Raw genomic sequence first — 90,966 nt, 5'->3', positions numbered from 1 at the left:
CACCACGAAAAGGCGATATCCTGACAAACGCGCCTGTTCTGGTGATTGTTCCAGCATTCTGCCGCCAAAACAGGCGAGACCGTCTCTCCGAGGGGATCCCGACCGTGCCGATCACGCGCCGCAGCCGTGCCGCCCTCCCCGCCACCGCCGGCACCGCCGCCAGCCGCGGCATCGGTGCCGGCGCGGCCGGCGCCAGGAATTCGCCCGGCAGCGGCGCCGCCCCAGCCGGCGCCGCCGCGGCGAATTCCTCCACCGCCAGCAGCACCCCGCCGAGCGCCACCCAGCACCCCGCGTCTTCCAACCCGGCCCCAACAAGTCCAGCTGGGTCCAGCGCCGGCACCAGCCGACCCTCGGTCAGCCCCAGCGCCCCGCCGCCCGGCAGCGGCCGGCGCAGCGGCGGCGTGGCCAGCACCCGGCTCTCTGCCGGCACCCGCCACCACGCGCCGCCCAGCCGCACCGCCGCGTCCTCAGCCATGCCGGTAGCTGCCGATGATGCCATCCGCCCAGGGTATCATCCCCGGCCCCGGCTGGTCCGTCGGGCCGAGCAGCAGCGCCCCGCCCGGCCGCAGTGCCGCGACCAGCGCCGCCAGGGTCGCCGCCCGCGCTGCCGGGGTCAGGTAGATCAGCACGTTGCGGCAGCAGACCACGTCGTAGTGCCCGGCCGGTTCGTCCAGCCGCAGCAGGTTGGCGCGGCGGAAGCGCACCGCCCGGCGCAGCGCCGGCCCCGGCTCGGCGGGGTCCTCCCGCGCCAGCCAGCAGCGGTAGCGCGCCGGCAGGTCGCGCAGCGGATCTGGCGGTCCGTGGTAGAGCCCTGCCTCGGCCACCGCCAGCGCCGGCCGGCAGAGGTCGAGCCCCAGGACCTCCGCCGCCACGCCCCCCGCTTCCGCACCAAGATCCAGCGCCAGCATCGCCAGGGTCCAGGCCTCCTCCCCGGTGGCGCAGCCGGCCGAGAGCAGCCGCAGCGGATGGCCCTCCCGCACCAGCGCCGGCAGGATCACCGCCCGCAGCGTGTCGAGCTGCGGCGCGTTCCGGTAGAAGCGCGTCTCCTGCACGGTGATGGCATCCAGCAGCGCCGCCCAGGCCGGGTCCCCGGCATCCGGCCGGTCCAGCCGCACCCGCGCCGCCAGCGCCGCCGCCCGCGCCAGCCGCCGGCGCAGCACCTCGGAATCCGCGAAGCCGGCGAGCCCTTCCAGCGCCGCCAGCAGCGCCGCCCCCTCGTCCTCCCGGTGGCGCGCCTGCGGCATGGGCGGCGCGGTCAGCCGATCGCGGCCAGGGCTTCGGCCCGCCCCGGATGCACCGAGAGCACCCGGTCGAAGCCGCTGATCTCGAAGACCTCCTGCACCGCCGGCTGCAGCCCGCAGAGGGCGAAGGGCGCACCGGCGGCCTTGGCCTGCTTGGCCAGCTTCAGCAGCACGCGCAGCCCGGCGCTGCTGACGTAGCGCGTCGCCGCCAAGTCGGCGACCACGCCGCCCTTGCCGAGCAGCGCCAGCAGCTTCGCCTCGGCCGCCGCCGCTGTTCCGGTATCCAGCCGGCCGTCCAGCGCGGCGACGGTCACCTGGCCCGCCGTGGTCTCGGTGATGTTCATGCGCGTGTCCTCATTCCTGAACTGGGTCGGGGGCATCCAGGACCACCGACAATCGGTTCACCGCGCCATCCCTGGCGTAATCCACCTGGCGGGACAGCCTGCGGACCAGCAGCACGCCCAGGCCCCCCGGGTCGCGGTCCTCGATCGGGGCAGCGGTATCGGGCGCCGCCAGGGCCAGCGGGTCGAAGGCCGGGCCGTCATCCTCGACCACCAGCAGCAGGGTTCCCGGCGACCGGCGCAGCCGCAGCCCGACGAAGCTGGCGCCGGCGGCATGCATGACGACATTCGCCGCCACCTCCTCGGCCAGCAGCATCAGGTGATGGGACAGCCGCGGGCCGAGCGCCTGCGCCTCGGCATAGGCTTCCAGCGCCTCGAGCAGCGGGCCCAGCGCCTCGGCCTCGGCCGGCACCCGCCGGTCGTAGTCCCCCCCTGGAAACTCCCCCGCTGTCACCGGCCGTCCATCCCTTCGGTGTCATTCCGAACCGAAGCCTAGACCAGGATCGGCGCCACGGGAAACGCGCAGCGGCCCCGCAACGATGATTCTCGGGGACGATGGCGGCCCGGGGACGCTTCTGCTAGCCGGAAGGCATGGCCGCATCCGCATCGCACCCGGCCGAGCCTGCCCGCTGGTGGCAGGATCGGCGCCAGCTCCTGCTGCTCGCCCTCGGCTTCTCCGCCGGGGTGCCGCTGCCCCTCGTCGCCGGCCAGGTGCTGCGCCAGTGGTTCACCGAATCCGGCCTTTCGCTCGGTGCCATAGGCCTCACCGCGCTGATCGGCCTGGCCTATGCCAACAAGTTCCTCTGGTCGCCGGCGCTGGATGCTGTCCGCCCGCCCTTCCTCGGCCAGCGCCGCGGCTGGCTGGCCTGCATCCAGGCGGCGCTGATCCTCGCTATCCTTGGCATCGGCCTGACCGACCCGGCGACCGGGGCCGGCGCCACCGTGGCGCTGGCGGTGCTGGTCGCCTTTCTCTCGGCCAGCCAGGACATCGTCATCGATGCCTACCGCATCGAGATCCTGCCGGAGGACCCGGCCCGGCAATCCCTCGGCCTCGCCGCCTATGTCTGGGGCTACCGGCTGGCGCTGCTGGCCAGCGGTGCCGGCACCCTGCTGCTGGTGCAATCCATCGGCTGGGGCGGCGCCTATGCGGCCGCGGCCTGCCTGCTGCTGGTCGGCCTGGCCGCCACGCTGCTGGGGCCGGAGCCCGGGCGCGGGGCGCCCGTCGCCCTCGGCTGGCGCGCCCGGCTGCACGCCTCCGTCGTCGCCCCCTTCGCCGATTTCACCCGGCGCCCCGGTTGGCTCGCCATCCTCGCCTTCATCGCCCTCTTCAAGCTGGGCGAGGCGCTGGCCGGCATCATGACCACGCCCTTCTACCGTGAGCTCGGCTTCACGCGGGAGGATGTGGCGACCGTCGCCACCGTCTTCGGCATGGTGGCGACGCTCGCCGGGGCGCTGGCCGGCAGCGCGCTGATCGCCCGCATCGGCATCGGCCGGGCGCTGGTGCTGACCGGCCTCGGCCAGATGCTCTCGAACCTCATGTACCTGGCGCTGACGGGCGGCGGGCGGGACATGCCGATGCTGTTCGCCCAGGTGGGGGTGGAGGCCTTCACCGACGGCCTCGCCGATGCCGCCTTCCTCACCTACCTCTCCGGCCTGACCAACCGGGCCTTCACCGCGACGCAATACGCGCTGCTGTCCTCGCTGGCGGCGGTGCCGCTGCGGACCTTGGGCGCCGGCTCCGGCTGGCTCGCCCAGGCGCTGGGCTGGCCGGCCTTCTTCCTGCTGACCACCGCGGCGGCGCTGCCGGCCATGGGCATCATGCTCTGGCTGCTGCGCCGGCATCCGCCGCGGGAGGTTTCGGGCTGAGCAAACCCGGCGCCGCCTCCCCATGTTCCTCTCCGAACCGCTGGAGGAACCGCGATGCAGATCGGCGTCCCGAAGGAAGTGAAGATCCACGAATACCGGGTCGGGCTGGTCCCCGCCTCGGTCCGCGAGCTGGTCCAGCGCGGCCATCGCGTGCTGGTCGAGACCGGCGCCGGCCTCGGCATCGGCTTCCCGGACGAGGCCTATGCCGCCGCCGGCGCCAGCATCGCCCCCGATGCCGCCACCGTCTTCGCCACGGCGGAGCTGGTGGTGAAGGTGAAGGAGCCGCAGCCGGGGGAATGGCGCCACCTGCGCCGCGGCCAGATCCTCTTCACCTACCTTCACCTGGCGCCCGACCCGGAGCAGACCCGGGGCCTGCTCGCCTCCGGCTGCACCGCCATCGCCTATGAGACGGTGACCGACCCGCAGGGCGGCCTGCCGCTGCTGGCGCCGATGAGCGAGGTCGCCGGCCGCATGGCCGTGCAGGTCGGCGCCCGCTGCCTGGAGAAGGAGGCCGGCGGCGCCGGCATCCTGCTGTCGGGCGTCCCCGGCGTGCCGGCGGCCCGGGTGACGGTGCTCGGCGGCGGCGTCGTCGGCTCCAACGCCGCCCGCATCGCCGCCGGGATGCGCGCCAGGGTCACGGTGCTGGACCGCAACCCGCGGGTGCTGGATGCGCTGGACCGCGAATTCGGCGGCCGCGTCGCCACCGTATTCGCCACCGCCGAGGCGGTGGAGCAGGCGGTGGTCGAGGCCGACCTCGTCATCGGCGCGGTGCTGATCCCCGGCGGCGCCGCGCCCCGGCTGGTGACCCGCGCCATGGTCGCCGCCATGCGGCCCGGCAGCGTGCTGGTGGATGTCGCCATCGACCAGGGCGGCTGCTTCGAGACCTCCCGCCCCACCACCCATGCCGAGCCGACCTATCTGGTGGATGGCGTGGTGCATTACTGCGTCACCAACATGCCCGGTGCCGTCGCCCGCACCAGTGCGGTCGCACTGAACAACGCGACCCTGCCCTTCACCCTGCAGCTTGCGGACAAGGGCTTCCCCCGCGCCCTGGCGGAGAATGCGCATCTGGCGCAGGGGCTGAACCTGCATGCCGGGCGGGTGGTGCATCCGGCGGTGGGCCAGGCGCTGGGCCAAACGCTGGGGCTGGAGGTTGCGCCCCTGGCGGCGGTCCTGGCGGGCTGAGGGCGCGGCGCCTTCAGTCCAGCAGCCAGCGCAGGGAATGCCGCAGCGCCGCGGTGCCGTCCCGCTCGAACCAGCGGCCATGCGCGAAGACCACGCGCTCCGGCCGCAGCGCCAGCAGGCGCTCGGCGGCCTCCATCGCCGGCCGCCGGCGCAGTTTGATGATGGCCCGCAGATAGGGCGGCGGCATCCCGTCCGGCGCCACCACCCCGAACAGCAGCGCCAGCGGCCGCAGCAATGCCGGCAGCCGCGGTGCCTCCAGGTTCAGCACCAAGTCGGTCAGCAGCAGCGTCCGCGTCGGCCGGTGGAACAGCGTCGTCTCGCAGAAGCCCAAGGCCCCCGGCACGCGGTCCAGCGCGATCGCGCCGCCCCAGGCTTCCGGCGTCCGCAGCAGGTCGTGGTCCAGCCGCACCCCGCTGCGCCGCACCTGCGACCGCTCCCGCAGGCCCGGCGCGGCCCAGGTCACCGCCTCGGGACAGGCCCGCTGCCAATCCTCGAGGAAGGTCCAATGCGCGACATTCGGCGCCACCAGATGCCGGATCGGCCCGATCACCTCCAACTCCCGCTGCAGCCGGGGCCCGAAGCGGGTCGGCGAATGCAGCAGCAGCCCGCCATCGGGCAGCCGGATCACCGTCATCCGCACCGGCAGGACCTTGCCCATCGCACCCGACAGCAGGCTGTCGACGACGAAGACATCCTCCGCGACCGGCTTCGGCGTATCGAGCGGTGGATAGCCGGGCCCATCCGGCTCGGCCGGTGCCTCGATGGCCTTGGCACCCGGTGCCGGCCGGTCAGCGGGCTCCGCCCGGCTCAACGCCACCACCCCGAGTTCCAGCAACCCGATGCCGACCAGCAGCGCCCGCGCCTCGCCGGGCTGCCGGCGCATCGCCAGCCCGGCGCCGCAGAGCGCCAGCCCGCCCAGCGCATCCAGCGCCAGGTGCTGGCGCATGGTCAGCCGCGGCAGCAGCCCGGCCTCGTAATCGGTCAGCGCGGCATAGCCGGTATGATAGGCGCCGGCCGCCCGCAGCACCCCCCGCACCGGCAGCGGCAGGCGCCGGCTGGTGGAAATCCCGCCGAGGGCGGCGGCAACGCCATAGTCGATCGCGCCATGCAGGCGGGTGGAGATCATCGGGGCGGCTCCTGTCGGCTGAATCGGTCGAGGGCTTCGCCGCATGCAACGCGGCGCCGGACGCCCCGGGTGCGCCTCGGTCCGCCCGCCCAACGGCCGGCCCGAGGCCGCGCCATTCGCGCCGCCGATCCGCCCGATCCACCGCATCGATTGGAACCCCGGGCCCCGCCGACCACTTCATGCTGCAACGCAGCAACCGGAGTCCCCCGATGGCCGACCTCTTCACCCCCGCCAGGCTTGGCGCGATCACCCTGCCCAACCGCATCCTGATGGCGCCGCTGACCCGCAGCCGCACCGGCCATGCCGGCGTCCCCGGCCCGATGAATGCGACCTACTACGCCCAGCGCGCCACCGCCGGCGCCATCATCGCCGAGGCGACCCAGATCTCCCCCCAGGGCCAGGGCTATGCCTTCACCCCCGGCATCTACAACGAGGCCCAGGTCGCCGGCTGGAAGCTGGTGACCGAGGCCGTGCATCGCGCCGGCGGCCGCATCTTCCTCCAGCTCTGGCACGTCGGCCGCATCTCCCACCCCAGCCTGCAGCCTGACGGCGGCCTGCCGGTGGCGCCTTCCGCCATCCGGCCCGAGGGCAAGGCCTTCACCGAGACCGGCTTCCAGCCCTTCGTCACCCCCCGGGCGCTGGAGACCGCCGAGATCGCCCGCATCGTCGAGGATTATCGCCAGGCCGCGGTCAATGCGGACAAGGCCGGCTTCGACGGGGTCGAGATCCATGGCGCCAATGGCTACCTGATCGACCAGTTCCTGAAGGACGGCACCAACCAGCGCACCGACCAGTACGGTGGCAGCATCGAGAACCGCACCCGCTTCCTGCTGGAAGTGACCGAGGCGGTGGTCGGCGTGCTCGGCGGCGATCGGGTCGGCCTGCGGATCTCCCCGGCGTCGCCGGCGAACGACATCGCGGACAGCGACCCGCAGCCGCTGTTCGACCATGCCGTCGCCGCGCTGGCCCGCTTCGACCTGGCCTTCCTGCATGTGGTGGAGGGGGCGACCGGCGGCTCACGCGAGACCGACTTCGACTTCCAGGCGCTGCGCCGGGCCTTCAAGGGCGCCTATGTCGCCAACAACGGCTACGACGGCCCGCTGGCCGAGGCGGCGATCGCCGAGGGCCGGGCCGATTTCGTCGCCTTCGGCCGTCCCTTCATCGCCAACCCGGACTTGGTCGAGCGGCTCCGCACCAAGGCGCCGCTGGCCGAGCTGGACCGCGACACGCTCTATGGCGGCGATGCCAAGGGCTATACCGACTACCCGGCGCTGACCCGCGCCGCGGCCTGACTCTTGCCTTCCGGGGCCGGCGGGCGTATAGGATAATTGTCCTTGCGCTTGCCGACCCCGACATTCGGCCAATCGCACTTAAATTCTAAAATTTCCGCCTTTGAATCGTTCCGAATCAAAGTTTTAAGCCAAAATAATTGTTGAGAATTGAGGCTAATTTTACGGAATTGAGAAGACTTTAGCGGAATTGAGCTGAATTGTGCGGTTTTGAACGTGCCTCATCGGGCCGGGTGCCGTGGTCATTGCCGCGAGCAGAGCGGGCCGCTTCCCGTCGATGGGCCAGTATCGAACGCCGCTACCGGCCACAGTAACAAACTATTGCCAGTAATACAGGAACCAGCGATCCGCGCCGCAACAACAATGCGGGTTCCGCCGCACAACCGGACGGCCCCGCCTTCAGGCGGCGGCCACCGATCCTGCGGGACAGCCTGGGCCGCGCAGCGCATCCCGCCCGAACTCGGCGCATCCTTCGGTGCCGGATGGACTACCCCTGGTTGTCGTTGCCATGATCTATGCCAAGGCAAGGGTCTCGTCGAGGTAGTGGAGTCTCAACCCGTGAAATCGGCGACTTCAACAGTCTTTCACTTGGACAATGCTATAATCCGGGAGACATTGCCGTTCATACGCTGGCGGGACCCCCATTGGGACCGCGGCATGGGCCAAGTTTTCTGGAATATTGTGAATTGAACCTCTCGCCCGAACAGGTTGCCGCCGCTCGATCGGTCGGCTGTGCATTCTTCCCGGCCAGCGAATTGCAGGTCCAACGGCTGACCATGCAGCAACGAATTTTCCGGGTCGAGGGCAAGCCTTTCTTGCTGAGCCGCGATGGCTCCTATTACGAAACGGCCGGAACCCTGCGCGTCCTCATCGCCGATGTGGTGATGCCCGAGCCTGAGCCGGCGCCCGAGCCGGCGGCCGAGGCTGAACCACCCGCGCCTGAAGCAATCAGACCTGAAGCACCCGAGCCCGAGGCCATCGATGCGCCCGAGCCGGAGGCGACGGTCGCCCCCACTCCCGAGCCGGCGCCCATCGCCGCCGAGGCGCCACCCGCCCCGCGCAAGCGCGGCCGTCCCCGCACGCTCCCCCTGGCCGCCCCGCTGCCCATCGAGCCGGAGCCCGAGGACCCCGGCGTCGCGGTCGAAGCCCCCCCTGCCAAGGCTGCGGCCGCCGCAACGCCCGCCGCCGGCGACACCGCCCGCAGCGAACGCCGCGCCCGTCTCGCCCGCCGCCGCGCCGGTGGGCCCGTGCCGAATTGGCAGACCGCTGGCCCCGCCCGCCGCGGTCGGCTACGTCGCTTCTGACCGCGCCCGAAGCGACAGACACGAGGCCCTCATGCTGATCCGACGTACCGCCCTCGCCAGCTTCGGCGCGCTGCTCGCCGCGCCCGCCCTCAGGGCCCAGCCCGCCGCCTGGGCGCCCAACCGCCCGGTCCGCCTCATCGTCACCTATCCGCCGGGCGGGGTGAACGACATCGTCGGCCGCATCGTGTCGGAACCGCTCGGCCGCGCCCTCGGCCAGCCCGTCATCGTCGAGAACCGGGCCGGCGCCGGCGGCAACATCGGCACCCAGGCCGCGGCGCAGTCGGATGCGGATGGCCAGACCATCCTGTTCGGCACCACCGCGATGTTCGGGGTGAACCCGATCCTCTATGCCAATACCGGCGTCGATGCGGTGCGGGACTTTACCGGACTCGGCACCATCGGCGAGGTGGCCAACGTGCTCTCCGTCGTGCCCACGCGGGTGAAGGCAAGCTCGGTCGCCGAATTCATCGCCGAGGCCAAGTCCCGGCCGCTGATCTACGGCTCGGTCGGCAACGGCAGCTCCTCGCATCTCTCGGCCGTGGTCTTCCTGAAGACCGCCGGGATCGATGCGACCCATGTGCCCTATCGCGGGTCCTCGCCGCTGGTCGCGGCGATGCTGGCGCAGGAGGTGGACTTCGGCTTCGACACCACCGCGACCTCCACCGCGCATGCCAAGTCGGGCGCGATCAAGGCCCTGGCCGTCACCACCGGCCGCCGCGCCTCCGCCCTGCCCGCGGTGCCGACGCTGAAGGAAAGCGGGATGCCGGACTACGACCTCGGCATCTGGTTCGGGCTGTTCGTCCCGACCAAGACCCCGCCCGAGATCACCCTGCGGCTGACCGAGGCGCTGGAGCAGACCCGCACGCCGCAGACCGAGGAGCGGCTGAAGACCGCCTTCGTCGAGAGCCTGCATATCCCCCGCGCCGAGGTCGGTGCCTGGGTGAAATCCAGCGCCGCGCGTTGGCAGGCCATCGCCCGCGACGCCCGCATCGCCATCGACTGAGCCGGCTCAGCGCCGCCACAACCCGAAGCGGCGGCACTGCTTCAGCCACCAGCCCATGTACCGCCAGCCCAGCACCGCCGCCTGCCGTCCCAGCGGCGGTCGCGGCCAGGCGGCGCGGTCGGCCAGGCGTTCCAGCAGCAGCTCCGGCCCGCAGGGCAGCAGGCTCACCGGGTCCAGAGTGCGGGGGTAGAGGATCAGCGCCCCGGCGACCAGCGCATCGAGGCTGAGCGCCCGGCCGCGCCGGGGGGGCGGCTCCATGTCGGTCGTCAGGCCCCAGCCGGCATAGAAGGGCATGCCCCAGGTGGTCACCGGCAGGCCGCGCAGCAGCGCCTCGAACCCCGCCAGGCTGGTGATGCCATGCACCGCATCGACCTGGGCAAACAGCCCGCCGATGTCGCCGCCCGCCGCCACCGCATCGGCGAAGCGCCGCGCGGCGCGGCGGGGGACATAGCCGCGGCGATAGCCGGTCTCCACATCCGGGTGCGGGCGGAAGACGAGGAAGGCCTCCGGCTCGGCCCGGCGCACCGCCTCCAGCAGCGCCAGGTTGGTCCGCACCCGCTCGGCGCCGAGGGCGATGGAGGCATCATCCTCGACCTGCCCCACCACCAGGATGCGCCGCCGCCCGGGGCTGGCCGGCAGCGGCCGCGCCCGGCGGCGGAGGTTGTACTTGGTGAGCCCCGCCGCGACGATCGCCTGCCGCAGCCGCGCGGCGCGGGCCAGCAGCGCTGGGGAGAATTCGGTCTCCGCCAGGATCGTCTCCAGCGCCGAGGCCTGGCGGGGATCGTAATGCGGCCCCCGCCCATCCACCGCGAGGGAGGCCGAGGGGATGAAATTCACCCCCAGCCCGACCGAGCGCAGGAAGCCATCCTCCACCCACAGCACGGGGATGCCGGCCTCGGCGCAACGCCCGGCCAGGCCCGGCGGGGCGCGGGTGGCCCAAACGGCGATGGCGCCCGTCGGGTTGCGCGCCCGGGCCAGGGCGATGGCCTCGGCCTCCGTCTCCGCGAAGGGGATCGGCGGGCCGGGACGGGCGAAGGCGGCAGAGATGGCGGCGCGCTTCCAGCCGGCCATGCCGAGGAGGGCGGCGATCCCGGCATGCTCGGCCGCCTGGCGGCGCCATTCGGCCAGCAGGGCTTCCCCTGCCTCGGCCGCCATCGGCCGGTGGTGCCAGGGGTCCGCCCAGCGCGGGCCATCCGGCAGCAGCAGGGCGATGGGGCAACGCCTGCCGCCGAAATCCGGGGCGCGCCAGGGGCCTTCGTCCGGCTGGAACTCCACCGCGCCGGCCGGGCGGGGGCCACGCAGCGGCGGGTCCTCGCCGGGGAAGAAGGCGGCGAGATGCGGGATTTCCTGCCAGACCGCCTCGGATGCCCAGAGCCGGGGGGTCACCCCTCGGGGCGCCATTCGTGCAGCATCAGCCATTGCGGCAGGTTGGCCAGGATGATCGGCTCGATCGCCGCATCCAGCAGGGCAGTGCCGGCGCGCACATCCGCTTCCCGGTCGCGGCTGCGGGGCAGCTGCAGCGGCGGCTCGAAGGTCACCCGGAAGCGCTGGCCCGGCAGGCGCCGGCAATGGCCGATGACCACCGCCGCCCCCGAAAGCCGCGCCAGCCGGGCGGTGTACTCGATGTTGCCGCCCCGGCGCGGGCCGCGGCCAAGGCTCGGGGCGGCGACGCGGCCATGCTGGTTCTCGTCCGGGAAGACCAGCAGCACGTCGCGGTCCCGCACCAGGGCGCTCATGGCCGGCCGGGCGGCATCCCGCCCCAGCGGCAGCAGCCGGCCGCCGCCCTTGATGCGCTCGGCGACCACGGTATCGGTGCGGAAGCTGCTGGCCGGCGGCTGGTAGAAGGCGACCGGCGGGGCGCCGTGGCGAACCATGGACAACCCGACCATCTCCCAATTCCCCAGGTGCAGCGCGGCGACGATCAGCGGCCGGCCGGCCAGGTGCGCGGCGCCCTGGGTCTCGACCCGGCCCTCGTCGTACATCCGCCGGGCGCGGGGGACTTCCATGAAGCTGCGGGTCAGGTTGTCCCACATCTCGGCCAGGGCCGGCTCCAGCGGCAGGTCCGGGCGGAGGCGGGGCAGGTTCTCCCGCGCATAGCGCGCGCCGCGGGGATAGAGCCTCGGCGCGACATGGCGGGCCATGAAGCCGGCATAGCCATGCGCCAGCGGCCCCGGCGCATGCCGCATCCAGCCGACCGAGATCCGGTCCACCGCATCCAGCAGCAGCCGGCGCATCCTTAGGGCAAACCCCGGCGGGGGCTATTTGCCCGCTGACACACTACGGCAGGTCCGCCATCCGACGCTCGACCATGGCGCGCCAGGGCGCCTCGGCCGGGGCATCGGCGATCAGCGCCTGCCAGAGGCGGCGGGCATTCTCCGGCCGTCCGGCGCGGGCCTCCGCCTGGCCCGAGAGGAAGCGCAGCCCGACGCTCTGCGGCGCCCGGGGCAGGGCCTCGGCCAGCAGGCGGCTGGCCTCCTCGACCTTGCCGTCCTCGAGCAGCACCTGGGCGAGCTGCCCGGCCAGTTCGGCATCGAAGCGCCCGGCGAGCGCCCGGCGATAGGCCTCCGCCGCCGGGCCCAGGGCACCGCGGCTGCGCTCGGCATTGGCCAGCAGCACATAGCCCTCCCGCGCCTGGTCGCTCGCCGGGTCCAGGGTGGCGAGGCGGCTGCGCAGCAGCGCCAGCATGTCCTGGTCGCGGGAGGCGATCTGCTGGCGCAGCGCAAAGGGGACCGAGGGCATGTCCGGCTTGCCGCTGAGCAGGTAGACGCCGAGCGCCAGGGCCGGGAGAACCGGCACCAGGATGCCAAGCGTCCAGCGGGTGCCCTGGCTGCTGCGGGTGCCGGTATCCTCGGGCGCCAGGACCAGGCGGCGCTGCACCTCCAGCGTGGCGGCGCGATGCGCGGCCTCCTCCAGCCGGCCGGCCTCGCGTTCCCGGTCCAGCTCCGCCATCTGGGAACGGTACAACGCGAGGTCGGCCTCGCGCCGGCCGCGGGCGGCGGCGGGGCGGAGCAGCACGGCGGCGAGCGGCAGCAGCGCCGCCACGGCCACGAGGCCGAGCAGCGGCCAGAACAGGTACCAGTTCACTCGGGCGTCCCGCCTGCCAGTTTCGCCAATCGGGCGCGTTCGCTCGGGGAGAGGTCCGGCACCGCATCCGGCAGGCGGCGCCGGCGCATGCCACGGATCAGCAGCAGCCCGCCGAGCAGCGCGACCGCCGGGGTCGCCCAGAGCAGCGCGGTCGAGAGCTTGATCGGCGGCCGCAGCAGGACGAAGTCGCCGTAGCGCTGGTGGACGAATTCGGTGACGGCGGCATCGGATTTCCCGGCCACCACCTGTTCGCGGACGATGCGGCGCAGGTCGCGGGCGAGGTCGGCATCGCTGTCCTCGATCGACTGGTTCTGGCAGACCATGCAGCGCAGCTCGCGGCCGATCACGCGGGCGCGTTCCTCCAGCCGGGCATCCGGGAGCTGGTCGGCGGGATCGTTGACGGCCCATGCGGGCCCGCAGGCCAGCAACAGCAGGAACAGCCAGCGGATCATGCGAAGCGCTTCAGCAGGGGGGCGATCTGCTGCGCCAGGATCTCCTCGGTGATCGGCCCGGCCCAGCGCCAGCGGATGATGCCGCCCTTGTCGATCAGGTAGGTCTCCGGCACGCCATAGAGGCCGTAGTCGATGGCGACGCGGCCGGGCTGGTCGACGCCGAGCTTCGCAAACGGGTTGCCGTGGCGGCGGAGGAAACCGAGGCTGTCCTCCGGCTTGTCCTTGTAGGCGACGCCGAGCACGGCGACGCCGTCGCGCATCATCTTCATGAGCTGCGGATGCTCGATGACGCAGGGCACGCACCAGGAGGCGAAGAAGTTCAGCAGCACCGGCCGGTCACCGCGCAGGTCGGCGCTGGTGACGGCGGGGCGTTCGGCGCCCTCCAGCGGCGGCAGGTCGAAGCCGGGCGCAGGCTTGCCGAGCAGGGCGGAGGGCACGCCGCGCGGGTCGTAGCTGCCGGTGCCCATGCCGCGCAGCATGGCATAGAAGCCGAGGCCGGCGACGGAGGCCACGGCGACCGGGGCGAGCAGCAGGCTGCGCCGGCGCCACGGGTTTGACACGGTCTCGCTCATGCCCGCGCGCCGCCCTTGGCCAGTTTCGCGGCCGGTGCCGAGACGCGCATCCGCCGGTCGCTGAGCGAGATGCCGCCGCCGAGCGCCATGATCCCGGCACCGAGCCAGATCCAGGGTGCCAGCGGATTGTTGTGGATGCGCAGCACCGCGCCGCCCTCCCGCTCGTCGCCGAGCACGAGGTAGAGGTCTTTCAGCCAAGTGGTGTGGATGGCGGCCTCGGTGGTGGTCATGCGGGCGACGGGGAAGCTGCGGCGCTCGGGCTCGAGCACCGTGACCAGTCGGTCGCCGTCGCGGACCTCGACCGTGGCGCGGCGGGAGGTGAAGTTGGGGCCCGTCGCGTCCACCACACGAATCAGCTTGTAGTCGAGGCCGGCGAGGCGGGTGCTCTCACCCGGCTTGACCAGCTGCAGCTTGTCCACCGCCAGCCCCATGCCGGCGAGGCCGAGGATCATCACGCCCATGCCCGCATGGGCGGTGGCGCTGCCCCAGGCGGCGCGGGGCAGGCCGCGGGCGCGGGACCAGGCGGCGCGCGGGCGGCTGAACAGCGCGATGCGGTCGGCGATATCGGCGACGGAGGCGGCGATGATCCAGGCGGCGGCGGCGAAGCCCAGCGCTGGGCCGATCCGCTGACCCTCCAGCATCAGGCAGAGCGCGAAGGCGCCGAGGCCGGCGAGCGCCGCCCACCACAGCCGCTGCATGGCGGGGAAGAGCTTCGCCCGCTTCCAGGCCAGCATCGGGCCGAAGCCCATGGCGCCGATCAAGGGTGCTGCCAGCGGCAGGATGGCGGTATTGAAGAAGGGCGGGCCGACCGAGAATTTCTCGCCCAGCACGAGGTCGGCGAACATCGGGTAGAGCGTGCCGACCAGCACCACGGCGGCGATGGAGCAGAGCAGCAGGTTGTTCAGCACCAGCGCGCCCTCGCGCGACATCGGCGCGAAGATGCCGGTCGGCAGCATGGCCTGCGCCCGCCAGGCGAAGAGCAGGAAGCCGCCGCCGATATAGAGCGCGAGCAGGATCAGGATGACGGTGCCGCGCTCCGGGTCGTTGGCGAAGGCATGCACGCTGTTGAGCACGCCCGAGCGCACCAGGAAGGTGCCGAGGAGGGACATGCCAAAGGCGAGCAGCGAGAGGAAGACGGTCCAGGTCTTCAGCGCCTCCCGCTTCTCCACCACGATGGCGGAATGCAGCAGGGCGCAGCCGGCCAGCCAGGGCATGAGCGAGGCATTCTCGACCGGGTCCCAGAACCAGTAGCCGCCCCAGCCGAGCTCGTAATAGGCCCACCACGAACCCAGGGCGATACCGAGCGTCAGGAAGGACCAGGCGGCCAGCGCCCAGGGGCGGACCCAGCGGCCCCAGGCGGCATCGACCCGGCCCTCGATGAGGGCGGCCACCGCAAAGGCATAGGTCACCGCGAAGCCGACATAGCCGAGGTAGAGCAGCGGCGGATGGAAGGCGAGGCCGGGGTCCTGCAGGATCGGGTTCAGCCCCTGGCCTTCCAGCGGCGGCGGCCAGACCCGGTCGAAGGGGTTGGAGGTGCCGAGGATGAAGCCGAGGAAGCCGACCGCGACCAGCGCCAGGATGGCCAGCACCCGGGCCTGGAGCGCCGAGGGCAGGTTGCCGCCGAAGCCGGCGACCGCGCCGCCGCACAACGCCAGGATGAGCACCCAGAGGACCATCGAGCCCTCATGGTTCCCCCAGCTGCCGGAGATCTTGTAGAGCAGCGGCTTCGCCGAATGGCTGTTCTGCACCACGTTCAGCACGGTGTTGTCGTTCACCGCATAGGCCCAGACCAGGCAGCCGAAGGCGGTGGCGACGGCGACCAGCACGCCGGCGGCGAGCGGGCCGGTCGCGCCCATCAGCCGGGCATCGGCGCGCTGGGCGCCGACCAGGCCGGTGACGACCTGGGCCAGGGCGAGTGCCAGGGCGAGGGCGAGGGCGAAATGGCCGAGTTCGGGGATCATGAACCGCTCCGGCGCGGGGTGGCCGCGGGTTCCAGGGTGTTCCAGGTGGCAGCCGGCGGGGCGGCGCCCTGGTTCGGGTTCCAGTGGCCGCTGCGCTTCAGGGCATCGGCGACCTCGGGCGGCATATAGGTCTCGTCGTGCCGGGCCAGCACCTCCGACGCGCGGAAGATGCCGTCGGGGCCGAGCTTGCCCAGGGTGACGACGCCCTGGCCTTCCCGGAACAGGTCCGGCAGCACGCCGCCATAGGTGACGGGGATGGTGCTGGCGCCATCGGTGACGCGGAAGCGGGCCTCCGGCTTACCCTCGGGCGAGCTTTCCCGGGTGACGCTGCCGCCCTCGACCAGCCCGCCGAGGCGGAAGGCGCGGTCCGGCTTCGGCGCATCGCGGGCGATGTCGCTCGGCGAGCGGAAGAATACCAGGTTGTCCTGGAAGGCAGTGAGGGTGAGCGCGGTGGCGCTGCCGAGGCCGATGGCGCAGAGCAGCAGGACCCAGAGGCGGCGCTTCTTGCGGTTCATGCGATATCCTGGGCGCGCCGCAGGGCGCGGGGATCGAGTTGGGCCAAACGGCGCTTCGCCGCGGCATGGCGGGCCATCGTGGCGAGGGCCATCGCCAGGAAGCCGCCGACCACCAGCGCGTAGCTGATGGTGATATGGAGCCAATGCGTCGTCATGCCACCTCCGCCCGGCGCGCCGCCGCCATCTGCAGGGCGCGGATGCGTCGTTCCATCACCGCCGCCCGCGTCCGGGCCAGCACCAGGGCCATGAAGGCCAGGGTGAAGCCGAGGGCGCAGACCAGCAGCGGGTAGAGGATATCGACATGCAGCCCCGGCGCATTGAGCCGGGTCACACTCGCGGGCTGGTGCAGCGTGTTCCACCAGTCGACCGAGAATTTCACGATCGGCACGTTCACCGCCCCGACCAGGGCCAGGATGGCCCCCATCCGGGCGCCGCGTTCCGCGTCGTCGAAGGCCCGGACCAGGGCGGCATGGCCGAGCCAGAGGAAGAACAGCACCAGCACGCTGGTCAGCCGCGCGTCCCAGACCCACCAGGTCCCCCACATCGGCTTGCCCCAGAGGCTGCCGGTGGCGAGGCACATCGCGGTGGCGGCAGCGCCGATCGGCGAGAGCTCCCGCGCCGCCAGGTCCGCCAGCGGGTGGCGCCAGATGAGTGAGAGGATGGCGGTGACGGCGAGGCCGGTATAGCCGCCCATGGCCAGCCAGGCCATCGGCACGTGGACATACATGATCCGCACCGTCTCGCCCTGCTGGTAGTCCGGCGGGGAGAAGAAGAGGCCCCAGGGCAGGCCGATGCCGAGGGTGAGGATCGCGGCGCCGATCAGCCAGGGCTGCACCCGGCCCGAGAGCCGCAGGAAGCGGCCGGGATTGGCGAAGCGGTGCAGCGCACCGCCGCGCGGCGCGGCGGCGGGGGGGCGGGGCATTAGGCCCTGGTGCGTTTCAGCGTTTTCCACGGAGCTACACTAGGGCCTCGGCGCCCCGAGTTGAAGCATCCGCGGCGGCGGTAACCGGCCGATATCGATAGGATATGGAAACGACCCGGCGGGCGGGTCCCCGGCCATCAGGTGTCACGCAAGTGACGCCGAACCACCACATCACTGTCCCGGCCCGCGCGGTATCGCCCCGCCCCATTGCAGGGGCTTGGGGCCGATGGCCGGACCGCGGAACGTATTGCTCATCGTCGTGGACCAGTGGCGGGCGGATTTCGTGCCCTGGCTGGGGGCGCATTTCCTGCGGACGCCGAACCTCGACCGGCTCTGCCGCCAGGGGGTGACCTTCCGCAACCATGTGACGACGACGGTGCCCTGCGGCCCGGCGCGGGCCAGCCTGCTGACCGGCCAGTACCTGATGAACCACCGGGCGGTGCAGAATACCGTGCCGCTGGATGCCCGGCACATGAACCTGGGCAAGGCGCTCCGGCGGATCGGCTATGACCCGGCGCTGATTGGCTATACCACCACCACGCCTGACCCCCGCGGCACCGGCCCGCGCGACCCCCGCTTCACCTACCTCGGCGACCTGATGGAGGGCTTCCGCAGCGTCGGCGCCTTCGAGCCGACGATGGACGGCTATTTCGGCTGGCTGGCGCACAAGGGCTACCGGCTGCCGGAGCGGCGGGAGGATATCTGGCTGCCGGAAGGCGAGGATGCCGTCCCCGGCGCCACCGACCGGCCCTGCCGCATCCCGGCCGAGCTCTCGGACACTGCCTATTTCACCGACCGGGCGCTGACCTACCTCAAGGGCGTCGGCCGCAAGCCCTGGTTCCTCCACCTCGGCTACTACCGGCCGCATCCGCCCTTCATCGCGCCGAGCCCCTACAACCGCATGTACCACCCGGCGGAGATGCCGGGGCCGGTCCGGGCGGGCGATTGGCGGCAGGAGGCACGGCAGCATCCGCTGCTGGACTTCTACCTGCGCGGCATCGGCCAGGGCAGCTTCTTCCATGGCGCCGGCGGTGCGGTGACCGGGCTGGATGCCGCCGCGGTGCGGCTGATGCGCGCCACCTATGCCGGGCTGATCAGCGAGATCGACGACAACCTCGGCCGGGTCTTCGACTACCTGGAGCAGACCGGGCAATGGGAGGAGACCATGGTGGTCTTCACCTCGGACCATGGCGAGCAGCTCGGCGACCACTGGCTGCTCGGCAAGATCGGCTACTTCGACGAGAGCTTCCGCATCCCGCTGGTGGTGAAGCCGGCCAAGGGGGCGGCGGCGCGGGCGGGCGCGATCGAGAGCGCCTTCACCGAGAGCATCGACGTGATGCCGACCATCCTGGAAGCGCTCGGCGGGGAGATCCCGCGCAGCTGCGACGGGGCCTCGCTGCTGCCGCTGGTCGCGGCCGGGCCGCCGGCCGGGTGGCGCGATGCGCTGCACTACGAATACGACTTCCGCGACGTCTTCTATTCCAGGCCGGAGGGCGACCTCGGCCTGGGGATGGATGAGAGCAGCCTCTGCGTCATCCAGGATGCGCGGTTCAAATACGTCCATTTCGCCGCGCTGCCGCCGCTGTTCTTCGACCTGGAACGCGACCCGCACCAGTTCAGCAACCTGGCGGAAAGCCCGGACCATGCCGGGCTGGTGAAGGATTATGCGCAGCGCGCCCTGTCCTGGCGGCTGCGCCATGCCGAACGCACGCTGACCGCCTTCCGCGCCACGCCCGATGGTCTCGAGGACCGAGGAGCACAGTCATGATCCGTCGCCGTAGCCTGCTGGCCGCCCCCGTGGCGGCGGCCGCCCTGCCGCGCTTCGCCATCGGCCAGTCCGACCAGCGCCCGTCCATCACCGTCGCGGTGCAGAAGATCAGCAACACCAATACGCTGGAGCCGCTGCGCGAGCAGTCCAACGTGGGCGAGCGGGTGCTGGTCACCTCGCTCTGGGAAGGGCTGCTCGGCCGCGACTATGCCGGCAAGCTGGAGACCATCCCGGTGCTGGCGACCGAGGTCCGGCGCATCAGCGACAGCGTGGTCGAGCTGAAGCTCCGCCAGGGGGTGAAATTCCACAACGGCGACGAGCTGACCGCCGAGGACGTCGCCTTCTCCTTCGGCAACGACCGCATGTTCGGGCCGGGCGGGCCGAACAGCGGCGCCACCATCCGCGTCGGCGAGGTGAACCCCGGCCGGTCCGGCAAGGAATTGCCGATCGAGGTGCCGGCCGTCGCCAACCGCTCCTTCCCCGGGATCGAGCGTATCGAGGTGGTGGACAGGTACACGGTGCGCTGGGTCAACCGCACGCCGGACGTGACGCTGGAGGGCCGCATGGCCCGCTATGGCGCCGAGATCGGCAGCCGGCGCGGCTATGCCGAGGCCGCCACCTGGCTCGACTGGTCGCGCAAGCCCGTCACCACCGGGCCCTACAAGGTCGCCGAATTCCGCGCCGACCATTCGCTGACCCTGGTGGCGCATGACGACTACTGGGGCGGCCGGCCGCCGCTGAAGCAGCTCCGCTTCGTCGAGGTCCCCGAGGTGTCCTCCCGCGTCAACGGGCTGCTCTCGGGCGAGTACCACTTCGCCTGCGACATCCCGCCCGACCAGATCAGCGGCATCGAGCGCAACCGCGGCTTCGAGGTGCAGGGCGGCACCATCCCGAACCACCGGCTGACGGTCTTCGACAAGAACCATGCGCTGCTGCGGGATGCGCGGGTCAGGCGCGCCTTCACCCATGCGATCGACCGGCAGGCGATCGTCGACAGCCTCTGGGCGGGGCGCACCGGCATCCCGCGCGGGCTGCAGTGGGAATTCTACGGCGACATGTTCGTCGGCGACTGGACCGTGCCGAAGTACGACCTGGCGGAGGCGCGGCGGCTGCTGCGCGAGGCCGGCTACAAGGGCGACCCGATCCCCTATCGCCTGCTGAACAACTACTACACCAACCAGACGGCGACGGCGCAGGTGCTGGTCGAGATGTGGCGCGCGGCCGGGCTGAACGTGCAGATCGAGATGAAGGAGAATTGGTCGCAGGTCCTGGAGCCGGGCGCTGGCCGCGCGGTGCGCGACTGGTCGAACAGCGGGTTGTTCAGCGACCCGGTCTCCTCGCTGGTGAACCAGCACGGCCCGAACGGCCAGCAGCAGCAGGTCGGCGAATACGCCAACGAGGAGTTCAACACGCTCTGCCGCGCGCTGGAGACCGGGACCGACCGGGCGCAGCGCAACCTGGCCTTTCGCCGCATGCTGGAGATCGCCGAGCGGGAGGACCCCGCCTATACGGTGCTGCACCAGAACGCGACCTTCACGGCGAAGCGCCGCGATATCCGCTGGAAGGCGGCCCCGGCCTTCGCCATGGACTTCCGCGCCACCAACTGGGGGGCCTGAGGCGTGCTCCCGCGTCGCTCGGCGCTGGCCCTGCTGGCCGCGCCGGCCCTGCCGCGCCTGGCGATGGCCCAGGATGCGCGGCCCTCCATCACCGTCGCGGTGCAGAAGATCGCCAATTCCAATACGCTGGACGTGGCGCGGGAGAATTCCAACGTCGGGACGCGGCATTTCGCCTGCTACACCGAGCCGTTGGTCGATACCGACTGGATCACCACCCTGCAGCCGCGGCCGGGCCTGGCGTTGCGCTGGACCCGGCTGGATGCGCGGCGTGTGGAGGTCGAGCTGCGCCCCGGCGTGCGCTTCCACAACGGCGACGAGATGGTGGCCGAGGATGTCGCGGCCTCCTTCGGGCCGGAGCGGCTGATGGGCGGCGCCGCCGGCATCGCCGCCCGGGTGCCGCAGGAAGTGCGGGCGCAGGGGCGGGCGGTCTTCCCCGGCCTGACGGTGGAGGTCCTGGGGCGGCACCGGCTGCGCTTCGTGACGGAGAAGCCGGACCCGGCGCTGGACAAGCGGCTGGGCCACCGGATCGGCATCGTGGTCAATCGCCGGGCGCTGGAGGAGGCGGGAAGCTGGCTGGAATGGGCGCGCAAGCCGATCGGCACCGGGCCCTATCGCGTCGCCGAATTCCGGCCCGATACCTCGCTGCTGCTGGAAGCCTTCGACGGGTACTGGGGCGGGCGGCCGCCGCTGCGGCGCATCCGCTTCCTCGAGGTGCCGGAGGTTTCGGCGCGGATCGCCGGGCTGCTTTCGGGCGAATACGACTTCGCCTGCGACATCCCGCCCGACCAGATCGGCGAGATCGAGCGCAACCGCGCCTTCGAGGTGCAGGGCGGGCTGATCGCCAACCACCGCTTCATCGCCTTCGACAAGACCCATCCGCAGCTGGTGGACCCGCGGGTGCGGCGGGCGCTGTCGCTCTCGATCGACCGGGCTTCGATCATCGAGGGACTCTGGGCCGGGCGGACCGAGGTGCCGCGGGGGATGCAATTCCCCTTCTACGGCGGGATGTACCTGGAGGATTGGCCGCAGCCGCGCTTCGACCTGACCGAGGCCCGCGCCCTGGTGAAGGCCAGCGGCTACCGGGGCGATGCCATCCCCTACCGGCTGCTGAACAACTACTACACCGCGCAGACGCCGACCGCGCAGGTGCTGGTGGAGAACTGGCGGGCGGCCGGGCTGAACGTGAAGATCGAGATGCGGGAGAACTGGAACCAGGTGCTGGCGGCCGGGCCGGACCGGGCGCTGCGCGACTGGTCCTCCACCGTCTTCATCGCCGATCCCGTCTCCAACATGCCCGGCGTCTGGGGCCGGCATGGCGCGCATCCGGCCGGCGGCGAATGGGCGAACGAGGACGCCTTCGCTGCGGTCGAGGCGCTGGAGTCCGAGATGGACACGGCGACGCGCCGGGCGGCGATGCGGCGGCTGCTGGGCATCCTCGAGAACGAGGACCCGGCCTATGCCATGCTGCACCAGGCGGCGAATTTCACCGGCAAGCGCCGGGCCATCCGCTGGCGCGCGGCGCAATCCTTCCTGATGGATTTCCGCGCGGGGAATTGGGATGTCTGAGCTGGTCTCGATCCGCGGGCTGAGCGTGTCCTTCGGCGGCGCCCGGGCGCTGCGCGGCGTCGATCTCGGCATCGCGCCGGGGGAGGCGGTGGGGCTGGTCGGGGAGAGCGGCTGCGGCAAGTCCGTCACCTGGCTGGCGGCGCTGGGACTGCTGCCGGGGCGGGCGCAGGTTTCCGGCAGCGTGCGGCTGGGCGGGGAGGAGATCCTCGGCGCCGCGCCGGCGGTGCTGGACCGGGTGCGCGGCGGCCGCATCGCCATGATCTTCCAGGACCCGGCGAGCAGCCTGAACCCGGTGCACCGCATCGGCCGCCAGGTGGCGGAGGCGCTCGGCCTGCACCAGGGGCTGCGCGGCGCGGCGGCGCGGGCGGAGGCGCGGCGGCTGCTGGACCAGGTCGGCATCCCGGATGCCGGGCGGCGGTTGGACGCCTATCCGCACGAGCTCTCGGGCGGGCAGAACCAGCGGGTGATGATCGCCATGGCGCTGGCCGGGCGGCCGGAGCTGCTGGTGGCGGATGAGCCGACGACCGCGCTGGACGTGACCATCCAGGCGCAGATCCTCGATCTGCTGGGCGCGCTGCGGCGGGAGACGGGGATGGCGCTGGTGCTGATCAGCCACGACCTCGGCGTGGTGGCCGACACCTGCGAGCGGGTCTGCGTCATGTATGCCGGGCGGATCGTCGAGGCGGCGGCGACCGCGCGGCTGTTCGCGGCGCCGACCCATCCCTATACCCGCGGGTTGCTCGGCGCGCTGCCGCCGGTCGATGGGCCGCGCCGGCCGCTGGCGGCGATCCCGGGCGGGGTGCCGGAGCCCTGGGCCATGCCGCCCGGCTGCGCCTTCGCGCCGCGCTGCCCGCAACGCCTGCCGGCCTGTACCGAGGGGCTGCCGGCCAGCTTCGACGTGGGTGGCGGCCATGCCGTCGCCTGCCTGCGCGCGGTGCCGGAGCTGGTTCCGGCATGAGGGACCTTCCCCTGCTGGCGGCCGAGGGGCTGGTTCGGCGCTACGGGATGCGGCGCGGCGTCTTCGGCCGGCCGGTCGAGGTGCGGGCGGTGGACGGCGTCTCGCTGAGCCTGGAGCGGGGGCGGACCCTGGGGCTGGTGGGCGAGAGCGGCTGCGGCAAGTCCACCACCGGGCGGCTGGTGCTGGGGCTGGAGGCGCCGGATGCCGGCAGCGTCAGCTTCCAGGGCCAGGCCATGCCGGCGCCGGGCACGCCGGCCTGGCGGGCGCTGCGGGCGCGGATGCAGATGGTTTTCCAGGACCCGCTGGGCGCGCTCGACCGCCGCATGACGATCGGCGCCCAGGTGGCGGAGCCGCTGGTGATCCACGGCTGGCCGGACGGGGGGGGCGACCGGGCGGAACGGGTGGCGGCGCTGCTGCGGGAGGTCGGGCTGCGGCCGGACCAGGGGCGGCAATATCCGCATGAGCTGTCCGGCGGGCAGCGGCAGCGGGCGGTGCTGGCGCGGGCGCTGGCGACCGAGCCGGCGCTGCTGGTCTGCGACGAGCCGATCAGCGCGCTCGATGTCTCGATCCAGGCGCAGGTGATGAACCTGCTGGTGGAGCTGCAGGCGCGGCTCGGCACCGCCATCCTCTTCGTCAGCCACGATCTGCGGGCGGTGCGGCAGGTGAGCCACCGGGTGGCGGTGATGTACCTCGGCCGCATCGTCGAGGAGGGGGAGCCGGATGCGGTGCTGCACGACCCGGCGCATCCCTATGCCCAGGCGCTGGTCTCGGCCATCCCGCATCCCGGGCGGCGGCAGCGGCGCATCCTGCTGCAGGGCGACCCGCCCAATCCGGCGGACCGGCCGGGCGGCTGCGCCTTCCACCCCCGCTGCGCCGCGGCGGTGCCGATGTGTGCGCAGGTGGACCCGGTGCTGAAGCCGCGCGCCGGGGATGGGCGCAAGGTCGCCTGCCATGTGGCGCAGGGCGATGTCCCCGCCCGGAGGGCTGCCTGATGCTGCGCTTCCTCGGCTTCCGGCTGCTGCGCGCGGCGGTCACCATCATCCTGGTCGTCAGCTTCGCCTTCATCGTGCTGCGGCTCTCGGGCGACCCGGCGCAGATCATCATGGGGGCCGATGCGCCGCCCGAGGCGGTGGCCGCCTTCCGCCGCGCCTGGGGGTTGGAGGAGCCGCTGTATGTGCAATACCTCCGCTACTTCGGGGCGATCTTCAGCGGCGACCTCGGGCGGTCCATGCGGGATGGGCGGGAGGCGATCGTGCTGGTCGCCGAGCGCATCCCGGCGACCCTGGCGCTGACCATCCCGGCGCTGCTGATCAAGCTGTTCATCGGCATCCCGGCCGGGATCACTGCGGCGCTGCACCGGAATTCGCTGATCGACCGGGCGGTGATGGTGCTGGCGGTGGCCGGCTTCACCGTGCCCTCCTTCGTGCTCGGCCTGCTGCTGGTGCTGGTCTTCGCGGTGCAGCTGGGCTGGCTGCCCTCCGGCGGGCAGGATAGCTGGCGGCATGCGATATTGCCGATCGTCACCATGGGCGTCGGCGGTGCGGCGGTGCTGGCGCGCTTCACCCGGAGTGCGATGCTGGAGGTGCTGGGCCAGCCCTATATCCGCACCGCCTCGGCCAAGGGCGTGCCCTGGCGGGCGGTGGTCTGGGGCCATGCGCTGCCGAATGCGGCGATCCCGACGGTGACGATCATCGGCTTCATGGTCGGCAGCCTGATCGCCGGCGCGGTGGTGGTCGAGAGCGTCTTCTCCTGGCCGGGGGTCGGGCGGCTGCTGGTGGTGGCGGTCGCCAACCGCGACCTGGCGGTCGTGCAATGCATCCTGCTGCTGGTGGCGGCGACGATGGTGACGGCCAACCTGGTGGTGGACCTGCTCTATGGCGCGCTCGATCCGCGTCTGCGCAACGTCGTGCGGGGGGCCTGAGATGTCGGACGTTTCCCTGCCGATCACCCTCGCGCCGCCGGCGGCGCGGCGGCGGCTGCCGGCGCTGGTGGCCTTCGCCGGGGCCTGGCTGCTGCTGATGCTCGGCATCGCGCTGCTGGCCGATGTGGTCAGCCCCTATGCCTATACCGCGCTCGACCTGCGGAACCGGCTGTCGCCGCCGATCGGCTTCGGCGGGGTGGCGCTGCATCCGCTGGGGACGGATGAGCTGGGGCGGGACGTGCTTTCCCGGCTGGTCTACTCGATCCGCATGAGCCTGCTGATCGCCTTCGGGGCGACCATCATCGGGGCGGTCGTCGGGACGACGCTCGGCTTCCTCGCGGCGCATTTCCGCGGCTTCGTCGAGCAGGTGGTGCTGGCGCTGGTGGATTTCTCGGCCAGCCTGCCCTTCCTGATCCTGGCGCTCTCGGTGCTGGCCTTCTTCGGCAATTCGCTGACGCTGTTCGTATGTCTGCTGGGGCTGCATGCTTGGGAGCGCTATGCGCGGATCGCCCGCGGGCTGGCGATCTCGGCCGGCGCGCAGGGCTATGCGGCGGCGGTGCGGCAGCTCGGCGCCTCGCCCTGGCGGATCTATGGGCGGCATGTGCTGCCGAACATCGCCTCGACCCTGATCGTCTCGATGACCCTGGCCTTCCCGGAGATCATCCTGCTGGAAAGCGGGCTGTCCTTCCTCGGGCTCGGGGTGCAGCCGCCGGAGACCTCGCTGGGCTCCATGGTGGGCTATGGGCGGGAATACCTGACGCGGGCGCCGTGGATCCTGCTGTCGCCGGCCGGGGTGATCGTGCTGACGACCTTCTCGGTCTCGGTGCTGGGCGACTGGCTGCGGGACCGGCTGGACCCGACGCTACACTGAGCCGAGCCGGTCGAGCAGCCGGTCCACCTCCTCGGCGGTGTGGTAGAGGCCGAAGCCGATGCGGAGGCGGCGGCCGCGGCGGTCGGTGACGATACCGGCGGCGGCGAGGCGGGCCTGGAGGGCCTCGGCGTCGTCGAGATCGAAGGCGAGGAAATTGCCGCGGGCCGGGTCGCTGACCGGCACCACGAGGCGCGTGGGGTCGAGGCCACCCGCGGGCAACCCGGCGACGAAGCGGGCCTGCAGCGCCAGGGCATGGGCATGGATGGCCGCGGCATCCACCCCGAGCCCGGCCAGCCAGCCCATGACCGCATTCAGCCGGTAGAGGCCGGAGGGGTCGAAGGTGGAGCCCATGAAGCGGTAGGCATCCTCGGCATAGGCGATGGGGGTCTCGGCGCCGCCGGCATACCAGCCGGTGGACCGCGGCCGCGGCAGCCAGCCCGGCGGGCAATGCAGGAAGCAGGCGCCTTCCCCGGCCATGGCGTATTTGTAGCCGCCGGCCAGGTAGAAGGCGCGGCCGGCGATGGCCGAGAGATCCACCGGCCGGGCCATGAAGGCGTGGTAGCCATCCACCACCAGGATGGCCTCGCCGGCGGCCTCGGCCAGGGCGTCGAGGCCCGTCAGGGCCGCGCCCGAGGTGAAGAAGACCTCGCTGACCCAGATCATGTCGAAGCCCTGGCGGGCGGCCTCGATCAGGCGCGGCAGGCAGTCGCGGCCGGGCTCGGCCGGGATGCGGGTGACGGCGAGCAGGCCGTCCTCCTCCAGCCGGGCGACTTGGCGGGCGAAGCTGTGGAATTCGCCGTCGGTGGTGAGGATGCGCGGCCGCCGGTGGGCCGGCAGGCAGGACAGCAGGCGGACCACGAATTCCTGGGTATTGGGGGCGAAGACCAGGGTCGCGGGGTCCGGCAGGCGCAGGTGGCCGGCGACATGGCGCTGGGCTGCCTGCCAGTGCGGGCCGAGCACCCCCTGCCACTTGCCGCTGAGCAGGCTGGCCGCATCCTCCCAGGCCGCCAGATGCGCGGCGCGGCTGACCTCCGGCCAGGGGTGGTGGCTATGGGCGGTGAAGTGCAGCCGGGCCGGGTCGGCGCCGAGGCTGGTCGAGAAATGCGCGCGCAGGTCCAGCATGGGCCGGCTGATCCTCGTCCGGGGTGGATGGTATGGGATGCTAGGGCAAAGGCCGGGGCGGCGGAACCGGCCGCGCGGGCCCGGGACATGTCCCGTGCGGCGTGACACATGCGGACAATGATCACCCCATGGGTCGTCGTCTCATTTATTGTTGCGTAATCCCGGTTTTCTAAAACGGTCCTGTCAGTTGTGACAGGACCCGAAATCATGCCCAGCGTCCAGGTTTCCGGCGTCATTCCCAATACGATCCGGGAGGGGACCGGGCTGGGCGCCTGGGTCGCCGGCCTGACCCTGACCGGCGATACCGCCCGCCTGACCGCGATCGAGCTGACCGGTGCCGCGGCGCTGAATTTCTCGGCGCATTGGGATGCGGTGCTGCAACTGGCGACCCTGGATGTCGCGGCGCCGATCGACTTCGAATCCTTCGCCGCCGGCCACACCCAGCCGCAGCTCGTCTTCGGGATGCGCTTCGTCTTCGACGACGGCAGCCGGCAGACCCCGACCACCACCTACCGCGTCGCCGTCATCGACCAGGACGACACGCCGCCGGACAGCCTGCGCTTCGCCACCGGCGGGACGGTGGTGGCGGGGGCGATCGGCAGCACCATCGGCACCCTGGCGGTCACCGACCCGGATTCCGCCGGGCCCTTCTCCTTCAGCTTCTCGGCCGAGGACGACTGGCGCTTCGAGGTGGTGGGCAGCACGCTGAAGCTGCGGGACGGGATCAGCCTCGGGCTGGACGAGATGCCGAGCCATCCGCTCTTCATCAATGTCTCGGATGGCCGGCAGAGCGCCGCCTTCACCCTCAACCTGACGGTGACCGATCCGGGCGCGCAGGAGAGCGCAGTGGCGGTGGTGGCGGCGGAGACGCCGCAGCACGGCTTCAGCCTGACCGAGCCGCAGCGGGTGGTGGCCCTGCATGAGGCGCGGGATGTGACCGCGGCCAATACCTATGGGGAGGACATCCGCCAGCTCATGCTCGCCCAGGGCGGCGAGGTCTGGCTGCCCTCCGTGCAGAAGCTGCAGCTGGCGGATGGCTGGGTGGACTTCGACCCGAGCGGGGCGACGGTGCGGGCGGCGGCGCTGCAGGCTTCGGTGGCGGGCGTCGGGACCGGGGCCGGGGCGGAGCAGGGTGCGGCGCAGGGTGCGGCGCTTGGGGCGATCCTCGACCAGCTGCAGGCGGGGCAAGGCTGGGTGGAGCTGGCGGCGGCGATGCTGCCCACGGCCCTGGCGGGGCTGGATGACGCGGGGCTGGTGACCGGGCTGTATCAGGCGGCGCTGGACCGGGCGCCGGATGCGGCGGAACTGGCCTTGCAAGTGGGGCGCCTGGCCTCCGGCGTGTCGCGGGCGCAGCTGGTCGCGGATGTCGCGGGCTCGGCCGAGGCACTGGCGGCCCATGCGGCGGTGGATGGGCATTGGGTGGCGCAGGCGCTGGGCGGCAGCGCGGCCTGGCACATGGGGACGGGCGGGCTGACCGGCGGGCCGGTGGCGGCGGCGAGCCACCCGGCGGGGGAGGCCTGGCTGTTCTAGGGTGCGGGCGTCCAGGCCTGCTTCAGGTTGCGCAGCGTGAAGCTGCTGCGGGTGTGGCGGACGCCGGGAAGGCGGTAGAGCTTCTCCCGCAGCAGGCGCTCGTACCCCGCGGTGCCGCCGACCGCGGCCTTGATGACGTAGTCGTATTCGCCGGTGACCAGCCAGGCCTCCACCACCTCCGGCATCTCGGTCACCGCCTGCTCGAAGCGGCGGAGGCTCTCCTCGTCGTGGCGCTCCATCATCACCTCGATGATGACGGTGTCCGGCAGGCCGAGCGCCGCCTGGTCGAGGATGGCGACATAGCCCTTGATGACCCCGGCCGCCTCCAGCCGCTTCACCCGGGTCCAGCAGGGGGAGGGGGAGAGGCCGACCTCCTCCGCCAGCTCGGCATTGGTCAGCCGGGCGTTGCGGTGGAGGGCGCGGAGAATCCGCCGGTCGATTGCGTCCATGCGCCATGCTACGCCTGGCGGCATGACCCGCGAAATCCGCCTGAACGCCTTCGACATGGCCTGCGTCGGCCATATCCAGCACGGGATGTGGACGCATCCGCGCGACCGCTCCATCGCGTACACCTCCATCGACTACTGGATGGACATGGCCCGGACCCTGGAGCGGGGTCTGTTCGACGGGCTGTTCCTGGCCGATGTGGTGGGCGTCTACGATGTGCTGGGCGGCAGTCCGGATGCGGCGATCCGCAACGCGGTGCAGATCCCGCTGCTGGACCCGCTGCTGCTGGTGCCGGCCATGGCGGCGGTGACGCGGCACCTGGGCTTCGGCGTCACTTGCAACCTGACCTACGAGGCGCCGTACCTGTTTGCCCGGCGGATGGGCACGTTGGACCACCTGACGCGCGGGCGGATCGGCTGGAACATCGTCACCGGCTACCTCGACAGCGCGGCGCGGGCGATGGGGCTGGACCGCCAGCTGAAGCACGACGACCGCTACGACGCGGCCGAGGCCTTCATGCGGACGGTCTACGGCCTGTGGGAGGGAAGCTGGGCGGATGATGCGGTGGTGCGGGACCGCGCCGCCGGGGTCTATGCCGACCCCGCCCGGGTGCGGGGGATCGAGGGCAGGGGGCCGAGCCTGGTCGAGCCATCGCCGCAGCGGACGCCGGTGCTGTACCAGGCCGGGGCCTCGGACCGCGGGCGGGAATTCGCCGCGCGCCATGCCGAATGCGTCTTCGTCAATGCCGGCCGGCCGGCCGACGTGGCGCGGCTGGTGGCCGACCTCCGGGCACGGGCGGCGCCACGGCCGATCCGGGTCTTTGCCGGGGCGACCCTGGTGGTGGGGCGGACCGAGGCGGAGGCGCAGGAGCTGCTGGCCGAATACCGGAGCCATGCCAGCGTCGAGGGGGCGCTGGCCCATGCCGCAGCCTCGCTGGGGATCGACTTCGACCGCTTCGCCATGGATGAGCCGATCGCGGTGGCGGCGACGGATGCCATCAGCTCCAACGTGGAGGCGATGCGGCGGGTCTTCGGCCCCTGCTGGACCAAGCGGCAGATGATCGACCAGTTCATCCTCGGCAGCCGGCAGCGGCCGATCACCGGCAGCGCGGAGCAGGTGGCCCAGGCGCTGATCGATTTCGCCGAGGCGGCCGACGTCGATGGCTTCAACCTGTCCCGCACGGTGATGCCGGAGGGGCTGGAGAGCGTGGTCGACCTGGTGGTGCCGATCCTGCAGGAGCGGGGGGCCTATAAGCGCGACTACGCGAGCGGCACCTACCGGGAGAAGCTCTTCGGGGCCGGGCCGCGCCTGGCCGCGCCGCATCCGGCTGCTGCCGCCAGGGCATAACGCAGAAGGATCTGCTGTCCCTTCGGCACTGCACAATGAACTACGGCAGGAAACCCTGCCGATCCCAGCGCATCCTTTCCCCTGACAGGGGGGATTGCCGCCGCGCCCGCGCGGCCCGACATTCCCTCAAAAGGTGCAGGAGACGGACCCATGGGCTCTATTCAACGCCCCGAAGCGACGCTCGAAGACCGCTGGGACAAATCCGGCGAGACCTTGCTGCTCACTGGCGTGCAGGCCCTGGTCCGGCTGCCGCTGCTGCGCCATCAGCTCGACAAGCAGCTCGGCTGGAATACCGGGGGCTATATCAGCGGCTACCGCGGCTCGCCGCTCGGCACCTACGACCAGCAATTGCAGAAGCAGGCCAAGCGGCTGGCCGAGGCCAATATCATCGTCCGCCCGGCGCTGAACGAGGACCTGGCGGCGACCGCGGTCTGGGGCAGCCAGCAGGTGGCGCTGTATGGCAACCAGACGGTCGATGGGGTCTTCGGCATCTGGTACGGCAAGGGGCCGGGCGTCGATCGCAGCGGCGATGCGCTGCGGCATGCCAATAGCGCCGGGACCGCGCCGCGCGGCGGCGTGCTGGCGCTGGCCGGCGACGATCCCTCCTGCAAGTCGTCGACCATCACCTCGGGCTGCGAATACAGCTTCATGGATGTGGAGATGCCGGTGCTGGACCCGGCCGGCGTCCAGGAGATCATGGAGTTCGGCCTGAAGGCGATCGACATGTCGCGCTTCGCCGGGCTCTGGGTCGGGATGAAATGCGTCGCCGAGACGATGGACGGCTCGGCCTCGGTGCTCGTCGATCCGGCGGCCTACTCGGCGGTGATCCCCGAGTTCGCCTTTCCATCCGATGGCGTGCACATCCGGCTGCGGGACCATGCCATCCCGCAGGAGCAGCGGCTGCGGCAGGTGAAGCTGCCGGCGGCGCTGGCCTTCGCCCGGCTGAACGGGCTGAACCCGATCGTGCTGGACAGCCCGAAGGCCCGCTTCGGCATCGCCGCGCGGGGCCGGGGCTATGCGACCCTGCGGCAGGCGCTGCACGACGCCGGCATCACCGACGAGGTCGCCCGGATGGGCGGCTTGCGGATCTGGAAGGTCGGGCTGGCCTGGCCGCTGGACCAGATCGCGGCGCGGGAATTCGCGCAGGGGCTCGAGGAAATCATGGTGGTCGAGGACCGCCGCCCGGTGATCGAGCCGCAGCTGCGCGACGCGCTCTACCATGGCACCGACCGGCCGCGGATCACCGGCAAGACCGACGAGCAGGGCCGCCGCCTGCTCTCCGACCTGACCGAGCTGGATACCGGCGCGGTGCTGCGGGCGCTGGCCGCGCGCCTGCCGGAGGCGTTGCGGACGGATCAGCTGAAGGCGCGCATCGCCGAGCTGGATGCGCTGGCCGGCCTGCAGCCGGCGCCGGTGCATGACCGCACCCCGCATTTCTGCCCAGGGTGTCCGCACAACACCTCCACGCGGGTGCCCGAGGGCAGCCATGCCATGGCCGGCATCGGCTGCCATACGCTGGCGATCTACATGGATCGCAGCACCGACCTGTTCACCCACATGGGGGCCGAGGGGATGCTGTGGCTCGGCCAGGCGCCCTTCGTCTCCGAGAAGCATATGTTCGCCAATCTCGGCGACGGCACCTATGCCCATTCGGGCAGCCTCGCCATCCGCCAGGCGATCGCGGCCAATGCCAACATCACCTACAAGATCCTGGTCAACAGCGCCGTCGCCATGACCGGCGGCCAGACGCCCGAGGGCGAGCTGGGCGTGCCGGAGATCGCGGCGCAGATGGGCGCGGAGGGCGCGGCGAAGATCGTCGTCGTCTCCGACGATCCGGAGCGGCACCAGTCCGATGCGCGGATGCCGAAGGGCACGGAGTACCGCGACCGGCGCGACCTCGATACGGTGCAGCGGGAGCTGCGCGATATTCCCGGCGTGACGGTGCTGATCTACGACCAGCAATGCGCGACGGAGCGGCGCCGCAAGCGCAAGCGTGGCACGCAGGCGGTGGCGACCAGGCGCGTGGCGATCAATCCGCGCGTCTGTGAGGATTGCGGCGATTGCTCCCGCACCTCCAACTGCCTGGCGGTGGAGCCGATCGAGACCGAGTTCGGCCGCAAGCGCGCCATCGACCAGAGCGCCTGCAACCAGGATTTGAGCTGCGTGGAGGGCTTCTGCCCCTCCTTCGTGACCCTGCTCGGCGCCGAGCCGGTGAAGAAGCCGGTGCCGCAGACGGTGACGGACCTGCCGGAGCCGGTGCGGGCCGAGCCGCGCGAGGGCGAGCCGGCCTGGAACATCCTGCTCGCCGGCGTCGGCGGGCAGGGGGTGACGGCGCTGTCCGCCATCCTCGGCATGGCCGGGCATCTGGAAGGCCGGCCGGTGCGGTCGGTCGAGATGCTGGGGCTGGCGCAGAAGGGCGGCGGCGTCTTCGGCCAGCTGCGCATCGGCCGCGTGGGGGCGGCGCCGGAGACGATCGAGGCGCCGCGCATCGGCATGGGCCAGGCCGACCTGTTGCTCTCGGCCGACATGGTGGTGGCGCAGGGGCGGACGGCGCGGCCGCTGCTCGGCGCCGACCGGACCGTCGCGGTGCTGAACGCCGATCTGCAGCCGACGGCGCAATTCGTGCTCGATACCAGCACGCGCTACGACCGGCCGGGCATGCTGGCCAGCGTGCGCAAGGCCTGCCGGGAGGTGCTGATGGTCCCCGGCGTGCAGGTGATCGAGGAAGCCTTCGGCGACCTGATCTACCTGAACGTCTGGCTGCTCGGCATCGCCTTCCAGAACGGGCTGGTGCCGCTGAGCAGCGAGGCGATCAACCGGGCGCTGGAGCTGAACGGGGCGCAGATCGAGCGCAACAAGGCGGCCTTCGCCCTGGGCCGGGCCGCGGCGCTGGCGCCGCCGCTGCCGATCTCGCCCGAGGCGGAGACGGTCGAGGCGCTGGTCGCCCGGCGCGTGGCCGACCTGACGGACTACCAGAATGCCGGCTATGCCCGCGGCTATGCCGACTTCGTCGCCAAGGTCCGCGCGACCGAGGCGCGCATCGTCCCGGGCGAGGAGCGGCTGACGCGGGCGGTGGCCAGCCAGCTCTACCGGCTCATGGCCTACAAGGACGAGTACGAGGTGGCGCGGCTGCACAACCTGCCGGAGTGGCAGGCACACCTGGCCAGCCACTTCACCGGCACCCAGCGCGTCGAGCTGAACCTGGCGCCGCCGCTGCTGGCCAAGCTGGACCCGGTGACCGGGCAGCCCCGCAAGATGGTCTTCGGCCCCTGGATGCTGAAGGCGATGGGGATGCTGCGCCATGGCAAGGCGCTGCGCGGCACCGCGCTCGACCCCTTCGGCCGCACCGAGGAGCGGCGGATGGAGCGGGCGCTGCCGGGCGAGTACCGCGCCGGCGTCGAGCGGCTGCTGGCGCTGCTGTCGACCGACAGCCATGCGGCGATCTGCACCTGGGCCGAGGCGGCGGCGGGGATCAAGGGCTATGGCCCGATCAAGGCCCGCAATGCCGCGGCGACCCGGGCCAGGATGGCGGAGCTGGAGGCGGCGGTGACGCAGCCGGTGCTGGCGATGGCGGCGGAATAGGCCGTCAGCGCCGGAACCACCACCGGCCGAGGCCCGCCAGGAGGCGGTGCCGGAGGCCGGGCGGCGGTGGCGGCGGGGCATCGTCGGAGTCGCAGCGCAGCCGGTCGGGCAGGCTGGCGATGACCGCCTCCGGCCCCGCCACGGTCCAGAGCAGGATGCAGCAGCCGCAGCCCTCCTGCTCCGAGACATAGGTGAGGCGGCTGGCCGAGTGCTCCAACCACGCCTCGGCCGCCGCGCAATCCTCGGGGATATCGACCTGGGCGATGATGCCGATCCGGCGTATCCCCGGCGATGGGGCGCCGGGCGGCTCGGCGGGTGCCATGGTGCGGTCCTCGGGGATCGGGTGGCGATACTCCCGGCCGTGCCCCATCGACGTCAAGGCTGACCCTCGTGGCGCTGGACGGCGCCGCCCCGAGGGGAGGATACCGCTACGAGGAGGAACGACATGCCGCTGGAACAGGCCTTCGAACTGCCGGAAGCGACGCGGGAGCTGCGCGAGACGGCGCTGGGCTTCGCCATGGACACCCTGGCGCCGCATGCCCTGGACTGGGACCAGGCGCGGCATTTCCCGGTCGAGGAGATGCGGGCCGCCGCCGCCCTGGGCATGGCAGCGCTGTACGTGCGGGAGGAATCGGGCGGCGCGGGCCTGAGCCGGCTGGATGCGGCGGTGGTGTTCGAGGCGCTGGCGATGGGCTGCCCCACCGTGTCGGCCTATCTGTCGATCCACAACATGGTCGCCTGGATGATCGACCGCTTCGGCAACGATGCGCAGCGGGCGCGGTACCTTCCCGAACTGATCCCGATGCGGATGGTCGCCAGCTATGCGCTCACCGAGCCGGGCTCGGGCTCCGATGCCGCGGCGCTGCGGACCCGGGCGGTGCGGGACGGCGACCACTACGTGCTGGACGGGACCAAGCAATTCATCTCGGGCGCCGGGGTCTCCGACCTGTACCTGACCATGGTGCGGACCGGCGGCGAGGGGCCGGGCGGCGTCTCCGCGCTGCTGATCCCGAAGGAGACGCCGGGGCTGAGCTTCGGGGCGAATGAGAAGAAGATGGGTTGGAATGCCCAGCCGACCCGTTCCGTGATCTTCGACGGCGCCCGGGTGCCGGCGGAGGCGCTTCTCGGCGAGGAAGGGCAGGGCTTCCGCTTCGCCATGGCCGGGCTGGATGGCGGGCGGCTGAACATCGCGGCCTGCTCGCTCGGCGGGGCACAGGCGGCGGTGGACAAGGCGCTGGCCTATGTCCAGGAACGCCGGGCCTTCGGCAAGGCGGTGGCGGATTTCCAGAATACCCAGTTCCGCTTGGCCGACATGCGGACCGAGCTGGAGGCCTGCCGCACCCTGCTGTGGCGGGCCTGCGCCAAGCTGGACGCCAGGGCACCGGATGCCACCGCCTTCTGCGCCATGGCCAAGCGTTTCGTGACGGATACCTGCCACAAGGTGGCCGACGACGCGCTGCAGCTGCTCGGCGGCTATGGCTACCTGGCGGAATACGGGATCGAGAAGATCGTCCGCGACCTGCGGGTGCATCGCATCCTGGAGGGGACGAACGAGGTGATGCGGCTGATCATCGCGCGGTCGATGCTCGGGCGGCGCTGAAAAAGGCTTGCGCGAGGGGCGCCGGGACGCGCAGATAATCGGTATGATCCGTTATCGATCGATCGCCGTCCTGATGGTTGCCCTGGCCTTGCCGGAGGCGGCGCTGGCGCAGCACCAGCCCGTGGTGGTGCCGGCGGAGGCGAGCGTGGTCATTCCCGCCCGGGGCGCGGCGCCGCTGGGGCAGCCGCCGGCGGTGCGGCGGGTCCGGCGCAGCTACGGCCTGCCGATGGCGCCGCCGCAGCCGGATGTCTCGCCCTTGCTGGTGGCCCTGCCGCTGGGGGCCGCCGCGGCGCTGCTGGCGGCGACGCTTTCCAGCGGCAACGGCGGTGGGGGTGGCGTCTCGGCGCCGTCCCGGACGCGCTGAGGGCGTCAGTCCCGCTCGGCCAGGGCGAAGACGCGGAGGGCGCTGGCGAGCGGCTGGTCCGTCGGCATCCGGGCGGTATCGATCGCCGTCACCAGCCCGGCCAGGCTATGGCCGCGCCGGGCGGCGACGGCTTCCAGCACCGCCCAGAATTCCGGCTCCAGCGCCACCGAGGTGCGGTGGCCGGCAAGCTGGAAGCTGCGTTTCCGCAGGTGGCCGGCTTCAGCCATCCAGCGTCGCGCCGGGGGCGACCATGTCCTCCGGCCGGACCCAGCGGTCGAAATCCTCCGGCGTGACGAAGCCGAGCTTGTCGGCCGCATCGCGCAGGGTGAGGTTCTCGGCCAGCGCCTTCTTGCCGATGGCGACGGCCTTGTCGTAGCCGATGCGTGGGTTCAGCGCGGTCACCAGCATCAGCGATTTCGCCAGGTTCTCGGCGATGCGCTCGCGGTTCGGCTCCAGCTTCAGGACCATGTGCTCGGCGAAGCTCTCGGAGACATCGGCCAGCAGGGTCGCCGATTGCAGCACGGCGAAGATGATGACCGGCTTGAAGACGTTGAGCTCGAGGTGACCCTGGGCGCCGGCGACGGTGACGGTGGTGGTGTTGCCCATGACCTGGGCGGCGACCATGGTCATCGCCTCCGACTGGGTCGGATTGGTCTTGCCCGGCATGATGCTGCTGGACAGGCCATCGGCCGGCACCACCAGCTCGGAGAAGCCGGAGCGCGGGCCGCTGCCGAGCAGGCGGATGTCGTTGGCGATCTTGTTCAGCGAGACGGCGATGGTGTTCATCACCCCCTGCAGCTCGACGAAGGCGTCATGCGCGCCCATGCCCTCGAACTTGTTCGGATTGGGGGTGAAGGCGAGGCCGGCGCGCTCGGCCAGGATCTCGCAGAAGACCTTATCGAAGTCGGCATGGCGGTTGAGGCCGGTGCCGACCGCGGTGCCGCCCTGGGGGACCGAGAGCAGCCGCGGCATCACGCCGCGCAGCCGCTCGATCCCGAGTTCGACCTGCCGCGCCCAGCCGCCGAATTCCTGGCCGAGGGTGACCGGCACCGCATCCATCAGATGGGTGCGGCCGATCTTGATGATGTCGGCCCATTCCTCCGACCGGCGCCAGAGCGCGGCATGGAGATGGCCGAGTGCCGGGATGAGGCGCCCCTCCACCGCCTCGGCGGCGGCGATGTGCATCATGGTGGGGAAGTTGTCGTTCGAGGATTGGCCGCGGTTGACGTGGTCGTTCGGATGCACCGGCTTGCGGCTGCCCAAGGGGGAGCCCAGCAGCTCGTTGGCGCGGTTCGAGATGACCTCGTTGGCATTCATGTTGGTCTGGGTGCCGGAGCCGGTCTGCCAGACGGGCAGCGGGAAGTCGGCGTCGCGCAGCCCGTCGGCGATTTCCTGCGCCGCCTCGCGGATCGGGCCGGCGAGGTCGCCAGCGAGTTCGCCGAGGCGTTCGTTGGCCTCGGCGCAGGCCCATTTGTGCAGGCCGACGGCGCGGATCAGCAGGGGCGGGAAATGCTCCGTGCCGATGCGGAACAGGCGGCGGGCGCGTTCCGTCTGCGGCCCCCAGTAGCGCTCGGCGGCGATGTCGATGCTGCCGAGGCTATCGGTTTCGGTACGGGTTCCGCCAGCGGAGCCCTGGGCGGTTTCGGTGCGGGTATCGGCCATGGGGGCATTCCTCTGCGATGGGGGGTCGCAGAGGTCAACGTGGGTCAGGCCCGAAGGATGTTCCAGGGCGTCAGGTGGAGTAGCTGGAGACCTCGATCAGGTTGCCCTCGGGGTCGCGGCAATAGACCGAGCCCATGGCGCCGAGGGCGCCGGTGCGGGTGACCGGACCGGCCTCGATCCGCACGCCGCAGGCATGGAATTGGCCGACGATCTCCTCCGGCGCCACGGCGACGATGAAGCAGAGGTCCTGGGTGCCGGCGGCCAGCACCTCGGCCGCCAGCCAATCCTCCTGCGGGACGCCGACCGGGCGCAGGTTGATCTTCTGGCCGCCGAATTTCAGCGCGATGCGGGGCGGGGAGCCGAAATCCTCCCGCTCCATGCCGAGGACGCGCTGGTACCAGGAGGCCATGACCTCCACGTCGCGGCAATTGATGACGAGGTGGTCCAGCCGGTCGACCGCGAAGCGCATCAGGTGGATCCCTTGGGCAGGCGGGCGGTGACCTCGATCTCGATGCGCATGGCGTCGGTCTGCAGCCCGGCGTGGATCAGCGTGGAGGCGGGCTTTGCCGTGCCGAGGTAGCGCTTGATGACGGGCCAGCAGGGCTCCCAGTCGGCGCGGTTCGGCACGATGAAGAGCACGCGGACCACGTCGTCCAGGCTGCAGCCGGCCTGGGCCAGTGCCTTGGCGATGTTCTCGAAGCACTGGGTCGCCTGGCCGACGACGTCGTCCACGATGGTCATCGTCGCGTAGTCGTAGCCGGTGGTGCCGGAGCACCAGACATGGTCGCCATCGACCACGGCGCGGGAGTAGCCGATTTCCTCCTCGAACTTCGAGCCGGAGGAGATATGGACGCGGGCCATCATTCGAGCCCTTCGTAGAAGTCGTTGCCCTTGTCGTCGACGACGATGAAGGCGGGGAAGTCCTCGACCTCGATCTTCCAGACCGCTTCCATGCCGAGCTCGGGATACTCCAGCACCTCGACCTTGCGGATGCAGTCTTGCGCCAGCCGGGCGGCGGGGCCGCCGACGCTGCCGAGGTAGAAGCCGCCATACTGCTTGCAGGCGTTCAGCACCGCCTTGCTGCGGTTGCCCTTGGCAAGCATGACCAGCGAGCCGCCGGCGGCTTGGAAGCCGGCGACGTAGCTGTCCATGCGCCCGGCCGTGGTCGGGCCGAAGCTGCCGGTGGCGAAGCCGGCCGGCGTCTTGGCCGGGCCGGCGTAGTAGACCGGGTGGTCCTTGATGTAGTCGGGCAGGCCGAGCCCGGCGTCGATCCGCTCCTGCAGCTTGGCATGGGCGATGTCGCGGGCGACGACCACGGTGCCGGTGAGCGAGACGCGGGTCTTCACCGGGTGCTTTGAGAGCTCCGCCCGGATGGCCGCCATCGGCTGGTTCAGGTCGATCCGCACCACGTCGCCGCCGAGGACCTCATCGGTCGCGGCCGGCAGGAATTGCGCCGGGTCGTGCTCGAGCTGCTCGAGGAAGACGCCCTCGGGGGTGATCTTCGCCTTGATCTGCCGATCGGCCGAGCAGGAGACGCCGATGCCGATGGGCAGCGAGGCGCCATGGCGGGGCAGCCGGACGATGCGGACGTCGTGGCAGAAGTACTTGCCGCCGAACTGCGCGCCGATGCCGAGGTTCTGGGTCAGCTTGTGGACCTCAGCCTCCAGCGCCGGGTCGCGGAAGGCATGGCCGGAGCGGTCGCCCTCGGTCGGCAGGCTGTCCAGCCAGCGGGTGGAGGCGAGCTTCACCGTCTTCAGCGTGGTCTCGGCGCTGGTGCCGCCGATGACGATGGAGAGGTGGTAGGGCGGGCAGGCGCTGGTGCCCAGCGTCTTGATCTTCTCATCGAGGAAGGCGAGCAGCTTCGGCTTGTTCAGCACCGCGCGGGTCTGCTGGAACAGGAAGGTCTTGTTGGCCGAGCCGCCGCCCTTCAGCACGAACATCAGGTGCAGCTCGTCGGCGTGGTGCTCGCCGGGCTGGGCCATGATGGAGAAGTCGACGGGGAGGTTGTTGCCGGTATTCACCTCCTCGAACATGTTCAGCGGCGCCATCTGGGAATAGCGCAGGTTGGTCTCGGTATAGGTGCGGTGGACGCCGTAGCTCAGCGCCTCCTCCTCGTCGCCCTCGACCCAGACGCGCTGGCCCTTCTTGCCGAAGACGATGGCGGTGCCGGTGTCCTGGCACATCGGCAGCACGCCGCCGGCGGCGATATTGGCGTTCTTCAGCAGGTCGAGCGCGACGAAGCGGTCGTTCGCCGAGGCCTCCGGGTCCTGCAGGATCTTGGCGAGCTGGGCCAGGTGCCCCGGGCGCAGCAGGTGGGAGACATCCTTGCAGGCCTGGAGGGCGAGCTCCTCGAGCGCCTTGGGGCTGATCTTGAGGACGGTCTTGCCTTCGACCTGGAGGCTCGAGACGCCGTCGATCGGCAGCTTGCGCCAGGGCGTCGCATCCTCGCCGAGCGGGAACATCGGGCTGTAGAGGAAGCCCGAGGGGCGGGTCGGCGGGGAAACCGGGCCGGCGTCGGTATCGGGCGGCGGCGCGAGGGCGGTGTCTTCGGTGGGGGTCACGGGCGGGTCTCCGCACAGGGGCGCCACGGGTGCATCGGCGGCGCAATCGGCTGTGCGGGGCTTACCCCAGGCGCGGGTTCAAGCCAACCGTCGCGCCCGTCCTTGTGGTGTCAGTCGCGGGCCGGGCGGCGGCGGAAGGCGTCGAGGCTGACGACCTGCGGGCCGGCGGCCGCGGCGGGAGCCTCGGGCTCCGGCTCGGCGGCGGCTTCCGGCATGGCGGCCTGGAAGCGCAGGCCGAAGCGGACATGCGGGTCGGCGAAGGCGGTGAGGGCGCGGAAGGGGACGGTGAGCATGGCGGGGACGCCGCCGAAGGACAGGCCGACGGAGAAGCAGCCGGTGCCGCGGTCCACCGCGAGGTCCCAGAATTTGTGCTGCAGGACGATGGTCATTTCCTGCGGATAGCGGGCCCGGAGATGGCCGGGGATGCTGACGCCGGGAAAGTCGGTACGGAAGGTGAGATAGAAGTGGTGGTCGCCGGGCAGGCCCTGTTTCGCGACATGGGTCAGCGCGTCCTGCACGACGGCGCGCAGCGCTTCTTCGGTCCACAGGGCGTAAGGCATTTGGCTATCTGGCCGGGCCGGCGAATCGCTCATGAATCGAACTCCCCTCGCTCATATAAATCAAATGCCTTCAATCACGGAAGTGGGAGCCTTCGTTTATTTTGGATCAACGATGAAATAATGGGAAAGTGGGGGGCTTCTGTTGCCCGGTGCCCCCCGAACCGCGCTTACCTATTCCTAGGCAGCGAGTGCGACAGCCTCACGGCTGTTATCGTTCGCACTTAGAATCGGCCCGATGACGGCGGAACCATGCCGGGCAAAAGCGGCTTCTTTACCACGCGCGTCGAGCCTGTTTCGTCCCCGGAACGCTTCTCGTCTTGCGACGGAGGAGCACTGGTGGAGACGCCGGGCACTGCCCCCGGGTCCGCAACGATTATTCCAAGCCGTGTTTATCACCATAGACGCCGAAGCGACCCGGCTTAGTTACGTGGTATCGGCGTGGCTTTCGAGGTCTATCCGCACGCACGTTGTCGAGAGTGGCCAGGCGATGCATCCGGGCCACAGTTCGACGGCGGCACGACAGATCCAGTGTGAGATCGTCCTGGGCGAAGGCCGTCCCGCTGGGTAAAACGCCGCCATGGCCCTTACCCCGATTCAGCGCGATGAAATCGCCGCCGCCCGCGCGGCCGAGCATACCACCCGCCGCCCCACCGTCCCGGCCCTCGAGGCCCTGCTGTTCCAGGCCATGCCGGTGCTGGACCATGGCTTCGTCCGGGTGGTGGACTACATGGGCGACGATGCGGCGGTGGTGCAGGCCGCCCGGGTTTCCTATGGCCGCGGCACACGGGCGGCGAACGAGGACCGCGGGCTGATCCGCTACCTGATGCGGCATCGCCACAGCACGCCCTTCGAGATGTGCGAGATCAAGTACCACGTGAAGCTGCCGATCTTCATCGCGCGGCAGTGGATCCGCCATCGCACCGCCAACGTGAATGAATATTCCGCCCGCTATTCCATCCTCGACCGGGAATTCTACCTCCCCGCGCCGGACCAGCTCGCCGCCCAGTCCAGCGACAACCGCCAGGGCCGCGGCGCGGTGCTGGCCGGGGAGGAAGCGGCGGCGGTGCTGGACCTGCTGCGCCGGGATGCGATGCAGACCTACGACCACTATGCCTGGATGCTGAACGAGGATGCCCAGGGCGAACCGGTGGACCCCGGCCGGCAGGGGCTGGCGCGCGAATTGGCGCGGATGAACCTGACCCTGAACACCTATACCCAGTGGTACTGGAAGACCGACCTGAACAACCTGCTGCACTTCCTGTCGCTGCGGGCGGATTCGCATGCCCAATACGAGATCCGCGTCTATGCCGAGGCCATGCTGGAGACGGTGAAGGCCTGGGTCCCCGCCTGCCATGCCGCCTTCCTCGACTACCGCATGGGCGCGGCGACGCTCTCGGCGGGCATGCTGGCGGTGGTGCGCCGCCTGCTGGCCGGGGAGGACGTGCCGCAGCAGGGCAGCGGCCTGTCCAAGCGCGAGTGGCGGGAGCTGATGGAGACGCTGGGCCGTCCCGTGGCATGACCCCGGACCGCGCGGCCGCCATCCTGGACTTCCTGGCCCTGGCCGACCGGCTGAAGCAGGTGGAACGGCGTGGCCGCGTGGTGCTGGCCGACGGGACCACCCGGCGGGAGAATTCGGCCGAGCATAGCTGGAACCTGGCGCTGGTCGCCCTGCTGCTGCATGGCGAGATGGCGGAGCCGGTCGACCTGGCGCGGGCGCTGAGCATGGCGGCGGTGCATGACCTGGTCGAGATCGAGGCCGGCGATACCTATGCCTATGACCCGGCCGGGCAGGCGACCGCCGCGGCGCGGGAGGCGGCGGCGGCCGATGTGGTCTTCGGTGCGCTGCCGGCGGAGCTGGGTGGCCGGCTGCGCGGGCTCTGGGAGGAATTCGAGGCGGGCGAGACGGCCGAGGCCCGCTTCGCCACGGCCTGCGACCGGATGCAGGGCTTCATGCAGAACGTGCTCAGCGGCGGGCAGGCCTGGCGGGACCATGGCGTCAGCGCCGCGGCGACGGCGCCGCGGATGGGGCCGGCCATGGCGGTGGACCCGGTCTTCGCCAGCCTGATCGGCCGGCTCTACGACCGGGCCGAGGGGATGTTCGGCGAATGAGCGGCGCGGCCCGCCCGGCAGCGAAGCCCCGCACCACGCGGGCGCCGGCGCGGCCTCCGGGCCGGGCGACGCCGCCGCGGAAGGCGGCCCGGGCCGGCGTGGATGATTCGCCGCTGGCGGGGTGGCGGCGCTGGCTCTGGGTCGGCATCCTGGTCTTCGCGGTGATGATCGGCCTGCCGCTGGCGCATGCGCTGTTCGGGGAGGTGGTGGCCCTGCTGGGCGGAATGCTGCTGCTGGGCTTCCTGATCGGGCGCTGGACGGCGCCGCGGCGGTGACGGTTCTCGTCTTCGGCTCCGTCGTCGCCGACCTCGTCTTCGCCCTGCCGGAATTGCCGGTGCCGGGGCATACCGTCCTGGGGCCGGGTTATCAGGCGCTGCCGGGCGGCAAGGGGGCGAACCAGGCCTGTGCCGCAGCCCTCGATGGCGCCGCCGTGGCCTTCGCCGGCGCGGTCGGTGCCGATCCGCTGGCCGAGGTGGCGCTTGCCGGGATGCGTGCTGCCAAGGTCGACCTCGGCCGCCTCGCCGTCGTGGCCGCGCCCACCGCCTGCGCCGCAGTCTGCGTGGACCCGGCCGGGCACAACCAGATCGCGGTCGGCAGCGGCGCCAACCTGCTGGCCAGGGCGGCGCAGGTGGAGGATGCGGCGCTGACGCCGGCGACCATCCTGCTGCTGCAGATGGAGGTGGACCCGGTGGAGACCGCGGCGCTGATCCGGCGCGCCCGGGCCCGCGGCGCCCGCATCCTCCTCAACCTCGCCCCGGCCGCGGCCCTGCCGGCGGAGGCGCTGCGATCGCTCGACCTGCTGGTGGCGAATGAGCATGAGGCGGCTTGGCTCGCCGCACGGCTCGGCTGCGGCGCCGGGCCGGCGGCGCTGCGCGCGGTGCTGGGAATCGACGTCGCGGTGACGCTGGGGGAGGCGGGGGCGGCGGTTGCCACCGCCGCGGGGCTGCTGCGGATTGCCGCCTTTCCGGTGCCGGTGGTGGATACCACCGGGGCCGGGGATGCCTGGTGCGGCGTGCTGGCCGCGGCGCTGGACCGCGGGCTGCCGCTGCCCGAGGCGCTCCGCCGCGCCAGCGCCGCCGGGGCCTTGGCCTGCACCCGCCCCGGCGCCGCCATGCCGCGGCGGGCCGAGACGGATGCGTTGCTGGGCTGAGCGGCTACTCGACCACGAAGCGCGGGCCGGCCGGGGCTTCCGCCCCGTTCAGCTTGGCCCAGAGCCGGGCGGCGATGGCGCGGTAGGTCGCCGCCTCCTCCGTCTCGGGGCGGGAGGCGACGATCGGGGTGCCGGCATCGGCCAGCAGCCGGATGTCGAGCTTCAGCGGCAGCTCGCCGAGGAATTCGACGCCCATCTTCGCCGCCTCGGCCCGCGCCCCGCCATGGCCGAACAGGTCGGCACGGTCACCGCACTTGGGGCAGCAGTAGTAGGACATGTTCTCGATCACCCCGAGGACGGGGACATTGACCTTCTCGAACATCTTCACCCCGCGCCGGGCGTCGATCAGCGCCACGTCCTGGGGTGTGGAGACGATGACGGCGCCGGCCAGCGGCACCCGCTGCGACATGGTCAGCTGGGCATCGCCGGTGCCGGGCGGCATGTCCACCACCATGATGTCGAGCTCGCCCCAGGTGACCTGGCCCATGAGCTGCTCGAGCGCGCCCATGACCATCGGGCCACGCCAGATCATCGCGGTCTCCTCCTCGACCAGGAAGCCGATGGACATGGCCTTCAGCCCCCAGCGGGCGATGGGGATGATCTTCTGGCCCTCGGTCCGGGGCTTCTCACGGGTGCCGAGCATCTGCGGCAGGGAGGGGCCGAAGATATCGGCATCCAGCAGCCCGACCTTCAGGCCCTGCGCGGCCAGCGCCACCGCGAGGTTGACCGCGGTGGTGGATTTGCCGACGCCGCCCTTGCCGGAGGCCACGGCGACAATTTTCTTCACGTCCGGCAGCAGCATGGCGCCCTGCCCGGCGGGGGCCTTGGCTGGCGCGCGCGCGGGGCCATGCGCATGCGGCGCGGCGGTGCCGGCGCCGCCCGGCTTCGGCCCCTGCGGATCCCGGTGCGCGGTCAGCACCGCGGTCGCGCTGAGCACGCCGGCCACGCCAGCCGCCGCTTTCTCGGCTGCGAGCCGAAGCGGTTCCATCTCCCGTGCCCGCTCGCGCGGGATGGCGAGGGCGAATTGCACCAGCCCATCCCGCGCCGCCAGGCCCTGCACCATGCCCGATTCCACCACGTCCTGGCCCGTCGCCGGGTCCCGGACGGAGCGCAGGGCAGCCCGCACCGCATCGACCAGTTGTTCGCCCATCGCTTGAAAAGCCCCCCGTTCCCGACAATATCGCGCCCGCCAGGGCGCTGTGCAGCGTGCGGGCACCCGTCGCCCGGCCGGGCGTGTCATATGGCCGGGCGCCGCCCTGCATCCAGCCCCCAACGTGCCGCATCGGCGCGGCCAGGGCCATGCAGCGGCGGGCCGAATAAACGACCAGCGGAGGCCGAACCAAACGATGGCGCTGAACAACGGCGGACCCAGCCCCTGGGGAAACCCCCGACCGGGCGGGCCGTGGGGTACACCCCCACCCGGACCACCGGGCGGCGGTCGCGGACCTGGTGGTCCCGGTGGCCCGGGACCTGACCTCGACGAGCTGATCCGCAAGGCGCAGGAATGGCTGCGCACCACGCTGTTTCTCCCGGGGACCGGGGGGACGGGCGGCAGCGGCCGGGCGCTGGCGATCCTCGCCGTGCTGGCGCTGGGCGCCTGGGGGGCCAGCGGCATCTACCGGGTCCAGCCGGATGAGCTGGGCGTGGTGCTGCGCTTCGGCGCCTACCATCACCGGGACGAGCCCGGCCTGAACTACCACATGCCCTGGCCGATCGAGGTCGCCGAGACGCCGCGCGTCACGACCGAGAACCTGGTCTTCATCGGCTTCCGCTCCGGCGACCCGAGCGCGCCCCGGGCCGGGACCGGCCGCGACGTGCTCGAAGAATCGCTGATGCTGACCGGCGACGAGAATATCATCGACATCGATTTCGTCGTCCGCTGGCGCATCGGCAGCGCGCCGGACTTCCTGTTCAATACCCGCAATCCGGAGGTCACCATCAAGTCGGCCGCCGAGAGCATGATGCGGGAGGTGATCGGCCGCACCCCGATCCAGCCGGCGCTGACCGAGGCGCGTGGCCAGATCGAGACGCAGGTGGCCCAGGGCACCCAGGCGATCCTCGACCAGTACAAGGCCGGCGTGGTCATCACCCAGGTCCAGCTGCAGAAGGTGGATCCCCCCGCGGCGGTCATCGAGGCCTTCCGCGACGTGCAGCGCGCCGCCGCCGACAAGGAGCGCCAGCGCAACGAGGCCGAGGCCTACCGCAACGACATCATCCCCCGCGCCCGCGGCGAGGCGGAGCGCATGATGCAGGAAGCCCAGGGTTTCCGGGACAGCCAGGAGGCCCGTGCCCGCGGTGAGGCGACCCGCTTCATCAGCGTGCTGAGCGCCTATCAGCAGGCCCAGGACATCACCATGCGGCGCCTGTATCTCGAGACCATGGAGGACATCCTGCGGCGCAACCCGAAGGTCATCGTGGATGACCGGCTGCAGGGGCTGGTGCCCTTCCTGAACCTGACCGAGCAGCCGCAGCGCCAGCGGCCGGCGACGCCGCCCGCGACATCGGCCGCGCCGATGCTGCAGACGCCGCGGACGACCCAGGGAGGGACGCCGCGATGAACCGCGCCGTCATCGCAGCCGTCGTGCTGCTCGCCCTGCTGTTCGCCACCGCCTCCTCGCTGTTCACGGTGCATCAGACCCAGCAGGTGCTGATCACCCAGTTCGGCGAGCCGCGGCGGGTGGTGCGCGAGCCGGGCCTGAACATGAAGGTCCCCTTCATCCAGACCGTGATCAGCTTCGACCGCCGGCTGCTGGACTTCGATGCCCAGGGGCAGGAGGTCATTCTCGGCGACCAGCGACGGATCGTGGTGGATACCTTCACCCGCTACCTGATCACCGATCCGCTGCGCTTCTACCAGACGGTGGGCGCGACGGAGAACGGCATCCGGCTGCGGCTTGGGCCGATCGTCTCCTCGACGTTGCGGAACACGCTCGGCAGCGAGACCCTGCTGGCGGTGCTTTCGGCGGACCGCGCCCGGATCATGGGTGAGATCCGCCAGCGGGTGAACACGGAGGCACGCTCTTTCGGGATCGAGGTGACGGATGTCCGCATCCGCCGCGCCGACCTGCCGGAGGAGAATACCCAGGCCATCCTGTCGCGCATGCAGTCGGAGCGCGAACGCGTCGCCCGGGAGCAGCGCGCCGAGGGTGCCGAGCAGGCCCAGCGCATCCGCGCGGCGGCCGAGCGCGACCGCACCGTGCTGCTCGCCGAGGCGCAATCGCAGGCGGAAATCCTGCGCGGCCAGGGCGAGCAGACCGCCATCCGGATCTTCGCGGATGCCTACAAGCGGGACCCGGAGTTCTTCCAGTTCACCCGGACCATGCAGGCGATGCGGGAGGCCTTCTCGGATGGCGAAACGCGGCTGCTGCTGAGCCCGGAGAGCGACTTCTTCAAATACTTCCGCAGCATCCCGACCGCCACCCGGCCGGATGCCGCGGCGACGCCGGTGCCGCCGCCAGCTGCCCCTACGGCGGTGACGCCGCCGGCTGCCCCCACGGCAGCACCGGCGGAGGCGCCTCCGGCCGAGCCGGCCGCGCGGCCCTGACGGCAGGACGGGGGTGCGGCGCCGGGTCGCACCCCCATCTCCGGCTGGCGCATTAGGCGCCGCAACCCAGATGCCCTATCTTCGCTATCAAGCCGCCCGGCGGGAGGCATGCGCTTCCCCCTTCGCACTCGAGGTGTCCCCGATGCGCCCATCCTACCCCCGTCTTGCCGTTCCGCTGGCCGCTCTGCTCGTTGCCCTGCCGCTGTCGCCCCGGGCGCAGCCCGCCATTACCGCCCCGCCCACCAGCGCCCCCCCGGCCGATTCCGGGGCGCCGCAAGCCGTGCCGATGCGCGATGCGCCGCAATCCTTCGCCCCCCTGGCGCGGCAGCTGCTGCCGGCGGTGGTGAATATCTCGACCACCCAGAATGTCGCCGCCCGGGCCAATCGGCCGGATGCGCCGGAGGTGCCGCAGGCTCCGCCGGGCAGCCCCTTCGAGGAATTCTTCCGCGACTTCTTCAACCGCAACCGCCCCGGCCAGCCGGGCGGGCCGGGCGCCGGCCCCGAGCAGCAGCGGCCGCGCCGGGCGCAGTCGCTCGGGTCGGGCTTCATCATCGATACCAGCGGCATCGTGGTGACGAACAACCACGTCATCGACGGCGCCGACGAGATCAACGTCATCCTGCAGGACAACACGAGCATCCGGGCGGAGCTGCTGGGGACCGACCCGCGCACCGACCTCGCGGTGCTGCGGATCAAGACCGACAAGCCGCTGCATGCGGTGCAGTTCGGCGACAGCGACACGGCGCAGGTCGGCGACTGGGTGCTGGCGATCGGCAATCCCTTCGGCCTCGGCGGGACCGTGACGGCGGGCATCGTCTCGGCCCGCGGCCGCGACATCCGCCAGGGCATGTACGACGACTTCATCCAGACCGACGCGGCCATCAACCGCGGCAATTCCGGCGGTCCGCTGTTCAACCTGGAAGGCAAGGTCGTCGGCATCAATACCGCCATCTACTCGCCCTCCGGCGGGTCGATCGGCATCGGCTTCTCCATCCCTTCCAACCTGGCGCGCAACATCACCGCGCAGCTGCGGGATGGCGGCAAGGTGCGGCGCGGCTGGCTCGGCGTGAACATCCAGCAGGTGACCGACGAGATCGCCGAGAGCCTTGGCCTGACCGGCGGTGGCCGCGGCGCCCTGGTGGCGCGGGCGCAGGAGGATGGTCCGGCGGCGGCGGGCGGCATCCGCAACGGCGATGTCATCCTGCGCTTCAACGGGCAGGAAGTGCGGGAGATGCGGATGCTACCGCGCATCGTGGCCGAGACGGCGGTCGGCAAGCCGGCCCCGGTGGTGGTCTGGCGCGATGGCAAGGAGCAGACCCTGAACGTGACGGTGGGCGAGCTGCCGGCCGAGCCGCAGCAGGCCGCGGCGACGCCGGCGCCGGCCAATCGTCCGACCGAACTGTCGGGCCTCGGCCTGCGGGTCGGCCCGATCTCGCCCGAGGCGCGGGAGCGCTTCAGCCTGAAGGCGGAGCAGCGCGGCGTGGTCATCATGGAAGTGGCCCCCGACAGCCCCGCCGCCGAGCGCGAGCTGCGCCCCGGCGACGTGATCGTCGAGGTCCAGCAGGAGCGGGTGAACACGCCGCAGGAGGTGGTGGCCCGGCTGGAGGCGCTGCGCCGGCAGAACCGGCCGAGCGCGCTGCTGCTGATCGAGACGGCGCAGGGCCAGCGCTTCGTGCCGCTGCGGCTGCGGGGCGAGCGCGGCAGCCCGGGCTGAAGCAGGGCGGGGCCGGGTGACCGGCCCCGGTCGTCAGGCGGCGGCGGGAAACCGCCCCGCCCGGCAGCGCATCATCGGCTGCACCCGCTGGCCGAAATCCTCCATCCCGGCCAGGAAATCGTCGAAGACCAGCATGATGCCGCTGGTCCCCGGCACCGATGCCGCCTCGTCCAGCAGCCTGGCGACGGTGGCGTAGGAGCCGACCAGCAGGCCCATGTTGAAATTCACCGCCGATTTGGCCTTGGCCATCCAGCGGGCGGTGGAGGTCTCGTCCGCCGTGGTATCCGCGCCGGCCTGCTCGGTCAGCCAGGCGACGGCCTCCAGGTCCACGCCGTCCCGGTAGTGCTCCCAACGGGCCAGGGCCGCCTCGTCCGTCTCGGCGGCGATGACCATGTAGAGGACATAGGCGCCACAGTCCCGGCCGGTTCGTGCGGTCGCCTCGACCAGCCGGGCGACATTGGGCGCGGTCTGCATCGGGTCGTTCACCCCGGCGCCGGCACAGAAATTATAGTCGCCGTGGTCGGCCGCGAATTGGATGCCGGTGGGGCTCTGCCCGGCGCAGACGACCTTGACCGCGCCTTTCGGCCTGGGGCTGACGCGGCAATCCTGCATCTGGAAGAACCGGCCATCCAGGTCGCAGCGGCCGGTGGCCCAGAGGTCGCGCAGGATCTGCACATATTCGGCGCAATAGGCATAGCGCCGGGCGAAATGCTCCGCCCCGGGCCAGAGGCCCATCTGGTCGTATTCCGCCTGCTGCCAACCGGAGACGATGTTCACCCCGAAGCGTCCGCCTGAGATGTCGTCGATGGTCGCGGCCATGCGCGCCACGATCGCCGGCGGGAGGGTGAGCACCGCGACCGAGGCATAGAGCCGGATGCGGGACGTGACCGCGGCCAGCCCGGCCATCAGGGTGAAGCTTTCGAGGTTGTGGTCCCAGAACTCGCTGGCGCCGCCGAAGCCGCGCAGCTTGATCATGTAAAGGGCGAAGTCGAAGCCATAGGCCTCGGCCTTCTGCACCACGGCGCGGTTGAGGTCGAAGCTCGGCATGTACTGCGGCGCGGTGGTCGAGATCAGCCAGCCGTTGTTGCCGATGGGAATGAAGACCCCGATGTCCATGCTGCCTCTCCCGCACTGCCGCGGGGGAGGCAGGCAAGCCTCATGCCGCGACGATCTCGGCCGCGCGGTAGCCCTGGGCGAACAGCAGGGCGCGCAGGTCGGCATGGTCCACCCGGGCGCGGGCGGCGGCGGCCACCACCGGCTTGGCCCGCCAGGCGACGCCGAGGCCGGCGGCCTGCAGCATGGCGAGGTCGTTGGCGCCATCGCCCACCGTCAGCGCCGCGGTCAGCGGCAGGCCGTGCTCGGCGGCGAGGCGCTTCAGGGTCGCCAGCTTGGCATCGCGGTCGAGGATCGGCTCGCCCACCGTGCCGGCCAGCTTGCCATGGGACAGGTTCAAGGTGTTGGAGTAGTGGGCATGGAACCCCAACCGCTCCGCCACCCGCCCGGTGAACCAGGTGAAGCCGCCCGAGACGATGGCGCAATGCGCGCCGTTCGCCCGCATGGTGGCGACCAGCGCCTGGGCGCCGGGGGTGATCTCGGTCGCCGCCCAGGTCTGCTCCAGCGCGCTTTCGTCCAGGCCCTTCAGCATGCCGACGCGCTCGATCAGCGCGGCGCGGAAGTCCAGCTCGCCGTTCATCGAGCGGCGGGTGATCTCGGCGATCTTGTCCTTCAGCCCGGCGAATGCGGCCATTTCGTCGAGCGTCTCGGTGGTGACGATGGTGCTGTCCATGTCCGCCAGCAGAAGCTGCTTGCGGCGGCCTTCGGCTGCGGTGGCGATGGCATCGACCGGGACTTCGCCCAGCGCGGCCCGGGCGGCCGCGATGGCCTGTTCCGGGGCGAGGCTGGTGAAGGGAAGGTCGGCGGCCTCGGCCTCAGCCAGCCAGTCCGGCGTGCCGGCATCGGCGCCGAGCGTGGAGAGGGCGGCGCGGACCCGGGCGAGGGTCGGGGTGTCGAGGTCCCCCGCGGGGGCGACCAGGGTCAGGATATGGGACATGCGGGCCGGACCATGCCGCCGGCCGTGGCATGACGCAACGCCCGCTCGCGCTGCTGGTTGCCGGGCCGACCGCCAGCGGCAAGTCGGCGCTCGCCCTGGCGCTGGCGGAGCGCTTCGGCGGCACGGTCATCAACGCGGATTCCATGCAGCTCTACCGGGAGCTGCGGGTGCTGACGGCGCGGCCGAGCCTGGCCGAGGAGGCGGCGGTGCCGCATCGCCTCTATGGCGTCCGGCTGGCGGCCGAGCCCGCCAGCGTCGCCTGGTGGCGGGAGGCGGCGCTGGCGGAGATGGCGGCCGCACCGTTGCCGATCCTCTGCGGCGGAACGGGGCTGTATTTCCTCTCGCTGACCGAGGGGCTGTCCACCCTGCCGCCGGTGCCGGCGGCGGCGCGCGTCCAGGCCCGGGCGGAACTGGCCGAGCACGGCCCCGCCGCCATCCATGCCCGGCTGGATGCGGAGACCGCCGCCGGGCTGCGGCCGGGCGACAGCCAGCGTATCGCCCGGGCCTATGAGGTGTTGCTCGGCACCGGGCGTGGCCTGGCGGCCTGGCAGCGGGAAGGGGCGCATACCGGGCCGGCGCCCTGGCGCTTCGCCGCCATCAGGCTGGACCCGCCGCGGGAGGTGCTGCGGGCCGCCATCGCCGCGCGCTTCGACGCCATGCTGGACGGCGGCGCGATGGAGGAGGTGCGCGGGCTGGCGGCGCTCGGCCTCGATCCGGCGCTGCCGGCGATGCGGGCCCATGGCGTCCCGGAGCTGATGGCCCATATCCAGGGCGCGATGACGCTGGAGGCGGCGCGCGACCGCGCGGTGCTGCATACCGGGCAATACACCAAGCGTCAGGCGACTTGGTTCCGCCACCATCCGCTGGCCGACCCGACCGACACGCATATCATCCATGCGCGGGTGGAGGGCTTGGCGCAATTTCAGGAAAGCCAGAGGGCAGAAATCTTCGCATTTGTTGAATCGCGGCGTTGACGCGCGGCGGCGAGGGGTCTAACCCTCCGCCTCCGCCGCGACCCGGGGCTCAACCCGGCGGGGCGATGTTGTGTTGAGGAGCCCGCCATGTCCGCCACCCTCCAGAAGACCGAGACCCGCACCATGAATGGCGCGGAAATCGTCCTCCAGGCGCTGAAGGACAATGGCGTCGAGGTCATCTTCGGCTATCCCGGCGGCGCGGTCTTGCCGCTGTACGATGCGCTGTTCCAGCAGAATGCCATTCGCCACATCCTGGTCCGGCACGAACAGGCGGCGGTGCATGCCGCGGAGGGCTATGCGCGGTCCACCGGCAAGGTGGGCGTGGTGCTGGTGACCAGCGGGCCGGGCGCGACCAATGCCGTCACCGGCCTGGTGGATGCGCTGATGGACAGCATCCCGGTGATCTGCCTAACCGGGCAGGTGCCGACCCACCTGATCGGCAACGATGCCTTCCAGGAGGCCGATACCACCGGCATCACCCGGCCCGCGACCAAGCACAACTACCTGGTCAAGGACATCAACAAGCTCGCCGGCATCGTGCACGAGGCCTTCTACGTGGCGAAGTCCGGCCGGCCAGGTCCGGTGGTGATCGACCTGCCGAAGGACATCCTGATCGGCAAGGGTCCCTATTCCGAGGCGCCGCAGGCCGCCCACCGCAGCTACCGGCCGCAGACCGCGCCGGACATGGCGCAGATCCGCGCCGCGGTGCGGCTGCTGAAGGGGGCCAAGCGCCCGGTGGTCTATGCCGGCGGCGGCGTCATCAACTCGGGGCCGGAGGCGTCGCGCCTGCTGACCGAATTCGTCCGCATGACCAACATGCCCTGCACCAATACGCTGATGGGCCTCGGCGCCTATCCCTCGGAGGACCGGCAGTTCCTCGGCATGCTGGGCATGCACGGGACCTACGAGGCGAACCTCACCATGCATGGCTGCGACGTCATGCTGAACATCGGCGCGCGCTTCGACGACCGGGTGACCGGGCGGCTGAATGCCTTCTCGCCGGGGTCGAAGAAGATCCATGCGGATATCGACCCGTCCAGCATCAACAAGAACGTCAAGGTCGACGTCGCCATCGTCGGCGATGCGGGCGCGACCCTCGCCGCGCTGATCGAGTGCTGGAAGGCCGAGGAGATGCCGCAGGACACCGCGGCGATCGACGCTTGGTGGCGCAGCATCGACGGCTGGCGCCGCAACGAGTGCCTGCAGTACCGCCAGGAAGGCAGTATCATCAAGCCGCAGCATGCGGTGAAGCGGCTCTACGAGCTGACGCAGGAGACGGGACGCGAGACCTACATCACCACCGAGGTCGGCCAGCACCAGATGTGGGCGGCGCAGTATTTCGGCTTCCAGAAGCCGAACCGCTGGATGACCTCGGGCGGGCTCGGCACCATGGGCTACGGCCTGCCGGCGGCGATGGGCGTACAGATCGCGCATCCGGACGCGCTGGTCATCGACATCGCGGGTGAAGCCAGCATCCTGATGAACATCCAGGAGATGGGGACGCTGGCGCAGTACCGCCTGCCGGTGAAGGTCTTCATCCTGAACAACGAGTACATGGGCATGGTGCGGCAGTGGCAGGAACTGCTGCATGGCAGCCGCTATTCCGAGAGCTACAGCCAGTCGCTGCCCGATTTCGTCAAGCTGGCCGAAAGCTTCCACGCGACCGGCATGCGGGTGACCGAGGCTTCCGAGCTGGACGACGCGATCCGTGCCATGCTGGCGCATCCCGGCCCGGTCATCGCCGATATCGCGGTGGCGAAGGACGAGAACTGCTTCCCGATGATCCCCTCGGGCGCGGCGCATAACGAGATGATCCTGGCGCCGGGCCAGCAGGGCGGCGTCGCCGGCGTGACGGATGAGGGCAAGGTCCTGGTCTGACCGTTTCGCCCTTGTCGTTCACCCGCGGGGCGGCTACGCCCCGCGCGCGCACTCCTGCCTATTGGCGTACCCCATGCCTGATTCGTCCGAGACCACCCTGCGCAACGCGACCATCGCCGTGCTCGTCGAGAACGAGGCGGGCATCCTGGCGCGCGTCGTCGGTCTGTTTTCCGGCCGCGGCTACAATATCGAGAGCCTGACCGTCGCCTCGGTCGATGCCGATCGCCGGCTGTCGCGCATCACCATCGTCACCTCGGGCACCGACATGGTGATCGAGCAGATCAAGGCGCAGCTCGACCGGCTGGTACCGGTCCACAAGGTCAGCGACCTGACCCTGGAAGGCCCGCACCTGGCGCGCGAGATGGCGCTGATCAAGGTGGTCGGCCGCGGCGAGCACCGGATGGAGGCGCTGCGCCTGGCGGATGCCTTCCGCGCCCGCGTGGTGGATGCGACCATCGAGAGCTTTGTCTTCGAGATGACCGGCGCCGGCGAGAAGCTGGATGCCTTCATCGGCTTGATGCAGCCTATCGGGCTGAAGGAGGTCTCGCGCACCGGCGTCGTCGCCATTGCGCGTGGCCCCGGCGGCCTGCAGTCCTGAGTTTTCCGATCCAGTAAGGAGGAGCGCAATCATGCGCGTGTATTACGACCGCGACGCCGACGTGAACCTGATCAAGGCCAAGAAGGTCGCGATCATCGGCTTCGGCAGCCAGGGCCATGCCCATGCGATGAACCTGCGCGACAGTGGCTGCGCCGATGTCGCCATCGGCGTTCGCCAGGGCGGTTCCTGGAACAAGGCCGAGGCCGCCGGCTTCAAGGTCATGTCTCCGGCCGATGCGGCGAAATGGGCCGATGTGGTGATGATGCTGACGCCGGACGAGCTGCAGGGCGACCTGTACCGCGAGGCGCTCGGCCCGAACATGAAGGAGGGCGCCGCGCTCGCCTTCGCGCATGGGCTGAATGTCCACTTCAACCTGCTCGACCCGCGCCCCGACCTCGACGTCTTCATGATCGCGCCGAAGGGCCCGGGCCATACCGTGCGCTCCGAGTACCAGCGCGGCGGCGGCGTGCCCTGCCTGGTGGCGCTGGCCCAGAACCCCTCGGGCAACGGCCTTGAGATCGCGCTGAGCTATGCCTCCGCCATCGGCGGCGGCCGCGCCGGCGTCATCGAGACGACTTTCAAGGAGGAATGCGAGACCGACCTGTTCGGCGAGCAGGCCGTCCTCTGCGGCGGCTTGGTCGAGCTGATCAAGGCCGGGTTCGAGACGTTGTGCGAGGCGGGCTATGCCCCCGAGATGGCGTATTTCGAATGCCTGCACGAGGTGAAGCTGATCGTCGACCTGATTTATGAGGGCGGCATCGCCAACATGAATTACTCGATCAGCAACACCGCCGAATACGGCGAATACGTCACCGGCCCGCGCATCGTCACCGCCGAGACCAAGGCCGAGATGAAGCGTGTGCTGACCGATATCCAGACCGGCAAGTTCGCCCGCGACTGGATGCTGGAGAACAAGGTGAACCAGGCCAGCTTTAAGGCGACCCGCCGCAAGCTGTCCGAGCACCCGATCGAGGAAGTCGGCGAGAAGCTGCGCGCCATGATGCCCTGGATCAAGAAGAACGCCCTGGTCGACAAGGCGAAGAACTGAGCCACGCCGACAAGGCCGGCCAGAGGGGGCGCCATCCGCAGGGGTGGCGCTCTTTCTGTTGCGCTTCCGCCGTGGCCCGGCCAGACTTCGGCGCATGAGCGACGACCCGCACCTGCTGGCAGGCGACACCGAACACCCCCGCGACTTCCTCGGCTATGGCCCCAACCCGCCCGACCCGCGCTGGCCCGGCGGCGCCCGCCTCGCACTGTCCTTCGTGCTGAACTACGAGGAGGGCGGCGAGAATACCGTCCTCAACGGCGACCGCGGCTCCGAGGTCTACCTGCAGGAAGTCCCCGGCGGCACGCCGACCATCGGCGAACGCGCCATCACGGTGGAGACGCAATACGACTACGGCGCCCGGGCCGGGGTCTGGCGCATCCTGCGGATGTTCACAGAGCGGAACCTGCCACTCACCATCTATGCCGTCGGCCGGGCGCTGGAGCTGAACCCGACCGCGGCGCGCGCCTTCGCCGAGGCCGGGCACGAGGTGGCGTCCCATGGCTGGCGCTGGATCGACTACCGCACCGTGCCCGAGCATGTGGAGCGGGCCGAGATCGCCCGCTGCGTCGAGACCATCGCGCGGACCACCGGCGCCCCGCCGGTCGGCTGGTATACCGGCCGGGTCTCGCTGCGGACGCGCCGGCTGGTCGCGGAGCACGGCGGCTTTCTCTATGACAGCGACAGCTATGCCGACGACCTGCCCTATTACGTCCAGGCCGCCGGCCGCCCGCTGCTGGTGGTGCCCTACACGCTCGACAACAACGACATGAAATTCGCGGTGCCGCCGGGCTTCACCGCGAACGACGGCTTCACCCAGCACCTGACCGATGCCTTCGACTTCCTCCGCCGGGAAGGCCGGACGGCGCCGAAGATGATGTCGGTCGGGCTGCATTGCCGGCTGTCCGGCCGGCCTGGGCGGGCGGCGGCGCTGGAGCGCTTCCTCGACCATGTCGTGCGGCACCAGGATACCTGGGTCTGCCGCCGGGCCGATATCGCCCGCCACTGGCTGGCGGAGCATCCGCCGCAACGCTGAAGCCTTAGGGGGGACGTCCAATGACAACGACAATGACACGCCGCGGCACGCTGGGCCTGGCGCTCGCCGGGCTGGCCGCACCGGCGCTGGCGCAGCCGCGCGGCACGGTCCGCATCATCGTCGGCTTCCCGGCCGGGGGCAGCGCCGATACCACCTCCCGCCTCATGGCGGAGCGGCTGCGCGGGACCTATGCGCAGAACGTCATCGTCGAGAACCGGGTGGGCGCCGCGGGCCGCCTGGCGGTGGAGGCGGTGAAAGCGGCGGAGCCGGACGGCAATACCATCCTGCTGACGGCGGCGAGCATGCTGGTGATCTTCCCGCATCTCTATCGCCCGGCGACCCTGCGCTACGACCCCTTCACCGACCTGCTGCCGGTGACGCCGGCGGGGGAATTCCCCTTCGGCATGGGCGTCGGGCCGATGGCCAATAGCGCCGCGACCCTGGCGGATTTCCGCGCCTGGGGCCAGGGCCGGGCGGAGATCCCCTTCAGCAGCGCCGCGGCCGGCAGCATGCTGCATTTCCTCGGCGTGCAGGTGGCCAAGGCGACCGGGCTGTCGATGACGCATATCCCCTATCGCGGCAGCGCCCCGGCGATCCAGGACCTGATCGGCAGCCGCATCGCCACCAGCTTCCATCCGATGGTCGACCTGGCGCCGCATGCCGCCAATTCCGGCGGGCCGGTCCGGGTGGCGGGGGTGTCCTCCACCCAGCGGCTGCCGCGCTTCCCGGATGTGCCGACCTTCGCCGAGCAGGGCTTCCCGCAGCTGACCGGCAGCGAGTGGTTCGGCCTGTTCCTGCCGGCCCGCACCCCGGCCGCGGCGGTCGAGGCGCTGAACCGCGCGGCGGTCGAGGCGGCGGCGGCGAGCGAATACCGCGAGGCAATCGCCCGGCTGGAGATGCGGCCCTATCCGCTCTCGACCGCGGATTTCGCGGCGCGGCTGCGGGCCGATTACGAGAAATGGGCCCCGATCATCGCCGAGAGCGGCTTCCGGCCGGAGGAGACCTGATGGCCGCCTATCCGCTGGAGAAGCGCGAGCTGATCGCCGAGGCGACCGGGCTCCGCATGCAGATCCTGACCCTCGCCGCCGGGCAGGAGGTGCCCTGGCATTGGCATTCGGAGGTGGTCGATACCTTCTGGTGCATGGACGGGCCGATGGTGATCGAGACCCGGGCGCCGCGGGAGGTGGTAGAACTGGTCCCGGGGCAGATGTACGCCGTCCCGGCGAGGCGGGCGCACCGGGTCACCGGCAAGGATGGCGGGCGCTGCCGCTTCGCCATCCTCCAGGGTGTCGGGACCTATGACTTTCAGCCGGTGGGGTGACGGCGGCCCGACAGGAAGCCGGCGCCGGCGGGACCGGCGATCTCGGCATGGGGATAGCCCCGCGGCACGGTGAACATGTCGCCCGGCCGGTGGGTGGTGGCGATGCCGTCCTTCGCCAGGATGAAGGCGCCCTCGGTGACCAGCACCTTGGCGTCGAATTCATGGGGTGGATCGGCGTCTCGGCGCCGGTGGGGAGCCTGCGCTGCATCGCCTCGGCAAAGCCCTCGGCCTTGAGGATGGCGGCGAAATCCCTGGCATCCATGCGTCGTCTCCCTAACCGGCGAGCTCGCCATTTACCATGAAGGCGGCATCGCGCTTGCCGTCGAGCACATCGACGATGTTCCGGGCCGCCTGCTGGGCCATGCGGGCCAGTCCTTCCTCGGTGCTGGCTGCATTGTGCGGGCTGACCAGGACATTGGGCAGCGCATAAAGCGGGTTGGTGGCATCGGAGGGCTCGACTTCCAGCACGTCCAGCCCGACGCCTTGCAGCCGGCCGCTCCGCAGCGCCGCAACCAGCGCATCCTGGGCGACGATCGGGCCGCGGGCGGTATTCACCAGGATGGCGCCGGGCTTCAGCGCGGCGAAGGCCGCGGAATCCATCAGGTGGTGGGTCGCGGGGGTGAGGGGGCAGTGCAGGGTCACCACATCGGCCTCGGCCAGGGCGGCGGCGAAGTCCCGGGCCGGGGTGAAGCCATCGGCGGCGATGCGGGCGGGGTGGAAGCCGGGATCCATCACCAGGACATTCATGTGGAAGGCGCGGCAGTAGTTGGCGACGCGGCTGCCGATGCGGCCATAGCCGACCACCAGCACCGTCCGCCCCGCGAGATCGACCATCCCCGGGCCGCCCTTCGCCCACCAGCCGCCGCCCTGGACATGGCGGTGGTTGTCGAGGACCCGGCGGGCGACGCCGAGCATCAGCATCATGGCGTGCTCGGCGACGCTGAGGTCATTGGCGCCGTTGACCACCATGACCGGGATGTCCCGCGCGGTGCAGGCGGGAATATCCACGGTATCGAAGCCGACGCCGTAGCGGGAGACCACCTTCAGGTGCGGCGCCGCCTCAAGGGCCGCCTGATCCACCCGTTCCAGCCAGCAGAGCACGGCATCGGCCGAGGAGAGGTGCTGGTGGAATTCCTCGACCGGCGGGTCGTGCAGGACGACGATGTCGAGGTCTTCCCGCTCGTTCAACACCGCCATGCCGGCGGGATGGAGGCTGCGGCAGAGCAGGATGCGATGGGCCATTGCGGCTGGTTTCCCCTTGGACCGGGCGGATGGTGAAACCTTCGAGGCGTGGCGCCAAGGCCCTTGCCCGGCTCCGGCCGCCTCGCTACGGTGCCGGCAGCATGAACGCGCGCACCCTGATCGATGCCCTGACCAGCGGCCCTGCCGCCGGCGGCCTCGCGCGCCTTCCCCTTGGCCTCCTTCTTCGACTTACCCGCCCCTGGGCGTGACGCTCGGCTGAAGGCCGGCTTCGCTCAGGGGGTCTGAGCCCCTGGCTGCGCGCTGGGGAAATCCACGACGGGTATTGCGCGACCAAAAGGACCAGTGACATGGCCATCACCCATCCCAGCTTCGGCACGCTGGACGACAACCGGATCATCTTCTTCGACACGACCCTGCGGGATGGCGAGCAATCCCCCGGCTTCTCCATGAATCTGGAAGAGAAGCTGCGGATGGCCGAGGCGCTGTCCGAGCTGGGCGTCGATGTCATCGAGGCGGGCTTCGCCATCGCCTCCCCCGGCGATTTCGAGAGCGTGCAGTCGATCGCCCGGAAATTCGCCAAGGACGGGCCGGTGGTCGCCAGCCTCGGCCGCGCCAACCCGGCCGACATCCTGCGCAGCGCCGAGGCGCTGAAGCCCGCGGCCCGCAAGCGCATCCACATCGTGCTGGCGACCTCCGAGCTGCATATGCGGGTCAAGCTGCGGATGAGCCCGGAGGAGGTGCTGGATCTCACCACCTCCAGCGTCACGCTGGGCCGGCAGCATGCGGACGACGTCGAGTGGTCGGCCGAGGATGGCAGCCGTTCGGACCCGGACTTCCTCTGCCGCTGCGTCGAGGCGGCGATCAAGGCCGGGGCGACGACCATCAACATCCCCGATACCGTCGGCTACTCAATGCCGGAGGACATGGCCCGCATCTTCCGCGACCTGCGGAACCGGGTGCCGGGGATCGAGAAGGTCATCCTGTCCGCGCACAACCACAACGACCTGGGCATGGCCGTGGCCAATACCGTCGCCGCCATCCAGGCCGGCGTCCGCCAGATCGAGAGCACGATCAACGGCATCGGTGAGCGGGCGGGCAATGCCAGCCTCGAGGAAGTGGCGATGGCGCTGCGCACCCGGCGGGATGCGCTGCCCTATAGCAACGGCATCATCCACCAGAAGCTGCTGAAGACCAGCAAGCTGCTGGCGACCATCACCGGCTTCGACGTGCAGCCGAACAAGGCCATCGTCGGCCGCAACGCCTTCGCGCATGAGAGCGGCATCCACCAGGACGGCGTGCTGAAGGATGCCTCGACCTATGAGATCATGACGCCGGAGAGCGTCGGCTGGACCACCAACAGCCTGGTGCTGGGCAAGCATTCCGGCCGGGCCGCCTTCCGCGACAAGCTGGCGACGCTCGGCTACACCGTCGGCGACAACCAGCTGAACGACGCCTTCCGCCGCTTCAAGGACCTCGCCGACCGGAAGAAGGTCGTCTACGACGAGGACGTCGTGGCGCTGGTCGATGACGAGGTGGTGCGCGGCAACGACCGGGTGAAGCTGGCGGCGCTGACCGTCGCGACCGGGCTCGGCACCAAGCCGATGGCGACCCTGGCGCTGGAGGTCGATGGCGAGCGGCGCGACGGCATGGCGAGCGGCGACGGCGCGGTGGATGCCACCTTCAACGCCATCCGCCATGCCTTCCCGCATGAGGTCCAGCTCAAGCTCTATGCGGTGCAGAGCGTGACCGGCGGGACCGATGCCCAGGCCCGGGTGACGGTGCGGCTGGAGGAGGACGGCAAGATGGTCGATGGCCAGGGTGCCGATACCGATACCATCGTCGCTTCGGCCCGGGCCTATGTGCATGCCCTGAACAAGCTGCTGGTGAAGCGGGAGCGGACGGCGCCGGGGGCGATCCAGCCTGCCCTCTCGGCCTGACCCATCCGCACCCTGAACGGCGAACGGCCCGGGCGCGATGCCCGGGCCGTTTGATGCGGCTTATCGGTTTCGGCGCGCGGGCTACTTCTTGGAGGCCTCGCGATCGCCTTCGATCAGGCGGAGCAGATCCTCGGGGATCGGCTCCTGCGCGACCGTGTCATACAATTGGTGCAGCCCGCGCCGCAGCCAGACATCGAAGGCTTGGTCCACCTCCTTGCCCTCCTGCTCATTGCCGGATTTCACCGGGCTGTTTGCACGCTTCTTGTCGCTCTTGCCCATCATCCCGGCCGCCAAGCACGGGCTGGTAACGGGCCACGGCAGGACCGTTACCGAACTCCGCATCATGTCACATTAGACCGCGGATCGAGCTTCGCCAACAGCGCTGGGCTCGGGACGGCTGCTGCGCTGCACGCCTTCGCGTGAGATGGACACCGGGTGCTCCTCGCCGGTCAGCCAGGTCTGCAGCTGGCGGCGGGCGCGGAAGACGCGGCTTTTCGCGGTGCCGACGGCGCAGCCGGTGGCCTGGGCGACTTCCTCATAGGACAGGCCCTGCAGCACCACCATGAACAGCGCCTCGCGCTGGTCGGAGGGCAGGCGGCCCAGGGCGCGGCTCAGTTCCTTCAGGACCAGCCGGTCCTCATGCGCGCCGCTGACCGCGAAGGCGGACATCGGAAGATCGTCGATGTCGGTGGTCTCGCGCTGCTTGCGGAGGGTGCTGATGAAGCGGTTGCGCAGGATGCGGTGCATCCAGGCGGCGAAGTTGGTGCCGGGGGTGAAGCTGTCCTTGGCGGCGAGGGCATTGGCCACGGCATCCTGGACCAGATCCTCGGCCGCGGCGCGGTTGCGGGTCAGTGCCAGCGCCTGGACCCGCAGCTTGGGCAGCAGGGCGACAAGCTGGCCATGGAACTCGGCAGCGGTGCTCACGGCGTGGGTCTGCGTCACAGTGGTGTCGATGGTCCCGTCCATAGTCCCGTTCCCCATTGTTCGTCTGAGGAGGAGTGATCGGGAACGGCAGAGGGATGCATCACGCGAGCGTCAGCCGGACACAGGATCGGGAGCAGGGCGATCCAGCTTTTCCGCCAGCAGCTTCCTGGCGCGGGAGACGCGGGCCTTCATGGTGCCGAGCGGGACGTCGCAGATCGCCGCGGCTTCGGTATGGGACAGCCCCTGGGCGCCGACGAGGATCACCGCCTCCCGCAGCAGGGGCGGCAGGGTGCGCAAGGCCCGGGTCAGGTCGCGGATGCGGCCGGGCACTTCCTGGTCGGCGGGCGATTCGGCTTCGGGGAAGGCCTCGGCAAGCCGCTGTTCGCGCCGGCGGGACCGGAGCTGCTCATGGAAGGTGTTGCGGACGACGGCGAGGCACCAGGCGCGGAGGTCCACGCCCTCCGCCTTGCCATCCAGGGCCTTGAGGGTCCTCAGGACGGCTTCCTGCACCAAGTCATCGGCTTCGCTGCGGGAGCCGGAGAGGTAGCGGGCGAAGGCTCGGAGCTCAGGCAACAATTGCGCGAGGGCTGTGCGCAACGCGCGATCCATGGCTTGTTCGGTCACGGCATGCTCAATATCAACCACCATGGATTGGGGCGAGGATGTCCTTCGCGTGCGCAGGATGACAACGGCATGAGCGCGATCGACCGGGCCGCATTGATACGGGCGCTGCCCTATGCACGGCGCTATGCGCGCGCGCTGACCGGGACGCAAGCCCAGGGCGACGCCGTGGTGGCGGATGCGCTGCGGCATGTCGTGACCGAGGAATTCCCGGAAGGGGCCCAGGCGCGGGTCGTACTCTATGGTGCCATCGGGGATGCGGTGCGGGCGGCCGACGAGGCCCCGCAGCCGGATAGCGCGGGGATGTCGCTGCTGCAGCGCATGCTGCTGCTGCTGACGGCACTGGAGGAACAACCCCTGACCGCGGCGGCCCAGGCCTGCCGCGTGTCTCCGGCGGAAGCCGAGCATGCGCTGCGGCATGCCCGCGACGGGCTGCGGACCGGGATCACCGCCCGGGTGCTGATCATCGAGGATGAGCCGATCATCGCCCTCGACATCCAGGAATTGGTGGAGCGCTGCGGCCATAGCGTCGTCGGCATCGCCGCGACGGAAGCGGAAGCGGTGGAGATCGCCCGGGTCGAGCGGCCCGGGCTGGTGCTGGCCGATATCAACCTCGGCGCCGGTGGCGACGGGGCCAGCGCGGTGGCGCGCATCCTGCGCGACCTGACGGCGCCGGTGATCTTCGTCACCGCCTATCCGGAACGGCTGCTGACGGGGGAGGCGGTGGAGCCCGCCTTCATCATCACCAAGCCCTTCGATCCGACCACCCTGGCGGTCGCGACCTACCAGGCGGTGACCCGCGGGGTCCGGCCTGTCTAGGATGGGCTTGGCCGATCCGGAGACTGTGACAGCGGTGTAACTGCGGACCATCGCAGGACGCGCAACCGGCCTCTCGAAGTGACGTTGATCCGCAACAACCTGCCTGCGGAGGTCGCCATGCTCTACTGGACCCTTGTCTTCCTCGTCGTCGCCCTGGTCGCAGGCCTCTTCGGGTTCGGCGGCATCGCCTCGGCCTCCGCCGGCATCGCCAAGGTGCTCTTCGCCATCTTCCTCGTGCTCTTCCTAGTGTCGCTGATCTTCGGCGTCGTTCGCGGCGCATGACGACCGGCCGGCGCGGCGTGCCGCTGGCGCTGCTGGCGGTTGCGGTGCCGGTCGGCCTGCTGGCCGGGCCTGCCGCGGCGCAGGCGCCCCGTGGGTCGGACCTGTGGTTCGACCCGACGCAATTGCCCTCCTTCACCGGCACGGTGGAGCGCTACCTGCCTAATCCGCGGGGCGAGACGGATGCGCTGGTCTTCCGGGAGGGGCCCCAGGTGGTCTTCCCGCCCGATGTGGCGGCTGCGGTGCGTGCCGCGGTGCCGGCGGGGAAATCCATCATCGTCTGGGGTATCCGGGCCCGCACCGCCCCGGTCATCACCATGCTGGCCTTCGCCCCGAGCGCCGATGTGACGCCGGTGGTGGTCGACCGCTTCTATTGGCGGCTGTCCGGCCGCCAATCCAGCGAGGGTGCGGTACCGCTGACCATCGAGGGCGTCGTGCGCCAGCCCTATTACACGCCGCAGGGTGAGGTGGCCGGCGCCATCCTGGAGGATGGCAGTGTCATCCTGCTGCCCAGCGGGACCTCCGAGCCCTTCAAGGACCTCTTCAAGCCTGGCCAGAAGCTGGCAGCGACCGGCCAGGGCCGGGAGAGCGAGGCCGGCCGCGCCATCCTGGCCGGCCAGGTCGGCGCGGAGCCCGGGGCCTTGCGCCCGGTGCCGCCGGGAGAACCGCCCCGCTGAGCCCCGATCCCTTGGGCGATACGCCCGACATCAGCTTCCGCCGTGGCCTCCGCAAGATGGTGAGCGGCTACTTCAATGGCGAGGAGAAGCGTCGCGCCCGTTGGCTGGCGGCCGGGGTGCTGGGGCTGACGATCCTGCAGATCGGCATCCAGGTGCGGTTCAACATCTGGAACCGGGACTTCTTCAATGCCCTGGAGTCGCGCGACCGCAGCGCCTTCTTCGGGCAGATGGGGCTGTTCCTGGGGCTGACGGTCGCCAGCATGGTGACGGCGGTCTTCCAGCTTTACGTGCGGCAGATGCTGCAGCTGCACTGGCGCGAATGGCTGGTCTTCCGGCTGCAGCACCGCTGGCTGAGCGCGGGGCGGCATTACCAGATCAACTTCCTGCCCGACGCGGCCGACAACCCGGACCAGCGGATCAGCGAGAATACTCGCTGGGCCACCGCGATCGCCGTCGACATGGCGGTCGGGCTGGTCAGCTCGATCCTCATGCTGGTGTCCTTCGTCGGCATCCTCTGGACCCTGTCCGGGCCATTGCACCTCGCCCTCGGGTCCAGCGAATTCGATATCCCGGGCTACATGGTCTGGGCGGCCTTGCTCTATGCCGGGATCGGCTCGGCGCTGACCTGGTTCATCGGCCGGCCCATGGTCGCCGCCAATATCCGTCGGAACGAGGCCGAGAGCGACCATCGCTTCGCCCTGGTGCGGCTGCGCGAGAGCAGCGAGGGCGTGGCGCTGATCGGCGGCGAGGCGGATGAGGAGCGCGGGCTGCGCGATGCCTTCCGCAACGTCGCCGGCGCCATGCTGGACCTGATGCGGAGCGAGCGGCGGCTGATGTGGCTGACCTCCGCCTATGGCATGCTGCTGACGGTCTTCCCGGTGCTGGTGGCGAGCCCGCGGTACTTCGCCGGAGCCATCACCCTCGGCGTGCTGATGCAGATCAGCTCGGCCTTCGGCCAGGTGACCAGCAGCCTCAACTGGTTCGTGGACAACTTCCCGCGCATCGCCGATTGGCGCAGCCATGTGAAGCGGGTGGTCGAGCTGGAGGAAACCCTCGACATGGCCGATGCCAGCGAGGGCGACAGCCTCATCACCCTGAACGAGGCGGCAGCGGGCGAGGCGCGGTCGGTGCTGGCCTTCCGCGAGTTGCAGATCGCCCAGGCGGATGGCTCGCTGGTGATCAATGAGGCCAATGCCGAGATCCAGCCCGGGGAGCGGGTGCTGATCGTCGGCGAAAGCGGGACCGGCAAATCGACGCTGTTCCGGGCCATCGCCGGACTCTGGCCCTGGGGCTCCGGCGAGATTCGCATCCCCCTGCGGTCGAGCATGATGTTCATGCCGCAGCGTCCCTACCTGCCGCTGGGCACCCTGCATGCGGCCGTGGCCTATCCTGAGCCGCCGCAGCATTTCGCCCGGCCGGAGGTGGAGGCGGCGCTGGCCCGCTGCGGGCTGGAGCATCTGGTGCCGCGGCTGGAGGAGACCGAGCGCTGGGACCGGATCCTGTCGCTCGGCGAGCAGCAGCGGCTGGCCTTCGCCCGAATTATCCTGCATCGCCCGGCCTGGGTCTTCATGGATGAGGCGACGGCGGCGCTGGACGAGGCGAACCAGGACAGCATGATGCGGCTGTTCGAGGACGAGCTGGCGGAAAGCGCCCTGGTCTCGATCGGTCATCGCCCGGGGCTCGACCGCTACCATGACCGCACCCTGACCCTGACCCGCGGCAGCGAGGGCGCCATCCTGGGCAAGCGCCGCCGGCGGGTGGCCCCGAAGAAGCCGCGCCGGCCCGTGGCGGCACTGCGGAAGCTGCTGGGCAAGGGTTCCTAGGCACAAAAAAATGCCAGGCGGGGGGCACCCGCCTGGCATCAGTCTGTCTCGGTCGGCCCCGTTATCGGAGGGGCCGCGGTCCTTGCCTCAGCGCCAGGCGGGCCGGCCGAGGTTCACGTCGCGGCCGCTGGTGAGTGCGCCGCCGGCGGCACCGGCCGCGCCACCGATGAGGGCACCCGTGCCGACGCTGCCACCCGTCAGCGCGCCGACGCCAGCACCGGCGCCCGCACCGAGCAGGCCGCCCGACACGGCCCGGTCCCCGGTGGAATAGCCGCAGGCGCCGAGGCCGAGGGCGGCCAGGGTCAGCAGGGTAAGGCTGGTCTTGCGCATGGCATTGTCTCCCGTGTTGCCGAACCTCAACGCGAGCCATTCCATGCCAGTTGCGGCTGCCGGCGCGGATGTGAATCGGTGGGCGACCGGACAGAAGGCTTGAGCGGCGGGCCCCGGGGGGCTAATCCACCGGCTCTGCCATCCTACTCCCGGTTTATTGCTTTGACTCGGTTTCGCCTGGGCGGGCGGGACCCGGGTCTGGCCCGCTCTGGAAGGTTGCCTTCGCATGTTCTCTCGCCTGTTCGGCTTTTTGTCCGCCGACATGGCCATCGACCTCGGGACCGCGAACACGCTGGTCTATGTGAAGGGTCGGGGCATCGTGCTGAATGAGCCGAGCGTCGTCGCCATCGCGGATATCCGCGGCCGCAAGCAGGTGCTGGCGGTGGGGGAGGAGGCCAAGCTGATGCTTGGCCGCACCCCGGGCAATATCGCCGCCATCCGGCCGCTGCGGGACGGGGTGATCGCCGACTTCGAGGTGGCGGAGGAGATGATCAAGCATTTCATCCGCAAGGTGCACAACCGGCGCAGCTTCGCCTCGCCCCTCATCATCGTCTGCGTGCCCTCGGGCTCGACCGCGGTGGAGCGCCGGGCGATCCAGGAATCCGCCGAGAGCGCCGGGGCGCGCAAGGTGCTGCTGATCGAGGAGCCGATGGCGGCGGCGATCGGCGCCGGCCTGCCGGTGACCGAGCCCTCCGGGTCCATGGTGGTGGATATCGGCGGCGGCACGACCGAGGTGGCCGTCATCTCGCTCGGCGGCATCGTCTATGCCCGCAGTGTCCGGGTCGGCGGCGACAAGATGGATGAGGCGATCATCCATTACATCCGCCGCACCTTCAACCTGCTGATCGGCGAGAGCAGCTCCGAGCGCATCAAGATGGAGGTGGGCGCCGCCGCCTCCCCGAACGATGGCGAGGAAGGCCCGATCACCGAGGTGAAGGGCCGCGACCTGATGAACGGCGTCCCGCGCGAGGTCTATGTCTCCCAGCGGCAGATCGCCGAGAGCCTGGCCGAGCCGGTGACCGCCATCGTCGAGGCGGTGAAGGTGGCGCTGGAGAATACCCCGCCGGAATTGGCGGCCGATATCGTCGACAAGGGAATCGTGCTGACCGGCGGCGGCGCCCTGCTGCACCGGCTGGACGAGGTGCTGCGGGCGGCCACCGGCCTGCCGGTGGTGGTGGCGGAGGAGCCGCTGTCCTGTGTCGCCCTCGGGACCGGCCGTGCTCTCGAAGAGATGAAGCGACTTCGCCAAGTCCTCACTTCGATGTATTGAAGGGGCTCTAGACATTTTGCCCGGGGTCTGAACCTGGGCGTCCGGAGGCGGCGTGATCCGACTCAGCATTCCGCTCAGGCAGGCCCTGGCCCGCTTGTCGCTCCCCGTGCTTATCGCGCTGGCCTTCGGCACCATGCTGCTGGGCAAGGCGGATGCAGTGCTGGCGGAGCGTGCCCGGATGGCGCTGGCGGATCTGCTGACGCCGATCTGGGGCGCCTTGCAGCAGCCGGTGGCCGTGATGCGGGATACCGTCCAGGAAGCCGAGTCCCTGTTGAACCTGCGCTCCGAGAACCTGCGGCTGCGGGAGGAGAACGAGCGCCTGCGCCGCTGGCAGGCCGCCGCCCTGGCGTTGGAGGCGGAGAATGCCATGCTCCAGCGCCAGCTTGCCTTCGTCCCGGATGCGGCACCGGTCTTCCAGACCGCCCGCGTGGTGGCGGATGGCGGCGGTATCTATGCCCGGGCCGTGCTGCTGGCCGCCGGGCCCAACCACAGTGTCCGCAAGGGGCAGATCGCCCTGGATGAGCGTGGCCTGGCCGGGCGGGTGACGGAAGTGGGCAGCCGATCCGCCCGGGTGCTGCTGGCGACCGACATGAACAGCCGCATCCCGGTGACGCTGGAAGGCAGCCGGGCGCGGGCCATCATGGTCGGCACCAATGGCGCCCGGCCCCGCCTGCAGCATTGGCCAGAGGGATCCATGCCGCAGGACGGCGACCGGGTGGTGACCAGCGCCGAGGCCGCCGCCTTCCCCGCCGGCCTGCCGGTCGGCATCGTCCGGCGGACCGAGGGCGGGGCGCCGGAGGTCGAGCTCTTCTCCCACCTCGACCGGCTGGATGTGCTGCGGCTCTTCGATTACGGCCTCGGCGGCATCCTGCCGCCCGAGGCGGTGGCCCGGCCCGAGCCGCGGCCGCGGCGCTAGTCCCATGAAGGGGCGTCCCGCTCCGGCCACGGGGCTGCTGCGGCAGATTGATGCGCTTGCGCGGGCGGCGTTTCCCGCGGCCTCGACCGCGCTGCTGCTGGTGCTGGCGGCGGTGCCGGTCGGCCTGCCGGGCTTGGTCCCGGCGGCGGCGCTGCCCTGCATCTTCTTCTGGTCGGTGTTCCGCCCGGCCGCCTTGCCGCCGCCGGCGGTCTTCGGCCTCGGCCTGCTGGAGGACCTGCTGACCGCGGTACCGATCGGGGCCGGGGTGCTGACCCTGCTGGTGGTCGGCGGGCTGGCGACGCGCTGGCGGCCCTTCCTCGCCCGGCAATCCTTCCTGGCGGTCTGGCTGGTCTATTGCGGGGTGGCGATCGGCGCCGCGGCGCTGGGCTGGCTGCTGCAGGTGGTGCTGGGCTGGCGCCTGGTGCCGACCGCCCCGGCACTTTACCAGGTCATGCTCAGCGCCGGCCTCTACCCCAGCCTCGCCGGGCTCCTCACCTGGGCGCATGAGGCGATGACCCGTGCCGAGACGGCGCCATGAGGGCCCAGTCGTGATCGATTGGCGACGCTTCCGCGGCGAACGGGCTGCCGGACCCGGCGTGAAGGGGGTGCGGAAGGAGGAGGAGCGCCGCCGCGGCGTCTTCACCCGGCGCGCCCTGCTGCTCGGCCTGGGGCAGGTCGGGCTCTTCGGCTTCCTCGGCAGCCGGCTGTATCGCCTGCAATCCGAGGAGGGCGAGCGCTATACGACACTCGCCGAGGAGAACCGGGTCTCGGCGCGGCTGATCTCGCCGCCGCGCGGCCGGGTGCTGGACCGCAACGGCGCCGTCGTCGCCGGCAACCGGCTGAACTGGCGCGCCCTGCTGGTGGCGGAGCAGACCCAGGATGTCGGGGCGACGCTCGAGACCTTCTCCCGCATCGTCCCGCTGACCGAGCAGGAGCGCGCCCGGATCGAGCGCGAGGTCCGCCGCCGCCGCCGCTTCGTCCCCGCCATCGTCCGCGAATTCCTGAGCTGGGAGGAGATGGCGCGGATCGAGGTCAATGCGCCCGACCTGCCCGGCATCCTCATCGATGTCGGCACCACCCGGGTCTACCCCGAGGCGGAGCACCTCGCGCATATCGTCGGCTACGTGGCGCCGCCGGCCGAGCGGGACATGGATGGCGACCCGCTGCTGGAACTGCCCGGCATCCGGGTCGGCCGGGCGGGGATCGAGCGGCACCACGACCTGCTGCTGCGCGGCCGCGCCGGGGCGGTGCAGCTCGAGGTCAATGCGGTCGGCCGGGTTATCCGCGAGCTGGACCGGCGGGAGGGCGTGCCGGGCCAGGACGTGCAGATCTCGGTCGATGCCGAATTGCAGAAGGTGCTGCGCGGCAGGATCGAGGAAGGCACCAGCGTGGTGGTCATGGATGCCCGCAACGGCGAGCTGATCGCCATGGCCTCCCAGCCCTCCTTCGACCCGAACGTGTTCAATGCCGGAGTTTCCGGCGCGCAATGGCGGGAATGGACCCGCAACCGGGCGACGCCGCTGATCAACAAGGCGACCAACGGGCTCTATGCCCCCGGGTCCACCTTCAAGATGATGGTCGGGCTGGCGGCGCTGGAGGCGCGGGTGGTGACGCCGGGGGAGCGGGTCTTCTGCCCCGGGCACATGGACCTCGGCGATACCCGCTTCCACTGCTGGAACCGCAACGGCCATGGCAGCCTGGATATGCGCGGCGCGCTGAAGGCCTCCTGCGATGTGTATTTCTACGAGCTGGCGAAGCGCACCGGGATCAACCGGATCGCCGCCATGTCGAAGCGCTTCGGCCTGGGCGTGGACCTCGACATCGAGCTGCCGGGGACGCGGCGGGGGCTGATGCCGACGCGGGAATGGCGGGAGGCGCAGGGCAAGCCCTGGAACCTCGGCGATACCATCGTCCATGGCATCGGCCAGGGGTTCTACCAGCTCACCCCGCTGGCCCTGGCGACCATGACGGCGCGGCTGGCCTCGGGCCGGGCGGTGCAGCCGCACCTGACCCGGGGCATCGGCGGCCGGCCGGTACGTGGGGTGCGGGCGGAGGATTGGCCCAGCCTCGGCATCCCGGAGCGTGACCTGAAGCTGATGCGGGACGGGATGTGGGCGGTGGTGAACGAGGACGGCGGCACCGGCAAGACCGCGAGGATGCCGGCCGGCTTCGGCGCCATGGCCGGCAAGACCGGCTCCGTCCAGGTGCGGCGGGTGACGCGGGAGCAGCGGGAGCGCGGCTTCAAGGCGGAGAACCAGCCGCGGGAATGGCGGCCGCATGCGCTCTTCGTCGGCTTCGCCCCGGCGGATAACCCAGTCTATGCCGTCAGCGTCGTGGTGGAGCATGGCATCAGCGGCTCCGCCGCCGCCGCGCCAATCGCCCGGGATGCGCTGGTGGAGGTCTTCAACCGGCTGCGCAACGCCCCGCCCGGGCCGCGGGTGGCGGAGGCCAAGCCATGAGCGCGACCTACGAACGCCGCCTGCTGACGCGGGACCGCGGCAATGGCGTGCTGCAGAAGCTGTGGCAGATCCCCTGGAGCTTCGTGCTGCTGCTCTGTGCGGTCGCGGCCGTGGGCTATGTGGCGCTGTATTCCGCCGGGGGCGGGGCAGAGCCCTATGCGGCCAAGCATGCGCTGCGCTTCGGCTTCGGCGTGGTGATGATGGTCTCGATCGGGCTGGTGGATATCCGCTTCATCGCCCGCTTCGCCTGGGTCGGCTATGCCGGCGGCATCGTCCTGCTGGTGCTGGTGCTGCTGCATGGCAACGTGGGGAAGGGCGCGCAGCGCTGGATCGATATCGGCCCCCTGCAGCTGCAGCCCTCGGAACTGATGAAGATCATGCTCGTGCTGGGTCTGGCCGCTTGGTTCCAGCGGGCGACCTGGGAGCGGATGGGGAATCTCCTGTTCCTGATCCCGCCGGCGCTGATGGTGCTGCTGCCGGTGGGGCTGATCCTCAAGCAGCCGAATCTGGGGACGGCGCTGATCACCGGCATGGTGGGGGCGGGGGTCTTCTTCGCGGCCGGGGTGCGGTGGTGGAAATTCGCCATCATCGCCGGCGGCGTGGCGGTGGCGGCGCCCATCGCCTACGACCACCTGCACGACTACCAGCGGGCGCGGATCACCACCTTCCTCGACCCCGAAAGCGACCCGCTGGGGGCCGGCTACAACATCATCCAGTCCAAGATCGCGCTGGGCTCCGGCGGGTTGTGGGGGAAGGGCTTCCTGCAGGGCACGCAGGGGCACCTGAACTTCCTGCCGGAGAAGCAGACCGACTTCATATTCACCATGATCGCCGAGGAATTCGGGCTGGTCGGGGCGCTTTCGGTGCTCGGCTTGCTGGCGCTGGTGGTGGTCTTCTGCTTCGCCGTGGCGCTGCGCTGCCGGCACCAATTCGGCCGGCTGCTGGCGGTGGGGTTGGGGACGAATTTCTTTCTTTATGTCTTCGTCAATGTGGCGATGGTCACCGGCTCCATCCCCGTCGGCGGCGTGCCCCTGCCGCTGATCTCGCATGGCGGTTCGGCCATGCTGACGACGATGCTGGGCTTCGGGCTGCTGCTATCGGTCTTCGTGCATCGGGATGCGGAATTCGGACCGGCGCGCGATTAGGGACCCAGGTCCGGGAAGATTGGGGCTGGACAAAGCCGTGGTGGGCGTTAAGAAGCGCCTCCCGAGCGTGGCTTGAGTTGGCCTGCACGGTGATGGGCGCCTAGCTCAGTTGGTAGAGCAGCTGACTCTTAATCAGCGGGTCGTAGGTTCGAATCCTACGGCGCCCACCATTTCCCCCTCTGCAAAAACCTGAGAATCATACCGAGGATTGGGCCGGAGCGAACCCCGGCCCTGTCGCTTGCCTTAGATCGCCAGATCCTTGGTGTTGTAGTCGCGGATCACCCGATCGAAGACCTCCGGCGTGAAGCGGAACTGGTCCTCGAGCCCGGCGAAGGGCTGGTAGCGGAAGACCGGATCCTGCGGGAAAGCCTGGTGCCGTGCATCGATGGCGACCTGGATCACCGCGGAGCGGTCGAAGATCCGCTGCTCGTCATAGACGGCCCGGCTTTCCTCGATCGACAGCGCCGCCTTCTGGCCGAGCACCGAGGTCCGCCGGTGGAAGCCGAAGGTCAGCGAGATGCGGAGGTCGGGCGAGGTATTGGCGAAGGAGCCATGCACCATCTGCCGGTTGACCATGGTCACGTCGCCGGCCGCGCAGACCAGGGGCACGGCACCAGGCAGTTGCTCGCTGCCGCCATTGGCGGCCACCATGGCCTTGATATCCGCCTTGCCGCGCTTGTGGGAGCCGGGGAGGACCCAGAGGCAATTGCCCAAGGTCGTGGGGTAGATCTGGACCTGGAAATTGAAGCCGTGGATGCCTTCGTCCCAGTTGGGCGAATTCCAATGGGTGACGCCATCCTGGTGCCAGGCGACGGAACCGCCGAGGCCCGGCTGCTTGACGAAGATCGCATCGTTGAAGGGCACGAAATCGGCGCCGTTGATGGACTGCGCCGCGGCCAGCAGCTTCGGATGCCCATAGAGGCGAAGGCCGGAGGGCATCGACTGGCACATGGAATACATCAGGAAAACGACGTGTTCCGGCGCGTCCTGGTCGGGCTTCGGCTGAGACATCTGGGCGGGATGTCGGCCGCCCAGCAATTGCGTGCCGCCCCAGGGGTCGCCCAGCGGCTTGGTGAAGCGATAGGGCAGGCGGGCATAGTCGAGGCCGAGTGCGGTGCGTCCCTGCGCATCGACCTTGGCATCCGGCCCCACCGGCGCACGGGCCAGCATGGTCTGCGCATCGGTGCGGAGGGCGGCGACCTCGGCGGCGTCGATGACACCTTCGAAGATGTAGTAGCCGTGGCGCCAATAGGCCGCCTGGATATCCGGATGCAGCAGCCCGTCATCCGTGAGGCGAAGCGGGCCGCGATTGCCGATTTCGGCGGCAAGCCTTTCGCCGGCGGCCTGATAGGCGGCCATGCCGGCGGCATGTTCGGCACGGGAGAGGGGTTTCGTGGCCGTTTCAGGTTCGGCGAGATCGGTCATGGCGCTTGTTCACTCCCCAGGTTTTCAGCATCGTCGCTGACAAGGCCTGGATCGTACAAGCGGGTTTCTGCCGGGGCCGTCCCCTCGGGCCAGGGCTCAGGGCTGCGGGCTAGACCCGCATCGGCATCAGGACGTAGAGCGCCTCGGGCTTGGCGGCATCGGTGACCACGGTGGGGGCGCTGCCGTCGGCGAAGCGAAATTCCACCGTCTCACCGATCTGGTCGGTGATGTCGTTCAGGTAGCGGGCCTGGAAGCCGATCTCGATCGGCGCATTCTCATACTTCACCACGTCGCCGTCCAATTCCTCCTGCGCCTGGCCCTGTTCCGCGGAACTGGCCGAAAGCAGCAGGCGGTTGCGGTCGAGGCTCAGCTTCACCGGGCGGGAGCGTTCGGAGCTGATGGCGGCGACGCGGCCGACGGCCTCGGCGAAGGCGGATTTCGTCACCCGGAGGATCTTGTCGTTGCCGCGCGGGATGACCCGGTCGTATTCCGGGAAGGTGCCGTCGATCAGCTTGCTGGTAAGCTGCACCGCGCCGATGTCGAAGCGGATCTTGGTATCCGAGAGACGGACGGTGATCTCGTCCTGGGTTTCCTCGGCCAGCTTGCGCAGCTCGTTCACCGTCTTGCGGGGGATGATGACGCCGGGCATGCCGGCGGCGCCTTCGGGCAGCGGTTCCTCGACGCGGGCGAGGCGGTGGCCATCGGTGGCGACCGCACGAAGCACCTGGGTGCCGTCGCTATCGGTCGCGTGTAGGTAGATGCCGTTGAGGTAGTAGCGGGTTTCCTCGGTGCTGATGGCGAAGCGGGTGCGGTCCACCAACTCGCGCAGCTGCCCGGCCGGCAAGGCGAATTGATGCGGCAGCTTCCCTTCGGTCATGGAGGGGAAATCCTCCACCGGCAGCACGGAGAGATCGGTGTTGAAGCGCCCGGCGCGCAGCTTCAGCGCGGCATCGCCGCCGGCATGGTCCAGCTCGACCTTGGCGCCTTCCGGCAGCTTGCGGACGATCTCGTACAGGGTGGCCGCCGGGGCGGTGGTGCGGCCCGGGCGGCTGACCTGCACCCCGGGCACCTCCTCGACCACCGCGATTTCCATATCGGTCGCGGTCAGCTTCAGCACGCCGTCCTGGGCCGAAAGCAGCACATTGGCCAGGATGGGGATGGTGTTGCGGCGCTCGACCACGCTTTGGACATGCGCCAGCGCCTTGATCAGGATCGCCCGTTCGACCGTGAACTTCATCTGACCCAGGCTCCCCCGATACGCTCAACCACGCGGCCGTCCCGCCCGTGCAAACGGCGCCGGGCGGCCATCCTAACAGTGCTGATTCACAAGCGAAAGCCGCGGTTTTCGGCCACTCGGCTCAGGTCTCCAGCATCTTCCGCAGCAACGTCACATCCTCGGCGAAGCCGGCATCGGCCGCCATCAGCTCCGCCACGCGGGAGACGGCATGCATCACCGTGGTGTGGTCGCGATTGCCGAAGCGCCGGCCGATCTCGGGCAGGCTGCGCTGGGTGAGCTGCTTCGCCAGGTACATCGCCACCTGGCGCGGTCGCGCAACATTCCGGGCGCGGCGCGCACTACTCATGTCGGTTAGACGAATATTGTAGTGGTCGGCGACCTTGCGCTGGATTTCTTCGATGGAAACCCGCTTTTCATGCGCCCGCAGCACATCGTGCAGCACCTCATGGGCACCATCGATGGTGATGGGGCGGCCGAAGAGATTGGCATGCGCCACCAGGCGGTTCAGTGCGCCTTCAAGCTCCCGCACGTTCGCGGTGATCTTGTTGGCCAGCAATTCCAGCACTTTGGGCGGCACCAGAACCTGGGCCGCGGCGGCCTTGGCCTGCAGGATCGAGAGCCGCAGCTCATAGGTCGTCGCATGGATATCGGCGACCATGCCGCAGCCGAGCCGGGTCCGCAGCCGATCCTCGATGCCCGCGAGATCCGAAGGCGATTTGTCCGAGGAAACGATGATCTGCTTGCCCTGATCGACCAGCGCATTGAAGGTGTGGAAAAATTCCTCCTGCGTATTGTCCTTGCCGATCAGGAATTGCAGGTCGTCGATCATCAGTACGTCGACCGCGCGCAGGGTCTCCTTGAACTCCATGGTGTTCTGGGAGCGGAGCGCCGCGATGAAGCGGTACATGAATTTCTCGGCGGACATATAGGCGACCGTCCGGGACGGGTCATTCGCCCGGATCGCCCAGGCAGTCGCATGCATCAAATGGGTCTTGCCCAGGCCGACGCCGCCATAGAGGAAAAGCGGGTTGAAGCCCGGGGAGGCCGGTTTCTCGGAGACCCGCCGGGCGCAGGCATGGGCGAATTCGTTCGGCTTGCCGACGACGAAGGTATCGAAGGTGAAGCGCGCCTCGAGCGGCACGACCCAATCGGAACGGGACTCGGGGCTGGGCCGTGCCTCGGCAAGGCGGGGGGCCAGGGGCTCCGCCAGGCCGGCCGAGCCGGCCGGCTCCGCCACCATCCGCTCCTCGACGGCACCGGCTTCGGCGACCGGTGTGGCGGAGACGCGGATATCGACCCGGCGGACGCTCGGCTCCTCGGCCTGCCAGAGCAGGCGGAGGCGGTCGCCGTAATGGCTGTTTACCCAATCCCGCAGGAAACGGGTCGGCAGGAGGATGATGGCGTCCTCGCCCTCAACCCCTGCCAGGGTCATCTGACGCAGCCAAGTGCGGTACTCGACCTCACCCACTTCCTCACGCAGGCGGCCGCGAATGCGGGCCCAGCCGGCAGCCATATGTCCGGACGATTGGGGGGGCAAGCGGCCGGCCTCCTGTTCCATCCCTGCACACGCCAGCGCATGCCAGCCACGTCCACGCGCAGGACCGGGTCCCATGCATGATGTCAGGCCGAAAGGCGCTGGGGGAAGGTGAGCTGCCCGTCAATCCGACGGGCGGGATGATACCGCGACCCGAAAGTCCGGGACAATAGTAACTTTCCGAACGCGTGGTCACGGTGAAATAGCGACTGAATGCAACCGCAAAAAAGCGGTGTCGAATTACTTAATCTGTGCTGAAAATGCGTCAGATTGCACGATTAAGTAATTCGAAGCGTTGCGCCGGACGGCAGAACTGCCCCGGCTGGTCCTAATGAAGGACCAGTCGAAAGGCGATCAGGCCCCGATCGACTTCACCCGGGCAGACAGGCGGGAGAGCTTGCGTGCCACGGTATTCGCGTGGAAGACGCCCTTGGTGGCCGCGCGCTGCATCTCGGGCTGCGCAGCCTTCAGGGCTTCCTGCGCCTGGGACTTGTCGCCGGTGGCGATCGCGGTTTCCACCTTGCGCAGGAAGGTCCGCACCCGCGAGCGACGCGCACGGTTGCGGATCGTACGCTTCTCATTCTGACGGATGCGCTTGCGGGCAGAAGCCGTGTTCGCCATGGCGGGTTATCTTCAACTCTGAGCAAGGGTGATTGGGATGTCGCAGTCCCATAAGCCCGGGGGCCCATAGCCTGCGCAGGGAGCGGGCTTGTACCGTCGGGCCGCCTGCCGCGTCAAGCAAGCGATCCCGGCGGATCCCTGATCCAGACTCAGCGGTTGCGAAATGCCGCCGGCCGCTTCTCGGCGAAGGCGGCCATGCCTTCCTTCTGGTCCTCGGTCGAGAACAGCGCCTGAAAGGCCCGGCGCTCGAATTTCACGCCCTCGGCCAGGGTGGTCTCGAAAGCCCGGTTCACCGCTTCCTTGGCCATCGCCAGGGCGGGGGCGGAGAGGGTGCCGAGCTTCTCGCCGATCGTCACCGCCTCGGTGACCACATCGGCCAGCGGGACGATCCGGGCGACCAGGCCCGAACGCTCGGCCTCGGTCGCATCCATCATGCGGCCGGTCAGCACCAGGTCCATCGCCTTGGCCTTGCCCACGGCGCGGGTCAGCCGCTGGGTGCCGCCGGCGCCGGGGATGACGCCGAGATTGATCTCGGGCTGGCCGAATTTGGCATTGTCGGCCGCGATGATCATATCGCACATCATGGCCAGCTCGCAGCCGCCGCCGAGGGCGAAGCCCGCGACCGCGGCGATCACCGGCTTCTGGACATAGGTGACGGCTTCCCAGCGCTTGCCGATGAAATCGTCCAGATAGACCGCGGGGAAGCTGCGCGACTGCATCTCCTTGATGTCGGCGCCGGCGGCGAAGGCCCGCTCGCTGCCGGTCAGGACGATGGCGGCCACCTCCGGGTCGGCGTCGAAGCCACGGAGCGCTTGGCCCAGCTCATCCATCAACTGGTCGCAGAGCGCGTTCAGCGCCTTGGGGCGGTTGAGGCGGATCACCGCCACCCGGCCCTGCCGCTCCGTCAGGATCATCGTATAATCGGTCATGCGCGGCTCCTCCGTCTTGCGGCGGAGGATATCAGCGTTGCAGCCGTGGGCAATGGAAGGTCGCCCGCCCGGCCTGGACGAAGCGCTGGATGCCCTCGCAGCCCGGCGGGCCGGGGCAGGCCTCGCAGGGCAGGCCGGCCCGGTCATAGACCTTGAAGCGTTCCTGGAAGAAGCCGATCCCGCCGTCCGCCTGAACATAGTCCCGCAGGGAGGAGCCTCCCGCCTCGATGCTCTCCTCCAGGACCGCCTTGATCGCCGGGACCAGCCGCGCCGCCCGCGCCCCGGCGACGCTGCCGGCCAACCGCTTGGGCGAGACCCGGGCCCGGAACAGCGCCTCGCTGACATAGATATTGCCGAGTCCGGCGACCACCTTCTGGTCCAGCAGCGCCGCCTTGATCGGCGTCGCCTTCCCCGCCAGGGCGGCCGAGAGCACCGCCGGGGTGAACGCCGGCTCCAGCGGCTCCGGTCCCAGCCCGGCCAGCAGCCGGTGGCCATCCTCGGCGGCGGTCGGCACCAGGTCGACGCTGCCGAAGCGGCGCGGGTCGACGAAGCCGACCCGGATGCCTTCCTCCGTCTCCAGCGAGAGATGCTCATGCGCGATCGGCTGGTTCGGCAGGTCGGCGGCCGGCCGGGCGACCATGCGGCCGGACATGCCGAGGTGGATCAGCACCGAATCCCCGCCCGAGAGCCGCATCAGCATGTATTTGGCCCGGCGCCGGAAGCCCTCGACCCGGCTGCCGACCAGCCGCGTGGCCAGCCCATCCGGGAAGGGCCAGCGCAGGTCGGGCCGGCTGATGGCGGCGGCACGGATCACCCGGCCTTGCAGCACCGTGGCCAGGCCACGCATGACGGTCTCGACTTCCGGCAGTTCAGGCATAGGTTCCGCGTTACCCCCGCGGAGCCTATGGTGCCCGACCATGACCGATCCTGACAGCCCATCACCCGACACCATCGACTTCGGCTACCGCGCCGTCCCCAAGGCCGAGAAGGCCAGCATGGTGCGGGAGGTCTTCGACAGCGTGGCCCCGCGCTATGACCTGATGAACGACCTCATGTCACTCGGCCTGCACCGGGCCTGGAAATCCGCCTTCGTCGCCGCCATCGCGGCCTCCCCGCGGGAGGCGCTGCTGGATCTGGCGGGCGGGACCGGGGATATCTCCTTCCGCGCGCTGGAGGCGGGGGCGGGGCGGGTCATCCTGTCGGATATCAATCCTTCCATGCTGCAGGTGGCGCAGGGGCGGGCGCTGGAGCGCGGCCTGGCCGCCGGGCTGACCTTTGTTTGCGCCGATGCCGAGCATATCCCCCTGCCCGACCGCAGCGTGGAGAAGATCTCCATCGCCTTCGGCCTGCGCAATTGCACCGACAAGCCGGCGGTCCTGCGGGAGGCGCGGCGGGTGCTCCGCCCCGGCGGGCGCTTCCATTGCCTGGAATTCAGCCGGGTCGAGGTCGCGGCCCTGGCACCGCTCTATGACGCCTGGTCCTTCAAAGTCCTGCCGCGGCTTGGCGCCCGGGTCGCCCAGGATGCGGAAAGCTACCAGTACCTGGCCGAGAGCATCCGCATGTTCCCGGACCAGGAGGCATTGGCGGCGATGATGCGCGCGGCCGGGCTCGAACGGGTCGCGCATCGGAGCATGGCCGGCGGCATCGTGGCGATCCATACCGGCTGGCGCCTGTAGCCTTCCCGGAAAAACCTTTCGGAACATTGCATTGGGCGGGAGGTTCTGGTCGAAGTCACGACCGGCTGCGTGGCATTGAAGGCAATGGCGCCGCCCCCCATGCTGCATCGCAATCCCGTTCATAGTATACGTTAACCCTGAACGGGGGCTCTCCCGCGAGTAATCGCGGCAGAGGCGAGCAGCAAGGGGCCAGCGCAACCCATGATCCATCAGCACGAGGCGTCCTGGCGCCTTGCCACGCCAGTCCACTTGCGGCAGCCCGCGACCATGCCCCCGCCGGCGCCGCCCGAGCCGGAGGTGGATCCGTCCGATGTCACCCTGCCGGAAGGGTGGATCGGCCTGCCGGATTGCGTGCTGCAGAATGCCGATGCCCCGGCGGTCGCCATCCCGCTGACGCTGCTGCATCCGGAATTCGGCGTGGCCCTGCTGGGCGTGCCGGAGGAACAGGGGGCCGCGGCGGAGGCCGCGCTGCGGCTGCGGCTGGACGCGGCCCGGTTCGTTGCGATCTTTCCCGGCCACCTTCCGGTGGTGACGCTGGCCATGATGCCGGGCGAAGCGCTCAACCTGCAGCGCCGCCTGGCCGCGGCCTTCGCCGGCCTGCCGCCGCTGGAACTGGCTGGGGGCGATGGCTGGGTGGCCGTGGTCCGGCGGGCGATGCTCTCGCGCCCGCCGATGCGCCTGGCGCGTCCCGGGTTGGAAGCGGCCAACCTGCCGCGCCGCCCGGCCACGGCGGCGAACCAGGGGCATGGGCTGCGCAACTGGGTCTGGCCGATGGCGGGCGTCACGGTGGCCGCGGTGCTGGTCGGGGTGTTGCTGGGGCTCAACCATCCGGCTGGGCAGGATTCCCCGGCGCTGACCGGCACCGATCCGCAACCGGGTGCGGGTGTCGAAGCCAGTGCCCCGCCGCCGCAGGCCAATGCACCCGCACTGCAGGCCGATGCGCCAACACCGCAGGCAAGCATGCCGATGCCCCGTCCGCGGCCAGCACCTGCGCCGACGCCGCCGGTGGCGGCGCCGGCCCCCGTCAATCCGCCGCCGGTGCAGGCTCCGCCCAGTGCGCCGCTGCCGCGCGTGCTGGTGCGGAGCGCGGCCAATCTCCGCGCCGGGCCCGATACCAGCGCCCGCATCCTGCGGACCGCGCCGCGCGGCGAGGTCTTCCGGGTGCATAGCGAAGCCCGGGGATGGGTCCAGGTGGGCGATGCGACCCCGGAGGGATGGATCTTCTCAGGCCTGCTGAGCGATCCCTCTCCTTGAAAAGTCAGCTCTCCAGCGCCGGTGTCCCCTGGCGTTGCCGCCGGTCATCCAGCCAGCGCATCGCCGGCGTCACCGTGACGCCGTGCAGCCCGACCGAGACCAGCACCGTCAGCCCCACCACCGCCCAGAGCTCCGCCATCTCCGGGAAGCGGGCCGCATTGGCCGCATAGGCCAGGTAGTAGAAGCTGCCCAGGCCACGGATGCCGAAGAAAGAGATCGCCATCCGTTCCGCCATGGGCTGGCTGGTGCCGAGCATCGAGGCCATCCCGGCCAACGGGCGCACCACGAAGATGAAGGCCAGGGTTGCGACGACGCCGGCTCTGGTCAGCGGGGCCAGTAACCCGCCGGCAACAGCGCCGCCGAACAGGACCAGCAGCACCATCATCAGCAGGCGTTCGGTCTGCTCGGCGAAATCATGCAGCCGGTCGTGGTAGGCGTGCTGCCGCTCGGCGCTGCGCATCGCCAGCGCGGCGACGAAGACCGCGACGAAGCCATAGCCATGCACCAGCTCGGTCAGGCCATAGGCCAGGAAGGTGGCCCCGAGCGCCACGAAGCCATCCCCGGTGCGGGAGAGCCGGGCCCGGTTCGGCATGCGGAAGGTGAGCCAGCCGAGCAGCCGGCCGATCCCCCATCCCGCGGCCAGTCCGACAGGCAATTTCCAGGCGACATCGCGGCCGATCCAGTCCCAGGCCCAGAGCGTCGGGTCCGTCCCCACAAGGGCCAGCGCCACCGCGAGGTTGACGAAGGGGAAGGCGAGCCCGTCGTTCAGCCCGGCCTCGGCGGTCAGGGTGAAGCGCACCTCATCCTCCTCGCCGCTGCGCGGCGGGCCGACCTGGACGTCCGAGGCGAGGACCGGGTCGGTCGGGGCCAGTGCCCCGCCCAGCAGCACCGCAGCCGCGGCGCCGAGGCCGAGCAGCCAGTGGCCCACCAAACCGATGCCGAGGATCGAGAGCGGCATGGCGATGCCCAGCAGCCGCCAGGTCAACGCCCAGGTCCGCCATTGCAGCGGCCGGTCCAGCTTCAGCCCGGCGCCGGTCAGGGCGACGATCACCACCAGCTCCGTCAGCCGCTCGGCGGCTTCGGGATAGTCCATCGGGTCTGGCGTATCGCCGCGGATGACGGAGAAGAGGGGGATGACGGAGAAGAGGGCATAGCCGATGCCGATGCAGAACATGGGCAGCGACAGCGGCAATTCGCGCAGCACCATGGGCAGCCAGGCCACCAGCAGGATCAACCCGCCGAGGCCGACAAGCAACATTATGTAAGGGTCCATTCGACCGCAACGCGGATTGACCCGCGAGTTGCTTGGACTTCAGGCTTCCAGCGCGGCCCGGATGCCCTGGGTCCAGGCGCCGGCGCCGGCCGAGAGCAGGCCGATGTCCGTCTGCGTCGTCAGGAATTGCACGCCCTTGCGGATGACGGCGGCCTGGGCCCTGGGGTCGCGGTGGCCGCCGCAGCCGAAGTACTTGCCATGTGCCTTGCAGGCAGCCTGGATGCGGTCCACCGCTTCCACCAGCTCCGGGTCGGCGTATTGGCCGGGCTTGCCCATGTTGGTCAGCAGGTCGTTCATGCCGATGTGGATGACGTCGATCCCCGGCACGGCGGCGATGGCCTCGATGTTCCGCACGCCTTCGCGGGTCTCGATCATGCAGACGAGGAGGGTGGCGGCATCGATGGCGGGCAGGGCCTGGTCGGGCGGGACGGCGCGGAAATCGAAATAGGGATAGCCGCCGGTCACGCTGCGCTTGCCGAGCGGGCCGAAGCGGACGGCGTTCACCGCGATCTGCGCGTCCGCGGCGGTATTCACGTCCGGATAGACGATGCCGGTCACCCCGTTGTCCAGCAGGGCCTGGACATCGAGGTCGTGCACCGAGCGGACCCGGGCCAGCGGGGCGATGCCGATGGCCAGCGCCGCCTGGGCAATATGGCCGATGGTCTCGAGGCCGAAGAGGCTGTGCTGGACATCGATGAAGAGGAAGTCGTGCCCGGTCGCCTTGGCGATGCGGGCGATCTCGGCGGAGCGGGACATGCGGACGCCGAGGCCCAGCGCCACGCCGCCGGCGGCCAGCTTCTCCTTCACCGGATTGGTCAATGTCGTGCCGGCCATGGCGGCCTTCCCCCCTGCTTGCTTGGGGCCATGCCACACCCGCCCCGGCTTGACCGCAAGCCTCGCTGCCCCTGCAATGGCGGCTCAAGGGCGATAAGCTCCAGGAAGGCATCCGCATGGCCGATATCCGCGTGAAATCCGAAATCTCCGGCTCGGTCTGGAAGATCCTGAAGTCGCCGGGGGAGGCGGTGGCGACGGAGGAGGATCTGCTGCTGCTGGAATCGATGAAGATGGAAATCCCGGTCGCCGCGCCGCGCGCCGGCACCGTGCAGGAAGTGCTGTTCGCCGAGGGCGAGGCGGTGGCCGAGGGCGACGTGCTGCTGGTGCTCCGGACCGGCTGAGACCCGCGGGACGTTCCCCTTCCACGTGCTTTGCGCTAGTTTTGCGCCGCAGGCGGTGGAGCAGACACTTGGCGGATACATCTGGTTCGGAGGCGGCGGTCGCCGAGACCTGGTCCCAGGGCAAGGCGCAGGAACTGGAGTTCTGGCGCATGGTGGCGACCAATACGCCGCCCTGCCCGCCGGACTACCACGCCGAGATGCTGGCCCGCTGCAACCCGGCCGCCGAGATCCATCCGAGCTTCATCGCCAGCATCGTCACCGCCCCGCTGGACCAGGCGATCCTGGTCGATGTCGCGGCCGGGCCGGTGTCCTCGCTCGGCTGGTGCCACAAGGGGCAGCGGCTGAACGTGGTGCCGATCGACGCGCTGGCGGCGGAATACGGCGCCATCCTGGCCGAGGCCGGGCTGACGCCGCCGATCCCGACGCGGGTCGGCCATGCCGAGGATCTGGCGAGCCTGTTCCCGCCTGCTTCCGTCGACTTCGCCCATATGCGGAATGCGCTGGACCATTGCTACGACCCGATGAAGGTCCTGCGCGGTGCCATGACCATCCTCAAGCCCGGCGCCAGCTTCCGCGTCCATACCATCGTGAACGAGGCGGTGATCGAGGGCTACATGGGCTTCCACCAGTGGAACATCGAACGCCGCGGCGAGAAGCTGATGATCTGGCGGCCGGGCCGTGAGATCGATGTCGGCGCTGAGCTGCCGGAGGCCGCGCTGACGCTGCATGGTGGCGAGCACTGGCTGTTCATCGAGCTTGTCCGCAAGAGCTGAGGCAGCCGCCGAGCCTACGGAGCCCCGCATGCGCGTCACCATTCTCGGCGCCGGTTCGGTCGGCGGTTGGCTCGCCGCCGGATTGGCGCGGGCCGGGCTGCCGGTCGGCATCCTCGCCCGTGGCGCCAGCCTGGCCGCGCTGCGCCAGCAGGGCCTGGTCTTCCTGCAGGGTGAGGTGCGCGAGGTCTTCCCGGTCCAAGCCTCAGACGATCCCGCGGTGCTGGCCGGGGCGGATATCCTGCTGCTGGGGCTCAAGAGCCATGACCTGCCAGCGGCCTTGCCGCTGATCCAGCGCCTGTGCGGCGCGGAAACGCTGGTGGTGCCGGCGCAGAACGGCATTCCCTGGTGGTTCTTCCAGGGCTTCGGCGGGCTGGCCGAGGGGCTGGTCCTGCAATCGGTGGACCCGGGCGGGGCGCTGGCCGCGGCCATCCCGGCCGAGCGCGTCCTCGGTGCCGTCGCGCATGTGGGGGCCACCGTCGTTGCCCCGGGCACCATCCGGCTGATGAAGCAGGACCGCCTGCTGCTGGGCGATCCCTCCGGCCGGCATGCCGGCGCGCTCGCGGCCCTGGTGGCGGCGCTGCGGGCCGGCGGCATTCCCGCTGAGGCCGCGCCGGATATCCGCCGCGAGGTCTGGCTGAAGCTCTGGGGCAACTCCAACATGAACCCGCTGAGCGCCCTCTGCCGCGCCGATATGCAGGCCATGCTGGATGATACGGGGGTCCGCGGACTGATCGAGGCGATGATGGCGGAGATGGCCGCGCTAGGCGAGCTTATCGGCCTGCCGATGGGCCAGGACATCCCGGGCCGGATCGCCGTCACCCGGCGGCTCGGTGCCTTCCGGACCTCCATGCTGCAGGATCTGGAAGCGGGGCGGCGGCTGGAACTGGGTCCCTTGCTGGGCAGCCTGGTGGAATTGGCCGCCCATCTGGACCAGCCGGCGCCGACGCTGGCCGGCGTGCATGGGCTGACGCGGCTGCTGGCTGCCGCCTCCGGGTGAACTTTGGCGGCGCTTGCGCGTCCTTGACGGATGGACCGGATTTCGAGACGCGCTTGGCTCTCCGCCCTGGCTGCCTTGGCGAGCTTCCCGGCTGAGGCGAAGACCCGCCAACGTCGCCGCCCCGCGGTCACCAAGCCCCAGGTTGCCGCCAGACCGGCGCCTCAGCCCGCGCCGCCGGCGATCGACGGGCCGCCGCCGCCATCCAACATTCCAGGATTGGATCCGGCACCGCTGCCGAGGAGCCGCCTGCAAGGTCCCCTGGCGGACCGGGTACCGCGTGCGGAGCTTTCCTTCGGCCTGCCGGCCCCGACCGAGATGTTCCAGGGCGAGACCTTCGGCCGCAACGACCCTGCCCCCGATCGCCGCCCGATGCCTGGGAATGGCAGCTGGCTGCCCTCGCCGGGGGCCATCCTGCGGATGCCGTTCTGAAGCGCGCTTGACCCTGGCAGGGCGCATGTCACCGTGCCTGTCACGGGAGGCATGCCATGCTGGAACTTCGGCCTTGTTGCGAATGCTGCGGCACGGATCTGCCGCCCGAAAGCGATGCGGCGCGCATCTGCTCCTATGAATGCACCTTCTGCCTGACCTGCACGGAAACCACCCTGGCCGGCATCTGCCCCAATTGCGGGGGCGAGCTGGTACGCCGGCCGATCCGCCCCGCGGCACGGCTGCTCCGCCATCCGGCCAGCACGGTCCGGAAGGTGAAGCCGCAGGGGTGTACGGCGGCGTAGAATGCTGCGGCGTGGCTAGGCCGGCCTGGGCCGTCGGATGGCCAGGGCCAGCAGGGCCGCCAGCAGGCAGGCCGTACCCGCCAGGTAGAAGGCCGGCAGATAGCTGGCCAGCGCATCCCGGCTGAGGCCGGCACCGAGCGCGGCGATGGCGGCACCGAGCTGATGCGCGGTGAAGATCCAGCCGAAGACCAGCGGCGCCTTTTCCCGTCCGAAGGCCTGGCCCGCCAGCCGGACCGTCGGCGGTACGGTGGCGATCCAGTCCAGCCCGTAGAAGACGGCGAAGAGCGAAAGGCCGTAGAGCGAGAAGGTGCTGAGCGGCAGGAACAGCAGCGAGAGGCCGCGCAGCCCATAGTACCAGAACAGCAGGCGGCGGTTGTCGTAGCGGTCCGAGAGCCAGCCGGAGAGGATGGTGCCGACGAAATCGAAGGCGCCCATCATCGCCAGCACGGAGGCGGCCTCGACCTCTGCCATGCCGAAATCCGAGCAGAGCGGGATGAAATGGGTCTGGATCAGCCCATTGGTCGAGAGGCCGCAGATCAGGAAGGTGGCAAACAGGATCCAGAAGACGCGGGTCCGGGCGGCTTCCGCCAGGGCGGCGAAGGCATTGGCCACCGGGTTGCCCTGGGCCGGTGCCGGGCGCGGGGCAATGGCCGTCGCGGTATCGCCATAGGGATTGAGACCCAGCTCCGAGGGATGGTCGCGGCCGAACAGGAACATCAGCAGGCCGCCCAGGGCGCAGGCGGCGAGGCCGGGCAGCAGGGCGGTGCGCCAGCCCTCATGCTGCGCCAGCCAGGCGGCGAGCGGCAGGAAGGCGAGCTGGCCGGTGGCATTGGCCGCGGTCAGCATGCCCAGCACCAGGCCGCGGCGGGCGGTGAACCAGCGATTGGCGACGGTGGCGCCGAGGACCAGCGCCGTCATGCCGGTGCCGAGGCCGGTCAGTACGCCCCAGGTCAGCCAGAGCTGCCAGACGGCGGTCATCCGCATCGAGAGCAGGCAGCCGAGGATGACCAGGCCAAGGGCCATGGCCACGGTGCGGCGCAGGCCATAGCGTTGCAGCAGGGCGGCGGCGAAGGGCGCCATCAGGCCAAACAGGAGCAGCCGCAGCGCCAGGGCGCCGGAGATGGCGGCGGTCTCCCAGCCGGTCTCGCGCTGCAGCGGCAGCAGCAGGGCGCCGAGGATGCCCATGGCGCCGGCCGAGGAGAGGGAGACCAGGAAGGTCAGCGCGACCATCACCCAGCCGTAGTGGATGCCGCGCCGGGCGAGCGTCGGGGCGAGCAGGTGGGAGAGCATCACCGGTCGTCCGTCAGGCTGCGGGCGGTGGCATCCAGGATGCGGTCGGAGAGCGCCGGGTCATCGACCGCGCGCGCCAGGATCAGCGCGCCGACCAGGCTGGCGACGGTGGCGAGCGCCGCATCCTCGGGCGGCAGGCTGGCCTGGCGCGGCATGAGGGCGGTGAGGCGGGTGGCGAAGCTGCGGATGCCGCGGGTGAAGGCCTCCCGGATGGTGTCGCTCTGGCGGGCTGCCTCCGGGCCGATGGCGGCGATGGCGCAGCCGCCGCCGGGTGCGTCGCGGTGGGTGGCGGACAGGTAGCGGTTGACGATGGTGGCGAGGGTGCCGCCCTCGGCCAGATCCTTCCGGGTCTTCTCGCCGCTGGCCTCCATGGCGAGCGTCAGGGCTTCCGCCACCAGCCGGTCCTTCGAGCCGAACTGGCTGTAGAGGCTGCCATGGGTGAGGCCGGCCGCCTTGGTCAGCGCATCGACGCCGACGCCGCCGATGCCGGATTCCCGGATCATCCGGGCGGTGGCCGTCAGGATCCTCGCCCGGTTGTCGGCGGCCTGTTCCTTAGAGACGCGCATCGAAACCCCTCCGTCGCCGTGTCGCTTGACATGGTTTAGTGGCGGGTGCAATCAATGTCCAGATAGATGACGACCGCTATCTAAATGGAGGTTGGCGATGCGGATCCTTGTCCTGGGTGCCGGGGCGATCGGTGGCTACTACGGGCTGCGATTGGCCGAGGCGGGGGCGGATATCGGCTTCCTGGTCCGGCCGGGACGCGCCGCGCAGCTCGAGCGGGACGGGCTGGTGGTGGTCAGCCGCGGGGAGGAACGGCGGCGGCGGGTGCCGACCCTGCTGCCGGGCGAGGTGGAGCGGCCCTTCGATGCGGTGCTGCTGACCTGCAAGGCCTATGACCTGCCGGCCGCGGTCGAGGCCATCGCCCCGGCGATGGGCGAGCGCAGCGTGGTGCTGCCGCTGCTGAACGGGCTGGCGCATTTCGACCTGCTGGATGCGCGCTTCGGCGCCGGCCGGGTGCTGGGCGGGGTCGCCTATATCGCCACCATGCTGGAGCCCGACGGGACCATCCGCCACAGCAGCCCGATGGATACGCTGCTGTTCGGGGATCGCGGCGGCCGGCTGACGCCACCGGTGGAGGCGCTGGCGGAGGCCTTCGCGGCGACGCAGGTGACGGCCCGGGCCTCGATGGAGATCACCCAGGACCTCTGGGAGAAATGGGCGATGCTGGCGGCGGGGGCGGCGATCACCTGCCTGCTGCGTGGCACGATCGGCGAGGTGCTGGCGACCGCGGATGGCACCGCCGTCGCGGGGCGGATCGTGGCGGAGGTGCGGGCGATCGCCGCAGCGCATGGCCATGCGCCGCGGCCGGCGGCGGTGGCGCAGGCGGACAAGACGCTGGGCGATCCGCAGTCCCGCTGGGCCGCCTCCATGATGCGGGACATCCAGCAGGGCGCGCCACGGCTGGAGGCGGAGCATGTCATTGGTGACCTGCTCCGCCGCGGGCGGGACCATGGGCTGGCGGCGCCGATGCTGGAGGCGAGCTTTGCGCAACTGCAGGTCTACAACGCCCGCCAGGGGAAGCCGTCATGACGACGACCGTACTCATCACCGGGGCTTCCTCCGGCATCGGCGCGACCTATGCCGAGCGGCTCGCACAGCGCGGGCATGACCTGGTGCTGGTGGCACGTGACGGGGCGCGGCTGGAGGCGCTGGCGGCGCGGCTGGCCGGGAAGACGAGGCGGTGGGTCGATATCCTGGCCGCCGACCTGACCGACCCTGCGGCGCTGCGCCGGGTGGAGGCGCGGCTGCGCGAGGATCAGGCAATCGGCATGCTGGTGAACAATGCCGGTATGGCGGTGACCGGGACCCTGGCGGAGGCCGATCCCGACCAGCTCGAGCGGATGGTGCTGCTGAACGTGGTCGCGCCGATGCGGCTGGCGGCTGCGGCGGCGCGGGTCTTCCTCGGGCGCGGTGGCGGGACGATCGTCAACATCGCCTCCGTGCTGGCTTTGGCGCCGGAACTGTTCAACGGCGTTTATAGTGGAACCAAGGCCTTCGTGCTGAACCTGACCCAGTCGCTGCAGGCGGAGGCCGGCGATCGGCTGCGGGTGCAGGCGGTGCTGCCGGGGGCGACGCGGACCGAGATCTGGGGCCGTGCCGGCGTGGACATGGCGCAGATGCCCCCCTCCATGCTGATGGATGTCGGCGAGATGGTGGATGCGGCGCTGGCCGGGCTCGACCAAGGGGAGGCGGTGACGATCCCATCGCTGCCCGATGTGGCGGATTGGGAGCGCTTGACCGCGGCGCGGCGGGCGATGGGGCCGAACCTGTCACGGGACCATGCAGCGGAGCGGTACCGGTCATGAGCGCGAGCACGATGACGCCGCCGGTCGTCCCGGCGATGAGCCCGCGGACCCGGCTGCTGCTGCATGGCAAGGTGGTGCCGACGCTGCTGAAGCTGGCCTGGCCGAATACGCTGGTGATGCTGGCCCAGGCCTCGGTCGGATTGATCGAAACCTGGTGGGTGGCGCATCTCGGCACCGATGCGCTGGCCGGGATGGCGCTGGTCTTCCCGGGCTTCATGATGATGCAGATGCTGTCGGGCGGCGCCATCGGCGGCGGGATTTCCTCGGCCATCGCCCGCGCCCTGGGCGGTGGCCGGCGCGAGGATGCGGATGCGCTGGTGCTGCATGCGCTGGTCATCAACACCATCCTGGGGCTGGCCTTCACCGCGCTGGTGCTGTGGTTCGGCCCGTCCCTCTACGCGGCGCTGGGCGGCGAGGGTGGGTCGCTGCGGGCGGCGCTGACCTATTCGGATATCGTCTTCGGCGGGGCGGTGCTGATCTGGTTGAGCAATGCCTTCGCCAGCGTGCTGCGCGGCACCGGCAACATGATGCTGCCTTCGATCTCCATCGTCATCGGCGTGGTGGTGCTGGTGCCGCTTTCGCCCCTGCTGATCTATGGCTGGGGACCGGTGCCGGCGATGGGCATCGCCGGTGCGGGCTGGGCGGTGCTGGTGGGCATGGCCCTGTCCACAATTATCCTGGCCTGGGCGGTGATCTCGGGCCGGAGCATCGCCCGCCTGCGCTGGGCGCGGCTGCGCTGGGCCTTGTTCCGCGCCATCCTGGCGGTGGGGGCGGTGGCCTCCGTCAGCACCCTGCAGACCACGTTGACGATTGCCTTGACCACGGCGGTGGTGGCGCGGGCCGGTGGGCCGGATGCGGTGGCGGGCTATGGCACGGGGACGCGTCTGGAATACCTGCTGGTGCCACTGGTCTTCGGACTGGGGGCGCCTCTGGTGGCGCTGGTGGGCACGAATATCGGCGCCGGACAGGGCGCACGGGCCTTGCGGATCGCCCTGACCGGGGGTGCGCTGGCCTTCGTCGTTACCGAGACGGTGGGGCTGGCAGCAGCCATCTGGCCGGAGGCCTGGCTCGGGCTATTCGGCGCCGATCCGCAGATGCTGGAGACGGGCGCCGCCTATCTGCGGGTGGTGGGACCGACCTATGGCTTCTTCGGGCTGGGGCTATCGCTGTATTTCGCCTCCCAGGGAGCGGGCCGGCTGGGCTGGCCGCTTTTCGGCGGCTTGCTGCGGCTGCTGATCGCGGTGGGTGGTGGCTGGATGGCCTTGCATCTGACGGGATCGCTGGCCTGGGTCTTCGCCGCATTGGCGGCAGGGCTGGTCGTCTATGGTGTGGTGCTGGCGGTGGTGATTGCCTCGGGCGCTTGGTTTCGCCAGGCACCCGAGGCGGAGGCGGCCGCTACAGCCAGATGAAGTCGGCGCTGTCGAGATCGGCGATGGCGACACCGGTGAGGGTGATGCTGATCTCGGCATTGCCGTCGCCATTGGTGTCGATGCTGAGGACCTTGGTGCTGTTGTCGAAGCGGGC

93 protein-coding genes, 1 tRNA gene and 1 other RNA gene (1 of these 95 only partly in view) are annotated in these 90,966 nt (G+C 70.6%); 51 read left to right on the top strand and 44 right to left on the bottom strand.

Annotated features, from left to right (window positions below):
- From AC0IW9_RS08730 to AC0IW9_RS08715, 4 genes are all read right to left on the bottom strand, one after another.
- Positions 1–475: hypothetical protein (locus AC0IW9_RS08730; protein ID WP_471647833.1), on the bottom strand; the 475-nt coding region annotated here is incomplete at its 3' end.
- Entirely contained in the window at positions 468–1,244 is a 777-nt protein-coding gene (locus AC0IW9_RS08725; protein ID WP_471647832.1) for a CheR family methyltransferase, read from the bottom strand. The genes AC0IW9_RS08730 and AC0IW9_RS08725, both read right to left, overlap by 8 nt.
- Before the next feature lie 11 nt (positions 1,245–1,255).
- A complete protein-coding gene (locus AC0IW9_RS08720) occupies positions 1,256–1,585 on the bottom strand; it encodes an STAS domain-containing protein (protein ID WP_471647831.1) in 330 nt (109 codons plus the stop codon).
- Positions 1,586–1,595: 10 nt separating this feature from the next.
- On the bottom strand, positions 1,596–2,036 hold the full coding sequence (locus AC0IW9_RS08715; RefSeq protein ID WP_471647830.1) for an ATP-binding protein: 441 nt from the start codon (positions 2,034–2,036) through the stop codon (positions 1,596–1,598).
- Positions 2,037–2,173: 137 nt separating this feature from the next.
- Between AC0IW9_RS08715 and AC0IW9_RS08710 the strand changes: the two genes are divergently transcribed.
- Positions 2,174–3,448: an AmpG family muropeptide MFS transporter gene (locus AC0IW9_RS08710; protein WP_471647829.1), complete on the top strand. Its 1,275-nt coding sequence runs from the start codon at positions 2,174–2,176 to the stop codon at positions 3,446–3,448.
- 54 nt (positions 3,449–3,502) lie between these two features.
- On the top strand, positions 3,503–4,633 hold the full coding sequence (ald, locus tag AC0IW9_RS08705) for an alanine dehydrogenase (protein ID WP_471647828.1): 1,131 nt from the start codon (positions 3,503–3,505) through the stop codon (positions 4,631–4,633).
- Positions 4,634–4,646: 13 nt separating this feature from the next.
- On the opposite strand, the gene AC0IW9_RS08700 is transcribed toward ald, so the two are convergent.
- A complete protein-coding gene (locus AC0IW9_RS08700) occupies positions 4,647–5,759 on the bottom strand; it encodes a DUF4336 domain-containing protein (RefSeq protein ID WP_471647827.1) in 1,113 nt (370 codons plus the stop codon).
- A gap of 209 nt (positions 5,760–5,968) precedes the next feature.
- On the opposite strand from AC0IW9_RS08700, the gene AC0IW9_RS08695 reads away from it, so the two are divergent.
- The 3 genes from AC0IW9_RS08695 (at position 5,969) to AC0IW9_RS08685 (ending at position 9,355) form a co-directional block, all read left to right on the top strand.
- Positions 5,969–7,051 (top strand): alkene reductase, encoded by a 1,083-nt coding sequence (locus AC0IW9_RS08695; RefSeq protein ID WP_471647826.1) that lies wholly within the window; start codon positions 5,969–5,971, stop codon positions 7,049–7,051.
- A gap of 683 nt (positions 7,052–7,734) precedes the next feature.
- Positions 7,735–8,352: a hypothetical protein gene (locus AC0IW9_RS08690; RefSeq protein ID WP_471647825.1), complete on the top strand. Its 618-nt coding sequence runs from the start codon at positions 7,735–7,737 to the stop codon at positions 8,350–8,352.
- A gap of 31 nt (positions 8,353–8,383) precedes the next feature.
- Entirely contained in the window at positions 8,384–9,355 is a 972-nt protein-coding gene (locus tag AC0IW9_RS08685; RefSeq protein ID WP_471647824.1) for a Bug family tripartite tricarboxylate transporter substrate binding protein, read from the top strand.
- 6 nt (positions 9,356–9,361) lie between these two features.
- On the opposite strand, the gene AC0IW9_RS08680 is transcribed toward AC0IW9_RS08685, so the two are convergent.
- Genes AC0IW9_RS08680 through AC0IW9_RS08640 form a run of 9 tightly spaced genes read right to left on the bottom strand, consistent with a single transcriptional unit; the run spans position 9,362 to position 16,861 of the window.
- Complete coding sequence (locus tag AC0IW9_RS08680) at positions 9,362–10,756, bottom strand: capsular polysaccharide export protein, LipB/KpsS family (protein WP_471647823.1); 1,395 nt, start codon at positions 10,754–10,756, stop codon at positions 9,362–9,364.
- Positions 10,738–11,589 (bottom strand): lysophospholipid acyltransferase family protein, encoded by an 852-nt coding sequence (locus AC0IW9_RS08675; RefSeq protein WP_471647822.1) that lies wholly within the window; start codon positions 11,587–11,589, stop codon positions 10,738–10,740. The genes AC0IW9_RS08680 and AC0IW9_RS08675 overlap by 19 nt, the downstream gene beginning before the upstream one ends.
- A gap of 43 nt (positions 11,590–11,632) precedes the next feature.
- A complete protein-coding gene (ccmI, locus tag AC0IW9_RS08670; protein ID WP_471647821.1) occupies positions 11,633–12,439 on the bottom strand; it encodes a c-type cytochrome biogenesis protein CcmI in 807 nt (268 codons plus the stop codon).
- Positions 12,436–12,891, bottom strand: a complete 456-nt coding sequence (locus AC0IW9_RS08665) for a cytochrome c-type biogenesis protein (protein WP_471647820.1) — start codon at positions 12,889–12,891, stop codon at positions 12,436–12,438. The genes ccmI and AC0IW9_RS08665 overlap by 4 nt, the downstream gene beginning before the upstream one ends.
- Positions 12,888–13,463 carry a DsbE family thiol:disulfide interchange protein gene (locus AC0IW9_RS08660; RefSeq protein ID WP_471647819.1) on the bottom strand — a complete coding sequence of 192 codons (576 nt, stop codon included), beginning with the start codon at positions 13,461–13,463 and terminating at the stop codon, positions 12,888–12,890. The genes AC0IW9_RS08665 and AC0IW9_RS08660 overlap by 4 nt, the downstream gene beginning before the upstream one ends.
- Positions 13,460–15,424 (bottom strand): heme lyase CcmF/NrfE family subunit, encoded by a 1,965-nt coding sequence (locus AC0IW9_RS08655; protein WP_471647818.1) that lies wholly within the window; start codon positions 15,422–15,424, stop codon positions 13,460–13,462. The genes AC0IW9_RS08660 and AC0IW9_RS08655 overlap by 4 nt, the downstream gene beginning before the upstream one ends.
- Positions 15,421–15,939, bottom strand: coding sequence for a cytochrome c maturation protein CcmE (gene ccmE / locus AC0IW9_RS08650; RefSeq protein WP_471647817.1), 519 nt, complete (start codon positions 15,937–15,939; stop codon positions 15,421–15,423). Before ccmE ends, AC0IW9_RS08655 begins: the two co-directional genes overlap by 4 nt.
- The gene (locus AC0IW9_RS08645) at positions 15,936–16,094 is read right to left on the bottom strand and encodes a hypothetical protein (protein ID WP_471647816.1); all 159 of its coding nucleotides are present in this window, start codon (positions 16,092–16,094) and stop codon (positions 15,936–15,938) included. The genes ccmE and AC0IW9_RS08645 overlap by 4 nt, the downstream gene beginning before the upstream one ends.
- A complete protein-coding gene (locus AC0IW9_RS08640; protein ID WP_471647815.1) occupies positions 16,091–16,861 on the bottom strand; it encodes a heme ABC transporter permease in 771 nt (256 codons plus the stop codon). Before AC0IW9_RS08640 ends, AC0IW9_RS08645 begins: the two co-directional genes overlap by 4 nt.
- A 226-nt stretch (positions 16,862–17,087) precedes the next feature.
- Between AC0IW9_RS08640 and pehA the strand changes: the two genes are divergently transcribed.
- From pehA to AC0IW9_RS08605, 7 genes are read left to right on the top strand one after another with little or no spacing between them, the layout of a single operon-like run.
- Entirely contained in the window at positions 17,088–18,629 is a 1,542-nt protein-coding gene (gene pehA / locus AC0IW9_RS08635; RefSeq protein ID WP_471647814.1) for a phosphoric/sulfuric ester hydrolase PehA, read from the top strand.
- Complete coding sequence (locus AC0IW9_RS08630) at positions 18,626–20,245, top strand: ABC transporter substrate-binding protein (RefSeq protein ID WP_471647813.1); 1,620 nt, start codon at positions 18,626–18,628, stop codon at positions 20,243–20,245. The genes pehA and AC0IW9_RS08630 overlap by 4 nt, the downstream gene beginning before the upstream one ends.
- Before the next feature lie 3 nt (positions 20,246–20,248).
- Entirely contained in the window at positions 20,249–21,811 is a 1,563-nt protein-coding gene (locus AC0IW9_RS08625) for an ABC transporter substrate-binding protein (RefSeq protein ID WP_471647812.1), read from the top strand.
- Positions 21,804–22,769: an ABC transporter ATP-binding protein gene (locus AC0IW9_RS08620; protein ID WP_471647811.1), complete on the top strand. Its 966-nt coding sequence runs from the start codon at positions 21,804–21,806 to the stop codon at positions 22,767–22,769. The genes AC0IW9_RS08625 and AC0IW9_RS08620 overlap by 8 nt, the downstream gene beginning before the upstream one ends.
- Positions 22,766–23,761, top strand: a complete 996-nt coding sequence (locus AC0IW9_RS08615) for an ABC transporter ATP-binding protein (RefSeq protein ID WP_471647810.1) — start codon at positions 22,766–22,768, stop codon at positions 23,759–23,761. The genes AC0IW9_RS08620 and AC0IW9_RS08615 overlap by 4 nt, the downstream gene beginning before the upstream one ends.
- Positions 23,761–24,690 carry an ABC transporter permease gene (locus AC0IW9_RS08610; protein ID WP_471647809.1) on the top strand — a complete coding sequence of 310 codons (930 nt, stop codon included), beginning with the start codon at positions 23,761–23,763 and terminating at the stop codon, positions 24,688–24,690. Before AC0IW9_RS08615 ends, AC0IW9_RS08610 begins: the two co-directional genes overlap by 1 nt.
- Before the next feature lies 1 nt (position 24,691).
- Positions 24,692–25,561: an ABC transporter permease gene (locus AC0IW9_RS08605; protein ID WP_471647808.1), complete on the top strand. Its 870-nt coding sequence runs from the start codon at positions 24,692–24,694 to the stop codon at positions 25,559–25,561.
- On the opposite strand, the gene AC0IW9_RS08600 is transcribed toward AC0IW9_RS08605, so the two are convergent.
- Positions 25,553–26,683, bottom strand: a complete 1,131-nt coding sequence (locus tag AC0IW9_RS08600) for an aminotransferase class V-fold PLP-dependent enzyme (RefSeq protein WP_471647807.1) — start codon at positions 26,681–26,683, stop codon at positions 25,553–25,555. The two genes, AC0IW9_RS08605 and AC0IW9_RS08600, sit on opposite strands and share 9 nt — an antisense overlap.
- Positions 26,684–26,890: 207 nt before the next feature.
- On the opposite strand from AC0IW9_RS08600, the gene AC0IW9_RS08595 reads away from it, so the two are divergent.
- Positions 26,891–28,213: a DUF4214 domain-containing protein gene (locus AC0IW9_RS08595; protein ID WP_471647806.1), complete on the top strand. Its 1,323-nt coding sequence runs from the start codon at positions 26,891–26,893 to the stop codon at positions 28,211–28,213.
- Here the strand turns inward: AC0IW9_RS08595 and AC0IW9_RS08590 are convergent.
- The gene (locus AC0IW9_RS08590) at positions 28,210–28,662 is read right to left on the bottom strand and encodes an Lrp/AsnC family transcriptional regulator (RefSeq protein WP_471647805.1); all 453 of its coding nucleotides are present in this window, start codon (positions 28,660–28,662) and stop codon (positions 28,210–28,212) included. The genes AC0IW9_RS08595 and AC0IW9_RS08590 overlap by 4 nt on opposite strands.
- 22 nt (positions 28,663–28,684) lie before the next feature.
- Between AC0IW9_RS08590 and AC0IW9_RS08585 the strand changes: the two genes are divergently transcribed.
- Both AC0IW9_RS08585 and AC0IW9_RS08580 read left to right on the top strand, forming a co-directional pair.
- Positions 28,685–30,007, top strand: a complete 1,323-nt coding sequence (locus AC0IW9_RS08585; RefSeq protein ID WP_471647804.1) for an LLM class flavin-dependent oxidoreductase — start codon at positions 28,685–28,687, stop codon at positions 30,005–30,007.
- 150 nt (positions 30,008–30,157) lie between these two features.
- Positions 30,158–33,589 carry an indolepyruvate ferredoxin oxidoreductase family protein gene (locus AC0IW9_RS08580; RefSeq protein ID WP_471647803.1) on the top strand — a complete coding sequence of 1,144 codons (3,432 nt, stop codon included), beginning with the start codon at positions 30,158–30,160 and terminating at the stop codon, positions 33,587–33,589.
- A gap of 4 nt (positions 33,590–33,593) precedes the next feature.
- Here the strand turns inward: AC0IW9_RS08580 and AC0IW9_RS08575 are convergent, their stop codons facing one another.
- Entirely contained in the window at positions 33,594–33,968 is a 375-nt protein-coding gene (locus AC0IW9_RS08575; RefSeq protein WP_471647802.1) for a hypothetical protein, read from the bottom strand.
- Positions 33,969–34,034: 66 nt separating this feature from the next.
- On the opposite strand from AC0IW9_RS08575, the gene AC0IW9_RS08570 reads away from it, so the two are divergent.
- Positions 34,035–35,189, top strand: coding sequence for an acyl-CoA dehydrogenase family protein (locus tag AC0IW9_RS08570; RefSeq protein WP_471647801.1), 1,155 nt, complete (start codon positions 34,035–34,037; stop codon positions 35,187–35,189).
- Positions 35,190–35,232: 43 nt separating this feature from the next.
- On the top strand, positions 35,233–35,553 hold the full coding sequence (locus AC0IW9_RS08565) for a hypothetical protein (protein ID WP_471647800.1): 321 nt from the start codon (positions 35,233–35,235) through the stop codon (positions 35,551–35,553).
- Positions 35,554–35,558: 5 nt separating this feature from the next.
- Here the strand turns inward: AC0IW9_RS08565 and AC0IW9_RS08560 are convergent, their stop codons facing one another.
- From AC0IW9_RS08560 to ssrA, 7 genes are all read right to left on the bottom strand, one after another.
- A complete protein-coding gene (locus AC0IW9_RS08560; RefSeq protein ID WP_471647799.1) occupies positions 35,559–35,780 on the bottom strand; it encodes a ribbon-helix-helix domain-containing protein in 222 nt (73 codons plus the stop codon).
- A complete protein-coding gene (locus AC0IW9_RS08555) occupies positions 35,773–37,215 on the bottom strand; it encodes a class II fumarate hydratase (protein WP_471647798.1) in 1,443 nt (480 codons plus the stop codon). Before AC0IW9_RS08555 ends, AC0IW9_RS08560 begins: the two co-directional genes overlap by 8 nt.
- A 70-nt stretch (positions 37,216–37,285) precedes the next feature.
- On the bottom strand, positions 37,286–37,684 hold the full coding sequence (locus AC0IW9_RS08550; protein WP_471647797.1) for a VOC family protein: 399 nt from the start codon (positions 37,682–37,684) through the stop codon (positions 37,286–37,288).
- Complete coding sequence (locus AC0IW9_RS08545) at positions 37,684–38,079, bottom strand: RidA family protein (protein WP_471647796.1); 396 nt, start codon at positions 38,077–38,079, stop codon at positions 37,684–37,686. The genes AC0IW9_RS08550 and AC0IW9_RS08545 overlap by 1 nt, the downstream gene beginning before the upstream one ends.
- Positions 38,076–39,677 (bottom strand): fumarate hydratase, encoded by a 1,602-nt coding sequence (locus AC0IW9_RS08540; protein WP_471647840.1) that lies wholly within the window; start codon positions 39,675–39,677, stop codon positions 38,076–38,078. Before AC0IW9_RS08540 ends, AC0IW9_RS08545 begins: the two co-directional genes overlap by 4 nt.
- Before the next feature lie 209 nt (positions 39,678–39,886).
- A complete protein-coding gene (locus AC0IW9_RS08535) occupies positions 39,887–40,369 on the bottom strand; it encodes an SspB family protein (protein ID WP_471647795.1) in 483 nt (160 codons plus the stop codon).
- Between the two features lie 94 nt (positions 40,370–40,463).
- Positions 40,464–40,789: a transfer-messenger RNA gene (ssrA, locus tag AC0IW9_RS08530) on the bottom strand.
- A 124-nt stretch (positions 40,790–40,913) separates the two neighbouring features.
- On the opposite strand from ssrA, the gene thyX reads away from it, so the two are divergent.
- The 4 genes from thyX to AC0IW9_RS08510 are packed head-to-tail and all read left to right on the top strand — an operon-like array spanning position 40,914 to position 43,595.
- The gene (gene thyX / locus AC0IW9_RS08525; protein ID WP_471647794.1) at positions 40,914–41,855 is read left to right on the top strand and encodes an FAD-dependent thymidylate synthase; all 942 of its coding nucleotides are present in this window, start codon (positions 40,914–40,916) and stop codon (positions 41,853–41,855) included.
- A complete protein-coding gene (locus tag AC0IW9_RS08520; RefSeq protein ID WP_471647793.1) occupies positions 41,852–42,445 on the top strand; it encodes an HD domain-containing protein in 594 nt (197 codons plus the stop codon). The genes thyX and AC0IW9_RS08520 overlap by 4 nt, the downstream gene beginning before the upstream one ends.
- The gene (locus AC0IW9_RS08515; RefSeq protein WP_471647792.1) at positions 42,442–42,720 is read left to right on the top strand and encodes a hypothetical protein; all 279 of its coding nucleotides are present in this window, start codon (positions 42,442–42,444) and stop codon (positions 42,718–42,720) included. The genes AC0IW9_RS08520 and AC0IW9_RS08515 overlap by 4 nt, the downstream gene beginning before the upstream one ends.
- On the top strand, positions 42,717–43,595 hold the full coding sequence (locus AC0IW9_RS08510) for a PfkB family carbohydrate kinase (RefSeq protein WP_471647791.1): 879 nt from the start codon (positions 42,717–42,719) through the stop codon (positions 43,593–43,595). Before AC0IW9_RS08515 ends, AC0IW9_RS08510 begins: the two co-directional genes overlap by 4 nt.
- A 4-nt stretch (positions 43,596–43,599) precedes the next feature.
- On the opposite strand, the gene AC0IW9_RS08505 is transcribed toward AC0IW9_RS08510, so the two are convergent.
- Positions 43,600–44,745 (bottom strand): Mrp/NBP35 family ATP-binding protein, encoded by a 1,146-nt coding sequence (locus AC0IW9_RS08505; RefSeq protein WP_471647790.1) that lies wholly within the window; start codon positions 44,743–44,745, stop codon positions 43,600–43,602.
- 196 nt (positions 44,746–44,941) lie between these two features.
- Here AC0IW9_RS08505 and hflK point away from each other — a divergent pair, with 196 nt between their 5' ends.
- From hflK to AC0IW9_RS08490, 3 genes are all read left to right on the top strand, one after another.
- Positions 44,942–46,153, top strand: a complete 1,212-nt coding sequence (gene hflK / locus AC0IW9_RS08500; protein WP_471647789.1) for an FtsH protease activity modulator HflK — start codon at positions 44,942–44,944, stop codon at positions 46,151–46,153.
- Positions 46,150–47,139 (top strand): protease modulator HflC, encoded by a 990-nt coding sequence (gene hflC, locus AC0IW9_RS08495; RefSeq protein ID WP_471647788.1) that lies wholly within the window; start codon positions 46,150–46,152, stop codon positions 47,137–47,139. Before hflK ends, hflC begins: the two co-directional genes overlap by 4 nt.
- Before the next feature lie 142 nt (positions 47,140–47,281).
- On the top strand, positions 47,282–48,853 hold the full coding sequence (locus AC0IW9_RS08490; protein WP_471647787.1) for a DegQ family serine endoprotease: 1,572 nt from the start codon (positions 47,282–47,284) through the stop codon (positions 48,851–48,853).
- A gap of 33 nt (positions 48,854–48,886) precedes the next feature.
- Here AC0IW9_RS08490 and rutA read toward each other — a convergent pair whose 3' ends face one another.
- Both rutA and serB read right to left on the bottom strand, forming a co-directional pair.
- Positions 48,887–49,969: a pyrimidine utilization protein A gene (rutA, locus tag AC0IW9_RS08485; protein ID WP_471647786.1), complete on the bottom strand. Its 1,083-nt coding sequence runs from the start codon at positions 49,967–49,969 to the stop codon at positions 48,887–48,889.
- A gap of 40 nt (positions 49,970–50,009) precedes the next feature.
- Positions 50,010–50,903 (bottom strand): phosphoserine phosphatase SerB, encoded by an 894-nt coding sequence (serB, locus tag AC0IW9_RS08480; protein WP_471647785.1) that lies wholly within the window; start codon positions 50,901–50,903, stop codon positions 50,010–50,012.
- A 29-nt stretch (positions 50,904–50,932) separates the two neighbouring features.
- Between serB and miaA the strand changes: the two genes are divergently transcribed.
- The 7 genes from miaA to AC0IW9_RS08445 all read left to right on the top strand — a co-directional run bounded on the left by miaA (position 50,933) and on the right by AC0IW9_RS08445 (position 57,755).
- Positions 50,933–51,877, top strand: a complete 945-nt coding sequence (gene miaA, locus AC0IW9_RS08475) for a tRNA (adenosine(37)-N6)-dimethylallyltransferase MiaA (RefSeq protein ID WP_471647784.1) — start codon at positions 50,933–50,935, stop codon at positions 51,875–51,877.
- Positions 51,878–51,964: 87 nt separating this feature from the next.
- Positions 51,965–53,755, top strand: a complete 1,791-nt coding sequence (locus AC0IW9_RS08470) for an acetolactate synthase 3 large subunit (protein ID WP_471647783.1) — start codon at positions 51,965–51,967, stop codon at positions 53,753–53,755.
- Positions 53,756–53,828: 73 nt separating this feature from the next.
- The gene (ilvN, locus tag AC0IW9_RS08465; protein ID WP_471647782.1) at positions 53,829–54,353 is read left to right on the top strand and encodes an acetolactate synthase small subunit; all 525 of its coding nucleotides are present in this window, start codon (positions 53,829–53,831) and stop codon (positions 54,351–54,353) included.
- A gap of 31 nt (positions 54,354–54,384) precedes the next feature.
- Positions 54,385–55,401, top strand: coding sequence for a ketol-acid reductoisomerase (gene ilvC, locus AC0IW9_RS08460; RefSeq protein WP_471647781.1), 1,017 nt, complete (start codon positions 54,385–54,387; stop codon positions 55,399–55,401).
- A 94-nt stretch (positions 55,402–55,495) separates the two neighbouring features.
- Positions 55,496–56,434 carry an allantoinase PuuE gene (gene puuE / locus AC0IW9_RS08455; RefSeq protein ID WP_471647780.1) on the top strand — a complete coding sequence of 313 codons (939 nt, stop codon included), beginning with the start codon at positions 55,496–55,498 and terminating at the stop codon, positions 56,432–56,434.
- Between the two features lie 32 nt (positions 56,435–56,466).
- Positions 56,467–57,441: a tripartite tricarboxylate transporter substrate-binding protein gene (locus AC0IW9_RS08450; RefSeq protein ID WP_471647779.1), complete on the top strand. Its 975-nt coding sequence runs from the start codon at positions 56,467–56,469 to the stop codon at positions 57,439–57,441.
- Positions 57,441–57,755 carry a cupin domain-containing protein gene (locus AC0IW9_RS08445; RefSeq protein ID WP_471647778.1) on the top strand — a complete coding sequence of 105 codons (315 nt, stop codon included), beginning with the start codon at positions 57,441–57,443 and terminating at the stop codon, positions 57,753–57,755. The genes AC0IW9_RS08450 and AC0IW9_RS08445 overlap by 1 nt, the downstream gene beginning before the upstream one ends.
- Here AC0IW9_RS08445 and AC0IW9_RS08440 read toward each other — a convergent pair.
- Positions 57,740–57,901 carry a hypothetical protein gene (locus AC0IW9_RS08440; RefSeq protein WP_471647777.1) on the bottom strand — a complete coding sequence of 54 codons (162 nt, stop codon included), beginning with the start codon at positions 57,899–57,901 and terminating at the stop codon, positions 57,740–57,742. The two genes, AC0IW9_RS08445 and AC0IW9_RS08440, sit on opposite strands and share 16 nt — an antisense overlap.
- Positions 57,902–58,028: 127 nt before the next feature.
- A complete protein-coding gene (locus AC0IW9_RS08435) occupies positions 58,029–58,997 on the bottom strand; it encodes a hydroxyacid dehydrogenase (protein WP_471647776.1) in 969 nt (322 codons plus the stop codon).
- A gap of 308 nt (positions 58,998–59,305) precedes the next feature.
- On the opposite strand from AC0IW9_RS08435, the gene AC0IW9_RS08430 reads away from it, so the two are divergent.
- On the top strand, positions 59,306–60,895 hold the full coding sequence (locus AC0IW9_RS08430) for a 2-isopropylmalate synthase (RefSeq protein WP_471647775.1): 1,590 nt from the start codon (positions 59,306–59,308) through the stop codon (positions 60,893–60,895).
- Positions 60,896–60,976: 81 nt separating this feature from the next.
- Here AC0IW9_RS08430 and AC0IW9_RS08425 read toward each other — a convergent pair whose 3' ends face one another.
- The 3 genes from AC0IW9_RS08425 to AC0IW9_RS08415 all read right to left on the bottom strand — a co-directional run bounded on the left by AC0IW9_RS08425 (position 60,977) and on the right by AC0IW9_RS08415 (position 62,416).
- Entirely contained in the window at positions 60,977–61,177 is a 201-nt protein-coding gene (locus AC0IW9_RS08425) for a NepR family anti-sigma factor (RefSeq protein WP_471647774.1), read from the bottom strand.
- Between the two features lie 69 nt (positions 61,178–61,246).
- Positions 61,247–61,861 carry a sigma-70 family RNA polymerase sigma factor gene (locus AC0IW9_RS08420; protein ID WP_471647773.1) on the bottom strand — a complete coding sequence of 205 codons (615 nt, stop codon included), beginning with the start codon at positions 61,859–61,861 and terminating at the stop codon, positions 61,247–61,249.
- A 69-nt stretch (positions 61,862–61,930) separates the two neighbouring features.
- Entirely contained in the window at positions 61,931–62,416 is a 486-nt protein-coding gene (locus AC0IW9_RS08415) for a sigma-70 family RNA polymerase sigma factor (RefSeq protein WP_471647772.1), read from the bottom strand.
- Positions 62,417–62,512: 96 nt separating this feature from the next.
- Between AC0IW9_RS08415 and AC0IW9_RS08410 the strand changes: the two genes are divergently transcribed.
- From AC0IW9_RS08410 to AC0IW9_RS08395, 4 genes are all read left to right on the top strand, one after another.
- A complete protein-coding gene (locus AC0IW9_RS08410) occupies positions 62,513–63,259 on the top strand; it encodes a PhyR family response regulator anti-anti-sigma factor (protein WP_471647771.1) in 747 nt (248 codons plus the stop codon).
- Between the two features lie 117 nt (positions 63,260–63,376).
- Positions 63,377–63,541, top strand: coding sequence for a DUF1328 domain-containing protein (locus AC0IW9_RS08405; RefSeq protein ID WP_471647770.1), 165 nt, complete (start codon positions 63,377–63,379; stop codon positions 63,539–63,541).
- A complete protein-coding gene (locus AC0IW9_RS08400; protein WP_471647769.1) occupies positions 63,538–64,215 on the top strand; it encodes a hypothetical protein in 678 nt (225 codons plus the stop codon). The genes AC0IW9_RS08405 and AC0IW9_RS08400 overlap by 4 nt, the downstream gene beginning before the upstream one ends.
- 11 nt (positions 64,216–64,226) lie before the next feature.
- A complete protein-coding gene (locus AC0IW9_RS08395; RefSeq protein ID WP_471647768.1) occupies positions 64,227–66,038 on the top strand; it encodes an ABC transporter ATP-binding protein/permease in 1,812 nt (603 codons plus the stop codon).
- Positions 66,039–66,125: 87 nt separating this feature from the next.
- Here AC0IW9_RS08395 and AC0IW9_RS08390 read toward each other — a convergent pair whose 3' ends face one another.
- A complete protein-coding gene (locus AC0IW9_RS08390; RefSeq protein WP_471647767.1) occupies positions 66,126–66,368 on the bottom strand; it encodes a hypothetical protein in 243 nt (80 codons plus the stop codon).
- A 226-nt stretch (positions 66,369–66,594) separates the two neighbouring features.
- On the opposite strand from AC0IW9_RS08390, the gene AC0IW9_RS08385 reads away from it, so the two are divergent.
- From AC0IW9_RS08385 to AC0IW9_RS08360, 6 genes are all read left to right on the top strand, one after another.
- Positions 66,595–67,638 carry a rod shape-determining protein gene (locus AC0IW9_RS08385; RefSeq protein ID WP_471647766.1) on the top strand — a complete coding sequence of 348 codons (1,044 nt, stop codon included), beginning with the start codon at positions 66,595–66,597 and terminating at the stop codon, positions 67,636–67,638.
- 52 nt (positions 67,639–67,690) lie between these two features.
- Positions 67,691–68,554 (top strand): rod shape-determining protein MreC, encoded by an 864-nt coding sequence (gene mreC / locus AC0IW9_RS08380; protein WP_471647765.1) that lies wholly within the window; start codon positions 67,691–67,693, stop codon positions 68,552–68,554.
- A 4-nt stretch (positions 68,555–68,558) separates the two neighbouring features.
- Positions 68,559–69,092 carry a rod shape-determining protein MreD gene (locus tag AC0IW9_RS08375; RefSeq protein ID WP_471647764.1) on the top strand — a complete coding sequence of 178 codons (534 nt, stop codon included), beginning with the start codon at positions 68,559–68,561 and terminating at the stop codon, positions 69,090–69,092.
- A gap of 13 nt (positions 69,093–69,105) precedes the next feature.
- Positions 69,106–71,013, top strand: a complete 1,908-nt coding sequence (gene mrdA / locus AC0IW9_RS08370) for a penicillin-binding protein 2 (RefSeq protein WP_471647839.1) — start codon at positions 69,106–69,108, stop codon at positions 71,011–71,013.
- The gene (rodA, locus tag AC0IW9_RS08365; protein ID WP_471647763.1) at positions 71,010–72,158 is read left to right on the top strand and encodes a rod shape-determining protein RodA; all 1,149 of its coding nucleotides are present in this window, start codon (positions 71,010–71,012) and stop codon (positions 72,156–72,158) included. The genes mrdA and rodA overlap by 4 nt, the downstream gene beginning before the upstream one ends.
- Before the next feature lie 94 nt (positions 72,159–72,252).
- Positions 72,253–72,328: transfer RNA gene (locus AC0IW9_RS08360), tRNA-Lys, on the top strand.
- Positions 72,329–72,401: 73 nt separating this feature from the next.
- On the opposite strand, the gene AC0IW9_RS08355 is transcribed toward AC0IW9_RS08360, so the two are convergent.
- From AC0IW9_RS08355 to mutM, 6 genes are all read right to left on the bottom strand, one after another.
- Positions 72,402–73,583 carry a phytanoyl-CoA dioxygenase family protein gene (locus AC0IW9_RS08355; protein ID WP_471647762.1) on the bottom strand — a complete coding sequence of 394 codons (1,182 nt, stop codon included), beginning with the start codon at positions 73,581–73,583 and terminating at the stop codon, positions 72,402–72,404.
- Between the two features lie 109 nt (positions 73,584–73,692).
- Positions 73,693–74,820: a DNA polymerase III subunit beta gene (dnaN, locus tag AC0IW9_RS08350; protein WP_471647761.1), complete on the bottom strand. Its 1,128-nt coding sequence runs from the start codon at positions 74,818–74,820 to the stop codon at positions 73,693–73,695.
- A 121-nt stretch (positions 74,821–74,941) separates the two neighbouring features.
- Entirely contained in the window at positions 74,942–76,378 is a 1,437-nt protein-coding gene (dnaA, locus tag AC0IW9_RS08345) for a chromosomal replication initiator protein DnaA (RefSeq protein ID WP_471647760.1), read from the bottom strand.
- Positions 76,379–76,708: 330 nt separating this feature from the next.
- Positions 76,709–76,975 (bottom strand): 30S ribosomal protein S20, encoded by a 267-nt coding sequence (rpsT, locus tag AC0IW9_RS08340; RefSeq protein WP_471647759.1) that lies wholly within the window; start codon positions 76,973–76,975, stop codon positions 76,709–76,711.
- A 149-nt stretch (positions 76,976–77,124) separates the two neighbouring features.
- Positions 77,125–77,904 carry an enoyl-CoA hydratase gene (locus tag AC0IW9_RS08335; RefSeq protein ID WP_471647758.1) on the bottom strand — a complete coding sequence of 260 codons (780 nt, stop codon included), beginning with the start codon at positions 77,902–77,904 and terminating at the stop codon, positions 77,125–77,127.
- A gap of 31 nt (positions 77,905–77,935) precedes the next feature.
- The gene (gene mutM / locus AC0IW9_RS08330) at positions 77,936–78,781 is read right to left on the bottom strand and encodes a bifunctional DNA-formamidopyrimidine glycosylase/DNA-(apurinic or apyrimidinic site) lyase (RefSeq protein ID WP_471647757.1); all 846 of its coding nucleotides are present in this window, start codon (positions 78,779–78,781) and stop codon (positions 77,936–77,938) included.
- 40 nt (positions 78,782–78,821) lie between these two features.
- Here mutM and AC0IW9_RS08325 point away from each other — a divergent pair, with 40 nt between their 5' ends.
- Positions 78,822–79,580, top strand: coding sequence for a class I SAM-dependent methyltransferase (locus AC0IW9_RS08325; protein ID WP_471647756.1), 759 nt, complete (start codon positions 78,822–78,824; stop codon positions 79,578–79,580).
- Positions 79,581–79,847: 267 nt separating this feature from the next.
- Positions 79,848–80,834 carry an SH3 domain-containing protein gene (locus AC0IW9_RS08320; RefSeq protein WP_471647755.1) on the top strand — a complete coding sequence of 329 codons (987 nt, stop codon included), beginning with the start codon at positions 79,848–79,850 and terminating at the stop codon, positions 80,832–80,834.
- 4 nt (positions 80,835–80,838) lie between these two features.
- Here the strand turns inward: AC0IW9_RS08320 and AC0IW9_RS08315 are convergent, their stop codons facing one another.
- The gene (locus tag AC0IW9_RS08315) at positions 80,839–82,092 is read right to left on the bottom strand and encodes a cation:proton antiporter (RefSeq protein ID WP_471647754.1); all 1,254 of its coding nucleotides are present in this window, start codon (positions 82,090–82,092) and stop codon (positions 80,839–80,841) included.
- Positions 82,093–82,146: 54 nt separating this feature from the next.
- A complete protein-coding gene (locus tag AC0IW9_RS08310) occupies positions 82,147–82,941 on the bottom strand; it encodes an HpcH/HpaI aldolase family protein (RefSeq protein WP_471647753.1) in 795 nt (264 codons plus the stop codon).
- Positions 82,942–83,057: 116 nt separating this feature from the next.
- Between AC0IW9_RS08310 and AC0IW9_RS08305 the strand changes: the two genes are divergently transcribed.
- From AC0IW9_RS08305 to AC0IW9_RS08290, 4 genes are all read left to right on the top strand, one after another.
- The gene (locus AC0IW9_RS08305; protein WP_471647752.1) at positions 83,058–83,282 is read left to right on the top strand and encodes an acyl-CoA carboxylase biotin carboxyl carrier protein subunit; all 225 of its coding nucleotides are present in this window, start codon (positions 83,058–83,060) and stop codon (positions 83,280–83,282) included.
- 68 nt (positions 83,283–83,350) lie between these two features.
- Positions 83,351–84,055, top strand: coding sequence for a methyltransferase domain-containing protein (locus AC0IW9_RS08300; protein WP_471647751.1), 705 nt, complete (start codon positions 83,351–83,353; stop codon positions 84,053–84,055).
- 28 nt (positions 84,056–84,083) lie between these two features.
- The gene (locus tag AC0IW9_RS08295; protein WP_471647750.1) at positions 84,084–85,052 is read left to right on the top strand and encodes a 2-dehydropantoate 2-reductase; all 969 of its coding nucleotides are present in this window, start codon (positions 84,084–84,086) and stop codon (positions 85,050–85,052) included.
- Positions 85,053–85,537: 485 nt separating this feature from the next.
- Positions 85,538–85,783 (top strand): DUF1272 domain-containing protein, encoded by a 246-nt coding sequence (locus AC0IW9_RS08290; RefSeq protein WP_471647749.1) that lies wholly within the window; start codon positions 85,538–85,540, stop codon positions 85,781–85,783.
- Positions 85,784–85,798: 15 nt separating this feature from the next.
- Here the strand turns inward: AC0IW9_RS08290 and AC0IW9_RS08285 are convergent, their stop codons facing one another.
- Together AC0IW9_RS08285 and AC0IW9_RS08280 are read right to left on the bottom strand one after the other, a co-directional pair.
- The gene (locus AC0IW9_RS08285) at positions 85,799–87,073 is read right to left on the bottom strand and encodes an MFS transporter (protein ID WP_471647748.1); all 1,275 of its coding nucleotides are present in this window, start codon (positions 87,071–87,073) and stop codon (positions 85,799–85,801) included.
- A complete protein-coding gene (locus AC0IW9_RS08280; protein WP_471647747.1) occupies positions 87,073–87,639 on the bottom strand; it encodes a TetR/AcrR family transcriptional regulator in 567 nt (188 codons plus the stop codon). Before AC0IW9_RS08280 ends, AC0IW9_RS08285 begins: the two co-directional genes overlap by 1 nt.
- Positions 87,640–87,736: 97 nt before the next feature.
- On the opposite strand from AC0IW9_RS08280, the gene AC0IW9_RS08275 reads away from it, so the two are divergent.
- From AC0IW9_RS08275 to AC0IW9_RS08265, 3 genes are read left to right on the top strand one after another with little or no spacing between them, the layout of a single operon-like run.
- Positions 87,737–88,666 (top strand): 2-dehydropantoate 2-reductase, encoded by a 930-nt coding sequence (locus AC0IW9_RS08275; protein ID WP_471647746.1) that lies wholly within the window; start codon positions 87,737–87,739, stop codon positions 88,664–88,666.
- Positions 88,663–89,442 (top strand): SDR family NAD(P)-dependent oxidoreductase, encoded by a 780-nt coding sequence (locus tag AC0IW9_RS08270; RefSeq protein ID WP_471647745.1) that lies wholly within the window; start codon positions 88,663–88,665, stop codon positions 89,440–89,442. The genes AC0IW9_RS08275 and AC0IW9_RS08270 overlap by 4 nt, the downstream gene beginning before the upstream one ends.
- Positions 89,439–90,851 (top strand): MATE family efflux transporter, encoded by a 1,413-nt coding sequence (locus AC0IW9_RS08265; protein ID WP_471647744.1) that lies wholly within the window; start codon positions 89,439–89,441, stop codon positions 90,849–90,851. Before AC0IW9_RS08270 ends, AC0IW9_RS08265 begins: the two co-directional genes overlap by 4 nt.
- Here the strand turns inward: AC0IW9_RS08265 and AC0IW9_RS08260 are convergent.
- Positions 90,838–90,966 carry the 3' portion of a beta strand repeat-containing protein gene (locus AC0IW9_RS08260; RefSeq protein ID WP_471647743.1) on the bottom strand. The gene runs 3,093 nt beyond the window's last position, so 129 of the gene's 3,222 nt are visible here — the last part of the coding sequence; its start codon lies beyond the right edge, outside the window; it ends in the stop codon at positions 90,838–90,840. The two genes, AC0IW9_RS08265 and AC0IW9_RS08260, sit on opposite strands and share 14 nt — an antisense overlap.

The organism is Belnapia sp. AC561 (assembly GCF_979252845.1).
This window is presented reverse-complemented; position numbering and strand designations above follow the sequence as displayed.

Bases quoted from the DNA above. Each gene is read 5' to 3' on its own strand.
- AC0IW9_RS08660 (WP_471647819.1), bottom strand. From the start codon at position 13,463: ATGAGCGAGACCGTGTCAAACCCGTGGCGCCGGCGCAGCCTGCTGCTC.
- AC0IW9_RS08655 (WP_471647818.1), bottom strand. From the start codon at position 15,424: ATGATCCCCGAACTCGGCCATTTCGCCCTCGCCCTCGCCCTGGCACTC.
- pehA (WP_471647814.1), top strand. From the start codon at position 17,088: ATGGCCGGACCGCGGAACGTATTGCTCATCGTCGTGGACCAGTGGCGG.
- AC0IW9_RS08620 (WP_471647811.1), top strand. From the start codon at position 21,804: ATGTCTGAGCTGGTCTCGATCCGCGGGCTGAGCGTGTCCTTCGGCGGC.
- AC0IW9_RS08645 (WP_471647816.1), bottom strand. From the start codon at position 16,094: ATGACGACGCATTGGCTCCATATCACCATCAGCTACGCGCTGGTGGTC.
- AC0IW9_RS08560 (WP_471647799.1), bottom strand. From the start codon at position 35,780: ATGGCTGAAGCCGGCCACCTGCGGAAACGCAGCTTCCAGCTTGCCGGC.
- AC0IW9_RS08320 (WP_471647755.1), top strand. From the start codon at position 79,848: ATGCCCCCGCCGGCGCCGCCCGAGCCGGAGGTGGATCCGTCCGATGTC.
- AC0IW9_RS08270 (WP_471647745.1), top strand. From the start codon at position 88,663: ATGACGACGACCGTACTCATCACCGGGGCTTCCTCCGGCATCGGCGCG.
- AC0IW9_RS08725 (WP_471647832.1), bottom strand. From the start codon at position 1,244: ATGCCGCAGGCGCGCCACCGGGAGGACGAGGGGGCGGCGCTGCTGGCG.
- AC0IW9_RS08425 (WP_471647774.1), bottom strand. From the start codon at position 61,177: ATGATGGGCAAGAGCGACAAGAAGCGTGCAAACAGCCCGGTGAAATCC.
- AC0IW9_RS08540 (WP_471647840.1), bottom strand. From the start codon at position 39,677: ATGTTCCCGCTCGGCGAGGATGCGACGCCCTGGCGCAAGCTGCCGATC.
- AC0IW9_RS08710 (WP_471647829.1), top strand. From the start codon at position 2,174: ATGGCCGCATCCGCATCGCACCCGGCCGAGCCTGCCCGCTGGTGGCAG.
- AC0IW9_RS08590 (WP_471647805.1), bottom strand. From the start codon at position 28,662: ATGGACGCAATCGACCGGCGGATTCTCCGCGCCCTCCACCGCAACGCC.
- AC0IW9_RS08315 (WP_471647754.1), bottom strand. From the start codon at position 82,092: ATGTTGCTTGTCGGCCTCGGCGGGTTGATCCTGCTGGTGGCCTGGCTG.
- AC0IW9_RS08630 (WP_471647813.1), top strand. From the start codon at position 18,626: ATGATCCGTCGCCGTAGCCTGCTGGCCGCCCCCGTGGCGGCGGCCGCC.
- hflK (WP_471647789.1), top strand. From the start codon at position 44,942: ATGGCGCTGAACAACGGCGGACCCAGCCCCTGGGGAAACCCCCGACCG.
- AC0IW9_RS08565 (WP_471647800.1), top strand. From the start codon at position 35,233: ATGATCCGTTATCGATCGATCGCCGTCCTGATGGTTGCCCTGGCCTTG.
- AC0IW9_RS08310 (WP_471647753.1), bottom strand. From the start codon at position 82,941: ATGGCCGGCACGACATTGACCAATCCGGTGAAGGAGAAGCTGGCCGCC.
- ccmE (WP_471647817.1), bottom strand. From the start codon at position 15,939: ATGAACCGCAAGAAGCGCCGCCTCTGGGTCCTGCTGCTCTGCGCCATC.
- AC0IW9_RS08545 (WP_471647796.1), bottom strand. From the start codon at position 38,079: ATGATGGCCCGCGTCCATATCTCCTCCGGCTCGAAGTTCGAGGAGGAA.
- rpsT (WP_471647759.1), bottom strand. From the start codon at position 76,975: ATGGCGAACACGGCTTCTGCCCGCAAGCGCATCCGTCAGAATGAGAAG.
- AC0IW9_RS08325 (WP_471647756.1), top strand. From the start codon at position 78,822: ATGACCGATCCTGACAGCCCATCACCCGACACCATCGACTTCGGCTAC.
- dnaN (WP_471647761.1), bottom strand. From the start codon at position 74,820: ATGAAGTTCACGGTCGAACGGGCGATCCTGATCAAGGCGCTGGCGCAT.
- AC0IW9_RS08410 (WP_471647771.1), top strand. From the start codon at position 62,513: ATGAGCGCGATCGACCGGGCCGCATTGATACGGGCGCTGCCCTATGCA.
- AC0IW9_RS08515 (WP_471647792.1), top strand. From the start codon at position 42,442: ATGAGCGGCGCGGCCCGCCCGGCAGCGAAGCCCCGCACCACGCGGGCG.
- puuE (WP_471647780.1), top strand. From the start codon at position 55,496: ATGAGCGACGACCCGCACCTGCTGGCAGGCGACACCGAACACCCCCGC.
- miaA (WP_471647784.1), top strand. From the start codon at position 50,933: ATGACGCAACGCCCGCTCGCGCTGCTGGTTGCCGGGCCGACCGCCAGC.
- serB (WP_471647785.1), bottom strand. From the start codon at position 50,903: ATGTCCCATATCCTGACCCTGGTCGCCCCCGCGGGGGACCTCGACACC.
- AC0IW9_RS08605 (WP_471647808.1), top strand. From the start codon at position 24,692: ATGTCGGACGTTTCCCTGCCGATCACCCTCGCGCCGCCGGCGGCGCGG.
- AC0IW9_RS08535 (WP_471647795.1), bottom strand. From the start codon at position 40,369: ATGAGCGATTCGCCGGCCCGGCCAGATAGCCAAATGCCTTACGCCCTG.
- AC0IW9_RS08555 (WP_471647798.1), bottom strand. From the start codon at position 37,215: ATGGCCGATACCCGCACCGAAACCGCCCAGGGCTCCGCTGGCGGAACC.
- AC0IW9_RS08265 (WP_471647744.1), top strand. From the start codon at position 89,439: ATGAGCGCGAGCACGATGACGCCGCCGGTCGTCCCGGCGATGAGCCCG.
- AC0IW9_RS08595 (WP_471647806.1), top strand. From the start codon at position 26,891: ATGCCCAGCGTCCAGGTTTCCGGCGTCATTCCCAATACGATCCGGGAG.
- AC0IW9_RS08720 (WP_471647831.1), bottom strand. From the start codon at position 1,585: ATGAACATCACCGAGACCACGGCGGGCCAGGTGACCGTCGCCGCGCTG.
- AC0IW9_RS08405 (WP_471647770.1), top strand. From the start codon at position 63,377: ATGCTCTACTGGACCCTTGTCTTCCTCGTCGTCGCCCTGGTCGCAGGC.
- AC0IW9_RS08290 (WP_471647749.1), top strand. From the start codon at position 85,538: ATGCTGGAACTTCGGCCTTGTTGCGAATGCTGCGGCACGGATCTGCCG.
- AC0IW9_RS08430 (WP_471647775.1), top strand. From the start codon at position 59,306: ATGGCCATCACCCATCCCAGCTTCGGCACGCTGGACGACAACCGGATC.
- AC0IW9_RS08600 (WP_471647807.1), bottom strand. From the start codon at position 26,683: ATGCTGGACCTGCGCGCGCATTTCTCGACCAGCCTCGGCGCCGACCCG.
- AC0IW9_RS08275 (WP_471647746.1), top strand. From the start codon at position 87,737: ATGCGGATCCTTGTCCTGGGTGCCGGGGCGATCGGTGGCTACTACGGG.
- AC0IW9_RS08400 (WP_471647769.1), top strand. From the start codon at position 63,538: ATGACGACCGGCCGGCGCGGCGTGCCGCTGGCGCTGCTGGCGGTTGCG.
- AC0IW9_RS08585 (WP_471647804.1), top strand. From the start codon at position 28,685: ATGACCCGCGAAATCCGCCTGAACGCCTTCGACATGGCCTGCGTCGGC.
- AC0IW9_RS08390 (WP_471647767.1), bottom strand. From the start codon at position 66,368: ATGCGCAAGACCAGCCTTACCCTGCTGACCCTGGCCGCCCTCGGCCTC.
- AC0IW9_RS08285 (WP_471647748.1), bottom strand. From the start codon at position 87,073: ATGCTCTCCCACCTGCTCGCCCCGACGCTCGCCCGGCGCGGCATCCAC.
- AC0IW9_RS08490 (WP_471647787.1), top strand. From the start codon at position 47,282: ATGCGCCCATCCTACCCCCGTCTTGCCGTTCCGCTGGCCGCTCTGCTC.
- AC0IW9_RS08470 (WP_471647783.1), top strand. From the start codon at position 51,965: ATGTCCGCCACCCTCCAGAAGACCGAGACCCGCACCATGAATGGCGCG.
- mutM (WP_471647757.1), bottom strand. From the start codon at position 78,781: ATGCCTGAACTGCCGGAAGTCGAGACCGTCATGCGTGGCCTGGCCACG.
- AC0IW9_RS08385 (WP_471647766.1), top strand. From the start codon at position 66,595: ATGTTCTCTCGCCTGTTCGGCTTTTTGTCCGCCGACATGGCCATCGAC.
- AC0IW9_RS08675 (WP_471647822.1), bottom strand. From the start codon at position 11,589: ATGCGCCGGCTGCTGCTGGATGCGGTGGACCGGATCTCGGTCGGCTGG.
- AC0IW9_RS08695 (WP_471647826.1), top strand. From the start codon at position 5,969: ATGGCCGACCTCTTCACCCCCGCCAGGCTTGGCGCGATCACCCTGCCC.
- AC0IW9_RS08280 (WP_471647747.1), bottom strand. From the start codon at position 87,639: ATGCGCGTCTCTAAGGAACAGGCCGCCGACAACCGGGCGAGGATCCTG.
- AC0IW9_RS08615 (WP_471647810.1), top strand. From the start codon at position 22,766: ATGAGGGACCTTCCCCTGCTGGCGGCCGAGGGGCTGGTTCGGCGCTAC.
- rutA (WP_471647786.1), bottom strand. From the start codon at position 49,969: ATGGACATCGGGGTCTTCATTCCCATCGGCAACAACGGCTGGCTGATC.
- AC0IW9_RS08610 (WP_471647809.1), top strand. From the start codon at position 23,761: ATGCTGCGCTTCCTCGGCTTCCGGCTGCTGCGCGCGGCGGTCACCATC.
- thyX (WP_471647794.1), top strand. From the start codon at position 40,914: ATGGCCCTTACCCCGATTCAGCGCGATGAAATCGCCGCCGCCCGCGCG.
- AC0IW9_RS08570 (WP_471647801.1), top strand. From the start codon at position 34,035: ATGCCGCTGGAACAGGCCTTCGAACTGCCGGAAGCGACGCGGGAGCTG.
- AC0IW9_RS08450 (WP_471647779.1), top strand. From the start codon at position 56,467: ATGACACGCCGCGGCACGCTGGGCCTGGCGCTCGCCGGGCTGGCCGCA.
- hflC (WP_471647788.1), top strand. From the start codon at position 46,150: ATGAACCGCGCCGTCATCGCAGCCGTCGTGCTGCTCGCCCTGCTGTTC.
- AC0IW9_RS08335 (WP_471647758.1), bottom strand. From the start codon at position 77,904: ATGACCGATTATACGATGATCCTGACGGAGCGGCAGGGCCGGGTGGCG.
- AC0IW9_RS08640 (WP_471647815.1), bottom strand. From the start codon at position 16,861: ATGCCCCGCCCCCCCGCCGCCGCGCCGCGCGGCGGTGCGCTGCACCGC.
- ilvN (WP_471647782.1), top strand. From the start codon at position 53,829: ATGCCTGATTCGTCCGAGACCACCCTGCGCAACGCGACCATCGCCGTG.
- AC0IW9_RS08435 (WP_471647776.1), bottom strand. From the start codon at position 58,997: ATGGCCCATCGCATCCTGCTCTGCCGCAGCCTCCATCCCGCCGGCATG.
- rodA (WP_471647763.1), top strand. From the start codon at position 71,010: ATGAGCGCGACCTACGAACGCCGCCTGCTGACGCGGGACCGCGGCAAT.
- AC0IW9_RS08295 (WP_471647750.1), top strand. From the start codon at position 84,084: ATGCGCGTCACCATTCTCGGCGCCGGTTCGGTCGGCGGTTGGCTCGCC.
- AC0IW9_RS08550 (WP_471647797.1), bottom strand. From the start codon at position 37,684: ATGCGCTTCGCGGTCGACCGGCTGGACCACCTCGTCATCAATTGCCGC.
- AC0IW9_RS08355 (WP_471647762.1), bottom strand. From the start codon at position 73,583: ATGACCGATCTCGCCGAACCTGAAACGGCCACGAAACCCCTCTCCCGT.
- AC0IW9_RS08680 (WP_471647823.1), bottom strand. From the start codon at position 10,756: ATGGCGCCCCGAGGGGTGACCCCCCGGCTCTGGGCATCCGAGGCGGTC.
- dnaA (WP_471647760.1), bottom strand. From the start codon at position 76,378: ATGGAACAGGAGGCCGGCCGCTTGCCCCCCCAATCGTCCGGACATATG.
- AC0IW9_RS08700 (WP_471647827.1), bottom strand. From the start codon at position 5,759: ATGATCTCCACCCGCCTGCATGGCGCGATCGACTATGGCGTTGCCGCC.
- AC0IW9_RS08420 (WP_471647773.1), bottom strand. From the start codon at position 61,861: ATGGACGGGACCATCGACACCACTGTGACGCAGACCCACGCCGTGAGC.
- AC0IW9_RS08665 (WP_471647820.1), bottom strand. From the start codon at position 12,891: ATGATCCGCTGGCTGTTCCTGCTGTTGCTGGCCTGCGGGCCCGCATGG.
- AC0IW9_RS08305 (WP_471647752.1), top strand. From the start codon at position 83,058: ATGGCCGATATCCGCGTGAAATCCGAAATCTCCGGCTCGGTCTGGAAG.
- AC0IW9_RS08375 (WP_471647764.1), top strand. From the start codon at position 68,559: ATGAAGGGGCGTCCCGCTCCGGCCACGGGGCTGCTGCGGCAGATTGAT.
- ald (WP_471647828.1), top strand. From the start codon at position 3,503: ATGCAGATCGGCGTCCCGAAGGAAGTGAAGATCCACGAATACCGGGTC.
- AC0IW9_RS08580 (WP_471647803.1), top strand. From the start codon at position 30,158: ATGGGCTCTATTCAACGCCCCGAAGCGACGCTCGAAGACCGCTGGGAC.
- AC0IW9_RS08685 (WP_471647824.1), top strand. From the start codon at position 8,384: ATGCTGATCCGACGTACCGCCCTCGCCAGCTTCGGCGCGCTGCTCGCC.
- AC0IW9_RS08445 (WP_471647778.1), top strand. From the start codon at position 57,441: ATGGCCGCCTATCCGCTGGAGAAGCGCGAGCTGATCGCCGAGGCGACC.
- ilvC (WP_471647781.1), top strand. From the start codon at position 54,385: ATGCGCGTGTATTACGACCGCGACGCCGACGTGAACCTGATCAAGGCC.
- AC0IW9_RS08505 (WP_471647790.1), bottom strand. From the start codon at position 44,745: ATGGGCGAACAACTGGTCGATGCGGTGCGGGCTGCCCTGCGCTCCGTC.
- AC0IW9_RS08520 (WP_471647793.1), top strand. From the start codon at position 41,852: ATGACCCCGGACCGCGCGGCCGCCATCCTGGACTTCCTGGCCCTGGCC.